Raw genomic sequence first — 111,489 nt, forward strand, 5'->3', positions numbered from 1 at the left:
AATGGCGTAACGACAGCGGCGCTGTCTCCACCCGAGACTCAGTGAAATTGAAATCGCTGTGAAGATGCAGCGTTCCCGTGGCAAGACGGAAAGACCCCGTGAACCTTTACTATAGCTTTACACTGAACGTTGAGTTCGTCTGTGTAGGATAGGTGGGAGGCTATGAAACTGTGGCGCTAGCTGCAGCGGAGCCATCCTTGAAATACCACCCTGTCGTGCTTGACGTTCTAACCTGGGCCCATTATCTGGGTCGGGGACCGTGTATGGTGGGTAGTTTGACTGGGGCGGTCTCCTCCTAAAGAGTAACGGAGGAGCTCGAAGGTACGCTCAGCGCGGTCGGACATCGCGCACTGTGTGCAAAGGCATAAGCGTGCTTGACTGCAAGATCGACGGATCAAGCAGGTAGGAAACTAGGACTTAGTGATCCGGTGGTTCTGTATGGAAGGGCCATCGCTCAACGGATAAAAGGTACTCCGGGGATAACAGGCTGATACCGCCCAAGAGTTCATATCGACGGCGGTGTTTGGCACCTCGATGTCGGCTCATCACATCCTGGGGCTGTAGTCGGTCCCAAGGGTATGGCTGTTCGCCATTTAAAGTGGTACGCGAGCTGGGTTCAGAACGTCGTGAGACAGTTCGGTCCCTATCTGCCATGGGCGTTGGAGATTTGAGAGGGGCTGCTCCTAGTACGAGAGGACCGGAGTGGACGAACCTCTGGTGTTCCGGTTGTCACGCCAGTGGCATTGCCGGGTAGCTATGTTCGGAAGCGATAACCGCTGAAAGCATCTAAGCGGGAAGCGCGCCTCAAGATGAGATCTCCCGGGGCACAAGCCCCCTGAAGGAACCATGTAGACTACGTGGTTGATAGGTCAGGTGTGTAAGTACAGCAATGTATTGAGCTAACTGATACTAATGATCCGTGCGGCTTGACCATATAACCTCAAGTTGCCTTGGCTTTACGACAACGTCGTAAGAGCATCCAAGTGCACGCTACGTCACAAGAACTATGCGAGGCTGGCGCCTTGTCCCTCCGGGACGAGTGCGACTCTCCAAAAGCCTCCCTGGTGAAATTAGCGCTGTGGAACCACCCGATCCCATCCCGAACTCGGAAGTGAAACGCAGCTGCGCCGATGGTAGTGTGGCTCAAGCCATGCGAGAGTAGGTCATCGCCAGGGTTTATACCCAAAACCCCGCTGCTTGCGCAGCGGGGTTTTTCTTATTAAGTGAAGGCACTGCATTTTCCGGGTTCCTTCCGCCCCAAGGGCAAGATCGCGAAGCTGGCGCTGCAAGCGCTGCTGCAACCGTCTCCCTGGTGAAATTAGCGCTGTGGAACCACCCGATCCCATCCCGAACTCGGAAGTGAAACGCAGCTGCGCCGATGGTAGTGTGGCTCAAGCCATGCGAGAGTAGGTCATCGCCAGGGTTTACACCCAAAACCCCGCTGCTCACGCAGCGGGGTTTTTCTTTATGCGCAGCAAATGCGGGTAGTGCCGGCCGCTGGCCGGCAGGCGCGTTGATGGAACCGCCGCGAGCGGCGGCGCCAACCAAGGTTGGCGACTACCGATGGCAGAGAGTGCCAACCAAGGTTGGCACCCACCAATGGCGGAGCGCACAAAAAAAAGCGGCGCCCCGTGGGGCGCCGCTCTGCTCTCAACCATGTTCAGTCGAACATGGCCTGATTTACTTGGCCGGGGCCTTGTCCTTCATCATCGCGTCGCGGGCAGCCTTGAACGGGTTGCCTTCGTACCAGTTCGGCCAACGATCACCACCGGCCAGTTCCTTGCCGACGCCGTACATCAGCTGCAGGTCCTCGACGGTGCCGTCCAGCTTCCAGCTGGCTGCGTCGAACTCGTCCTTCGGGCCGTGGTAGCGGTTGGCGCCGTAGTCGGCTGCAGCCTTGCGGCCCGCGTCCACGCCACCCTCGCGCAGGTCTTCGCCGCCATCGGCGTACAGGGCGGGCACACCGGCTTTGGCGAAGTTGAAGTGATCGGAGCGGAAGTAGAAGCCGCTCTGCACCGAAGTCTCACCGTGCAGGGTACGGTCCTGGGCGGCAGCCAGCGGCTTGAGGATGTCCTCCAGCTCCGAGCTGCCGAAGCCGGTGACGGTCACGTCCTTGGCACGGCCGGCCACCGACATCGCATCGATGTTGATCACACCGGCGATCTTGTCCAGCGGGAAAGTCGGGTGGGCGACGTAGTACTTCGAGCCCAGCAGGCCGGATTCTTCCAGGGTCACGGCCAGGAACACCACCGAACGCTCCGGCTTCGGATCCTGATGGGCCATTGCTTCGGCCACTTCGAGGATGCCGGCTACGCCGGTCGCGTTGTCGACCGCACCGTTGTAGATGTTGTCGCCGGTCTCACCCTCATGCTTGCCCAGGTGGTCCCAGTGCGCCATGTACAGCACGGCCTCGTCAGCGCGCTTGCTGCCCGGCAGTACGCCGACCACGTTGCGCGACTGCTTCTGCGCGATCTGGCTCTTCAGGTCGACCGCAGCGGTGGCCTTCAGCGGCACCGGTTTGAAACCGCGCTTGCTGGCGTCCTTGTAGGCCTGGGCGAGGTCCAGGCCGGCACCGGCGAACAGCGCCTTGGCCGCGTCGGCGCTCAACCAGCCCTGCACCGGGATTCGGGCCTCCGGGTCATCCTTGGCGGGCAGGTCGTACTGCGGGCCGGCCCAGGAATTCTTCACTACGTCCCAACCGTAGGACGCGCCGGCGGTATCGTGCACGATCAGCGCGGCGGCAGCGCCCTTGCGGGCAGCTTCTTCGAACTTGTAGGTCCAGCGGCCGTAATAGGTCATGCGCTTGCCGTCGAACAGTTTCCCGTCGTCGACATGGAAGCCCGGGTCGTTGACGAACATCACGACCGTCTTGCCCTTCCAGTCCTGGCCGGCGTAGTCGTTCCACTTCTGCTCCGGCGCATCGACGCCGTAGCCGACGAATACCAGGTCGCTGGCATCGACCTTCACCTCGGCCTGGCCGGTACGGGTGCCGACCACCATGTCGGTGCCGAACTTCAGCTCGGTGGTCTTGCCGCCCTGGGTGATCTTCAGCACGGTCGATTCGTCGGCCGTGGTCTCGGTCATCGGCACATCCTGGAACCAGCTGTCGCCGTTGCCGGGCTGCAGGCCGATACGCTGCATCTGGTCGCGGATGTAGTTGACCGTCAGTTCCTCGCCCTTGCTGCCCGGGGCGCGGCCTTCGAACTCATCCGAAGCCAGGGTCTTGACCATCTCCGCGAAGTCGCCGGCGTTGATCTCCGGGGAGAACTGATGGGTGGCCGGCTTCGCGGCAGCGGTATCGGTGGCCGGCGTAGCTGCCGGAGTATCTTCGCCTTTGCAGGCACTGAGCGCGGCCGCAGCGGCCAGGCACAGGAGGAGTTTGCGGGGCATCGTCGATTCCTGGAGAACAAAGGGCGGTCGCACATCATGCGCGACCGGTAAAAGCGAGTATCACCCAACCGCTGGGTCTGGCGGGTTCAGTCGGCCGGTGCCGTTTCGGTATCGAACGGGATTGGCTCGGCACCGGTGACCGGACCGATGCGGGCCGTGCGATGCACGTACAGCACCACCTCGCGCTCGAACTGCAGCGGGCCGTCGACCACGGCATTCGGACCGATGATCACGCGTGGCTTGCGGCTGGCGGTCAGCGAGACGCTGAAGTTCGGCTTGCGCACATGCACGCCGCCCTTGACCTGCGAACCGATACCGACGGTGATGTCACCATTGACGGTCTCCACATCCTTGCCGACGCGGCTTTCCACCAGACCGATGCCGCCGTTCACGGTTTCGACGCCGCCTTCGATCTGGCTGCCGCGATCGGTGAAGATGCTGCCATTGACGGTGCTGACGCCACCGCTGGCGATCACTTCGCGGCCCAGGCGCACACCGCCGTTGACTGTTTCGATTTTGCCGGTGCGCGCGCGGTCGGCGACCTTGACCCCGCCGTTGACGGTGTCGATGCTGCCGGTCTCGACGCCTTCGCCGACGCGGATGCCGCCGTTGACGGTGTCAAGCTTGCCGTAGCGCTGGCCCGGTTCGGCGCTGATGCTGCCGTTGACCTTGCTGATGTTCTCCTGTGCACAGACCGGCCCGGTGGCCAGCAATACGCCCAACAGCAGCGGAATGGAAAGAGCTTTCATGGGGACCTCGATGGATGTGCGGCTGGCAGGCCGCGTGCGGAGATGTCACCATTCCCCGGTATCCCCCGCAACTGCCTGAAGTCACTGGAAAGCCCTTGCGCGACAACGCCTTCCCATCACGCCGACATCACATCGCCGCTGCGCGCGGCGGGCGCTGCCTGCTGCTGGGGCTGGTCGTGGCGCTGGCCCTGCCGCTGCCGGGTGCCGCGCAGACGACCCGCGAGACCGAGCGCAAGCTGCAGAAGCTGCGTACCGAGCTGAAGGGCGTGGCGCAGGAGCGACGGCAGATCGAGGGGCAGCGTGGCCAGGCCTCGCTGCAGCTGCGCGAGGCCGACGAGAAGGTGGCCCGCACCGGTCGGGCGCTCGCGCAGACCGAAGCCGCGCTGCGCGAGCAGGCCCGGGCCCTGGCCGAAGCCGAGCAGCGCCGCAGCAGCCTTCAGGGCAACCTCGCCCAACAGCACCGAGAACTGGCCGGGCTGCTGCGCGCGGCCTACCAGCTGGGCACCCATGCACCGTTGAAGCTGCTGCTGTCGCAGGACACGGTGGCCGACGCCAACCGCGCCCTGGCCTACCATCGCTACCTGCAGCGCGAACGTGCGCGGCGCATCACGACGCTGACGGCCGACCTGAAGGAACTGGAAGGGCTGCAGGCGCAGATCGCCGAGCGCAAGCAGAAGCTGCAGGGTACACAGCAGGACCAGAAGCAGCAGGCTGCGGCGCTGGAAGCCGACCGTCGCGATCGCGCAAAGACCGTGGCCTCGCTGGACGAGCGCTTCAAGGACCAGCGCGAGAAGGAACAGGCACTGGGCCAGGACGCCAAGGCGCTGGAAACGCTGCTGGCCAACCTGCGTGCTGCTGCCGCCCGCGCCGAAGCCGAGCGTCGCGCGGCTGCACGTCGAGCCGCCGCCGAAAAGGCCGCTGCCGAGCGGGCTGCACGCCAGGCCGCGGCGCAGGGACGGCCACCGCCGCCAACCAAGGTCCCGCCTGCGGTGGCATCGGCACCGGCGCCGAAGGTCGGCGGCCTGGGCTGGCCGTTGTCCGGCAACCTGCTGGCCCGCTATGGCGGCAAGCTGCCCGATGGCCGTACCAGCAGCGGCGTGCTGATCGGTGCGCCGGCCGGCAGCACCGTCACCGCGGTGGCCGACGGTACCGTGGTGTTCTCCGATTGGATGACCGGCTACGGCATGATCCTGATCGTCGACCACGGCAACGGCTACATGAGCCTGTACGCCCACAACGACACCCTGCTGAAGGATGCCGGCGCGCGGGTCAGCCGCGGCGATGCGGTGGCCAAGGTCGGCAATTCCGGCGGCCAGGGCGTTACCGCGCTGTACTTCGAGCTGCGCCGTGGCGGGCAGCCGGTGAATCCGGACAGCTGGCTGCAGCGGCGCTGAATCCGGTTCGCAGTGTGCGGGCCGGATTCAACGGGAATTTAGCCGTGCTTCGCGCATAATCGGTGCATGTGCCTTGGGCACCATGCCACCGTCGACAGGAGTGATCCATGCGCGCAGCCCGTACCGCCACCCTCTTGCTGGCCCTGTTGCCAGCGCTGTCCTGGGCGCAGCAGACCGCGCCCGCCCCGAGCCAGGAAACCAGCGGGCAGGCAGCGAACAGCGAGGAGGCGGTGACCTCGAAGGTGCCGCTGGAGGACATCCGCCGTTTCGTGGCCGTGTACAACGCGGTGCGTGCCGCCTATGTCGATCCGGTCGATGACAAGAAGTTGATGCAGTCGGCCGTGCGTGGCCTGCTGCTCGACCTCGATCCGCACAGCACCTACTTCAACAAGGAAGACGCGCAGGCCTTCGACGAGCAGGCCAATGGCGCCTACGAGGGCATCGGCGTGGAGCTGCAGCAGCAGCCGGACAATGCCAGCATGAAGGTGATCTCGCCGATCGACGACACGCCGGCGGCCAAGGCCGGTATCCTCGCCGGTGACCTGATCATCGCCATCGACGGCAAGCCGATCAGCGCCATCGATGCCAGTGAACCGCTGCGCGGCCCCGCAGGCAGCAAGGTGGTGCTGACCATCGTGCGCGAAGGCAAGCCGAAGCCGTTCGACGTGAGCCTGACCCGCCAGACCATCCGTGTGACCAGCGTGCGCAGCCGCCTGCTGGAACCGGGCTATGGCTACATCCGCCTGAGTACCTTCCAGGCCGATACCGGTTCGGATTTCCAGAAGCACGTGCAGCAGCTGCAGAAGCAGTCCGGTGGCCAGCTCAAGGGCCTGGTGCTGGACCTGCGCAGCAACCCGGGTGGCCTGCTGACCGCTGCGGTGCAGGTGGCCGATGATCTGCTCGACAAGGGCAACATCGTCAGTACCCGTGGCCGCATCAGCATCAGTGATGCACGCTTCGACGCGACCCCGGGCGACCTGCTGAAGGGCGCACCGGTGGTCGTGCTGGCCGACGCCGGCTCGGCCAGCGCATCGGAAGTGCTGGCCGGCGCGCTGCGCGACAACAAGCGTGCCCGCGTGGTCGGCAGCCGCACTTTCGGCAAGGGCTCGGTACAGACGGTGCTGCCGCTGGACAACGGGGATTCGGTGAAGCTGACCACGGCGCGTTATTACACGCCCAGTGGCAAGTCGATCCAGGCCACCGGCATCGTGCCGGACGTTGAACTGAAGCCCGCCGCCACGCCGGCGGAGGATGCGCTGCCGGCCAGCCTGAGCGATTACAGCGAAGCGACCCTGCCGGGTCATCTGCGCGGCGACGACGAAGGCACCGAGGGCTACCATGCCGGTGCGGTGCTGCCGGGCGATGGCCCGATCAACGACGCGCTGGCCGAGCTGAAGAACCCGGGTTCGGTGGCTGCACGGTTGAAGGCCGAAGCGGCGAAGGCAGATGCGGCCAAGGCCACGAAGGCTGCAGCGAAGCCGGAAGCAAAGCCGGAAGCAAGACCGGAAGCAAGACCGGAAGCAAGACCGGAAGCAAGACCGGAAGCAAGACCGGAAGCAAAGCCTGCAGAGATCCCGGCCAAGCCTTGATGGCGTAGCGTCGCGCCATGCCCGACTGATTTCCGAACGCTGCCCGAGCATGGCTCGGGCATTCCGCAGAACCCGGCAAGCGGACGCTAGAACCCGTGCCGCTTGCGCAGCCGGCGCGCGATCGCCGCGCGCACGTACACGCCATACAGCAGGCCGAACAGGAAGCCGCCGATGTGGGCCCACCAGGCCACCATGCCGAAGCTGGGGCCGATATGGGCGAATACCACCTGCAGCGCGGCCCAGACGCCGATGAGCAGATAGGCCGGGGCGCGTACGAACTCCAGGAACAGGCCAAGCGGGATCACCACGCCCAGCCGGGCACCCGGGAACAGGGCCAGATAGGCGCCGATCAGCGCCGACACCGCGCCACTGGCACCGATGATGATCTGATCCGGGCTGCCCATGGTGTAGATCGCCACCAGGTTGGACACCGCGCCGCCCACCAGGAACAGCAGCAGCAACCGCCATGGCCCCAGCACCCGCTCTGCGGGCAGGCCGAAGATCAGCAGGAACACCAGGTTGCCCAGCAGATGCGACCAGTCGGCATGCAGGAACAGGGCGGTGAACAGCCGCAGCACGCTGCCGTCCTGCAGGGTCGCCCACCAGTCCAGCGGGTGGGTCAGGCCGGTGGACAGGGCGCCCCAGTCCAGCCAGAGGCTGCCGCGGGCATCGTCCGGGCGCGAGATCGACCACAGGAACGCCAGCCACAATGACGCGAACAGCACGGGCGTGGCCCAGCGCAGGGCCGCCTTCTTGCGCGACGGGAGGGAGACGAACATGGGTATAAGCCTAGCGTGGCGACGCCTGCGGCGGGGATTGTCCTGTTCAGCTTTTGAGACGAAAAAAGCGCAGCTGCTGTTATTGTTTCATTAACAGCTCTGGGTAATACTCGCATACGGCGTCGTATGTCGGGAGGGGAATCCGGCGCGCTCCGAAGGGCCCCAGGGCCGGCCGGGCGCAGGCGCACTCAGAGCAACATCACCGCTTACCGGAGAGAGAACTACGATGCAAACCGCTTCCACCATTGCCCGTCTGACCCTGCTGGCCGTCGGCGTTGCCGGTGCGCTGGCTGCCGCCGATGCCAACGCCGCCGCCTTCCAGCTGAAGGAAAACAGCGCCAAGGGCCTCGGCCGCGCGTTCGCCGGCTCCACCTCGGCCGAAGGCGACGCCTCGGTCATCGCCACCAACCCGGCCTCCATGCGCCTGCTCGACGGCACCATGCTGCAGGGCGACGTCAGCGCCATCAGCTTCGGCGCCAAGTTCCGTGGCCAGGGCAAGTACGCCAATGGCGCTCCGATTTCCGGCGGCAATGGCGGCGACGCCGGCATGATCGCCCCGGTCCCGGCGGCCTATTTCCACGTGCCGTTCGGCGAAAAGGACAACATGCACTTCGGTGTGTCGCTGTCGGTGCCGTTCGGCTTCAAGACCGAATACGACCGTGACTGGGTCGGCCGCTACAACGGCGTAAAGACCGAACTGCAGGCCGTCGACCTGGGCGCCGCGTTCTCCTACGACGTGAACCCGTACCTGTCCTTCGGTGCGTCGGTGTTCGTCGAGCGCCTGGACGTTGACCTGACCAGCGCCGTCGATGGCGGCACCGCCATCAACGCCAGCGCCCAGCAGCGTGCTGCTGCCACCGTGCTGGCCCGTGGCGGCACCCAGGCCCAGGCCGCTGCCGCTGCCCGCCAGGCCGGTATCCAGGCTGCCCAGCTGGGCTTCTCGCCGGGTACCGCCGATGGCTACCTGCGCATCAAGGGCGACGAAATGTCCGTGGGTTACACCCTGGGCATGACCGTCAGCCCGGTGGAAGGCACCAACATCGCCTTCAGCTACCGCTCGGAAGTGGAACACAAGATCACCGACGGCAAGGCCGACTTCACCATGACCCCGGCTGCGGCCGCGTTCCTGGCCAGTGCTGCCCCGGGTACCTTCGTTGACAGCAACGGCCGTGCCACCATCACCCTGCCGGCCAGCGCCACCGTCAGCTTCACCCACCGCGTGAACGATCAGTGGAAGATCATGGCCGACGTCTCGCGCACCGCGTGGAGCAAGTTCGACCAGGTCACTGTCGACTATGACTCCAACCAGCCGGACAGCGTGCTGCCGTTCCACTACCGCGACACCACCTTCGCGTCGATCGGTACCGAGTACCGCATGAACGAGAAGCTGACCCTGCGTGGCGGTCTCGCTTACGACCAGACCCCGACCACCGACGTCCACCGCGACGTGCGCGTGCCGGACACCACCCGCAAGTGGCTGTCTCTGGGCCTGACCTACGCGGCTTCGGACAAGATGGAATACAGCGTGGGCTACACCCACCTGTTCACCAAGGATCCGAACATCACCTCGACCTCGGCCACCGGCAACACCGTGACCGGCAAGTACAAGGTGACCGGCGACGTGCTGGCGGCTTCGATGCAGTACAAGTTCTGATTCAGGCGATTGCCTGAAACAGTACGCAGGAGGCCCCGCGCGAGCGGGGCCTTCTTTTTGTGGGGACGGTCTGGGGCATCCACCCACGGCGTGGATCTGCCGGGTTGTCCACGCAGCGCACGGATCCACGACAATAGCGGCATGAACCTGTCCGACTCGAACTTCCAGCTGGAGCTGGCTGCCAACATCGCCGTCGCCGGCTCGATCCTGCTGGCCGGCCGCAACAACGTGCACACCTGGTGGCTTGGCATCGTCGGCTGCGCCTTGTTTGCTGCCGTGTTCGAACGATCGCACCTGTACGCGGACATGGTGCTGCAGTTCTTTTTCATCGCCATCAGTGTGCTGGGCTGGTGGCAGTGGCTGCGCGGCGACCATGGCGCGCCGCTGCCGATCACTTCGCTGCGGCCGCGGGCATGGGCCTGGCTGGCGCCACTGGCGGTGGTGGCCACGTTCGGCTACGGCTGGATGCTGACCCGCCTGACCAATGCCTATGCGCCGTATATCGATTCGGCGGTGCTGGTGCTGAGCGTGATCGCGCAGATCCTGATGATGCGGCGCAAGCTGGAATCGTGGTGGGTTTGGCTGCTGGTGAACACCGTTGCAGTGCCGCTGTACTACAGCCGTGGCCTGCATCTGACCTCGATCCTGTATGTGGGCTTCTGGATCAACGCGCTGGTGGCACTGCGCCATTGGCGGCATCTGATGCGCGACGAGGCCAGGGCGGCCGATGCCGCTGCCTGAGCGCGCTGCGCGGGGGCTGGTGGTGGGCAAGTTCTGCCCGCTGCACCTCGGCCATGAACGACTGATCGACTTCGCTGCCGCGCGCTGCGTGCATCTGCTGGTGATCGGGTGGTCGCAGCCGGGCTTTGCCGGCTACAGCGCCGAGCGCCGTGAGCGCTGGCTGCGTGCGCGTTTCCCGCAGGCGACGGTGGCGGTGCTTGACGACGCGCGACTGGCGGCATTGTGCATGCAGCATGGCTTGCCAGTGCGAGCCCTGCCGCAGGACAGTGATGACGAACAGGTGCAGCGGGACTTCACCGCGTGGCTGTGCCTGAACCTGTTCGGAGGGCCGGTGCAGACGGTGTACACCGGCGAGGACTACGGCGATGGTTTCGCGCAGGCGCTGGCCGCGCACTTCCATGCACCGGTGCAGCACCAGCGGCTGGAGCGCAGCCGCGATGTCGGCCAGCCCAACGGCACCCGGCTTCGCGCCGATCCGCATGCGCTTCGCCACGGCCTGTCGCCGCAGGTGTACGCGGACTACGTGCAGCGCGTGGCCTTCATCGGTGGCGAATCCACCGGCAAGACCACGCTGGCGCGGGTGCTGGCCGAGCGGATGGGCACGACGTGGGTCGCGGAATTCGGGCGCACGCTGTGGGAAATGCAGGGCGGTGACCTGCGCGAACCGGACCTGCTGCGCATCGCCGAAGAGCAGCCCCGGCGTGAGGATGCGGCGGCGCTGACGGCGCATCGCTGGTTGTTCTGCGATACCACGCCGCTGGTGACGCTGGGCTACAGCGGCTGGATGTTTGGTACGGCACCGGAGGCACTGCGGCAGGCTGCACTGCGGCCGTACGACCTGTTGTTCCTGTGTGCGCCGGATATCCCGTTCGACCAGGACGGCACGCGGCTGGGGGAGGCATTCCGGGCGCAGCAGCATGCGTGGTACGTGCACGAGTTGCAGGCGCGGGGAGTCGAGTACGTGCTGCTGGAGGGCGACCTGGAAGCGCGCATCGCGAGGGTGCGGCACGAGCTGGCCAAGCTTACGGACAGCCGGTTCAGTGTGGCGGCATGATCGTCGCCGGGTATGGCCCGGCGCTACCGGAAAAGCACAAAAAACCCCGCTTTCGCGGGGTTTTTCGTTCACTGCCTGACGCGGGCGATCAGTCGCCCAGGGTCAGCAGCGACGCGTTGCCGCCAGCGGCGGTGGTGTTCACCGTCACCGTCTTCTCGGTGGCAAAGCGCAGCAGGTAATGCGGGCCGCCGGCCTTCGGGCCGGTGCCGGACAGGCCCTGGCCGCCGAACGGCTGCACGCCGACCACCGCACCGATCTGGTTGCGGTTGACGTAGACGTTGCCGACATGGACGCCGTTGCTGATGCGGTCGACGGTCTCGTCGATGCGCGAATGCACGCCCAGGGTCAGGCCGTAGCCGGTGGCGTTGATCTGGTCGATCACCGCGTCGAGCTGGTCGCCCTTCCAGCGGATCACGTGCAGGACCGGCCCGAAGATCTCCTTGTGCAGCTGGCCCAGGTCCTTCAATTCGTACGCACGCGGGGCGAAGAAGGTGCCATTGGCGGCTTCGGCAGACAGTTCGGCCGCAGCGATCAGGCGCGCTTCGCGGTCCATGCGCTCGGCGTGGTCCTGCAGGATCTTCAGCGCATCGGCGTCGATCACCGGGCCGACGTCGGTGGACAGCAGGCCCGGGTTGCCGACCTTCAGTTCCTTCATCGCGCCGGCCAGCATGGTCATCACCTTGTCGGCGATGTCGTCCTGCACGAACAGCACGCGCGCGGCCGAGCAACGCTGGCCGGCGGAGGTGAAGGCCGAACCGATCGCGTCCTTGACCAGTTGTTCCGGCAGCGCCGAGGAGTCGGCGATGAAGGCATTCTGGCCGCCGGTCTCGGCGATCAGCACACCGATGGCGGCGTCACGCGCAGCCATCGCGCGGTTGATCGCACGGGCGGTGTCGGTGGAGCCGGTGAAGGCCACGCCGGCCACGCGCGGGTCGGTGGTCAGCGCGGCACCGACGGTGGCGCCATCGCCCGGCAGGTACTGCACCACCTCGGCCGGCACGCCGGCGTCGTGCAGCAGCTTGACCGCGTAGTAGCCGATCAGGTTGGTCTGCTCGGCCGGCTTGGCGATGACGCTGTTGCCGGCGGCCAGGGCGGCAGCGACCTGGCCCAGGAAGATCGCCAGCGGGAAATTCCACGGGCTGATGCAGACGAACACGCCGCGGCCATGCAGCTGCAGTTCGTTGGACTCACCGGTCGGGCTGGGCAGCTTCTCGGCGTGACTGAACTGCTCGCGTGCCTGCTTGGCGTAGTAGCGCAGGAAGTCCACGGCTTCGCGCACTTCGGCGATGCTGTCGGGCAGGCTCTTGCCCGCTTCCTTCACGCACAGCGCCATGAACTCGGGCATGCGCGCTTCCAACTGGTCGGCGGCGTGCTCGAGGATGGCGGCGCGGCTGGCGGCCGGCGTGCGGTTCCAGGCCGGCTGCGCGGCCACGGCATTGGCCAGGGCCTTCTGCACGGTGGCGGCATCGGCGGCCAGCCACTGGCCGACCACTTCGCGGGTGTCGGCCGGGTTGGTCACCGGCAGCGCGGCGCCGGCCGGGTTGGCGCCCGGCACCAGTGGGGCGGCCTGCCAGGGCTTTACGGCGGCGTTGATCTGCTCGGCCAGGGCGCGCAGTTCGTTGTCGTTGGCGAGGTTGGCGCCCATGGAGTTCTTCCTGTCGTGGTTCTGGCTGCGCAGCAGGTCAACCGGCAGCGGGATCTTGGGATGCGGGATCGAAGCGAACGAGGCGACCATTTCGACCGGATCGCGGATCAGGTCGGCGATCGGCACGCGTTCGTCGGTGATGCGGTTGACGAAGCTGGAGTTGGCGCCGTTTTCCAGCAGGCGGCGCACCAGGTACGGCAGCAGGTCTTCATGCGAACCGACCGGGGCGTACACGCGGCAGGGCAGGCCGAGGCGGTCAGCGGGCACCACTTCGGCGTACAGGTCATCGCCCATGCCGTGCAGCTTCTGGTGCTCGTACACGCCACCGTTGGCAATGCTGCGCACAGCCGCGATGGTGTGCGCATTGTGCGTGGCGAACATCGGGTAGATCGCGTCGGCATGAGTGAACAGGCGCTTCGCGCATGCCAAATACGACACGTCGGTGTTCTGCTTGCGGGTGAACACCGGGTAGCCCGGATAGCCTTCGATCTGTGCGCGCTTGATCTCGGCATCCCAGTAGGCGCCCTTGACCAGGCGAACCTGCAGGCGGCGACCGGCGCGGCGCGCCATGTCGGCCAGGTGGTCGATCGTGTACGGCGTGCGCTTCTGGTAGGCCTGCACGACCACACCAAAGCCATCCCAGCCAGCCAGCGAGGCGTCGGAGAACACCTGCTCGATGATGTCCAGCGACAGTTCCAGGCGGTCGGACTCTTCGGCGTCGACGGTGCAGCCGATGCCGTAGCTCTTGGCCAGCTGTGCCAGTTCCAGCACGCCCGGCACCAGGTCCTTCAGCACGCGCTCGCGCTTGGCGTGCTCGTAGCGCGGGTACAGCGCCGACAGCTTGATCGAGATGCCCGGTGCGTTGTTGACGTCGCCGTCCGGACGGCCGCCGCGTGCCTTGTGATCGCCGCCGATGGCGTGGATCGCACGACGGTAGTCTTCCAGGTAGCGCAGCGCGTCCTTCATGGTCAGCGCGCCTTCGCCCAGCATGTCGAAGGAGTAGCGGTAGTCCGCGTTGTCGCCCTTGTGCGAGCGCGACAGCGCCTCGCTGATGGTGCGGCCCATCACGAACTGGTGGCCCATGATCTTCATCGCCTGGCGCACGGCCAGGCGCACCACCGGCTCACCGACGCGACCGACCAGGCGCTTGAACGCGCTGGGCGCATCGGCGCGGGTGGCGTCGTTCATCTGCACCAGCTTGCCGGTCAGCATCAGGCCCCAGGTGGAGGCGTTGACCAGCACCGAGTCGCTGCCGCCCAGGTGCTTTTCCCAGTCGGCGTCGGCCAGTTTGTCGCGGATCAGCTTGTCGGCAGTGTCCTGGTCCGGAATGCGCAGCAGCGCTTCGGCCACGCACATCAGCAGCACGCCTTCCTCGCTGCCCAGGTCGTACTGGCGCATGAAGGCTTCAATCGCGCCCTGGTCCTTGGCGCGCACGCGCACGCGGCCCACGAGGTCGGCGGCCAGCGCCTGCACCTTGGCCTGTTCCTCGGCGGGCAGGCGGGCCTGCGCCAGCAGCTCGCGGACGTGGCTGGCCTCGTCCTTCAACCAGGCATCGGTGATGGCCTGGCGGAACGGGTTGGGGGGCGCCGGCAGTTCCGGCGACAGCAGCGCGCCGGGACGCGGGGCGTCATGGGCGGCAGGGGAGGAAGAAGGTGCGTTCATGCCGGTCCGGCCAGTGGAAAACTTGGCGATTTTAATCATTTTTGCGGGTTACGGAAGTGCCCCGCAGCCACCTTCGTGAAGTGCTGATAGCCCCTAGCGGCGGTGGATTCAGCGTGTTCAGGCAGGCTGCCATTAATTGTGCTGAATTCGTCATTCGTGCCGCCGACCTCATGCTGTGTTGCAGCATCGGAAAATGTGTGAATGCACCCTTGCTACCGGCGAGAGGGCGGGGCTACCATCGAGACGTTTCCCGCGGCAGGAACGCGGTTGCGACATGATCGAGGTGCTTCCAGCTCCGGATGGGTCAGGTACGCAGCTGCGGCTGCGTCCCCCACGGGCGCTCGATGCCCGGCAGTTCGTCCTGTTGTTCACCGTGTTGTCGGGTGCGATGTGGCTGGTGTCCGCCCTCGGGTGGTTGGCCGGCAATGCATTCGCCCCCCTGTTCGCGCTGCTGTACAGCCTGGTGCTGGCGGCGGCGCTGCGTGCCTTGTGGCGCAGTGGTGAACGGCAGGAGGAGATCCGGGTAGTGCCGGCGTACGTGGAGGTCATTCCCGTACCCGGTGGATCGCCGGTGTTCCGGGCCCACCCTCACTGGGTGCGCCTGCTCACCGACGATGAGAGGGTCCGGCTGGCATCCAGCGGCCGGCAGGTGGAGGTGGGGAGTTTCCTCGCGCCGGCCGAACGCCAGACGCTTGCAGAGACACTTGAAAGCTTGCTCGCCGCCAGCGATGGCGGCAACCGACGACGCTAAGGGTCTAGGCAATGAAGCAAAGCAGCAGGTGGGGCACGAAGTGCGTTGCAGCGGTCGCCGCCATGGTGGCCGGGGGACTGGTTCCGGCGCTGGCCTGGGCCCAGGCGGCCGATCCAAAGCCGTGGCAGCTGAACATGGGCAAGGGGGTGACCCAGACCTCGCGCCTGGCCTGGGAATCGAACAATCTCTCGTTGATCATCTGCACGGTGATCGGCGTCATCGTGTTCGGCGCGATGGCCTACGCCATCTTCAAGTTCCGCAAATCCAAGGGTGCGGTTGCCGCCACCTTCAGCCACAACACCAAGGCCGAGGTGATCTGGACGGTGATCCCGGTGATCATCCTGATCGTGATGGCGTGGCCGGCCACGGCCAACCTGATCAAGATGTACGACACCCGCGATGCCGAGATGACGGTGAAGGTCACCGGCTACCAGTGGATGTGGAAGTACGAATACCTCGGCGAAAACGTCACCTTCACCAGCCGCCTGGACCGCGAGTCCGACCGGGTGCGCCAGAGTGGCATCGTGCCGACCCGCGAAAGCCACCCACACTACCTGCTGGACGTCGACAACCGCCTGGTGCTGCCGGTCGATACCAAGGTGCGTTTCGTCATCACTTCCGACGACGTGATCCACGCCTGGTGGGTACCGGCGCTGGGCTGGAAGCAGGACGCCATCCCCGGCTTCATCAACGAGGCCTGGACCAGCATCGAGCAGCCCGGCGTGTACCGCGGGCAGTGCGCCGAGCTGTGCGGCAAGGACCACGGCTTCATGCCGATCGTGGTCGAGGCGGTGTCCAAGGAGGAATTCAAGCAGTGGCTGGCGCAGCGCAAGCCGGCGCCACCTGCCGCGCCGGCAACGCCTGCGGCACCGGCCGAGCCAACTGCACCGGCGGGCGAGGCACCGGCTGCGCCTGCTGCTGCAGAAGCGGCCAGCGCACCTGCCACCGCGGCCAGCGGCGCGTGATGTAAAGCCCGCGGCCGCCCGCGGCCGTGGTGACAACCGATTCTGAGAGGTGTTTTGCAATGGCGCACTCGGCAGTTGGGCACGACGATCACCATCACCAGCAGAGTTTCTTCGAGCGTTGGTTCTTCTCGACCAACCACAAGGACATCGGCACGCTGTACCTGGGTTTCAGCTTCATCATGTTCATCATCGGTGCGGCGATGAGCGTGGTGATCCGCGCCGAGCTGGCGCAGCCCGGTCTGCAGTTCGTCAAGCCCGAGTTCTTCAACCAGATGACCACCGTGCATGCGCTGGTGATGATCTTCGGCGGCGTGATGCCGGCCTTCGTGGGCCTCGCCAACTGGATGATCCCACTGCAGATCGGCGCGCCGGACATGGCGCTGCCGCGCATGAACAACTGGTCGTTCTGGCTGCTGCCGGTGGCCTTCAGCCTGCTGCTGCTGACCCTGTTCCTGCCCGGGGGGGCGCCGGCCGGTGGCTGGACGTTGTATCCGCCGCTGTCGCTGCAGGGTGGCTACAACGTGGCCTTCAGCGTGTTCGCCATCCACGTGGCCGGCATCAGTTCGATCATGGGCGCGATCAACATCATCGCCACCGTGCTCAACATGCGTGCGCCCGGCATTGATCTGCTGAAGATGCCGATCTTCTGCTGGGCCTGGCTGATCACCGCCTTCCTGCTGATTGCGGTGATGCCGGTGCTGGCCGGTGCGGTGACCATGCTGCTGACCGACAAGTTCTTCGGCACCAGCTTCTTCAACGCCGCCGGTGGCGGTGACCCGGTGATGTACCAGCACATCTTCTGGTTCTTCGGTCACCCCGAGGTCTACATCATGATCCTGCCGGCCTTCGGCGTGGTCAGCGAAATCATCCCGACCTTCAGCCGCAAGCCGCTGTTTGGTTACCAGGCGATGGTGTACGCCACCGCCGCCATCGCGTTCCTGTCGTTCATTGTCTGGGCCCACCACATGTTCACCGTGGGCATGCCGCTGGGCGGCGAGATCTACTTCATGTTCGCCACCATGCTGATCTCGATCCCGACCGGCGTGAAGGTGTTCAACTGGGTCAGCACGATGTGGCGTGGCTCGCTGACGTTCGAGGCGCCGATGCTGTGGTCGGTGGCCTTCGTCATCCTGTTCACCATCGGTGGTTTCTCCGGACTGATGCTGGCCATCGTGGCCGCCGACTTCCAGTACCACGACACCTACTTCGTGGTCGCGCACTTCCACTACGTGCTGGTGACCGGCGCGGTGTTCGCGCTGATCGCCGCGGTGTACTACTGGTGGCCGAAGTGGACCGGGCGCATGTACAGCGAGAAGTGGGCCAAGGTGCACTTCTGGTGGTCGATCGTGTTCGTCAACCTGCTGTTCTTCCCGCAGCACTTCCTCGGCCTGGCCGGCATGCCGCGTCGCATCCCCGATTACAGTGTGGCCTTCGCCGACTGGAACCTGATCAGCTCGATCGGCGCGTTTGGCATGTTCGTCACCCCGTTCATGATGGCCGCGATCCTGCTGTCCTCGCTGCGCAGCGGCGAGAAGGCCGAAGCGCGCAGCTGGGAAGGTGCGCGCGGCCTGGAGTGGACGCTGCCGTCGCCGGCACCGGCGCATACCTTCACCACGCCGCCGACCATCCGCCCGGGGGACCTGGCGCATGACGACATCACGCACTGAGGTGGGGCATGCATAACGAGAGCCCGCTCCCGATCAGTAGCGTCAAGCCAGGCTCGACTGACGAAAAGCAGCCGACCAGCGGTCGGCTCTACCCAGGCGGAAGCATCGAGCAGCAGCGCCAGCGTGCGAAGCGCACGGCGATGTGGGTCGGCGCCATCGCCGTGCTGGTCTACGTCGGCTTCATCCTCAGCGGGGTGATCGGCCGATGAGCGAGGCACCGGCCCGCACACCGTCCCGCAGCGCCGGGCTGCCGCGCCTGATCGGCGTGGCGGTGGCGGTGTTCCTGCTGACATTCTCGCTGGTGCCGCTGTACCGCATCGCCTGCGAGAAGGTGTTTGGCGTGCGCCTGGAGCGCGGCCCCGGCGGAGAAGCCAGCGCGGGAGCGGCGTCCGGCAAGCGCACTGTGCGCGTGGAGTTCGATGGCGGGGTCAATTCGCGCCTGCCGTGGTCGTTCCACCCCGAACAGCTGACCATGGACGTGGTGCCCGGCGAGCTCAACGAGGCGCTGTACTTTGCCCGCAACGACAGCCAGCAGGCGGTGGTCGGCAGCGCGGTGCCTTCGGTGGCGCCGGCGCGCGCGTCGGGCTTCTTCAGCAAGACCGAATGTTTCTGTTTCACCGCGCAGACGCTGCAGGCCGGCGAGAAGCGCGACATGCCGGTGCGCTTCATCGTCGATCCGGACCTGCCGCCGGAAATCAAGACGATCACCCTGTCCTACACCTTCTACCGCAACGACGCACTGTCCGATCGGCTGGCCCCGGCCGCCACCTCGGAAGGCGCGCACGCCGCACCCTGACCCGGATACCGACATGGCCCAGACACCGACCGACGCCAACGTGTACTTCGTCCCGGCCCAGAGCAAATGGCCGTTCGTGGGTTCCATCGCGATGATGGTGACCATGGTGGGCGTGGCCAGCTGGCTCAACGATGCCAGCTGGGGGCGCTGGACCTTCTACATCGGCATCGCGATGCTGGTGCTGACCCTGTTCTGGTGGTTCAGCGACGTGGTGCGCGAATCGCAGGCCGGCAACTACAACCACCAGGTCGATGGTTCGTTCCGGATGGGGATGATCTGGTTCATCTTCTCCGAGGTGATGTTCTTCGGCGCCTTCTTCGGGGCGCTGTTCTACACCCGCAACCTGGGCCTGTCCTGGCTCAGTGGCGAAGGCCGCGGCGTGATGACCAACGAGCTGCTCTGGCAGGGCTATTCCGCCGGATGGCCGACCAACGGCCCGGCCGCGATCGGTGGCGCGTTCCAGACCATCCCGGCCTGGGGCCTGCCGCTGATCAATACGCTGATCCTGCTGACCTCCGGCGTGACCCTGACCATCGCCCACCACGCGCTGAAGGCGGGCAACCGTCGCCAGCTGCTGATCTGGCTGGGCCTGACCGTCGTGCTCGGCCTCGGCTTTTTGACCCTGCAGGCGGAGGAGTACATCCATGCCTACAAGGAACTGAACCTGACGCTTGGCTCGGGGATCTACGGTTCGACGTTCTTCATGCTGACCGGCTTCCACGGCGCGCACGTGCTGCTGGGCACGATCATGCTGATCGTGATGTGGCTGCGTTCGGCCAAGGGACACTTCACCCGCGACAACCATTTCGGTTTCGAAGCCGCCGCGTGGTACTGGCACTTCGTCGACGTGGTGTGGCTGATGCTGTTCCTGTTCGTCTACGTGCTTTGACCGCGCACGCATCGGTGGCCTCAGCCGCCGATGCCGTGCGGTTTGATCCAGCCCATGTAGATGCTCACGATCACCAGCAGGATCAATGCCACCGATACCGCGATGCGGCGGGTCAGTGCGTTGACCGTGCGCTTGGTCTGGCCGCGGTCGACCAGCAGGTAATACAGGCCGGCGCCCAGATTCCAGACGATGACGATCAGAAACGCGATTACCAGCAGGGTCTTCAGCGAATCACTCATGCGCGGCTCGAGGGCAGGGTGGATGCGCCTATCTGACCGCGTTTGCGCGGACTTGTCATGATGCGCCAGCACACGCGCGTGATCGGATGGCTGCTGGCGGTACTGGCGATGGCCGGTTTCAGCGCATTGGGGCTGTGGCAGCTGCAGCGCATGCATGCCAAACAGGCAATGTTGGATGCACAAGGTCCAGCGGTGGCACAGGCGCTGCCGCTGTCGCAGGCACTGGCGGCGCCCGGCGCGTTGCACGGCGTGGCTGACCACGGCCGCTTCCTGCCCGGCGTGGTGCTGCTGGACAACCAGACCCGGCATGGCCGCGCCGGGGTGAAGATCTATCGCCCCTTCCGCAGTGACGATGGCAGCGTGCTGCTGGCCGACCTCGGCTGGCGCGCACTGCCGCCGGATCGCACGCTGCCGGATGTGCCGGCGCCGCCTTCGCCGGTGGCGGTGCGTGGGTTGTTGGCGCCGCCGCCGTCGGCGGGACTGGCATTGGGCCCGGCGTTCTCCGCTACCGATGAGGCCGGGCGTTGGCTGGCCAGCCGGTTGCCCGCCGACGGGCTGGCGGCGGCGCTTGGCCTACCGGCATTGCCCGACCGCGTGCTGCGGCTGGACCCCGCGCTGCCGTTCGGCGACGAACGCGATCTGGACCTGCTGCCGAACACGCTGCCGCCGCAGCGTCACCTGGGCTACGCCGTGCAGTGGTTCGGCCTGGCCCTGACCGTGCTGGTGGTCGCGCTGGTGCTGGAGTGGCGCAGCAGGCGCCCCGTCGTCCGGCAGTAACGGCCGCTGGCCGGCATCCCTTACCCAACCATGAGAAAATGTCCCGCATGAACACTGCTACGTCCCCGCAGGCGCGCGGCTCCGGCCGCCGGACCCTGGTGCTGCTGTTTGCCGTGTTCTTCGGGGCGATGGCGCTGGCTGCGGTATTGCGTTTCTCCGGTTGGCAGCCGACCGGGCACCGCAATGCCGGCCAGCTGCTGAAGCCGCCGGTGGACCTGCGCCAGCAGGCGCCGACCCTGGCCAGCGGCCAGCCCTATGCCTGGAACCCCGAGGCTCGCACCTGGCGCCTGCTGGTGGCCCCGGCCGGCGCCTGCGACGTGCAGTGCGTCACTTTGTCGCAGGGGCTGGGCAAGGTGTGGCAGCTGTTCGGCCATAACGCCGATAATGTCGAGATCCTGTGGCTGGGTACGCCACCGGCGTCGATCGCCTCGCTGCCCGCGCTGCGGCCGCTGGCTCCGTCGCCAGCCCTGCGCGCGGCGTTGCCGGGCGTCGATGATCCGGCGGGACTGCCGGTCTACGTGATCGATCCGAACGGCTTCGTGATCATGCGCCACGCCCCGGGCTCCGACCTCGGTGGCCTGCGCAAGGACATGGCCACGTTGCTGAAACTGAAGTGAGTCCCGTTTGATGAGCCTTTCCGCGCGTCCGGCGCTGCACCGCAATTTCCACCGCCTGGCGTGGTTCGCCATGATCATGACCGCGAGCACGATCATGTTCGGCGCCTTCGTGCGCCTGTCCGATGCCGGCCTGAGCTGCCCGGACTGGCCGACCTGCTATGGCCAGGCCACCTGGCCACAGCACGTGGAAGAGACCATTGGCCACCCGGCGGCGGAGATCCGCCCGCTGGAGACCCACAAGGCCTGGCGCGAACAGGTGCACCGCTTCCTGGCTGGCGCGCTGGGCATCGAGATCCTGACCCTGGCGCTGCTGGCCACGCGCAAGCGGCGATTCGGAAGCACGGCGGTGGTGACCGCCTGCGTACTGGTGGCCGCCGGCATACCGCTGTACATGATGGGCTGGCACGGCACCGCCAGTGCCCTGCCATTGATCGGCGAGGCGATCCTGCTGATCGCCGCGCTGCGCTGGAGCAACATCGATCTGGCGCGTGCGGCCCTGCTGACGCTGGCCGTGGTGATCTTCCAGGCCCTGCTGGGCATGTGGACGGTGACCCTGCTGCTCAAACCCATCGTGGTGATGGGCCATCTGCTGGGCGGCATGCTGATGTTCGGCCTGCTGGTGTGGATGGCCTGGCGTGCGACGCACATGCCGATCACCCTGGCCGAAGCGCCGAAGCTGAAGTGGCTGCTGCGCATCGGCGTGGCGGTGCTGGTCACCCAGATCGCATTGGGTGGATGGGTCAGCGCCAACTACGCGGCACTCGCCTGCGGCGGTGGCAGCGCCTCGCTGGACAACTTCCCGCGCTGTGCCAACCAGTGGTGGCCACAGCACAACTTCGTCGAAGGCTTCACCCTGTGGCGTGGCATCGGCGTGGACTACGAAGGCGGCGTGCTGGATGGCGCCTCGCGCATTGCCATCCAGATGTCGCACCGCCTGTTCGCGGTGGTGGTGGCCGCCTACCTGCTGTGGCTGGGCGTGCGCCTGTTCCGGTTGCCGAGCATGCGTGGCTGGGCCAGCGCGCTGATCGCGCTGCTGGTGCTGCAGGTCACCCTCGGCATCCTCAATGTGAAGCTGGCGCTGCCGCTGGAAGTGGCGGTGGCCCACAACGGCGTGGCCGTTGCCTTGTTGTTCGTGCTGGTCAGCCTGCTGGCCCGCCTGCGTGCCCCGGACTGATTCCATGTTTTCCAATTACCGCCAGTACTGGGACCTGACCAAGCCCAAGGTCGTCGCCCTGATCGTCTTCACTGCCCTGGTCGGCATGGTCCTGGCCATCCCCGGCGTGCCCAGCTGGGAGCAGGTGCGCGCCGGCGTTCTCGGCTTCCTCGGCATCTGGCTGGCGGCCTCGGCTGCGGCCGCGATCAACCAGCTGCTGGATGCGCACATCGATGCGCAGATGGCCCGCACCTCGTGGCGCCCGCTGGTGGTGGGCAAGGTCAAGCCGTGGCAGGTGCTGGTATTCGCCGGCGTGCTGATCGTGCTGTCGATGACCATCCTGGTGCTGTGGGTGAACCTGATCACTGCGGTGCTGACTTTTGCCTCGCTGATCGGCTATGCGGTGATCTATACCGTCTACCTGAAGCGCGCGACCTCGCAGAACATCGTCATCGGTGGCCTGGCCGGCGCGATGCCGCCGATGCTGGGCTGGGCCGCGGTGACCGGCATGCAGGGCTCGTCGGACTGGGCCTACTCGTCACTGCTGGTGCTAATCATCTTCATCTGGACCCCGCCGCACTTCTGGGCGCTGGCGATTTTCCGCCGCGAGGACTACGCCAAGGCCGAGATCCCGATGCTGCCGGTGACCCACGGCGTGGTGCACACCCGCAAGCAGATCATGGCGTATTCGGTGGTGCTGGCGTTGGTCTGCCTGCTGCCGTACCTGGTGGGCATGAGTGGTGCGTTCTACCTGGGCGGCGCGATCGTGCTCAACGCCGTGTTCCTCTGGTACGCCTGGCGCATGCTGGACCCGCCGGACGAACTGTTCTCGATGAAGATGTTCTATTACTCCATCGTCTACCTGATGGCGCTGTTCGCCTTCCTGCTGGTGGACCACTGGATCCTGCCCTGGCTGTGAGGCGCCACCTGTAGGGTCGAGCCATGCTCGACTTGGGGTCGGATCCCCGAAGGGATTCTGACCCCGCCTGATCGCGCAGACATCCACGCATGGCGTGGATCACCTTGAACCGTCGTCTCGGCGTCGCCATTGCTGTTCCTGACCCCAGGGAAAGGAAGCAGCAGGGATGCATACGATCTTCCGTTGGACCACCGCGCTGATTCTGGCGCTGGGCATGGCCGTGACCGCGCATGCCGACGACACCGCCGCGCAGATCCGCCACCACGCTGCCGACCACCGCATGCTGGTGCTGGGCGAATTCCATGGGACCCGCGAGACGCCGCTGCTGGTGCGGCAACTGGTGGACGACTACAGCCGCACCGGGCCGGTCCTGCTGGCGCTGGAACTGCCACGCGGGGAAACCCCCACGCTACGCGATTACCTGGGTTCCGATGGCGGGCAGAAGGCACGCCAGCATCTGCGCGGGCGTGCGTTCTGGACCGTGCGCGATGACCAGCACGACGGCCGTCGCAGCCGCGACATGCTGGCGATGATCGAAAGCCTGCGCCTGCTGAAGTCGCAGGGACGTGTGATCGACGTCGTTGGCTATGACGTCAACGCCGGCAAGGGCGGCAACCAGGTACGCGATGACCTCATGGCAGCCGAGTTGCGGCGGCTCTATCGAGGCCTACCGGCCAATGCACGCATGCTGGTGCTGACCGGTAACGTGCACGCCATGCTGCAGAGGCCGCAGGGTATGCCGCCGGAAATGCAGAGGTATCCGATGGCGTCGCAGCTGCGGGACCTGGATATCTATAGCGTACGGTTGGGCGCGCAGCGTGGTCAGACGTGGGGATGCGCGGGCGGTTGCATGGCGCGGCCACTTCGAGAGCAGGTTGCCACGGGGCCGCGGGTCGCTGCCGGTGCGGAACGGCCGTACGACCTGTGGGTATGGATGCCGGAGCTGAGCGTCGGCACGCTGGTGGATCCATAGCGTCAGGCAAACCATCCATGCCATGCGTGGATGGACTCCCCACAACAACCCGTGCGCCCAATCAGGGCGCGCGCTTCGCATAGCGCTGCGCGATCACGCCGCAGACAATCAGCTGGATCTGGTGGTAGATCATCACCGGCAGCACGATCGCGCCCAGGCTGCCACCGGCGAACAGCACCTTGGCGATCGGTACGCCGGTGGCCAGGCTCTTCTTCGAGCCGCAGAACACGATGGCGATCTCGTCCTCGCGGTTGAAGCGCAGGCGGCGGGCGATGAAGGTGATCAGCGGCATGGCGATGCCCAGCAGCACCGCGGCGACCACTGCCACGGCCAGCAGCGAGAGCAGCGGTGTCTTGCTCCACAGGCCCTCGGTGACCGCCTCGCCGAATGCCGAATACACCACCAGCAGGATCGTGCCCTGGTCGGTGTAGCGCAGCAGCGCGCGCTGCTTTTCCACCCAGCCGGCGATCCATGGCCGCAGCAGGTGGCCGGCCACGAACGGCACCAGCAGCTGCAGCATGATGCCGCCGATCGCATGCAGCGGATCGTGCACGCCGCCGGAGGTACCGGCCAGTGCGGTCAGCAGCAGCGGGGTCAGGAACACGCCGAGGATGCTCGACAGCGAGGCGCTGCACACCGCAGCGGGTACGTTGCCGCGTGCCATCGAGGTGAACGCGATGGACGACTGCACGGTGGAGGGCAGGGTACACAGGAACAGCACGCCCAGGTACAGCTCCGGCGTCAGCAGCCAGCCCGACAGTGGCTTGAACATCAGCCCCAGCAGCGGGAACAGGATGAAGGTGCAGGCCAGGATGGTCAGGTGCAGCCGCCAGTGCAGCATGCCGCCGATGATCGACTCGCGCGGCAGGCGCGCGCCATGCAGGAAGAACAGCGCAGCGATGGCGACGGTGGTGACATCGTCGAGGACGATGGCGGCCGCGCCCTTCATCGGCAACAGCGAGGCCAGGCCGACGGTGCACAGCAGGGCGAGGGTGAAATTGTCCGGTCGCAGGCGCGACCACCAGCGGGTCATGGTGGGCAGACTCCTTTGCGGGTGATTCAGGGCGAAGTGACCGGCGTTGCAAGACGCTGGCGGGTGGCGGCCTCCAGCGACTTCAGCCCAGCGCGCTGGCCGAGCTGAAGGGCCTGTTCCGGGCTGGCATGTTCGTAGCGTGCGTTGACCAGGCCGAGCACGGCGCCGGCGCGGTTGCCGGAGGCGCAGTGCAGCAGCACCGGCCCCTGGCTCTGCTGCAGGGCCTGGTGCACGGCGCGCACATTGGCCGCATCCAGGCCCTCGGCGCCGGCTACCGGAATACGCACATAACGCAGGCCCAGCGATTCGGCCGCGCGGGTTTCATCGAAACCCCGGTCCTCGCCGGGCTGGCGCAGGTCGATCACCGTGCGTACGCCCTGTGCGGCCAAGGCCTGCAGCTGTGCGGCGCTGGGTTGGCCACCGGCATACAGGCCGGGGCGGACTTCGTTGAGTGGCGCGTCTTCGGCCAGGGCCGTCAGCGGCAGGCAGAGCGACAACAACAGCAGGCAGGTCAGGCGCAGCAGCATGGTCCTCTCCGTGAAAACGTTCTGTCGCTACAGGCGCAGTCCGGCGCGGGCCTTCAGCAGCTCGCGCAGTTCGTATTTGTCAGTATCGTCCAGGCCCTGCTGACGCTGCTTTGCCAGCAACTCATCCAGACGTTGCACCAGCAGCTGTTTCTCCAGCTGGGCCACCGCGTCGTGCAGTTCCTGGGTCCAGCTGGCTTCGGTGCCGGGCAGTGTCTGCGCAGCCAGCGTGTGCAGTGACGCCTGTTCCTCACGCCCATCGAAGTGCTCCAGCAGGGCGCCGGTGCTGATATCCGGGCGTTGCTCGATCAGGTCCAGCAGCTCCAGCAGCAGCTCCACGCCGGGCAGGCGCAGGCCCTGGAAGTGGTGCTTGCCGCCCAGCGACAGCGCCAGCGATGGCTGCTGCAGCAGCACGGCGATCGCGCCGCGCACCAGGCTGCGCTTGGCTACGGGCTGGATCGTCCGCTGCGGCTGGCGCTGCGGCATCGGCGCACGCGCAGGCTGGCCGTTGCCGCCGAGCCCGGTCAACTGCGCCAGCTGCTGCTTCATCAGGTCGCCGAAGGCACCGTCGGGAATCTGCGCCAGCATGGGCTTGGCCCGTTCGGCCAGGCGTGCCTTGCCATCGAGCGTGCCCAGGTTGATCTCGCGGGACAGTTCGTCGAAGAAGAACTGCGACAATGGCGTGGCCTGCTTCAGGCGCTCGTTGAACGCCTCGGCACCTTCCTTGCGCACGATGGTGTCCGGGTCTTCGCCATCGGGCAGGAACAGGAAGAAGGCCTGGCGGCCATCCTTCATGCGCGGCAGCACCGACTCCAGCGCCTTCCAGCCAGCACGGCGGCCGGCGGCGTCACCGTCGAAGCAGAAGAACACATCCGGTGCGTTGCGGAACAGCAGCTCGGCATGATCCGGCGTGGTCGCGGTGCCCAGTGTTGCCACCGCCTGGGTGACCCCGAACTGGAACAGCGAGACCACGTCCATGTAGCCCTCGACCACGATCAGCCGCTCGATCTTCTGGTTGGCCTGGCGCACCTGCCAGAGACCGTACAGTTCGCGTCCCTTGTGGAACAGCGCGGTCTCGGGCGAGTTGAGGTACTTGGGGCCGTCGTCCTTCTCGAACACGCGGCCGCCGAAGGCGATCACCCGGCCACGGCGGTCGAAGATCGGGAACATCACCCGGTCGCGGAACTTGTCGTAGACGTGGCCGCGATCGTTCTTGGAGAACAGGCCGGCGCGGTCGAGCAGCTTCATGCGCCGCTCGTCCTTGCCCAGCGCATCGCGCAGGCCGCTGTAACCATCCGGTGCGTAGCCGATCTGGAAGCGCGCGCGGTTCGCTTCATCCACGCCGCGGCTGTCCAGGTAGCTGCGGGCCTTGTCGCTGCCTTCCAGGTTCTTCTGGAAGAACTTCGTGGCAGCATCCAGCGCCGAATACAGCTCGCGGCTGTCGTCCTGCTGCTGGGGGCTGCGCGGGTTCTCGTTGCGAGGCACTTCCATGCCCGCGCGCTTGGCCAGTTCGTCCACCGCGTCGAGGAACTCGAGGCGGTCGTAGTTCATCAGGAAACTGATCGCGGTGCCGTGCGCGCCACAACCAAAGCAGTGATAGAACTGCTTGGTGGGCGAGACCGTGAACGACGCCGATCGCTCGTCATGGAACGGGCAGCGTGCGGCGTATTCCTTGCCTTGGCGCTTCAACGGCACGCGGCTGCCCACCACCTCGACGATGTCGGTGCGGGCCAGCAGGTCGTCGATGAAAGCGTCGGGGATACGGGCCATGGGCAATGAGGCAGGGCGCGGCCAGCAGGCCACGCGAGGCGGAACGATCAGTCCGCCTAGTCTACTCCGCCGGGCAGCGGGCTGGCCTGCGCAGGATCGATGCCGGCGGCCGCCAGGTGGGTGCGTGCGCGCAGGCGCTCGTCGATCACCGCGGTCATCAGCGCGCCGACGAAGAACACCACGGTGGCGTAGTAGATCCAGACCAGCGAAATGACCAGCGCGCCCATCGAGCCATAGGCGCTGCCGGGGGCGACGGTGGCGATGTAGACGCCGATGCCGTAGCGGCCCAGTGCGAACAGTGCCGAGGTGATGACACCGCCGATGAACGCCTGGCGCCAGGCCACGCGGCGGTCCGGCAGGTAGTGGTACATGAAGGCGAAGCCGACCGCATACAGCAGCAGGCTGGTGAGATAACCGATGGCCGGCAGGACCGAAGGCAACTGGGCGAACGCCACTTGCAGCATGGTGGTGGCGGTCATTGACAGGATCAGCAGGAAGCCCAGCGCCAGCACCACGCCGAAGGAAAACACGCGCTTGCGCAGCCACGCCTTGATCCCGTCCAGTCGCTCGCCACTGGTACGGAAGATCAGGTTCAGTGCGTTCTGCAGCTGCGCGAACACGGCGGTGGCACCAATGAACAGCAGCAGGGTGCTCCACAGTCCGGCCAGCGAACCAACGTCGGGCTGGTTGTCGGCGTTCTTCAGCACGGTCTCGGCCACGGTGGCCGCGCTGCTGCCGGCGGCGGCGCTGATCTGTTCGACCAGGGCCTGCTGCGCGGGCGGATACAGGGAAGCGGTCAGCCACAGCAGCAGCACCAGCAAGGGGGCCATCGAGAGCAGGGCGTAGAACGAGACCGAAGCGGCCTGGGTAAGGACGTCGATCTCGACGAAGCGCTTGCCGACGGCCATGGGAAAGCTGTCCTGCAGGCGCTGGACGTATTTGCGCAGATTCACGGGAACAGGGGTCGCGGGTTCAACCATGCTGTCGTTGTAGCAGCCGGGAGTCGAAGGCGCGGTGAAGCAGGTGACGCATCGGTGGCGCCGGGCGATGCGCCCGGCGCCACCGCACCAGCGCCGGCTTACGCCAGCAGCTGCTTGACCAGCTTGGAGACCAGGCCCATGTCGGCCTGACCGGCCAGCTTGGGCTTCAGTGCGCCCATCAGCTTGCCCATGTCCGCCGGGCCGGAAGCACCGGTTTCGGCGATGGCAGCCTGGATGGCGGCCACGATCTCGGCTTCGCCCATCTTGGCCGGCAGGTAGGCTTCGATGACCACGATCTCGGCGCGCTCGATCTCGGCCAGGTCTTCGCGATTGGCCGCTTCGTACTGGCTGACCGAGTCCTTGCGCTGCTTGACCATCTTGTCGAGCACGGCGATCACCGCGGTGTCATCCAGCTCGATGCGCTCGTCCACTTCACGCTGCTTGATGGCGGCGTTGATCAGGCGAATCACGCCCAGCTTGTGCTTCTCGCCCGCCTTCATGGCGGCCTTCATGTCTTCGGTGAGCTGCTGCTTCATGCTCATGAGGAACCTCGTGGTGGTAGGTGGGGCGGGGCGGATGCCCGAACCCGGAAACGCAAAAAGCCGGCGACGCTCGCGCGTGCCGGCTTCGGCTCCATCGCGACGGGCAGGCCCGCCGCAATGAAGATGCGTCCGATCAGTACAGGCGCTGACGCTTGGTGACGTCGCGCGACGAGCGGCGCAGCTGACGCTTCACAGCAGCGGCGGCCTTGCGCTTGCGCTCCTGGGTCGGCTTTTCGTAGAACTCGCGCTTGCGGGTTTCGGCCAGCACACCGGCCTTTTCGCAAGTGCGCTTGAAGCGGCGAAGAGCAAACTCGAAGGGCTCGTTCTCGCGGACTTTGACGCTGGGCATGGAATCTCCGGGACACAGTAGAACCGGGTCACGCCCGGCGAGCCGCACATTATAGCGGCGAAACGACAAACTGCAAGCGGCCAACCCTGAATACGGGCCGGGGGTTCGAAAGCAGTGAGATCTGCACGTCCCCCCGAGGGGGCGGCAGGGGCGTCATAATAGCAGGCATGCGAGTCCTTGGCATCGAATCTTCCTGTGATGAGACCGGCGTGGCGGTGTATGACACCGACCTGGCCGGCAGCGCGGCCCTGCGCGCCCATGCGGTCTACAGCCAGATCGCCCTGCACGCCGAGTACGGTGGTGTGGTGCCCGAGCTGGCCAGCCGCGACCACGTCCGCAAGCTGCTGCCATTGGTACGCCAGACCCTGGCCGACGCCGGCCTCGGCGTGGGCGACATCGACGGCGTGGCCTATACGGCTGGCCCCGGCCTGGTCGGCGCGCTGCTGGTCGGCGCGGGTGTGGCCCGATCACTGGCCTGGGCGCTGGAGGTACCGGCGGTGGGCGTCCACCATATGGAAGGCCATCTGCTGGCGCCGCTGATGGAGGACGACCCGCCGAAGGCCCCGTTCGTGGCGCTGCTGGTATCGGGTGGCCATACCCAGCTGGTGGCGGTGGACGCCATCGGCCAGTACCGCCTGCTGGGCGAGACCCTGGACGACGCGGCCGGCGAGGCCTTCGACAAGACCGCCAAGCTGATGGGCCTGCCGTATCCGGGGGGGCCGCAGCTGGCCAGGCTGGCCGAGCAGGGCACGCCGGGCGCGTATCGCTTCGCGCGGCCGATGACCGATCGCCCGGGGCTGGATTTCAGCTTCTCCGGCCTGAAGACCCAGGTCCTGATGGCCTGGCGCGACAGCGACCAGAGCGAACAGACCCGCGCCGACATCGCCCGGGGCTTTGAGGACGCGGTGGTCGAGACCCTGTCGATCAAGTGCGAGCGTGCACTGGAAGCGGCCGGAACCAACGTGATCGTGGTGGCTGGCGGTGTGGGTGCCAACAAACGCCTGCGCGCGCGCCTGCAGCAGATGGCCGAGCGCCTCGGCGGCCGTGCCTGCTTCCCGCGGCCGGCACTGTGCACCGACAACGGCGCGATGATTGCCTTCGCCGGCGCGCTGCGCCTGCAGGCCGGCCAGCACAGCCCGCCGAAGGTGGACGTGACCCCGCGCTGGGACATGGCGACCCTGCCGGCGGTCTGAGCCGCTCGCGCCGGGCCACGCCCGGCGAACCCATTACGGACGTTGTGCCAACGGCGATGCCGCCAACACCGTTGTCGCCCGCTCATGGCGTTGCAGCCAGCCCAGCGTATGCGGGCAGCGGGCGTGGATCAGCCGCCCGATCGCGGCCAGGTCGGCGCCGATGTCGCGTTCGAGGATGGGCTCGTGGTGGGCGATGCGGTTGCGCAGGTGGCGAATGCGGTCGAGGTCGGCATGGATGGCTTTTCTGATGACGCTGGGATGAGCTGAGGGTGCATGCCGCAGAACTCCGTTGAGTGCGGGTATCCACAGCGTGGCGTCGAAGCGACAGGTGAAGAGCTGCTGCCAGAACACCATCGGCAGCTTGGCGACGATTTCGGGTGTATCGGTCGTGCGGCCAGCAACCTGTTCCAGTGCTGCACGTGCGGAAGTACAGGACGAGGTTGGCAGCCTGCGTCGGAAGGCATCATTCCAAGGCCAACGCGGGCCATGCTGCCGGGCGAGCACGGTAGCAGCGGCGTTACGGGTGACCACTTCGCACAGACGGACCGGCATCATCAGTGCACCGCACATCCGCATGTTCCAGAGGTACAGGGATTCGGCTGTGACGTCGGGGCTGCAGGTCGATGCGATTCTCTCGTAAGTAGACAGACGCTCCGCTGACAACGCGCGCCGCAGTACATCGTGTGGAGCCATCGTCATGTGCGGCGGTGAAGGAGGGATCGATGTTCGCGAGAGTGGCCGGCGGCCACCATCAGGGAACGTAGTTGTCTGCGCGGCTGATTTTCTGCGTTTGACCTCGGACGACTACCTGACCTGCCCTGTCGGAATTGGCCTTGACCGGTGATCTCGTCTTTACCTAATCTGCGTGCCTGCGCCACCGGGACCCGCGGCTGTTCAACAGCTCCCCCCGGGGACAAGCGGTAGTACCAAAGGGCCCCGCTAGCAGGGCCCTTTGTCTTTTCTGGAGCCGCGCCCCTGCCGGGCACCCACCGCCCGTTCCGGGCAGGCTCACCGTCGTGCCGTTACCATGGCCCCCTGTATTCGGGCTGGTAAGCGCAATGGACAAGGTTTTCATCGAGGGGCTGACGATCGACGCCCTGATCGGTATCTACGATTGGGAACGACGGATCCGCCAGGACTTGGTGTTCGACCTGGAGATGGGCTTCGATAACCGTCGCCCGGCCGCCTCCGACGACATCGCCCACACCCTGAACTACAAGGCGGTCAGCAAGCGCCTGGAGCAGTTCGTGCGCGAGTCGGAATTCGGCCTGGTCGAAACCCTGGCCGAACGCTGCGCGCAGATCGTGCTGGACGAGTTCGACGTGAAGTGGCTGCGCCTGAAGCTGAGCAAGCCGGGCGCGGTGCGCGGCGCGCGCGCAGTGGGCGTGATCATCGAACGCACGCGGGACTGACCCGGTAAACCCGGCCGCCGGCCGGCAACCTTGGCAACAACGAAACAGACAGGAGACAACTGATGGTGGACGCGGTGGTGGCGGTACAGTGGCTGGAAAAGCTGCAGAACGCACTGGAACCCTATCCCGGCGCCTACCTGGCGTTGATGATCTCGGCCCTGCTGATCGCAGCGGGCCTGGCCAACTGGGTGACGAAGCGCATCCTGGTGCGTGGCCTGCGGCGCCTGCTGCAGCGCCTGCCGGGTGCCGAATCCGGGCGCGGAAGCCACTTGATGCGGGTCATTTCGCGCCTGTCCAACGTGGTGCCCAGCCAGGTGATCGCCTCGGGCATCACCCTCATCCCCGACCTGCCGCCAAGCCTGGTCAACATCGTCATCAAGCTGTGCATCGTGTGGGCCGTACTGACGGTGTCGATGGCGTTCTCGCATGCGCTGGACGCGGCCAACAGCCTGTACGAACGCAAGCCCGATGCACGCAACAAGCCGATCAAGGGCTACCTGCAGGTGGTCAAGATCGTGGTGTTCGTGGCTGCCGGCCTGTCGATCGTCGCGACTCTGCTGGGAGTGAAGCTGGGCCCGCTGGTCACCGGCCTGGGTGCGGCCACGGCGGTGCTGATGCTGATCTTCCAGGACACTATCCTGTCGCTGGTGGCCAGTGTGCAGATCAGTGGCGATGGCCGCGTGCGCATCGGCGACTGGATCGAGATGCCCAGCCAGAACGCCGATGGTGACGTCATCGATATCGCGCTGCACACCATCACCGTGCAGAACTTCGACAAGACCATCACCACCATCCCGACCAAGAAGCTGGTGACCGAGTCGTTCAAGAACTGGCGCGGCATGCAGGAGGCCGGCGGCCGCCGCATCAAGCGCGCGCTGTACCTGGACCAGCACAGCGTGGGCTTCCTGGATGAGGGGGATCTGGCCTTCCTCGGCGAATTCGCGCTGCTGCGTGACTACCTGCAGGAGAAGGAGCAGGAGCTGGGCCAGTGGAACGGGCGCCTGCGCGAGCAGGGCGTGGCCGAGGTGAACAGCCGCCGGGTGACCAACCTGGGCACCTTCCGTGCGTATGTGGAGCGCTACCTGCGCAGCCACCCGGGCATCCATACCGACATGACCCTGCTGGTACGGCAGCTGCAACCGACCACCGAGGGCCTGCCGCTGGAGCTGTACTGCTTCACCCGCAGCACCGCCTGGGGTGAGTACGAGGCGGTGCAGTCGGACATTTTCGACCACCTGCTGGCAATCCTGCCGGCCTTTGGCCTGCGGGTGTTCCAGGCCTCCAGCGACGCCATGTTGATGGCTGGGCAGCGCCAGTTGGCCGGCTCGGAGTAAGCTGCGGGGCGCCCGGCGGGGCCATACGGACCCCGCTGGTGGCTGAAACTGAATGACGAAACCTCTCGCCAAACGGCTCGGGATCGCTAGAATGCCGGGCTTGTAAACGTTTTCATCAAGGACTGCTGGTGGCCTCCGATCGCATCGAATACCTCATTGCCCAGATGACCGTCGAGGAAAAGGTCGGCCAGCTGGGAGTCTTCGCGGACATGGTCCGCCCGTTCGCCCCGGACGTGAACCCGGAAGCCAACGTGCGCAACGCCGACCAGGTGCTGCAGCAGGTGCGCGAAGGCAAGGTCGGCTCGCTGTTCAATGGCGTGGGCGCCGAGCTGGGCCGCCGCATCCAGCAGGTCGCCACCGAAGAGAGCCGCTTGGGCATTCCGGTGATCCTGGCCGCCGACGTCATCCACGGCATGCGCACCGTGTTCCCGATCCCGCTGGGCGAGGCCGCCAGCTTCGAGCCGGACCTGGCCGAGCGCACTGCGCGCGCCACTGCCATCGAAGCCACCGCCGCCGGCCTGCACTGGACCTATGCGCCGGCGGTGGACATCGCCCGCGACCAGCGCTGGGGCCGTGGCGCCGAAGGCGCCGGCGAGGACGTGGTGCTGGGCTGTGCGTTCGCCGCCGCCCGCGTGCGTGGCTTCCAGGGCAGCGACCTGCGCGCCGCCGATTCGCTGCTGGCCACGCCGAAGCACTTCGCCGCCTATGGCGCGGTGATGGCCGGCATGGAATACAACATGGTGGACATCTCGCCGCAGACCCTGCGCGACGTGCACCTGCCGCCGTTCAAGGCGGCCTTCGATGCCGGCGCGATCACCGTGATGTCCTCGTTCAACGACATCAACGGCGTGCCGGCCAGCGCCAATGCCGAGCTGCTGACCGACATCCTGCGCGGTGAATGGAAGTTCCCGGGCGTGGTGATCTCCGACTACACCGCCGACATGGAGCTGGTCGCGCACGGCTATGCCGCCGATGACCGTGATGCCACCGCCAAGGCGTTCACCGCCGGCCTGGACCTGAGCATGCAGAGCGGCTTCTATGCCGAGCACCTGCCGGGCCTGGTGGAGAGTGGTGAAGTGCCGATGGCGGTGCTGGATGAAGGTGTGCGCCGCATCCTGTGGCTGAAGGAAACCATCGGCCTGTTCGACGACCCGTACCGTTCGCTGGACCCGGCGCGAGAGGCGGATACCTCGCACATCGGCGCACATGATGAACTGTCGCGCGATGCCGCGCGCCGTTCGATCGTCCTGCTGAACAACCGTGACAACGTGCTGCCGCTGCGGAAGACTGGGCAGAAGATCGCGCTGATCGGCCCGTTCGTGCAGGACCGCGAGAACATCGAGGGCTGCTGGACGCTGTTCGGCGACAAGCAGCGCTACGTGGACCTGGAAACCGGCGTGCGTGCCGCTATTGGCGACGAAGCGCTGCTGGAGATCGTGCCGGGTTGCGAACTGGAGGCCGCGATTCCGGGTGGCACCGAAGCCGCAGTGGCTGCCGCGCTGCGCGCCGACGTGGTGGTGCTGGCGCTGGGCGAACCGCAGCGCTACAGCGGTGAAGCCCAGTCGCGTGTGGAAATCACCCTGCCGCCGGCCCAGCAGGCGCTGGCCGAGGCGGTGGCGATGACCGGCAAGCCGCTGGTGGTGCTGCTGCGCAATGGCCGCGCGCTGGCGCTGCAGGGCGCGGTGCGCAATGCGCACGCCGTGGCGGTCACCTGGTACCTCGGTACGCAGACCGGCCATGCCGTGGCCGATGTGCTGTTCGGCGATTACAGCCCGTCCGGCCGCCTGCCGGTCAGCTTCCCGCAGGTGTCCGGCCAGCAGCCGTACTTCTACAACCACCCGCGCACCGGCCGCCCGGAACTGCCGACGATGTCGGAGTTCAAGGCCCGCTGGCGCGAGATTCCGAACGAACCGCTGTATCCGTTCGGGCATGGCATCGGCTACACCACGTTCGCTTACGGCGTGCCGCAGCTGAGCACGGCCCAGCTCGGCTGGGACGACACCCTGACCGTCACCACCACGCTGACCAACAGCGGTGATGTGGCCGGTGAGGAGGTGGTGCAGCTGTACATCCACGATCGCGTGGCCAGCCGCGTGCGTCCGGTGCGCGAGCTGAAGGACTTCCGCAAAGTGGCGCTGCAGCCGGGCGAGTCGACAGAGGTGGTGTTCACCCTGGGCCGCGAGCAGCTGGCCTTCACCGGCCGCGATGGCGTGCTGCGTGCCGAACCGGGCCAGTTCGACCTGTGGGTCTGCGCGTCCTCGGCTGCGGGTGAGGCCGTCCAGTTTGAGCTGCTGAAGGCCTGATCGAAAAAGGGGACGGAGGGGATTAAGTCGTTTGTGCCAAAACGACTTAATCCCCTCCGTCCCCTTTTTTGTTGTCCTCACTGCGGCGGGGCTACCATCGGTGTTCTTGAACCGATGGATGCCCGCGCATGCGCACGATCGCTGTGTTGATTCCCGCCCTGTTGCTGGCGGCCTGTTCGCAGCCGGCACCGCCGGCCGAGCCTGCGGTGGATGCACCGCCGCCGATGGAGGCCAGTGCTGCTGCGACGCCTGCGGCTGAAACGGCGGCGCCTGCTGCTGAACCCGCTGCAGCGGACGCGCCTGCTGAAGATGCACGTGCGCGCATTGAAACCCTGCTCGGTGATGCCGCGCAGTACGAGAAGGTCTTCAACGCCTTCAAGACCGCCGTGGTCAGCGGTGATCGCGCTGCGGTGGTGGAAGAGGTGCGCTTCCCGCTGAATATCGCCGGCGGAAAGAAGATCACCGGCCCCGGTGAGTTCCAGCGCAACTACGAGAAGATCATCACCCCGGCGGTGGTCAAGGCAGTGTCCGGGCAGGACTTCGGCAAGGTGTTCGTCAACCAGCAGGGCGTGATGATCGGTGACGGGCAGGTGTGGTTGAACGGGCAGTGCCTGGACCAGGCTTGCGCGCAGACCGAAGTGAAGGTCATCACCATCCAGTGAACGCAGACGGCCCCGCGTGCGGGGCCGTTGCGGAGAAATGTGCCGGCCAGCGGCCGGCACTACCACCCTGTCAGGTCTTCGGCGTGAGCTTCAGCAGGCGCGCCTTGCTGCCGTCTTCCAGCAGCCACAGCGCGCCATCCGGGCCCTGTTCCACTTCGCGGATGCGCTCGCCCATGTTGAAGCGCTCGGCTTCGCGCGCGCTGTCACCATCGAAGGTCACGCGCACCAGCGAGGTGGACGACAGGCCACCGATGAAGCCGCTGCCCTTCCACTGCGGGAACAGGGTGCCGCTGTAGATGACGAAGCCGGCCGGCGAGATCACCGGCGTCCAGGTCACCTTCGGGGCGGCGAATTCCGGGCGGGTATCGTGGTCGGGAATCGGGCGGCCGTCGTAGTGGTCACCGTTGGAAACGATCGGGTAGCCGTAGTTGGCGCCGCGCACGATCAGGTTCAGTTCGTCGCCACCGGCCGGGCCCATCTCGTGCGCCCACAGCTTGCCGTTGGCATCAAAGGCCATGCCCAGGATGTTGCGGTGGCCCAGCGACCACACCTGCGCGGCGACTCCGCCCTGCGAGGCGAACGGGTTGTCGGCGGGCAGGCTGCCATCCTCGTTGAGGCGGATGATCTTGCCGAGATTGCCGCCCATGTCCTGTGCCGGATCGAACTTCTGCCGTTCACTGGAACTGATCCACAGCTTGCCGTCCGGACCGAAGGCCAGGCGATGGCCGTAGTGGCCCTCGCCGCTGACCTTCGGGCTCTGCCGCCAGATCACCTTCAGGTCCTTCAGCTGGCCGGCGCCATTGGCGTCCAGCGCCAGCGTGGCCCGGGCCACGGCGGCACCGCGGGTATCCAGCGTGCCTTCCTCGGCGTAGCTGAGATAGATCACGTGGTTGCTTGCGAACTGCGGGTGCAGGATCACATCGCCGAAACCACCCTGGCCACCGTAGGCTACCTTCGGGACGCCGGTGATCTCGTGTTTCTGGCCGCTGGCCAGGTCCAGGTGCTGCAGCTTGCCGCGCTTTTCGGTGACCAGCAGGCTGCCATCGGGCAGGAAGGTCATCGCCCAGGGCTGGCTGAAGCGGCTGACTTCGGTGGCGGTGAACGGGCGCTGGCCGGTGGCGGCAGCGGCCGGAGCGGCAGTCTGCGCGCCGCTGGCAGCCGGATCGGCAGCATTGCAGGCGGAGGTGGCGAGGATCGGCACGAGGCCGAGGGCGAGCAGCAGGGGCGTGCGGGTCATGGGTATCTCCAGGGCGGGGATGCGGATGGCCGGGCTGTCCCTTGTATACCACTGCCGCGGTGACGGTCGTGGCCCGAAGGTCCTGCGCCCCCTGTGCGTCGGCAGCGGGATCGTCTAGGGTGGGCACGCCCGGGCAAAGCGTGCCCGTCTGCCTGCCAAGGATCTGCAATGAACACTGCCATGCCCCACAAGCCGTCCACTGCCTTCATTGCCGCCTCCTGGGTAGCCCTGCTGCTGGGTGCGGCGGCCTACCTGATCGGCCTGTTCAACGCCACGATGGCGCTCAACGAGAAGGGCTACTACCTGACGCTGCTGCTGTTCGGCCTGTTCGCGGCGGTCTCGCTGCAGAAGAGCGTGCGCGACCGCGCCGAAGGCATTCCGGTCAGCGGCCTGTACTACGCGCTGTGCTGGTTCGCGCTGCTGTCGGCGCTGATGCTGCTGCTGGTCGGCCTGTGGAATGCCACGCTGGCGCCTAGCGAAAAGGGCTTCTATGGCATGGCGTACGCACTGTCGCTGTTCGGTGCGGTGGCCGTGCAGAAGAACACCCGCGACCTGATCGCCGCCGGCGGCGGCGAGAGCAAGCGTAGTGCGATCGTACCGCCGCTGCCGGAGCAGGATTGATTGTGTAGCGCCGAGCCTACGCTCGGCGCTACAACCGGTCGACGCCAGGTCAGGTGCCGCGCGGCACGCCCTTGTCCAGCCGCTGGTCGAGGTTGACCGCTTCTTCCCAGCCACGGCGCACGGCACTGCGTGCCTGCGCCCATTCGAGTCGGCTGCGGCCGCGTTCGCTGGCCCAACGCGACTCCAGCTCGGCTTCCATGTCCTCGTAGGCACGGATCATGTCCTGCGCACGCGCGGCGTGGCCGATGCGATAGGCCGGCTCGTAATCCTCGAAGAACAGCTGGTCGTCGTAGTACGGCTCGGCGGTATAGCGCTCGCGCCAGTAGTTGCTGACCGCGTCGCGCGGCGTGCTGTCGTCCGGTACACGGCCGGGGATCTGGTACTCGGGGCTCATGGATCGGGCTCCGTTGTGGAGGAGCTTCGATCCTGCCCAGCGGCCGGTTAACACTCCGGGCCGACGGTGTGATCGCCAGATCAATCCACCGGGCATGCCCGGTGCTACCGGTCAACCGGCCTCGGCATCCTTTCGCGGCAGCTTGTAGATCACCGCACCGATGGCAAACGCGACCAACGCCGCGGCGATGTTCTGCCAGCTGGCACTGGCGAACAGGGCCAGGCACAGCAGCAGCGCCAGCACCGGAATCAGCGGACCACCCGGCAGCTTCAGCGCACCGGGGCGGTCGGCGTAGCGCTTGGCCAGCACCAGAACCGCCGCAGCGGTACCGATATAGGCGAACAGGCGCGTGGTCATCGACAGCAGCGCCAGCTGCACGAACGAGCCGGACAGGGCCAGGCCGAGTGCGATCAGGCCCTGGCACAGGATTGATGCGGCCGGGGTGTGGAAGCGCGGATGCACCTGCGCCAGGATCTTCGGCCCGTAGCCATCGCGCGCCAGTGCGAACAGGAAGCGCGGGCCCATCATCATCGTGTTGCTGTTGGTGCCGAGGATGGAGATGGTGGCGCCGATGGTGAGGATCAGCGCCAGGGCTTCGCCGCCGAAGCCGGCAGCGGCATCGGCCAGCGGCGTCGCCGAGCTGGACAGGCCGGCCAGCGTGCCCTGCGCCACTACCTGTACCGCGCCGTAGATGACGGTGACGGTGATGATCATGGTGATCAGGGCGAACGGAATATCGCGGCGCGGATTGCGGTACTCGCCCGCGGCAGCCGGGATGTTCTCGAAGCCGGCGTAGGCGTACAGCAGCAGCAACGCGGCTTCGCCCATGCGCTGCAGGTCGTGCGGGTCCGGGCGCTGGCCGGAGAAGGCCAGCTGCGGATCGATGTAGAACGCGCCGATGGCCACGAACAGCAGCAGCGGCAGCATCTTGCCGATCACCAGCACCACACCGGTCCGCGCAGCCGAACGCACGCCGATGATGTTGACGCCGGTAAGGAAGCCGAGCGACACCACGATCACCGCGATGCGGCCCACGCCGGCACCGGCCCATGGCCAGAAACGTGCGACCGCATCGGCCAGCGCGTTGCTCAATGCCGCCGCCGAGCTGATGCGGGTCAACCAGATCATCCAGCCGATCTCGAACCCGGCGAATCGCCCGAACGCCTCGCGGGCATACAGATAGCTGCCACCGGGTTCATCGAAGTAGCTGGCGGCCTGCGCGTAGCAGAGCACCAGCAGCGCGACGACGATGCCGGCGGCGACCACGCCCCACAGGCTGAACGGGCCGAGCAGGGCGACGGTGGCGGCCGGCAGCAGGTAGATGCCGCTGCCGATCACGTCGTTGATCGACAGACCGACGATCTGCCAGCGGCTGACCGCGCGCTGCAGCTGCGGTTCGTCCTGCGCGCTCAACGGGCGTCTCCGCCCAGTGCGGGCAGCTGCCACTGGGCCTGCAGGCGCTTGTACTCGGCGCGTGGCAGCAGCACGAAGCGCGGCGTATCCTGCGGCCGCAGCCAGTCCAGCAGCGCCTGCATGCGTGCTTGTGGCATGGCGGTGCAGCCGGCGGTGGCCTCACCGGGCTGGCGCCAGAGATGGGCGAAGATGCAGCTGCCCCTGCCGGGCTGGTTGTCCGGGTTGTGGGCGATCACGAAGCCTTCCCGGTAGCGCACGTCGCCCTTGTTGTGCAGGTCCAGCCGCATCGGCTCGGTGGAGCCCTTGACCGCTGCACTGCCGACCTTCTTCGCGTCGACGATGCGGTTGTAGAACGGCGAACCGGGCACATCCATGCAGTAGCTGCTGTCCAGCATCGGCTGGTACGGCATCGCGGTACCGGGGCGGGTGACCGCATAGCCGAACGCGCTGCCGAGCGCGAACACGCCGGCCGGGCTGCGGCCATCCCCCTCCTGCTTCTGCGGGCCGTCGGCCTGCGCTGGATGCAGGCCCAGCCCCCAGGCGCTGCCGGTGCGGCCCAGCGCCACCGGGAACGCCTGCCCATGTGCATGCCAGCCCTTGCCGTCGCGTACATAGGCCTGCAGCTGCCCCTGGGTGCTGTCCCAGCCTTCGCTGGTGACCACGATCAACTGGCGCGCGCCGTCCAGTGGCGCGGCGTGGACGGACACTGCCGCAGCAAGCAGCAGTGCGGTGGCGGCGAGGCGAACCAGCGATTTCATCAACATGCGCTCCGGTCAGGAATCCAGCAGGTGGTCGATCCGCTCCAGGTTCACCGCAAGCTGTTGCTGGCGGTCCGGATTGGCGTGGCAGAGCAGCACGAACAGGAAATCGAGCAGGGCGTGCATGGCGCTACGGTACAGCAGCTGCGCGACCTGCGGCGTACGGTCGTGCGCACACACCACCAGCGCCGCATCAGCATGCGCGCGCAGCGGGTTGGCGGTGTGCCGGGTGATGGAAATCACCTTGCCACCCATGTCCTGGAACTGCCGTGACAGCTGCGAAAGCTGCGGCAGGTTGCCGAACTCGGAGAACACCAGCAACGCATCGCCGGGACGTGCGGCCGACAGGTTGGCCAGCATCAGGATCGGATCGGTATGCGGCACCACCAGCAGGCCAAGCAGCGACAGCCGCATGGCAAACTCGCGGGCATACAGGCCGTCGTCACCCAGGCCGTAGACGAACAGTTTGGGCGCGCCGTCGAGCAGCTGCACGATGCGCTCGATCTCCTCGCGCGGATTGGCCTGCCGGGTTTCTTCCTCGGCCTGGGCCTTGCTGCGGCGCAGGGCCTCGCCCAGGCGCAGGTAGTCGTCGCCGCTGTCGGGTTCGCTGGGCGCCTGCTGTGGATCGGCACCGGCGCGGGCGACGTCCTGGCCGATCGAGTACTTCAGGTCCGGGTAGCCCTTGAAGCCGAGTTTCTGGCTGAACTTCACCACGCTGGACTGGCTGATGCCCAGCGCGCTGGCCAGCTGCTGGGACGAGTAGTCGCGCAGCAGGTGGGCGTTGTCGAGGATGAAGTCGGCGATGCGACGTTCGATGGCCGACATCTGCCCGCGCTCGGTTCGGATTTTCAGCAGGGGCGGCATGCGGGGAGTCCGGGCATGGGCAGGCGCGTTGCGGTTGGCAGCGTAGAGCGTGTCATGGGATGGGTCGGGCGGGTGCCAGCAGCGAAGAGGATACGGAGTGCAGTTGTCGCCTTTGACGTTGAGTCCGCCTTCAAGCGAGCCGAGCACCGCAGGGCCGGCGAGGGCGAAGAGGCGCGGGTGTCTGAGCGCAGCGAGTTCCGCGCCGTCCCTCGACGGGCCGAGGAGCACAGGGTACCGGCGTGCGCAGCACGTTGGCTCGCGGCCGGCGGAGCGTTTCTTTTGGTTACTTTTCTTTGCGCGCAAAGAAAAGTAACGCGCGACCCAGGAACAGTTGAGGACCAAGCCAGCCGCAAGGCGCGAATCAACCCAGCATCTCCAGCCCGCGCACTTCGGTGATGCCCAGCCCCGGCACCTCGCTGATGCTGATCTCCGACTCGTTGAACTGCACGCCACCGCTGACCGGGTCGAACTGGCCCAGCGAGGGGCCATCCAGGTCGACCTTGGTGATCACATCGCTCTTGGCCACCGCCAGGTGCACGGCCGCAGCCACGCTGATGCTGGACTCGATCATGCAGCCGATCATGCACGGCACGCCGTAGATGCCGGCGATGTCGGCAATGCGGATGGCGTTGGACAGGCCGCCAGTCTTCATCAGCTTGATGTTGATGATGTCGGCCGCGCGTTGCTGGATCAGGTCCATCACCTGGCTCGGGCTGAACACGCTTTCGTCGGCCATCACCGGCGTGTTGACGCGGTCGGTCACGTACTTCAGGCCACTGATGTCGGCGGCCTTCACCGGCTGCTCCAGCAGCTCGAGCACCACGCCCGCTTCCTCCAGCGTGCGCATGGCATGCACCGCCTGCTTGGCGGTCCAGCCCTGGTTGGCATCCAGCCGCAGCAGGGCGCGGCCTTCCACAGCAGCGTGGATCGCCTTGACCCGTTCGATGTCCAAGCCGATGTCCTTGCCGACCTTGATCTTCAGCGACTCGAAGCCGCGTTCGATCGCCGACAGCGAATCGGCCACCATCTTGTCGATGTAGTCCACGCTGATGGTGATGTCAGTGGTGATCACCGGGTCGCCGCCGCCCAGCATCTGGTACAGCGGCGCGCCATGCAGCTGTGCCCACAGGTCGTACAGCGCGATCTCCACCGCCGCCTTGGCGCTGGTGTTGCGCTCCATCGCGGTCTGCACCAGACCGCACAGGTGATTGAGGTTGGCCACGTCCTGGCCGATCAGGCGCGGCGCGATGAAGTGACGGATCGCCTCGATGATCGAGCCGTGGGTATCACCGGTGATCACCGCGGTGGCCGGCGCTTCGCCGTAGCCGGTGTGGCCGGTGTCGGTGCGGATCAGCACCACTACGTCTTCCACGGTTTCCACCGTGCGCAGGGCGGTCTTGAACGGTGTTTTCAGCGGCACGCGCAGCATGCCCAGTTCGATGGCAGTGATCTTCATTCAGGGGGTCTTGGCACGCAGGCGTTGGATGTTGGTGATGCGGTCGATGTAGCGGACGCTGTCGCTGGCCATCATCGGCTCCAGCGGGGTGACCGAAACACCATTGAGATGGGCCTGCACACGCTTGCCGTCAGCACCGAACCAGCTGCCGCCCGCCGTATCGTGGATCACCCAGGTGCGGCCGTCGACGTGGCCGATGGCCATCATCACGTGGCCGGGGATGTAGACCAGATCGCCCACCTGCAGATCGGTGACGGCGCGGTCGCGCACGGCCTTGCCGTCCTTGCCGGTGAACGGCACGCGGTCCAGCGCCGGGCTGACCGCCTGCGCGCTGGTATTGCGCGGCAGCAGCACGCCGAAGCTGCGGTAGATCTCGGAAACGAAACCGCTGCAGTCGCGGGTGTCGTAGTCGTGGCCCCAACCGTAGCGCTCGCCGAGGAACTTGAAGGCCTGCTGCAGCAGCAGGCGTGGGGTCAGCGGCAGATAGTCGGCGGCGGTGTCCTGCGAGCGCGGCAACAGCGCTGGTACCAGCTTCAATCGACCATCGGCCTCGCGTACCGGCAGCTGCACCACCCACGACGCATGCGCCTGCTGGCCGTTCACCGGCTCTGACGCCGGCCAGTCGGCCAGCACCGGCAAGCGCACGCCCATGTCCAGCTGCAGGCGCGAGACGCGCGGTTCTTCCGGGGTGTAGGCAGTCTGCGCGGTGGCGCCGGTGATGATCCGGTAAGGTCCCTTCGCGCCGTAGCCGAGCACCGTGGCCCTGTCGCCGCTGGCGATGGCATCGGCCTCGATCCATGCGCTGTAGCGCTCGCTGTGCACGAACAGCCAGCGGCCGTCGGCGCTGCGATGGACCACGGCAACCTTGTCGCCGGGGAACAGCGCCGATTCCTGGAAGCGATCGATGTCGGTGTCGCCAATGCTGCTGAAGACGCGCTCGCGGGTGGGGAAGGTGCGCAGCGCCGCGCGCTTCACCACCAGCCCATATTGCGGTGTCGTCTGCGCGGGAATGGACTGCAGGCCCAGATTGGCTTCAGTCGCGCTGCGCAGTGCCGGCGCAATGGCCTGGCCCTTGTCGTTGTACAGAGTGCGGGTGGGCCAGCTCGACAGCGAGATGATGCTGGCACGCACCGCCGCCGCATCAAGCTGCTCGGGCAGTGCGGCGATGTCCTGGATGTGGCTGTCCTGTGAGCGCATCCGTGCGTTCTGTGCCTCGATCTGGCTGCGGTCCAGGATCGGCACGTCTGCGTTGTCCAGGCGCGCGGTCCAGTACTGCGGGGTGAGGTAGGCCTCGTGCAGGCCGATCACATAGGGCAGCGGCGCGCCCGGGTCGGGCGGCGGGGCCGCCTGTGCAAAGGCCGGTGCGGCCAGCAGGCACAGGGCCAGGGTCAAGCGGCGTGGCCAATGCCGATGCCGTTCGCGGGAAGCCAGGATCATGCGCTGCACACCCTCCTCGAATGCCTGTTGGAATATTTATTCCTTTTGGCATCAAAATCAAGAATAAATTATTGACCGGCATCCCGGCCCGTGTTACACAGCCGTTACCACCCGCGCTGGGGAAGTGTCGCTGTGGATCCTGCCGTTCGCAAACTGCGTCTGCCTGCTGCTGCCGGCCTGAGTGCCGCGCTGCTGCTGTGCGCGTGGTCGGCGGGAGCGGAGCCGCCACCCTCGGCCATCCAGTTCGCGCGCGTCGTGCAGATGATCGACGCGGGACGGTTCTTTGAAGCTCACAGCGAATTGAACACCTGGTCGGCCGCCGACGCGGCGGAGCCTGGCGTCAGTTTCGACGACATCGCGTTCCAGGAAGAACGCATGCGGCGCATCCGCCTGGATTTTTCCCTCGACGAAACTGCCGCCAAGTCTGCCGTGCGCCGCTGGATTCCGGACCTGACCGACGAGGAATTCGCGCGGTGGGATCAGCTTGGCCTGATTGAGCATCTCGACATCGATGGCACGCGTTGGTATTTCAAGCGCGCACCGTCGAACTTGTTCCTGCTCAGCGATGAGGCACGCGCACGCCGCCGCGCGGATGCACCGATGTCGCCGCCGGGCCCGAACGAGGTGCTCAACGCGCACCACGCGCGCGTGCTTGCCGCAGCGGAACAAAGTGGCCGAGCGTCGGTACTGCCGCAGCGCATTGAATTCACCCAGTCGCTCACGGTGAAAGCTGATGCGGTGCCGGCCGGCGAGACCGTACGCGCCTGGATTCCTTACCCGCGCGAGATACCCGGCCAGCAGGAGCAGGTGCAGTGGCTGGGCAGCACCCCGGGCAAGGCGCGCGTGGCGCCAGCCAGCACCCTGCAGCGCACGGCCTATCTGGAAGGCAAGGCGGTGGCTGGGCAGCCGACGCGCTTCGAGGTCCGCTACGCGGTCACGATCCTGGCCCGGCATACCGCGATCGATCTGGCCAAGGTGCAGCCGACACCGGCCGATCCGGCGCTGAAACCCTACCTGGCCGAGCAGCTGCCGCACGTGCGTTTCACGCCGGCGCTGAAGCTGTTCTCCGACCAGGTGCTGCAGGGGGAAACCCGCCCGTATGAAGTGGTGCGCAAGCTGTTTGCTGCCGTGGATCGCATTCCATGGGCCGGTGCGCGCGAATACTCCACGATCAGCAACATCAGCGATTACGCGCTGCGTGCCGGCCATGCCGACTGCGGGCAGCAGACGCTGTTGCTGATCGCGCTGCTGCGCATGAACGGCATTCCCGCGCGCTGGCAGTCGGGCATGGTGTTCTCCGACGATGGCAGCGGCTACAACAACCTGCATGACTGGGGGCAGGTCTACCTGGCGCCGTATGGCTGGCTGCCGATGGATGTGACCACCGGCGCGCTGGCCAGCGACGTGCCTGCCCTGCGCGATTTCTACCTGGGTGGCCTCGACGGCTACCGCATCGCCTTCAACGACGATTTCGGCCAGCGCTTCACGCCGGCCAAGCAGCACTTCCGCTCGGAAACGGTCGACTCGCAGCGCGGCGAGGCCGAGTGGGCAGGCGGCAACCTGTACTTCGACCAATGGAGCTACGACTTCCAGTGGCGGGTACTGCCAGCCGGGCAACGCTAGCGCGACACATCGCATTCCACACCATTCAATTCTTGCAGGAGAGAGCAGGGGATGAAGGCTTACAGCATCAAGCGGGCGGCGTTGTGCGTCGCCCTCGGGGCGTGTCTGGGCATGATCGCGCCCAGCGCATTCGCACAGGACGGTTCGGTGGTTGGCCGGCTGGTGAGCGAGGCCGGGCAGGTGCCGGCTGGCGCCACGGTGACCGTACGCAACCCCGCCACAGGCTTTGTCCGATCGGTGCAGGCCGACGCCAACGGCAGCTACCGCATTCCGTTGCTGCCGGTAGGCACCTACGAGATGGAGGTCGGCTTGCCGGGGGGGGCCGCCAGCCGTGTTGGCCAGGTGACCGTCAGCCTCGGCAGCGCGACCACGGTGAACGTGCCGCTCGGCGCGGTCAGCACGCTGGGCACGGTCGAAGTGCGGGCACCGCAGGTGGTGTCGATGGTCGATGTGAAGTCCACCGAGTCGGCCACCAACATCACCCGCGAGGAACTCTCGCGCCTGCCGGTGGACCGTGACATCACCGCCGTGGCGCTGCTGGCGCCGGGAGCGGTGAAGGGCAAGGGGTCGCTGGGCGGGCAGGGCATTTCCTTTGGCGGTTCGTCGGTGGCCGAGAACACGGTCTACATCAATGGCCTGAACGTCACCGACTTCTACAACCGTGTCGGCTTCTCATCGGTGCCGTTCTCGTTCTACCAGGAGTTCCAGGTCAAGACCGGCGGCTACTCGGTGGAGTTCGGGCGCAGCACCGGCGGTGTCATCAACGCCGTCACCCGTTCGGGCAGCAATGATTTCAAGGCGGGAGCCGAGCTGGTGTTCGAGCCGCGTGCGTGGCAGTCGCAGGCGCGCGACCGCTACGACGGCAGCGGTAGCCGCTACATCACCGCCAGCCGCGACGACTACAGTCGCAGTGCGCTGAACGTATTCGCGTCCGGTGCGCTGGTGCAGGACCGCTTGTTCTTCTTCGGCATGTACGAAGCCCGCGACTACCGCCCGACATCGACCAACGACGCTGGCACACGCCTGAGCCAGGGCAAGGCCGACGATCCGTTCTGGGGCGGCAAGATCGACTGGCAGATCACCGACAACCAGATGCTGTCGCTGTTCGGCTTCTCGGACAAGAGCAAGACGCTCACCGATGTCTACGATTACGACTACGCCACGGGACAGACTGTAGGTGAGCGCAGCAACCAGATCTACAACACGGTAGGCGGCAAGAACTGGTCCGGCACCTACAGCTGGCAGGTCAACAACGACCTGACCATGAAGCTGATGTATGGCGAGAACAAGCGCAACCGCCTGCAGAGCTCATTGATGGACGAGAACTGCAACCGTGTGTTCGACAACCGAACGGCCAGCCAGGGCGTGCCACCCTCGCTGCAGGGTGACCGCAGCTGCACCAGCAGCTCGCAGCTGGAATCCGCATTGGACACCCGCAAAGCCGCCCGCGCCGATTTCGAATGGACACTGGGCAACCACCTGCTGCGTTTCGGGATGGACCGCGAGGAAAACACCTCTGACTACAGCCGTGCCTACCCCGGCCCGGGCGGCCTGCGCTACGACATCTATGCGCGTACGCCGGGAAGCTCCCTCAACGGCGGCGTGGTGCCGGCCAGTGGCCTGGTGGCGCGTACGCGCCGTTATGAGGTGGAGGGCGCTTTCGAGACCATCAACTCGGCCTACTACCTGGAAGACAACTGGCAGGTGACGCCGAACCTGCTGTTGAACATGGGCGTGCGCCTGGAAGCCTTCGACAACAAGGGCGGCGATGGCAGCAGCTACATCAAGATCGATGACATGGTAGCGCCACGTCTCGGCTTCTCGTGGGACGTGCGCGGCGATGGCACCACCAAGGTGTTCGGCAACCTGGGGCGCTACTTCCTGCCGGTGGCGAACGTCATCAACATCAAGCAGGCCGGCGGCTTCCTCGACGAACGCACCTGGTATGAGTTCCTCGGCTATTCCGGCGCAGCCAACAACATCCCCAACCTGGGCGCGCAGATCGGACCGGTGGACAACTCGCAGGGCGATGGCAGCGTGCCGGACCTGCGCGCCGAAGTGAACCGCGACATGGACCCGGTCTACCAGGATGAAGCGATCCTGGGCTTCCAGCAGATGATCAACGAGGCCTGGTCGGTTGGCGCCAGCGTGACCTACCGCCGCCTGCACAACGCCATCGATGACATGAACATCACCGCCACCGGCCAATGCGGTGCCATCGACGGGGTGTGGATCATGGGCAACCCGGGCCGCACCAACACTGTCTGGGGCGACACCAACTGCGATGGCCGCAACGATGGCTGGATCAGCATCGACACGTCCAAGGAAGGCTGGGCGCTGTACGACGATGACGGCAACTACGTGGGCCAGCGCGGCTGGGTGAAACCCAAGCGCGACTACAAGGCGCTGGAGCTGCAGGTCGACCGTGCGTGGGATGGCAAGTGGGGCTTCAATGCGTCCTATACGCTGGCCTATGGGCGCGGCAACGCCGAAGGCCCGGTCAACTCCGATACCGACTTCGCCGATGCCGGCCGCACCGAGAACTTCGACAACCCGTGGGTCAACTACCGCGGTTATGGCTACCTGGCCAATGATCGCCGCCACCAGTTCAAGTTCCGCGGCAGCTACGCGCTGACCGAGAACCTGAGCGTGGCCGCAACCCTGGGCGTGCAGTCCGGCAGCCCGATCACCCGCTTCGGTGCCGGCAATCCGTTCGATGCGACCGATTTCCACAGCTACTACGTCTGTGTGTCCAACTGCCAGGCGACGGTGCCGTCCGAACGTGTGTTCGTACATTCGCCGCGCGGTGGTGATAGGCGCACGCCATGGACCTACGATCTGGATGTCAGCGTTTCCTACAAGGTGCCGATTCCCACTGACCTGCGCCTGAAGCTGGCGGTGTACAACGTGCTGAACCAGCAGCGCGTGGTGACCGTGGACCAGGATTACGAACCGCAGGACAGCATCGGCACGCCGAACCCGCTGTACCGCTACGGCACCGGCTTCCAGTCGCCGCGCTACGCGCAGCTGACCGTCACATGGGCCTACTGAAGCCAGCCCAGCACGCTCGACGCTGCCTCTGCGTGGCGGCGTTGGTGGTGTTCCCGGTTGCGGCGGCGCAGACGACCGCGACCGCCTCGATCGATGCCGATGTTGCGGCCGTGGTCCAGCACGAGCATCTGCCCGGGCTGGCCATGGCCGTGGTCGAACAGGGAAGGGTGGTCTACCAGCGCGCCGAAGGCGCGCGTGGTGATGGCGGCCGCATCGACGAGGACACGCTGTTCAAGATCGCCTCCAACAGCAAGGCGATGACGGCCGCGCTGCTGGCGCGGCTGGTGCAGCAGGGCAGGCTGCGCTGGGACGACCCCGTGCAGCGCCACCTGCCGGAGTTCCGCATGCATGACGCCTGGGTCGGCCAGCACATGCAGGTGCGCGACCTGCTGATCCACAACAGCGGCCTTGGCCTGGGCGCTGGCGACCTGATGCTGTGGCCGGAGCCGACCACGTTCACCCGTGCTGACATCATCGGCGGGTTGGCGCACCTCAAGCCGGTCAGCAGCTTCCGCAGCCACTATGCCTACGACAACCTGATGTACGTGGTGGCCGGCGAAGTGGCCGCTGCGGCCGGTGGCAAACCGTACGACCAGTTGATGCGCGAGCAGGTGTTCGAACCACTCGGCATGGCACGCTGCCAGGTGGGGGCATGGCCGGTGAAGCGCGTGGGCAACGTGGCGCAGCCGCATGCCTGGCGTGGTGACCGCAATGAGGTGGTGAACGCCGACGGTGACATCAGCCCGGACCTGCCATCGATGGCGGCCGGCGGCATCCGCTGTTCGCTGCGTGACATGACACGCTGGATGCAGGTGCTGCTCGATCCCACGCTGGTGCCGGACTGGCTGGGCGGTGAACAGCGCCGCACGCTGTGGGCCCTGCACATGCCGATGCCGTTGGGTGAACGCCAGCGGCGCTGGGACAACGCGCATTTCTACGGCTACGGCTACGGCTGGCGCGTGTCCGACATGGACGGGCAGTGGAAGGTGGCACACACCGGCACGCTGTCGGGCATGTACTCGTCGCTGGCGCTGCTGCCCGACCGCAAGGTGGGTGTGGTGATATTGATCAACGGTGAAGGCGAGGACGCGCGCACCGCACTGATGCAGGCCGCGCTGAAGCGCTTCACCGCCCCCAATGATGCGCACCCAGCGATGGCATACCTGGCCGAACTGAAGGCTGACCAGGCAACGCGGGCGGCGACCGGCCATTCGCGGCCATCCACCGCTGCGGCGCAGGTTACGAGCCGCACGGACTTGTCCCGCTGGCAGGGCCGCTACAACGACCCCTGGCTGGGCCCGGCTTCGCTGTGCCCGGGCAAGGACGGCCTGCATTTCAGCGTCGACAAGTCGCCCAGGCTGCAGGCCACGGTGCTGCAACTGCAGGGGCGTTGGCTGCTGCGCTGGGATACGCTGGGAGAAGACGCACAGGCCTGGCTGCAGCCCGGTGACGGTGCGCCGCCCTCTCTGGACCTGCGCGCCATCGACCCGGACATCGACTTCAGCTATGACTTCCAGGACCTGCATTTCACTCGTACTGGCGACTGCGCTGGCAGCGAGCGCCAGCGCCGCTGAGCCGCCGCGTGTTTCGCCGGCCACTGATGCCGCCAGCGCCGGCTTGGTCGAAATCCGATCGCTGGCACCGCAAATCGATATGGACATCCGCTACGCCGGCGCCAACAACTTCACCGGCGCGCGCGTACTGGGTTACGAGGCGCCCTCGTGCTACCTGCTGGCGCCGGTGGCAAAGGCGCTGGCGCAGGTGGAACAGGACCTGCGCGCGCAGGGCTTGGGCCTGCGCCTCTACGACTGCTACCGGCCGGTGCGTTCGGTGCAGGCGTTCATGGCCTGGGTGAACGATCCGCGCGAGCGCTCGCGCAAGGCACTGCAGTACCCGGATCTGGAAAAGCCACGGCTGCTGGCCGACGGCTACATCGCCGAGCGCTCCGGCCACAGCCGCGGTGCCACGGTGGATCTGGGGCTGCTGGATTGCCGCAGCGGTGCATGCACGCCGTTGGACATGGGCACCGACTTCGACTTCTTCGGACCGCGCGCGCATACGCAGACGAGTGGGTTGAGCGACGTGCAGCAGGCGAACCGCCAGCAGCTGGTGCGCGCGATGGCGCGCCGTGGTTTCGTGAATTATCCGCAGGAGTGGTGGCACTACACCCTGCAGCCCGAACCGGACCCGGGCACCGCATACGACGTCCCCGTGCGGTAGGGATATCGGCAGAGGGTCGCTGCTGTTGGTAGGTGTCGACCTTGGTCGACACGGTAGATCCGCGCCATGCGTGGATGCTCTTCGTTCAATCATCGGAGTATTCGATTTCGATGGAGATCCATCCACGCATGGCGTGGATCTACCGTGGTTACCGGATCGGGTCCGGGGCAGATCCCTTACACTGGCCGCCTCTTCATCCCTGCCCACCCGATGAACCTTCCCCTGCACTTCGGCCTGCTCGGCACCCTGGAAGCGGGCGCCATCGCCCTGCTGGTCGGGCTGCTGGTGTACTTCCTGTGGTCGCAGCTGTGCCGGCTCCTGCACTGGACGGTCGGCCACGCGATCGGCTGGTCCTGCGTCATCGCCGTGATCATCTCCGCCGGCATCGATGCCTGGAAGCTGTTCTACATGGGCATCGTGCGTCTGGAGTCGCCGCTGTATGCGCGCCTGTTCCTCGCCACCATCCACGATCCGAACGAACTCGGCAGTCGCGTGGTGCTGGAAATCGCCGGCGCGCTCGCCGGTGTCGCGCTGGGATGGGTGGTGTTCAGTTCGCGGTCATCGGCGCAGAGCGTCGACTGACGCAGGTTTTTCGTTGGTTGCCCGTTAAATCCGGCGGCGCTGAATGCGCATCTTATGAGCCGCTCACTCCGTGCTAACCAGCGCGCTAACGCATGCGTGGAGGCGAGTGGTTAATCGTGCGTGTGGAGGCCGGTCGCGGCCCAAAATCGATTCAGAAACGCGGTGGCACGGTAGGTGCCGTGCGGAAACAACAGGCCGCGCAACACCACCCAATTAGGTAGGAGACACCCCTGATGACTATTCGCAACCGCAAGCCCCTGATCGCCCTGATCGTCGCCGCTGGCAGCGTGCTGGCCATTCCGGCGATGGCCCAGTCGGCCAAGCAGCAGGCCGCGCAGGCACAGAACGAGGCCGCGCAGGCGCAGCAGTCGGCGGCACAGGCAGGGCAGGCGGCTGACCAGGCGACCAATGCGGCCGCGGCGGCATCGGCGCAGGCCAACGGCGGTGGCCAGACCTGGGCCAGCATCGATACCGATGGCAACGGCACCATCAGCAAGTCCGAGGCACAGGTGAACGCCGGCCTGGCCCAGGTGTTCGACCAGGCCGACACCAACAAGGACGGCGAGCTGAGCGCCGACGAGTACAAGGCCTACGTGGCCGCCCAGCAGGCCGGCGCGGGTGCCGGCGCGGCGCAGGGCCGTTGATCCAGGCCTGATTCGGGAAGACCGGTGCATGGGGACCCGGGCGGCTGCGGCCGCCTGGGTTTTTCTCGTCATGGCCGCCCCTGTATCCTTGGCCGATGAACACCCCCACGCCTGCGCCGTCGCGCGCCATCGGCCTGGTCGGTTTTGACGGTGACGATACGCTGTGGAAGAGCGAGGACTACTACCGCAAGGCCGAGCAGGATTATCTTGACCTGCTGTCGCGCTACGTCGACGTGCATGACACCCAGACCGCGCGCCACCTGCTGGAAGTGCAGCAGCGCCACCTGGGCTCCTTCGGCTACGGCGTGAAGAGCATGACGCTGTCGATGATCGAGGCAGCCATCGACATCACCGGCCAGCGCATCGAGGCCAAGGACATCCAGCGCATCCTGGAGATCGGCCACGATACCCTGCGCCACCCGGTCGAGCTGATCGACGGCGTGCGCGAAGCGGTGGCGACCATCGCCGAGCACTATCCGGTGGTGCTGATCACCAAGGGCGACCTGTTCCACCAGGAAGCGAAGATCAAGATCGCCAACCTGGCCGAGCTGTTCCCGCGCATCGAGATCGTTTCCGAGAAGGATCCGGAAACCTACGCCCGCGTGCTGGCCGAATTCGACCTGCCGATGCAGCGCTTCGTGATGGTCGGCAACTCGCTGCGTTCGGACATCGAGCCGGTGGTCACCCTGGGCGGCTGGGGCGTGCATACCCCGTACGCGGTGACCTGGGCGCACGAGACCCAGCACGGCGTGGCCGACGACGAACCGCGCATGGTCACCGCCGACACCGCCCACGATTGGCCGGCTGCACTGGCGGCGATCGAGGCCAAGGCCGCTGCGGCGGCCTGACAGGGCCCGGCAGCTGCGGCAGAATCGGGGCATGAATCTCCGACTGCGCGCGCTGTTGTTGTCCCTGCTGCTGGTCCCGGCCACCGTGCTGGCCCAGCAGACCGCCGAGCGTTCGGCGGTCTACGCGGTGGAAACCGGTGACAGCTGGGTCGATGCCCAGCTTCAGGACATCAACCACTACGCCGAGCGCTACCCCGACGCCTTCCTTGACGAGGTGTCGCGCTATGCCGAGGTGCCGCGCGGCTACATCAGCGCGCTGTTCACCACCCATGGCTGGCAGGCCGGGGATATCTACTTCGCCTGCTTCTGGGCCAAGGCCAGTGGCCAGACCTGCCGCGACAGCGTGCGCGCCTTCAGCCAGGACCCGGAGGGCGGCTGGGAAGCGGTGGTGAAGCGCATGCCCACCAAGCCGGACAACCTGCACTACCGCGCGGTGCGCCACGCCATCGTGGCCAGCTACCAGCACTGGGACCGGCCGATCACTCTGGATGCCACCCTGAAGCGCCAGCTCAAGCGGTAGTGCCGGCCGCTGCCTGATTCGGGTGGAGCAGTCCACAGGTCGCCCCCCTGCAGAGGCCGGGCGCCATGTTGCTCTGCATATCGCCGCCGCCGCGCGCTCCGGCGACAATACGGGTCCGAGCTGTTCCCCGTTCCCGTAATCGAGTGACTGATGAGCGCCTCTTTCGTTTCGCCTGATGTGATCCGCCGCCTGTTCGCACAGGCCATGTCCCGCATGTACCGCACCGAAGTGCCGTTGTACGGCACGCTGGTGGAACTGGTGGAGCGGATCAACGCACAGGTGCTGGAGCAGGATCCGGCGCTGGCCGCGCAGCTGCTGCGCAACGACGAGCGTGCGCGCCTGGACGAAGAGCGCCACGGTGCGATCCGCGTCGGCACCGTGCAGGAACTGGCGACGCTGCGCCGCCTGTTCGCGGTGATGGGCATGTACCCGGTCGGCTACTACGACCTGTCGGTGGCCGGCGTGCCGGTGCACTCCACCGCGTTCCGTCCGCTGACCGGCGCCGCGCTGGCGCAGAACCCGTTCCGCGTGTTCACCTCGCTGCTGCGCCTGGAGCTGATCGAAGACGAAGCGCTGCGTGCGGAATCGGCAACGATCCTTGCCCGCCGCCGTATCTTCACCGAGGGCGCGCTGGCGCTGATCGACCAGGCCGAGCGTGACGGCGGGCTGTCGCAGGCCGATGCCGAGCGCTTCGTCGATGAAGCACTGGAAACCTTCCGCTGGCACGGCGATGCCACGGTCGACCTGCCGACCTACCACGCGCTGCACAACGCGCATCGGCTGGTGGCCGACGTGGTCAGTTTCCGTGGCCCGCACATCAACCACCTGACCCCGCGCACGCTGGACATCGACGCGGCGCAGGCGGCGATGATCGAACACGGCATGGCGGCCAAGGCGGTGATCGAGGGCCCGCCGCGCCGTGCCTGCCCGATCCTGCTGCGCCAGACCAGCTTCAAGGCACTGGAAGAGGCGGTGCATTTCCCGGACGGCGAGGGCGGCGATGCCGGTACGCATACCGCGCGCTTCGGCGAGATCGAACAGCGTGGCCTTGCCCTGACCCCGAAGGGCCGCGCGCTGTACGACCAGCTGCTGTCGCAGGCACGGGATGCCGGTGGCGAAGGCAGCACCGGTGGCGACTACGGCCAGCGCCTGCAGGCGGTGTTCGCCAGCTTCCCGGATGATCATGACACGCTGCGCCAGGAAGGCCTGGGCTATTACCGCTACCAGCTGACCGACGCTGGCCGCGCCGCGCCGGAGCGCGTGGCCGACCTGCCGGCCGAAGTGCTGGTGGCCGCGGGCCTGGCCACCGCCGACCCGATCGTCTACGAGGATTTCCTGCCGGTCAGCGCTGCGGGCATCTTCCAGTCGAATCTGGGCGGCGAAGAACAGCGCGCCTATGCCGCGCACGCCAACCGCGAGGCCTTCGAGCAGGCGCTGGGCGTGGCGGTGAATGACGAGTTCGAGATCTACGAGCGGCTGCAGGCCGAATCGCTGGCGAGCCTGCGCACCGCGTGAAGGTGTCCGTACCTGGGGTCAGAGCCCTTTCCCATGGAAAGGGATCCGACCCCGACGTTGCGCATGACCGGGGTCAGATCCCTTTTCGGCAGAAAAGGGCTCTGACCCCCAACGCAGTCAGCCCTTCATCGTGCCGGTATCCAGCCAGCGCTGGTGCCACGACAGCGCTTCCGGCAGCAGGTGCGGGGTGTGCTTGCCGTAGCTTTCGTGGCTGGCGCGGTCGAAGTAGTCCTGCAGCTGCGGGCGGAAATCCGGGTGCGCGCAGTTGTCGATCAGCACCTGCGCGCGCTTGCGCGGGGTCAGGCCACGCAGGTCGGCCAGGCCCTGCTCGGTGACGATCACCGACACGTCGTGCTCGGTGTGGTCGACATGGCTGGCCATCGGCACGATCGCCGAGATGGTGCCGTTCTTCGCAGTGGACGGGCTCAGGAACGCCGACAGGAAACCGTTGCGGGCAAAGTCACCCGAACCGCCAATGCCGTTCATGATCCGCGTGCCCATCACGTGCGTCGAATTGACGTTGCCGTAGATGTCCACCTCGATCATGCCGTTCATGCCGATGCAGCCGAGGCGGCGCACCAGCTCCGGATGGTTGGAGATTTCCTGCGTGCGCATGATGATGCGCTCGCGGTAGAAATCGATGTGTTCCTTGAAGGTCTCGTTGGCCTGCGGGCTCAGCGCGAAGCCGGTGCACGAGGCGTAGCTCAGCACGCCGTCACGCAGCAGGTCGAGCATGCCGTCCTGGATCACCTCGGTGAACGCGGCCAGGTCGCGGAAACCGCTCTTGGCCAGGCCGGCCAGTACGGCGTTGGGAATGTTGCCCACGCCCGACTGCAGCGGCAGCAGGTTCGGCGGCAGGCGGCCCTTCTTCACCTCGTGCTTGAGGAACTCGATCAGGTGCGAGGCGATCTGTTCGCTGGTCGCATCGATCGGGCTGAACGGGCTGTTGCGGTCCGGGCCGTTGGTGCGCACCACCGCCACGATCTTGTCCGGGTCGCAGCGCAGCGCGGTGTCGCCGATCCGGTCGTTGGCGTTCACCAGCGGAATCGGCTTGCGGTGCGGCGGCAGCGCGGTGCCGTAGTAGATGTCATGCATGCCGTCGACGCCGGCCGGCTGCCATTCGTTGACCTCGACGATCACCTTCTTGGCCAGGTCCAGCCAGGTCTTGTTGTTGCCCACCGAGGTGGAGGGCACCAGCGAGCCGTCCTCGCGGATGGCCGAGACTTCGATCACGGCGGTATCGATCTCGCCGTAGAAGCCGAACCACACGTGCTGGGCCACGTGGCTGAGGTGGATGTCGATGTAATCCAGCTTGCCCTCGTTGATGCGGTTGCGCGCATCCGGGTCGCTCTGGAAGGGCATTCGCATGGCGATGCCATCGGCCTTGGCCAGCGCGCCATCCAGCTCCGGCGCGGTGGAGGCGCCGGTCATCAGCTTGATCTGGAAGGGCTGGCCCTGGGCGTGCACCGCTTCGATGCGGCGGGCCAGTTCCACGGGGACGGCCTTGGGATACCCGGAGCCGGTAAAGCCGCTCATGGCCACGGTTTCACCGGGCTGGATCAGCGCGGCTGCGGCCTCTGCGGAGACCACGCGGTCACGGAGACGCGCGTTGGCGATGCGATCAACAGACATGACGACAGTGTTTCTGGGGGGAAACCCGATTATCGGCCATCCTCCTCCGTACGGGGGGTTCTACCTTCGTGGAATGGCTTTTCCCCGCAGGGGTCACCCATACCCACCGGTTTTGTTTTGCAGTGCAGCGTGCAAAGTGCTTTCGCAGCCCGCACGATGGCCCTGCATCCCGACGTGGGGGAGGGAGCAGAGCCCGCTGGCAGTTCGCTGCAAGCGGGCTTTTTTATTGCCTTCCACCCATTATGAATACGCGCGACACACCGGGTCGGATCCTTTTGCCACGGGCAAAAGGCTTTGACCCGCGCAGTGCCAGCCATCTGGGGTCGGCGCCCTTCGCCGTTGGCAAAGGGATCCGACCCCGCGAGAATCGAGGCATGACCCTCGCTCCCGCTGAACTGCCCGCGTCCCTGCAGCCCCTTGTCGACCGCGCCCTGGCGCGCCTGGCCCAGGTCCTGCCCGAGCCCGTCCCGGCTGATCTGTTGCCGCTGCTGACCCGGCTGGCGGTGGCCAGCGACTTCGCGCTGGACACCCTGGTGCGGCAACCCGCGCTGCTGGCGCAGCTGGCCGCGCCCGGTTGCCCGGCGATTCCGGCGCCAGTGCTCGATCCGCTGCAGCCCAGCGACTGGCCGGCGCAGATCCGGCGCTGGCGCACCGCCATGTCGACGCGGCTGATCTGGCGCGACCTGACCGGTCTGGACGATGTGGCCCAGACCCTGGCCGGCGCCACCGCCCTGGCCGAGGAGTGCCTGCGGCTGGCGCTGGAGGCCCTGCAGCAGGAATTCGCACAGCGTCACGGCGTGGTCCGCGATGGCGAAGGCACGCCGCAGCAGCTGGTGGTGTTCGGCCTCGGCAAGCTCGGTGGTGGCGAGCTCAACTTCAGTTCCGATGTGGACCTGGTCTACGCCTACCCGCACGGCGGCGAATCCGACGGCCCGCGCGCGTTGGCTGCCGAGGAATATTTCGCGCGCCTCGGCCAGCGCCTGGCCAAGCTGCTGGATGAAACCACCGTCGATGGCTTCAGCCACCGCGTCGACCTGCGCCTGCGCCCGTTCGGCAGCGCCGGCCGCGTTGCGCTGTCGTTCGCGGCGATGGACCAGTACTTCCAGCGCGAAGGCCGCGACTGGGAACGCTATGCCTGGCTGAAGGCGCGCGCCGTGGCCGGCGACATCGAGGCCGGTGAAGCGTGGCTGCAGACCCTGCGCCCGTTCGTGTATCGCCGTTACCTGGATTTCACCGCGCTCGACGGCCTGCGCGAGATGAAGGCGGCGATCACCGCCGAAGTCGCGCGCAGAGAGCTTCACGAAGACATCAAGCGCGGTGCCGGCGGCATCCGCGAAATCGAGTTCCTGTGCCAAGCGCTGCAGCTGATCCGCGGTGGCCGTGAGCCCGCGCTGCGCGAGCGCCGGCTGCTGGTGGCGCTGGAGGCACTGGTGGCGGCCGGGCAGATCGCGCCGCAGGATGGCAGCGCACTGCGCGAGGCCTACCTGTTCCTGCGCCGGTTGGAAAACCGCCTGCAGATGCTGCGCGACGCGCAGACCCACGTGCTGCCCAGCGACGCGCTGGACCGCGAACGCATCGCCGTCGGCCTGGGCTATCCCGACTGGGATGTGCTGCGCGCGGCGCTGGCCGTGCAGCAGCAGCGGGTCAGTACCGAATTCGCCGCGCTGCTGGCGCCGCGCAAGGGCCAGGCCGCGCCCGATGCACTGGCCAACTACTGGCGCAGCCTGCCCGAGGGCAGCAATGCGCCGCTGCTGGCCGAAGCCGGTTTCCTCGATGCCAATGGCGCCGACCAGTCGCTGCGCGATTTCGCGCAGGGCACCGGCGTGAAGTCATTGTCCGATGCTGCACGTGCGCGGCTGGATCGCGTGCTGCCCGCGTTGCTGCATGCGGCAACGCGCTCGCCACAACCGGATGCCGCGCTCAAGCGCGTGCTTGGCCTGCTGCAGGCGGTGCTGCGCCGGACCAGCTATCTCGCGCTGCTGGACGAACAGCCCAGCGCACTGGCGCGGTTGGTGGACGTGCTGGCGCGCAGCGCGCTGCTGGCCGAGCGCCTGGCTGCATACCCGCTGCTGCTGGATGAGCTGCTGGACGTGCGCGTGTCCGGGCCGATGCCGGATGCCGCCGGCATGCTGGCCGAGTGCCAGCAGGTACTGGCGGTGGACGATCCCGAATCCGCGCTGCGATGGCTCAACGAGACGCGGCTGGCGCTCAGCTTCCGCATGGCAATGGCCACGCTGGACGGCCGCCAGGGTGCAGTGGACAGCACGCGGCAACTGGCCGAGCTGGCGCAGGCGGTGGTGGTCACCGTGCTGGCGATGGCCGAGGCGGATATGCGCGCTGCGCACGGTGATATTCCCGGTGGGCGTTTCGCGATCATCGGCTACGGCAGCCTCGGTGGGCTTGAACTGGGCTTCGGTTCCGACCTGGACCTGGTGTTCCTGCACGACAACCCGGCCGGCGTGGACGCCAGCGATGGTGCACGTCCGCTGGAGCCGGGGCGCTGGTATGCGCGCCTGGCGCAGAAGGTGATGGCGCTGCTCGGTGCAGTCACCGCTGCCGGGCGCCTGTACGACATCGACGTGCGCCTGCGCCCGGACGGTGGCAAGGGGTCGCTGGTGTCTTCGCTGGCCAGTTACACCGAATACCAGCGCGAACGTGCGTGGACCTGGGAACACCAGGCGCTGGTGCGCGCGCGTGGCGTGGCCGGTGATGCCGGCCTGCTGGCCGATTTCGAGCAGGTGCGTGCGCAGACGCTGGGCCGCGAACGCGATGCCGGTGTGCTGTATGCCGACGTGTTGAAGATGCGTGGGCGCATGCGCACCGAACTGGACCGCAGCGATGCCGCGCGCCTGGACCTGAAGCAGGGCGCCGGTGGCGTGGTGGACCTGGAGTTCCTGCTGCAGACCGGTGTGCTGGTGCGCAGTGCACAGCACGCGGCGTTGCTGCAGCCACGCGATACGCCATCGTTGATCGATGCGTTGGCCGCTGTTGGTTTCCTGCCGGAAGGCACCGCGCAGGCGTTGCATGGAGCGCATGCCACGCTGCTGGAGGTGGGCCTGGCCTGCACGCTGGACCGGCGCCCGCGGCTGGCCCCGACCACGCCGGCGATTGAAGAGGCGTGTGCGGCGATCACGGCGGCGTGCATCGCCGCGGAGCTGCCGTTCGCCTGAGTGCCGGTAGCAGCTTTTGGGTAGGTGCCGACCGTTGGTCGGCACCATCTGTCAGCCGCAATGAACGCTTCAGGAGCGTGCCGACCAACGGTCGGCACCCACCAGATCGTTGGCCCGGTGATGCCCCGCTGTTGGCAGCTACCGGATCAATGGCCCGGCGATGGTCTGCTATTGGTAGGTGCCGACCGTTGGTCGGCACAATCTGTCAGCAGCGATGAACTCTGAAGGAGCGTGCCGACCAGCGGTCGGCACCCACCAGATCATTGGCCCGGTGATGCCCCGCTGTTGGCAGCTACCGGATCAATGGCCCGGCGATGGTCTGCTATTGGTAGGTGCCGACCGTTGGTCGGCACAATCTTTCAGCGGCGATGAACTCTGATGGAGCGTGCCGACCAACGGTCGGCACCCACCGGGTTCAAGGTGTGTGCCAACCAAGGTTGGCACCTACCAGAGCGACAGCGGTCAGCTGGTGGCGCGCAGCGGCGCCATCTTCCACAGCAGCGCGCGGAACGGGGCCAGCAGGCACACGCCGATCGCCAGCTTCACCGCCAGGTCGCCGGCGGCCCAGCTCACCCACGGCAGGGTGGAACCGGCAAACGCAATCGACCAGAAAATGGTGGTATCCACCGTCGCACTGCAGGTGGTGGCCACCATCGGTGCGCGCCACCAGCTACCACGGCGCAGGCGGTCGAACACGGTGATGTCCAGCAGCTGGGCCACGATGAACGCCGAGCACGAGGCAATGGCGATGCGCGGCGTCGCCACCCAGATCGACAGCAGCACCGCCACCGCGAAACCGATCCACGCCACACGGCGCGCCGGGCCAGGGCCGAAGCGGCGGTTGATCAGGTTGCTGACCAGGAACGCGACCGGATAACTGAAGGCACCCCAGGTCAGCCAATCGTTGATCGGGTACTGCACCAGTACGTTGGACAGCAGCACCACCGCGCCCATGGCCAGCACCGCCAGCACCAGGGCGCGGGCGGTCAACGGGGCAAACACAGGGGCAGGACGCACGGACATGGCGAGCCAGGGGGACAAAGGGGATCGCCCATTATCCGCCCGGCCCGCAGCAAAGCCAAAACCGGTCGTTCAGCTTTACAGCGCTTCGCTCATCACGTCGCCAGCGGCATAGGCGGTCGGTACGTAGGCAAGGGCCTGGCCCTGTGCGCTCTTCACGGTCCAGCCGGCACCCGCGTCGGTCGGGTCGAAGCGCACCTGCTGGCCGACAACGAAACCGGCGATCGGGTCATCGCCTGCAACGGCTGGCCATTGCAGCGTTGCGGTCTGGTCGGCCTTGCCGGGCACCTGCAGGTGCACCTGGCGATCACCGGTTGGCGTGGTGGCGACCTGCTTCACTTCCATCGGTGGCAGCGGCACCGCCGGCGTGCGTGCGGCGACCTTGCCGTTGCGCTCGCTGGCCTTGAACGGGGCCTTGGACAGTTCGGCCAGTCCCATCGACGTGGCCAACGGAATCGACAGCACGATCAGCGACGTGACCAGCACGCTGGTCTGGCCGCTGTTCAACTGCGGCGCAGCGCCGGCATGGACGGTGGGCACCAGCAGCGCGGAGAGCAGCAGGGCAGAAGCGGGAACGCGCAGGCAACGGAACATGCAGACCTCCTGGTCAGCGTGGGGACGGCGGCTCAGCGCCGGGTATCGAAAATGTCGCGTGGGCCGGTGGCCTCGGGCAGATATTCCAGTGGGCGGCCCTGGTTGTCCTTCAGCTGCCAGCCCTGGTCGGCGCCGGTCGGTTCGAAGTTCACGGTCTGGCCCACGGTGAACTGCACGGCGGGGTCGCCGATGCCGCGCGGGTACTGCATCGACGCGGTGTTCTGCGGGTCGTTGGCATCGCGCAGCAGCACTTCGCGGCGGCCATCGACGGTGGTGGCGATTCCACTCACCTGCATCTGCGGCAGCTTGATCTGCTGCGGGCGGGCCAGCGGCTGGCCGGCGTCGGCCGCATCCTGGGCTTCCTTCGCCGCCGCCGCGCGGGCCGAGGCCACCATCTGCGTGGACATCTCCAGGCTCGGGCCCTGCGGGCCCGGGTCATGGATGATCACGATGCGGCGCTCAGCGTGGGCGGCCGATGACCAGGCCAGCGCGCTGACGATCAGCATCGATACCAGGGGTTTGTGCAGCAGGCGCATGTCGTTCTCCTTGCGTGATTCAGGGCGAGGCTGCGGCGGCACCGGCCACCGGCACGTGGGGGATCACCAGTTCCTGCTGCAGCTGGCTGCGCTGGTGCAGGAAGTCGAACACCGATTCCACCGTCACCACCGAATAGTTGCCGGAGATGCGCTCGCCGGCCGGATGGTCGGTGGTGGTGGCGTTGGCCACGAACAGGCGCGCACCCACGCGCTTGCCGAGGCCGATATGCAGCACGCTGGGCTGGTACTTCTGCTGGCGCAGCCACTGCTGCGCCTGTTCGCGCTTGACGATGGCCGGCGCGCCTTCGGCCTGCGCCATTGCTGCGGCCAGCACCTCCAGCACCCACTGGTTGGAGTTCTGGTAGTCGGTGGCAAACGGGTAGGCGACCACGTTGTACTTCGCTTCGTGCAGCGCCTTGGGCTGGATCGAGGGCGGCACCAGCATCGCGCGCAGCGCCGCACGCAACGGCGCAGACGGCACGCCGATGCGCAGGTCGGTATGGCCACCGCTCTCGCCGACGAAGTTGCCCAGGCCCTCGTGGTACAGCTGCGAGCTGTCGGTCTTGCAGCGGTTGAGCAGGTGCATCGCGCGCCAGCGGCCGTCGTCCTCGCGCAGCAGGAAGGCCAGGTGGCTGTGGCGCAGGCCGTAGCGGCTCAGGTCCTGGCCACCGCGCGCGGCCACCACCACGTCCACGTCGGGCAGCGCGTCCAGGCGTTCGGCGGTGGTCCAGGCCACGTCCAGCATTGCCGCCTGCGACGCCACGCTCGGGTAACGTTCGCGGCACGCGGTGCTGTTGGCCCATGCCGGTGCGGTCGCCAGCAGGCTGGCAATCAGCAGCGCGGCGCGGGGCAGGCGGGAAAAACGATCCATGTCGGTACCTTCAACGGCGGGCAGGCCCGCGCGCCGATCATACGCTGCTCAGCGCAGCGGGCGATCCACGCCCTTGCGCTTGAGTTCCCTGTCGCAGGCGTCGCTGATCGGGGCGATCGGCAGCGGCGGGCGCTCGCCCGTCTTCGGATCGCGCAGCGCCGGCTGTTCGCGGTATGCATCCAGCTGCTGCTGGCATTGATACGAGATCGGATCCAGCTCGGTGGGCGTGGTGGAGCACGCGGCGAGCAGGGCCAGGGGCAGCAGGAGCAGGGTGCGCATGAAGACGTTCAGCGTGATGGAGGAAGCTGGACTCTAACCGCGCAGCTGGATCGAAATGTTCAGAAATCGCTGGATGATCGGGACCTGCCGGCCAGCGGCCGGCACTACCGCAATGCCAGCCGCGCTTTCACTTCTGCTGCTATCCGTGCGGTTTCGCGCAGCGGCTCGATGCGGTCGTACTGCCAGTCCAGCCAGTGCGCCTGCAATCGCCCGCGCTCGCGCAGCTGTTGCTGGAAGCGCGCCAGCCGCCCCTGCACGGTATCGGCCAGCGCCACCATCACCGGCATGCGCGTGGCGCAGGCTTCAGAGAGCAGATTCACCGAATCGGGCGAGACCACCACGCGGTTGGCCCAGCCGAGCAGGCCGCCATAGGGATTGGTGCCGTCGCCGCCATCGCCCCAGATCACGTGTGGCAGGTCGGCGAATTTCGCGCGCAGGATCTCGGCCAAGGCCGGTGGCGTGCGCCGCGAGGTGGTCGCCAGCAGGCTGCCGCCTTCGCTGCGGATCTGGTCGGCCAGTGCCTGGAACACGCCGACCATCGCCGTCTCGTCCCACGGTGCCAGCGGTGTCGGGCCGCCCACCAGCAGTGCGGTGCGCGGGCCGGGCAGGGTGCTGAAGCCGGCGAACGCGGCGCGGCCCCAGGCCAGCCAGTCGTCGTCCACCGGGTTGAGGCTGCCGAGCAGGGTCAGCACGTTGTTGCCGCGCAGGGCATCGTGTTCGGGCACCACCACTACATCCCAGTGACGCGCGCCGATGCGCGGGTCGAGGATCTGCACCACCTGGCTGCCACGTGCGCGCAGCACGCGCAGGGCGCCAGCGGCCTGTCGGCCACAACCGATCGCCAGCGCCGGGGCGTCGGCAGCCAGCGTCGCGAAGGCCTCGCCGTAGCCGTTCACATCACCAGGCAGGCGTCGCGGCGACAGCCAGCGCCAGGGCGCGCGTGGCTGCAGCAGCAGCGGCCGATGGGTGCCCTGGCGCAGCGCCGTGGCCAGCGCGACCGCCTGGCGGACATTGCCCGCACGGCCGTCTGTGACCGTCCAGGGCGCGCTCGATCGTTTCACCATTGGCATTAATTCGTTTCAGCCCTGCTGGGTGTTGCAACAGTCGCGACACTCTACACTGCGGCTCGTCGTTTCGCCCCGCGCCGCCCGCGGGCACTGACTTCCCTTAGCCGCCCTGGAGTTCACCGATGTCCCACGCGCTCGACGCTGCTGCCCTCGATCAGCTGTTCCGCACCGCCCGTACACAGAACGCCTTCCTCGACACGCCGGTCCCGGCCAGCCTGCTGCAGGAACTGTACGACCTGGTGAAGTGGGGCCCGACCGCGGCCAACACCACGCCGGCCCGCTTCGTCTTCGTCACCTCGAAGGAAGCCAAGGACAAGCTGGCCCCGGCCCTGTCCGAAGGCAACCTGGCCAAGACCATGGCCGCCCCGGTTACCGCCATCATCGGTTTCGACCTGGACTTCCACGAGAAGCTGCCGTACCTGTTCCCGCATACCGATGCCAAGGCCTGGTTCGACGGCCCGCAGGAAGGCCGCCACGAAGCCGCCATCCGCAACGGCAGCCTGCAGGGTGCGTACCTGATCCTGGCCGCGCGCGCGCTGGGGCTGGATGCCGGCCCGATGTCCGGCTTCGATGCGGCCAAGGTGGATGAAGCCTTCTTCGCCGGCACCTCCATCAAGTCGAATTTCCTGGTCAACCTGGGTTACGGTGACCCGGCGGGCCTGTTCCCGCGTCTGCCGCGCCTGTCGTTCGACGAAGCGGCGCGCATCGCGTAAGTCGCTGTATCGATTCCGGGCCGCCCCCTTGGCGGTCCCTGCTGTACCCACCCTACGATCCGGAGAGTTCCTGAGATGAGCGCCACCCGTAAACTGCTGCTGCCGCTGGCCCTGACCCTGGCCATCGCCGCCTGCTCCAAGCCGGCCGACACCGCTGCCCCGGCTGTTGACGCCACCGCCCCGGCCACCACCGAGCAGGCTGCCACCCCGGCTGCCGATGCCGCCGCCGCTGCGCCGGCCGCCGAAGCGATCAAGATCGCCTCGGGCACCTACAAGCTGGACCCGAGCCACACCGACGTGCTGGCGCAGTGGAGCCACTTCGGCTTCTCCAACCCGAGCGCGCACTTCGGCAACGTCGAAGGCACCCTGGTGTACAACGCCGAAGACGTGACCAAGTCCACGGTGGAAGTGAAGCTGCCGCTGAGCGGCCTGAACAGCTTCACCACCAAGTTCGACGAGCACCTGAAGAGCGCCGACTTCTTCGACGCCGCCAAGTTCGCCGATGCCACCTTCAAGAGCACCAAGGTGGAAGCCGCCGGCACCAACAAGCTGACCGTCACCGGTGACCTGACCATCAAGGGCATCACCAAGCCGGTCACCCTGGACGTCACCGTCAATGGCGGCGGCGAGCACCCGATGGCCAAGGTTCCGGCCGCCGGCTTCGACGCCACCACCACCCTGAAGCGCAGCGATTTCGGCGTCGGCGCCTATGCCCCGAACGTCAGCGATGAAGTGAAGATCCGCATCACCACCGAAGCCACCGGCGAAAAGCCGGCCGCTTGATGCACCCAACTCACTCGTCGTGAGAAGGCAGAAGGCCCGCTGAAAAGCGGGCCTTCTTTTTGGGTGCCGGTAGCGCCGGCCGCTGGCAGGCTGCGGACCTGGATTCGGTGGGTGCGGACCGTTGGTCCGCACGATCCCTCAGCGCAACGTGCCCAACCACGCCACGCACGCGTCGCTCGGGCTCTGCTTGGCCTTCACCGCCAGCCCGCTTACGCGCACGAAGGTCTGCGCGGCCTGCGCCACCACCTGGCGTGCGATCAGCGCCGCCTGCTTGGTCGCGGCCTGCTGCTTGCGCAGCTGCACGATGTTGATCGAAGGCCGACCGACCGGTGCGTACTTCTGGTCGCGGCGCAGCACGTCGGCCACCTGTGCCACTTCGAACTCGGCCTGCAGGTAGCGGTGCTGTGCTTCCACCAGCTCACGCAGCGGTACACGCAGGGCAGCGGTGTCGGCGAAGGCAGCCAGCGCCGCATCGCAGGCAGCGTCATCGGCAAAGCGGGTACGCAGCGCGTCCACGCTGGCCAGGGTCAGTTTGGCCATGCGGGCCTCGTTGCTGCAGGAAAGGAGCGCGATTGTCGCATTGCTTGCCGGGTCGTGCCGGCCGCTGGCCGGCAACTGCATGGGAATGTGCGGACCAACGGTCCGCACCCACCAGTCGATGGCGGTCCGCACCCACCGAGGGCGGAGCAGCCGAGCATGGGCTCGGATCTACACAGTCAAGAGCGTGCGGACCAACGGTCCGCACCCACCAGGGAGAGTCCGCACCTACCGTCTTTTGCTCAATCGCCGTCGGTTTCGTCCGGGTGGGCCTTCCAGTAGCCGGTCGAGCGGATCCAGTCGCGCGGCACGCCAAGATGGCCTTCGATGAACTTGCGCATCATCCGCGCGCGGCGCGATTCGGTGGCGATCCAGTAGAAGACATCGCCGTCCGGTGCTTCGAAGTCGGTCAGCATGTCTTCCAGCAGCGTGCTGCTGGCCGCCGGGAAGCCGTTGCGCTCCAGCCAGTGGATGCGCACGTTCTCGTACTGCGGCAGGTCCTGGCGCTCGGCTTCGTCGCTCACTTCGATGAAGGCCTGCACCTCGGCGCCGTCCGGCAGCACGTCCAGCCAGCGGGCGATTGCCGGCAGCGCGGTTTCATCGCCGATCAGCACATAGGCGTCGTAGCTGTCGGCCACCACGAACGAGCCACGCGGGCCGCCGATCACCAGCACGTCGCCAGCCTGCGCCTGCTCGGCCCACGGCCCGGCAATGCCCTGGTCGTGCAGCACGAAGTCGATGGCCAGCTCGCCGGTTTCGTGGTCCCACCAGCGCGGGGTGTAGTCGCGCGCTGGCGAGGGCTCCTTGCCGGCCGGGTAGCTACGGCCTTCAGCGGTCAGCACCGGCAGCACCATCTCACCGCTGCTGTTGGGGAAGAACAGCTTGATGTGGTCGTCGGCGCCGGGCGAATCGAAGCCGGCCAGATCGTCGCCGCCCAGCACCACGCGGCGCATGTGCGGGGTGACTTCTTCGGTGCGCAGCACGGTCAGTTCACGGAAGCGCACATCCAGGCGCAGGCGCGTGTTGTTGTGTTCGGTCATGGGGATACCTGCAAAGGTGTCGCGCGGGGGCGCGCGGCGTAGGGGAGACCTGGCTGGAGTCAGTCTGGCTGGGTCGTTGAAAGTGGTGATGCCTCGCTACCGGCGGTACCGTTCAGCAGGGCCGAGGCCCGCGTCAGCAGCGCCGCCACCTCGTCCGCCTCGCCCTCGGCCCAGCGGCCGTGGTGGTGCACCAACGCCCGCTTGAACTCGCGCAGGGCAGTGGCCAGCGGCGGCGGCAGCGAGGCCTTGGTGATCTCGCGGGCACGGTCGAAGGCACGCCGTTGCGCCAGCCGTACCTGGGTGCGCTGCACCTTCAGCTCGAACTCGCCAGCGGCGGTGATGCGGAAGATCCGCTTGCCGTCCACTTCCTCGGCCTCGATCCAGCCGGCCTGCTCGAAGCTGGCCAGCAGCGGGTACATGGTGCCGGCGCTGGGCGTGTAGGCCTGCATGAACTGGTTGCTGATCAGCTGCATCAGCTCGTAGCCATGGCGCGGCTGCTCGCCGATCAGGGCCAGCACCAGCAGGCGCAGGTCGCCGCGGCTCAGCACGCGTGGCTGGCCGTTGCGGCGCGGCACTGCCGGATCGGTGGAACGGGCTCTGGGAGAAACGGTACGGCTCATTTCGATATATCGGTAAACGAGTGTGCAAACGATATATCGATATATCGAAGCCGGCAATCATCGATCCGGCCACAAGCAGGTCCGTTTTGGGCCACGGCCGGCCACGCGCACAGCAAAAGGGGCGCCCCTTTCAGGGCGCCCCGGCGATGCTGTGGAAGGGAGCAGGGCCGCCAGGCCCATCACTCGCGGCCCACGCTGGACCCGCTGGCGGCACCGATCCAGAGGCAGGTGCGACATGTTGTCGCCGGTTCAGTACCGTCGCCCGAACCGCCCCTACGGCGGTGCCGGAGTTGCCCTACAACCGTCATCGGCAGCAGTAACACTGCGTCCTGCACATGGGCGCAGCGGCCCGCAAGCGACAGCCCGCGCAGCCGCCAAGGCCCGCCGCAGGGCCGTCAGCGGGCCTGGCAAGCCCCTTGCGGACACTGGCCGGTTGCATCCATACGCCTGCGTAGCCAAGTGACGAAAGCCCTTGGTGCGCTACACTTTGCGGTCTAGAAATCTATACAACAGTCGCGCGCGTGCGTGCGGTTATGGGAGCGCTAATGAACTGGTTGAACGAGGTGCTGAACAACGACCCGAATCCTGTGGAAACCCAGGAGTGGATCGAGTCGTTGAAGGCCGTTATTGATGTCGAGGGCTCCGAGCGCGCGCATCAGCTGCTGGAAGGCATGGTGGAACTGACCCGTCGTTCGGGCGCCTACCTGCCGTTCTCTCCCACCACCGAGTACGTCAATACCATCGAGCCGCAGCTCGAGGCCAAGAGCCCGGGCAACGCCGAGTTGGAATGGCGCATCCGTTCGATCATCCGCTGGAACGCGATGGCCACCGTGGTGCGCGCCAACCGCAAGCCGGGTGACCTGGGCGGCCACATCGCCTCGTTCGCCTCCGGCGCCACCCTGTACGACGTGGGCTTCAATCACTTCTGGCGCGCCCCGAGCGAAAACCACCCGGGCGACCTGCTGTTCATCCAGGGCCACAGCGCCCCGGGCATCTACGCGCGTTCCTTCCTGGAAGGCCGCATCAGCGAAGAGCAGCTGGACAAGTTCCGCATGGAAGTGGACGGCGGCGGCCTGTCCTCGTACCCGCACCCGTGGCTGATGCCGGAGTACTGGCAGACCCCAACCGTGTCGATGGGCCTGGGCCCGCTGGCCGCCATCTACCAGGCGCAGTTCATGCGCTACCTGGAAAACCGTGGCCTGATCGAGAAGTCCGACCGCAAGGTGTGGTGCTTCATCGGCGACGGCGAGAGCGACGAGCCGGAAACCCTGGGTGCCATCGCGCTGGCCGGCCGTGAAGGCCTGGACAACCTGATTTTCGTGGTGAACTGCAACCTGCAGCGCCTGGACGGCCCGGTGCGCGGCAACGGCAAGATCATCCAGGAACTGGAAGGCGTGTTCCGTGGCGGCGGCTGGAACGTGATCAAGCTGCTGTGGGGCGGTTACTGGGATGCCCTGCTGGCCAAGGACAGCGACGGCGTCCTGAAGAAGCTGATGATGGAAACCGTCGACGGCGAATACCAGAACTGCAAGGCCTTCGGCGGCGCGTATACCCGCGAGCATTTCTTCGGCAAGTACCCGGAAACCGCTGCGATGGTGGCCGGCCTCAGCGACGACGACATCTGGCGCCTGAACCGTGGTGGCCACGACCCGCACAAGGTGTACGCCGCCTACCACCAGGCCGTGAACACCAAGGGCATGCCGACCGTCATCCTGGCCAAGACCGTGAAGGGTTATGGCATGGGCAGCGCCGGTGAAGCGCTGAACCCGACCCACCAGACCAAGAAGCTGGACGACGAAGCGGTGCGCCACTTCCGCGATCGCTTCAACATTCCGGTGACCGACGCGCAGCTGGCCGACGGCCAGGTGCCGTTCTACCACCCGGGCCCGGATTCGCCGGAAGTGCAGTACCTGCAGGAACGCCGTGCAGCCCTGGGCGGTTACCTGCCGCAGCGCCGCCGCAAGGCCGACAAGACCTTCGTGGCGCCGAAGCTGGAAGCCTACGAGCGCCTGCTGAAGAGCAGCGGCGAGCGCAGCTACTCCACCACCATGGCCTTCGTGCAGAGCCTGAACATCACCCTGCGTGACAAGGAACTGGGCCCGCACATCGTGCCGATCGTGGCCGACGAAGCCCGTACCTTCGGTATGGAAGGCCTGTTCCGCCAGATCGGCATCTACGCGCCGTTCGGCCAGAAGTACAAGCCGGTCGATGCCGACCAGCTGATGTTCTACCGCGAAGACCAGAGCGGCCAGGTGCTGCAGCAGGGCATCAGCGAGCCGGGTGCGATCGCCTCGTGGATGGCCGCCGGTACCAGCTACTCGGTCAGCAACGTGCCGATGCTGCCGTTCTACATCTACTACTCGATGTTCGGCTTCCAGCGCGTGGGCGACCTGGCCTGGCAGGCGGCGGACATGCGTACCCGCGGCTTCCTGCTGGGTGGCACCGCCGGCCGCACCACGCTGAACGGTGAAGGCCTGCAGCACGAAGATGGCTTCAGCCATCTGGTGGCCGGTGGCATCCCGAACGTGCGCAGCTACGACCCGACCTTCGGCTTCGAAGTGACCGTGGTGCTGCAGCACGGCACCAAGCGCATGATGGAAGACCAGGTGGACGAGTACTACTACGTCACCCTGATGAACGAGAACTACACCCACCCGGAAATGCCGGAAGGTGCGGCCGAGGGCATCATCAAGGGCATGTACCTGCTGACCGACGCCGGCAAGCCGAAGAAGGGCGAGCTGCGCGTGCAGCTGCTGGGTTCGGGCACCATCCTGCGCGAAGCCATTGCTGCCGCCGAGCTGCTGGACAAGGACTTCGGCGTGACCGCTGACATCTGGAGCTGCCCGAGCTTCAACGAACTGCGTCGCGATGGTTTCGACGTGGAACGTGCCAACCGCCTGCATCCGGAAGGTGAGCAGCGCAAGGCCTACGTGACCGAGCTGCTGGAAGGCCGCCAGGGCCCGGCGATTGCCGCCACCGACTACGTGCGTGCGTATGCGGACCAGATCCGCGCGTTCGTGCCGATGTCGTACACCGTGCTGGGTACGGATGGTTTCGGCCGTTCGGATACGCGTGCGAACCTGCGCCGGTTCTTTGAGGTTGACCGGTACTACATCGCGCATGCCGCGATTGCGGCATTGGCGAAGGAAGGGAAGATGACCGCGAAGGATGTGGCCCGGGCGATCAAGCAGTACAAGATTGATCCGGAGAAGGCTAATCCTGTTGGGGTTTGATTTGACCATCCCGCCCTACAGGCCAATCTAGAGAGAGGCGGTCACTAAGGTGACCGCCTCTTCTTTATTTGGCCTGGCCCCACTACAGTAGACGGTAGCCGGATCACTGACTGAGCGAGCTGTCCCGGGATATCTAGTTACTGTTAATCTGAGATCTCGCTGGCTCGGTTAGTGGCCTATACATGGATTGATCGACGCTAATGCAACCCAATACGACTCTTAGAACGCGCCTAATGTCACTGTCGGCAAATCAGCCGAAAGAATGGCGAATGACGGGTAAAGAGGCGCGTCCAGGCTTACATGGACTTATTCGTTACCCGGCCATGATGGTTCCAAGTATGCAGGGCGATATTCTTGATGCAATCATCAATGTCAAAGGGCATGATTTTCTTGTAATTGATCCCTTTGTAGGGTCAGGTACTACAATGACCGAGGCGCTAGCGAGGGGCCTGGATTTTACTGGCGTCGATATCAATCCGTTGGCTATCCTCGTGTGCGAAGCAAAAGCTGAGATTGACCGGGGTGTGGACATTTCAGGGAGTTTCGCTAAGCTCTACACGCTTCTCCTGCGAGATTCTGAAAATCTCGTGGATGTTGATTTCCCTGGAAGGGATAAGTGGTTTAGCGCAGAGGCTGCGGTAAACATATCTCGCATTCGCCGCGCAATTCAAGCGATCCAGAATCAGACGATTCGAAAGCTGCTTTGGGTGGTGCTGGCGGACACTATTCGCGTTTCCTCAAATAGTAGGACGAGCACCTACAAGCTTCACATAAGGGAGGCGGGAAACTCGCCAGACCCGAATAAGATCATTCCGCATTTCATAGCTAGCGTAAAATTACTCATCGAGCGCGAGCGCAGTTATCGCGATCTTTTAGGGTCGCGCTCTCGCAAGCCGCAAGCGAAGCTTATCTGTGGAGACCTTAGATCAGCCGCACTCTCAAAGAGCCGAACGAGGTCAAATATCGTAATCACATCGCCACCATATGGCGATAATCAGACGACGATACCATATGGTCAGTATTCATATCTGGCTTTGCAATGGATCGATGCTTTGGACCTACCATCGGACGCATCAGAGATAATGAGGAAGAACTCACACTCTCTAGACTCGGCTAGTTTGGGAGGCAAGGTCGCCAATGCTGCGCGATCGGATGAGGTTATGGAAATTTCCCAAAGCTTGAGGGATTTTCGAAAACAGGCGGATGCGCTCGGCAAGGTGAGGGAAACGCGTAAAGTTCTAGCGTTTATGCAGGACTACTTTGACGCCTTGAAGAAGATTAGGCCTTCCACGTCGGGTGGGACTTACTGGGTTTTCACAACGGGAAACCGCAGGGCAGCCGGTCTGACCGTGCCGTTCGATCGAATAAATGAAGATTTTGCCGAGTACTTTGGGGGGCGAATTATTGCTTCCATTCAAAGAGAGCTGCCTGTAAAGCGGATGCCCGCAAAGAATTCCCAGGGCGAGATGATTACCGCAGAGACCACTATGGTTGCGGAGTTTTCCTGATGTCAGACATCCAACAAGAAGATCCGCACCTGCGCGTCAGTGCCCACGTTCTAGTGCAGCTTGGAGGCGAGCTGGTAACTGACGTGGAGCAGGCGATACTTGAATGCGTTAAGAATGCTTATGACGCTGATTCACCAGGGTGTCGCATCGATATCGACTCTCGTGCATACAATGAATTAGTGGAGGTGGGCCCTGTTCGTAAGTTCAAGGACCACACAAAGTCCACGGACACGGTTCGTGTATCACTTCGAAAGCACAATGAGCAGGATGGCGGAGCGAGGCAACCGAAGCATGGAGAAGCTGCAGAGCTAGATCCTGCGGAACTGGACCCTGGCGAGATCGTGGAGAGACACCTGACCTGCACAGGTCGAATTACGATTAGCGATAGCGGCGACGGAATACCATTCGAGAAAATTAAGGGGAGTTGGCTGATGATTAGCGGCTCCGCAAAGCGAGTGGGGGGGAATGGCCCGAAAGGGAAAACCAACCGAGGTCGAACACCTTTGGGCGACAAGGGGCTCGGGCGACTGGGTACCATGAAGCTCGGCGATGTTCTGCTCGTTGAGTCCGCAACCTCGAAGGATGCAGACGTATCGTCAGCGCAGTTCCGCTGGACAGACTGCGAAACCGCTGTCGCTGTGGATGATGTGCCAGTGACGTCACTTCAGAGGTTGAATAATGAGAGGCTTAAGGGGACGCGCGTCAGCATTTTCGGCCTCAGCGACTTGCTGGAGTGGCGTCGCCCCGGTCGAGTGGATGAGTTGGCTCGGAGCTTAGCAAGGCTGGTCTCTCCCTTTGAGGCAACCACTACTTTCCCCGTTACTTTGACCCTGGACGGCCACGAGCATTCGTTGATGGCCGTAACAAATCAGGTGCTTTCTCAGGCGGTAGCGGAGTTCACATTCGAATGGAAGCCTGGGCCCAATGGCCAGATGATCCTCGAACAGACTGCCCGTTTCAAAAGGGCGCTTTTCGGCGAGGCGAGGTCAGACGAGGCGCGCGCTAAGTACGAGATGGCATTTGGGAGCGACGATGGGGCGGCGTTCATAAAATTCCTTGATAAGTTCTCAAAGACTAGAGCATTCACCAAGATTGCGGGTGTAGAGCCATGGTTCCTGGAATTTAAGGGGCAGCGAGCTTGGGAGCACGTTCTTCCCGATAATGTTAAATCAATCGAGGATCCCGGCGCATTCTCGGGTGCGTTCTATTTCTTTCACATGGACGCGATACAGAATGAGGCCGCGAGTGGGATATCCGTAAACAGAAAGCTGATTAAGCAAATGGCCGGGATATCGATCCTGCGTGATGGATTCCAGGTTCGGTCACAAACTGACTGGTTAGAGCTCGCCACCGCTATGACTGGCGGTAGTAGCTATCATATGCGGGTCTCCAACACGATTGGGTACTTTGCACTTTCTGGGCAAGAGAACTTTGGTTTGACGGAGAAGTCTGACCGAGAAGGGTTCGTAGAGGACGCTGCTTACCGTGGCTTTCATGCGATCGCGCTAGAGTGCAAAAAGTTCGCAAACAATTCCCTGGAAGGTCTGCGACGAGCCCTCGATGCGTTCTATGCCGAGCGAAAAGTCCCCGAGAAGGAGGGGGCTCCGCTATCCGCCGATGCTTCGGTCTCCGAAGTCGCTGGCGCGCTTGGTGCCCTGAAGAAGTTTCAGGACGTGGCGGATGATGCGGTCAACTCGCTCAATGCAAGAGTTCTTGCGCTGAGTAAAAACGACGCCCAGTCGCTCTCCGTGGGATCGAAGCAGGCTCTGACTGAAGTTCAAGACGTGGTGGGCCAGATTTCAAGGCTCCATGCAGCTGTGCGAAGCGAAGTTGCAGTTGATGCCTTCGAGATGCTGCGACTCGAGAGGAGTGAGCACCGCGATCAGCTTCTAGCAATGGTTGAGAGCGCTGCGGTTGGTCTTAGTGCGCGCGGGCTAGCTCATGAGCTAAGAACCCATCTCGGCGAAATTCGATATCGCCTCACACAGATAAACAGATCGAGCGAGAGTGCGGCCAGTGGTGTGATCTCCCGGCACGTTAACTCGATTCGCGCCTCGTGTTCCGCAATTATGAGCGCGGCGTCACTAATTGATCCCCTGCTGCCGCGCTCCAGGGCAATAAAAGACAACTTCACCATAGGCGAGTTCGTGACCTCGTATTGGGAGGCGCGGAAGGGCGTGTTTGAGCGTGACGCAATCACCGTAGACATAAAGTCTCCTGAAGCTGGCCCGGAGCTTAAGGTGAATCGTGCGAGAATGCTCCAAGTCTTGGATAATCTGGTCAAGAATAGCGCGTATTGGGTCTTGCGTGCTGATAGTGGTGCGGACACGATAGGCGAAAGATGGATTGCAGTTGAGGTCACAAATTTTGGCTATATAGTCAGCGATTCTGGGCCAGGTGTGGATGTGCTCTATGAGCATTCGCTCTTTGATATGTTTGTTACGGGAAAGCAGAACAAGGATGGCGGACAAGGCCTTGGGCTATTTATTTGTAAACAGCTTTTACAGGCCGATGGCTGCAGTGTGAGGCTGCTGCCGGATCGAAATGAACTTGGTAGGCGCTTTAAGTTTGAAGTCGACCTGAGTAATGTGAAGGTATAGCGAGGGGGCTATGGATCTGGCGAGTGCGCTTGTAGCATTGGGTGTGACACGGTCTATTTGGATTGATGATCACTTCGGAGGTGGGTATGATGATCTCTTTGAGATAATCTATTCCGACTTAGAAGTGGCGCGTCAAGTTAATTTTGATGGGCTCGAGGGTGCGTTGCCTGATGAGGACTATGACGCCCAAGGCGAAAGGTTGCGAGATTTTGTTGGTAAATTGAATGAGCAGCAATCATCGCAGCTTGAGCAGCTCTTTCTGACCGCCCAGCGCGAGTTTAGAGGGCTGGAGGTAAAGGAGTTAGACAGAAACTCAATTCAGCGAACAAGTGAGCTTCTTGGCATTGAGGAAAATGACAAGATAACATTTGATGATGCCGAGAAAATTATCCCTGAGCTTTGTAGGGGCGGTGACTCCAGTTATGGTTACATCGTTGATTTGACCAATCGAGCGAAGGGATTGGATGGTCTCGATACACTTGCAACACTTTCGTCATCCAATTCTCAAGGTACGATATTCATCTTGACGCATGAGGCTTCGTTGCATAACGAAGCTGAAAAAGAGGCTGAACTTCGAGAGAAGTTTATCGTCAAGAACAAGAGTCTAAATGCTCCTCCGATTTGCGTAATATCAAAGGCAAGACTGGAGGATGCGGGCGAAGACGATGGTGCACTTGAAGAGCAGCTGAAGGTGGCTCTCAAGAGAGCGGGGCTGCGCAGAAGTGTGCATGGTGTAATTGGGGTTGCTGAAAATGCACTGGCAATAGCCATGAATGGTGCTAAAGCAGAGTTGTTAGATATTCCTCCTGAGCAGTTGGATAGATTCATAGTTCAACGTGCCTACGATGAGGGCGTCTCAGAACTTCATGTGGTAGAGCGAGCGCTATCTGCGAAGATCGCCGATGGTCTCCGCACCACGTTTATGAACGATTCGCGCGTTCTTGAGCATGTTCGCCGAATTCGAGATCTCCAGCCGGTCGAGCTGAAGCCCACTTTGATTGGTCCGCCTCACTCAAGCTTGGAGAAATTTAGGCGGATGGAGATATGGGAAGAAGGTGATGTAATAAATGCCGCGCTCTCCCCAATCAGTTGTGGTGATGTTTTTGTGCTTGACGGAATAGAGAACAGAAAGGCAGATTTCGTCGAAAAGAGGTACATACTTTTGGGTCAGCAATGCGATATCCAGCTTCGATCAGATGGCAAGCGGGGGCAGTCCTATGCCTTCTTCGTTCCCATTGTTGAAGTAAAGGACCCAAAGAAAAGTGAGTCTGCTCAGTTGAAGTCCAAACCACTTCCCTTTTTGCTGAACTCCAAGAGTTGGAGGATCGACTACCGAGATGCAACACAGGTAAAGCTCGCGGTTCTGGATCTTGCTTCGTTTAGAAGCGATGGAAGGGTGGCGTTCGATAGTACACAAGTTGCAGCGGGAGCTCCTAGCATGCTCCGAGGACTTGAGACTCTTTATTCCGGCTTAACCTCCCCAATTGCGAAGGTTCTCAAGAATCCGCCGACGGAAGAAGAAGTGCTTTCGGATATTCGGTGCCAGCTTACCTTTACATCTGATAAGCCCTACAAATCTATTCATCTGCCTTGGTACAAAAAGAGTGGCAAGGCGATAGTTAGAGGTGAGAATGTGAAGTACGAAGATCGTGTCACATGGTCCCTGCGAAGAGACGGACGTGTTCGTGCTCCGTACTCGTCCTCGTTGTTGCGTGAATTACTCTCGATCTCTGGTCGAGATGCGTTCGATGTGGACTTCGCGCCGGCGGCGATCACGGAGGGCTAGAAGTCAACTGTTTCGTCCCACGTGCGCGTGGGGCGAGCCCCTCGAAGTCCGAAGTTCGGTCGGACTCGTCGCTACTTTGGGTCTTTTCGGGAGATTTATTGATTCGATCTGTTTGGAATTTCTGGGGACGTCTGTAAGGCTCGATCTAATGTCCAGCGCACTGGTTTGGGCTCGCTCTGCTGATCGTCTGCGACACCGCTTATTCCCAGGCTTCCACGGCCTAATTAGAAGGAGTGAGTCAATAGGCCAGAGCTACTGGCAAGCCCCTCTGCCTATCAAAAACAACATCTCGGTGAAATTCCAGAAAATTGCTCTGCTTCTCCGAAAAAAAGCCATTTCGAAGAGGTGAGTTCAAATTCAGGCCGATTCGATCTCGTACATCGGAAGGCAAGCCGCTGGATATGAGTAGACGACCACTCGACGAGAAGCTAATCCATCCCCGATCAAACAACAGATCTGCATGCGGAGCCAGCAACAGGCCGTTCTCGCCATCAACGCGCTCGCTATGGGTACTATCTGCCCATGGCTTGATGTGGCTCGCGCGTAGGAATCTAAGGTCCTCAATGCCGGTCAACCGGCAACCCTTCTCAATGCCAATCAGACGCTCGCGGAAGAGGCGTTGCTTCGTCCGCACTTCGGTTTCGCGTCTTGCGCTCGTCGAGCCAACGTCATGGAACGTAGCATCGATTTCTGCTTGATCCGACTCACCCGCCGTGAGGCCCAGCGAGGCTTCCAGTGATTTCAAGCGGAACACGATCGCAGATCTAGGCTTCCCTTCGCGATCTGGCGTGCCAGGCCGAACGTAGGAGGACTTGCAGATGAACCTACCAAGGTACCGGCAGGGCCGCCTCTTGCCCATCATCTGGAACACTACGAGCGTCTTGCCATCCCTGACGTGCTCACCAATCGCTCGGTTGCCCGCCACGTACTTCATGTCTCCGACTTGACCCTCGCCGAAGTAGTGAAAGACTTCGTCGTCGTCCCAGAAATCATGGTAGCCATGAGACACGCCGGCCTCGCCAGTGAACGCGATGACTAGCGGATGCTCCCTGGGTGTCGAAATGCCGCCTTGCTGTTGCCCGCCAAATACACCGTGGATCTGCTTTTGACGGTTGTAGAGCGCGCCCACCTCGAATGGGAGTTCCATACTAGATCCCTGTCCCAGAAGCTAAGTGCCCAGGATTCTATCCAGAACCAGGTTCCTTGTGTCATTGATTGACGCGTTTGGCTGCCGGGGCAGGGTGCAGATGGGAGTCTACTGGGGTGCAGGCCTAGGGCAGCTGTTCTCAGGTGCGCTCAAGTTCCTCCTGCGTCTCTCTGGTGAGCCCCATCCATCTTTCCAGCGCTGTAGCCCTATTGCATCGCCTGCGATCGTAGACATGGTGGCTATCAGAAGACTTGGTCCAGAGTTGTCCACGAACAGAATGGCATCGCCACGTAGGCTCATATCAAAGAAGTGTCTACTGGGATCATGCTTTCCGATGGTGACGCCTTGGCAAGACAACGCTTCAGCAAAGCTCTCGGCGTCGGCCCGAAACAGGGCAAACTCCGACTCGGTGAGTCTTGGGTAGTTCTCAAGACTCATTGTGGTGGCTGGCGCGTACGCCCCGCCAATGATAAATCCCAGTAGTGCTGCCGCCGTCAGGGCAAGCAAAGTCCGGCTCGGCATAGTGAGGCCAGTGTTGGAGGCTAGAGAGCTCAGACAGCGGCGAATGCTTCGGACCGTGCATACGATCCGCACATTGCATTCGATGTGCGTAGCGAAGTGCGCGCTACTCCCGCACCTGCAGCCGCTCAATAGCCTGCGCAGTCAACGCTACGCACGCCATCTTCAACCCTTCCATCACCCGGTCTCCCAGGTACTCCTCGGGCGCGCCGTTCTGCCGAGTCCGCTCCGCAGCCAACATAAGTTCCGCCACCACACGCAGTCCGGCCAGCGCGCAATCCGCATCCGCCAACTGAAGGCAGCGCCCAGGCAGTTGATGCCGCTCCGGCCAAGGCTGGCCATCCGCAGCCGCACCAGCTCCGATACGGCGCAGCGTGGCGACGAAGGCGTTGGTATCGACGGAAGGTTCGCGCTCGGCTTCGGCGTTGTCCGGATGGTACTGCGCGTGCAGGGAACGGAAGTCCGATGTGTTCATGGCAATGCTCCGTACAGGACAGATAGCAGCGCCACCGATAAAGGTGGCGGACGGTGCGTGGTTCGAAAGCCGGACAGTAACCAAGCCGGTGGGTCCGAAGACCCCCACGCACCGCCCGCCATGGAACGCGAACGGATTGCCAGCCGGCGCCACCCAAAAGGTGACGCCGGCTGACAAGCGCAAAACACAAGGCTACTGAGCGGGCTTTCGAACCCCGCGCCACCCTTTTCCGGTGGCATGCCAAGGTGTACTCGCATGGTTGCGAGATGCCAAGAAACCGTAGGCCGCAGAGGCCGCAAATGCTGACGCTTACGGCATTGTTGCATGGAGCACGCGTGGCAGAACCCTTGCGGTGCAGTGGTTTCGGCCGGTGTTAAGTTACCGCCCGAATGCGCATTGAAAAGCACGGTTTGCAGAGGGTCGGGGTCTCAAAAGCGACAATCCGTCTGCAGGTCTGAGATCCGAATCGTGCCGATTGCGACACAACTTAACTTTCCGACGCCACGCCCGGCCGTGGCCACAGCGCATCGTCGCGCTCCAGGTCGTAGTCGCTGCCGAACGCCAGCGCCGCCTCGCGCGGCTGCAGGTCTGCGTAGCAGACCAGCAGGTACTCATCCATGCCGGCGTCGCTATGGTCGATGGCAAACAGGTGGAGGAGCTCCTTGTCGAAGGCTTCCAGCCATGTCGGGTCGATCTTGGTCATGGGCGTCCTCCAGTGGAGGAGGGAGAATGGTCTGCCTCCGTCTCAAGGGATGCGATGAAGGGCAGAACCTGCTTCTCAGCCATCACAGGGTGGCATCAGCGGAAACCGTGAGGCTGTCGCATCTGCCTCGAAACGACCATGCCAAGAGGGGTAAGCTCCATCAGCGGTGTCATTGAAGGGAATCCAGGGACGCAGGCGATGAAGCAAAGCCCCACCCAAGGCCCTCAAGCGGGCCAGTTCTACTTGTTCTCACCAGATCTGGAAAGCAGCCGTCCTTTCCGGGGCGCCGAGGTTGAGAACCTGTCGGTGTTGCTCGATCCACCGCGCATCATTCTGCGCCCGGACAATGGGGGTTTCCCGGCGCTTCGCGAGAAGCCACGCATCGTCTTCGACGCTTCCAAGGGTCCTGAGCCACGTGACCTGGAGGGCGGCTTCAGCGGGTACTGGCTCGTCTCGGAACGGCTGTGGCAGGTGATGAACTCTGTGGATCCGCATGCGTTCGACTTTGTTGAGTGTGATGTCCGCCTGGCCGATGGCACACCTATGCCACGGCGTTTCCTGTGCGACGTGGTGCGTGAACTGGACGCGATAGACGAGGAGCATTCAAGGCTTGATATCGAGATCGATGAGGACTTCGTCAACGGAAAGTTCTATTCGCTTGCAGGCGGGGCGAGTCTGGCCATTCGCTCTGAGGTGGTGCGAGATGGGCATGTCTTCCTGACTCCATTCAGCACCTTCGTGATCGCGAGCCGCGAATTTGTTGATGCAGTTCACGCGGCGGGGATTCCCACGAGTCCTCGGGATAGCGGCATCTCCTTCGTGGACGCTGCGGCAATCTGACCTTAGGGAGCAGACAACTGATGGCAAACCAGCTGCGACGTGTTGAACAGCCGCACGGTTCAGTCAGGCACGCCCGGCTGTAGCCGCTGCCCATCGTCCAGCTCCAGGTTGTAGTTGCTGCCGAACACCAGGACTGCCTTGTGCGGTGGAAGGTCAGCGTCGCAACCCAGCGAATGGATTTCGTTGTTATCCGATTGCCGGCTGCTGCAGACCGGGTTACAAGGCAGCATGCCCATTCAGCACGCATCTTTGGAGTGAGAGTGTTTGCTCCGTGACCGGTCACCGGTAAGCTGTGCCCAGTGCAGGACTCAGAATGAGATGGAGATAGCGCATGGATTCGACCTCAGCTAATCACCCTCGGAAGGGGGAGTTCTTTCTCCTTGAGGCCGGTGCAATCAGCGGCCCTGCATGCGGGGTCGTCTTCGAGAATCTGGATCGTCTGCTGTCTCCTCCCCGCATGATCCTGCTACCAGGGGAGGGGGGCATTCCACCACTCCGCGAAGTTCCGCGATTGGCTTTCAATCCCAGCATGGGCGCGCCGCCGCGGGATCTGGAGCCGGGATTCAGCGGATACTGGCTCGTCTCGAAACGACTGCATGACGTGATGATTTCCGTTGATCCTCACGCCTTTGCGTTTGCGGAGATTGACTATCGGCTGGAAGATGGCAGCCAAGGCGACCGCCGCTACTTGTGCACTGTGATCCGGGTAGTTGATGCGTTGGACGAAGGTGCTTCCAAGCTCTTTATTGATACCTCCGAAGATTTCATCAACGGGAAGTTCTACGATCTTGGTGGTGGTGCAAGTGTGACGTTTGATCGTGGCGCGCTCGGCCAGGCGCACGTCTTCAAGACACCTTATACAGCCTCTGTCTTTTGCGACCACGTGTTCAAAGACGCAGTGGAAAGCGCTGGCGTGGCTACTGACAATGATGCCGATGGAATGTGGTTTATTGACGCTGCAGATATCTAGCCGCTTTGCAGCTGCTGAGCAGGAAGGAGCCTGATCGATGCCTCGCAACGGACCTGACTTTCAAGACCATCACGCGATCGAGCAGCGTACGCTAGCGCGTAGCCCACTGCTCAGGATGCTCGCCGACACCGGTAATTTTGATATCCACGCTCCGGAGAATCGGATCTTTCTCCCAGCTGATCCGGCGTTCGCTCAATCGCTGGGAATTACTCCGCACAGCGGTGGCCCTATCGCCGACTATCAGATCGGCCTTCTGCAACGTTTGCGTCGCCTGGAGCAGACGCCCGACGGAGTGGCCGCGTTCAACGGAGACGCTGCCGCACAGGCGCGAATTTCCGGGCGGGTGGAGGCACTGCGCGACACGGTACGGGTCGGCCTGATCAATGGTGATCTCTACACCAACGCCCCCTATGGTCTGAAGCCTGACGATATTCGGCCACAAGTTCAGAGCTTCTTCTTCAACGAAGCCCGTTATGGCCAGTTAAACGCCCCCCAGCTCCAACAGCTTAGGAGCTTCACGCCAATCGATAGCGGCTGGGCGGGTGTTACTCATTCGGAGCATCGTGTGGTGGCCACGCTCCGGCACGTTCAGTCATCTCCCAATCCGTTAACACGTGGAGGTGGAGCGGAGTTGCAGCGTCAAGGCCTTTCGGAGGCAATCTCCAGCGCCTACCACGGTGGCAGGCTGAGCATATCCTCAGAGGGAGTCCTGATAGTTGAGAATGCTCTGGGTAAGGAAGCGGCAGACCCATTGCGCGTTCCGCAAGGTCAGCGAGGATTTGCAACTACCAGCATCCTCCTCGGCGAAGCCTCCACCAGCCAACTCATCCGCTCCGGCGGCCTGCTCGCCTCCGGCGCCGACGCTGTCATCACCGCCCGCCGCACCTCGCAGCTGCTGGAAGAAGGTAACGGCACCGCCGCCCAGTCCGAGCTCACCCACGCCCTGGCGCGCAACGGCGGTGGCTGGATCGGTGGTATGGCCACGGCATCGGTGATCGGCACGTCCAGCTTCGTCCCTGCGGCCATCGTCGCAGGCGATGCGCTGCTGATGAGCAAGGCGTTCGACAAGGGCGCCGATCTGCTCGACAACCGCGCCGTCTACCGGCAGACCGACAAGGCCGATGTCACGTGGCAGTTCAATGGCCTGAACTGGCAGCGCCAGGCGGTCATGGACAGCGCGGGCGACGGCCTGGGCAATCCGGCTGAGCGCAGTGTGGGCGCCAGTTACGAGAAGGCCCGCGAGCTGGGCGCATACGCCCATGTAAAAGCGGTAGAGCTGGCGCTGGGCAAGGCGCCGCCGCCGCAGGATCCTTTCAGCATCCCGGCGAAGGACGGCGAGGGCCGTCTGGACAATCCCAACTGGCACCGCGATGCGCAGACCGAACAGTGGATGCGGCAGGTCAAGGTTGGCGTGTCCGGCGCCAACGACCGGGGCGTGTACGAGACGCAGACCGCCAGCCCCGAGCGCGCAAACGAGTTGAATCGCGAGGCGGTGCAGCGCATCGAGAACAACATCGCCAACGGCAAGGCCGCCATTGCCGCCAGCTATCTGGAGACCTACGCCGCTACCCGTGCCAGCGACTTCGTGCCGCTGGTGCCGGAAGCGGTGGAGCAGGCCCGTGCCAGGCCCGACGCCATCCAGGGCTCGGACAACCAGCTTTACCAGCGCGATGAAGCAGGACAATGGCACCACGCTGGCCAGATCGCGCAGGGCAACATGGCGCTGGAGTTGGAGCTGACCCGCACCATCCAGCAGCCATCGCTCGATCAGTTCAACCAGACCATCGCCGCATTGGACGCGCGGCCATTGCCGTCTGCGGCGGAAGTGAACCAGAACGAGCTGCGCCACAGCTACTACGCTGCGGGCGTCGCGCTAACCCCGGCGTGGGAGCAGGCGGTCGCGCTGGCTACGGCGCGCACGCGCGAGCAGCACGGCATAACCGGGGCCACGCTGCAGGAGCTGGGGCCTGTAGCCGAGGGCAACGCCGGCGCCTCCCGACCCATCACCCATTACCAGGTAGGCGAGGATGGCGTGGCGCGCGCCGTCGCGACCACCAGTACGCTGGAGCTGCAGGCCGCATGGAATGAGGTGCGCGCGCGTGCCAATGAGCAGGCGCCGTTACCGGACTCGCCCGAGCTGCGCATTGTCGCGCTGTCGGCGGGTGAGCAGGAGGCGTACCGGCAGGCAATGCAGGAGGCAAATCGGCTGGGTGCTGCGCAGGTGGATGCAGGACAGGCCGCCCGAGTGGCCGCGCAGGTGGCACATGGCGGCAAGCCATCTGAGCAGGACGGGAACGTGGAAGTGCGGCCTGAAGAGCCGGCCACTGCGCAGCCCATCGCGCCTGCAGCGGTTGCGGCGGCGCCGCCAGCAGTAGCGGTTCCGCAACCGTCTACGCCCGTCCCACAGGATAAGCCCGAGTCTCAGCGGCACGCCGAGCAGCGCGATCCGCCGCGGCGTGAGGCGGAACCGCAACCTCAGCCCCATCCAAACAACGAGGCCCCCACCGAAAACCGTACCGCTTCACAGACGCCGGAGCCCGCTGGGCCGATCCAGGCGCACCCGACCGCACCTGAGCGCACGACGCCACATGCCGCCGCGCCTCTGGATGCGGCAACGCAGATGATGCCCACGCAGCGCACAGAGCAGGCATCGGAGCCGGAGCGGATGGCCCCGGTGCCTGCGGTTGCTCCCACTCCAAAGCAGGACATGGCAGTGCAGGAGGTGGAACCGGTGCCCTTCAAGGAGCCGCTGTCTGTTGAACCTGTGCGCGATCCGTGGCCTTTGGGGCAGGAAGCGGCACAACACGTGCCAGAGCCCAAACCGGCTCCATTGGATGACCCCCAGCCTGTCACTGCGGCTGTCACTGTTCCTGCCGCGCCCACGATTGCGCCAAGCCCTGAGCCAGCCGAACCCGCACCGGATGAGGCATCGGCCCCGAGCCGGGTGGTGCAGGACCCCACCCAGCCCGGCCATCCCGATCATGCGCTGTATCAGCAGATCCGTGAGGGCGTGGAAGCGCTGGACGCCAAGCACGGCCGCAGCTTCGATGAAGTCAGCGAACGCATGACCGCCAGCCTTCTGGTACTGGCCAAGGACAACGACCTGGAGCGGGTGGACCATGTGCTGGTGAGCAACGCTACGCGCGAACACCCCGCTGGGCACATGCTGTTCGTGGTGCAGGGTGAGCCCAGCAATCCGGCACATCAGCGCGCTGCGATGCCGACCGAGCTGGCGGCGCAGACACCGGTGGAGGAGTCACTGCAGCAGTTCGACTCTGTCAGCCGTGAAGCGCATCAGCGCGCGCTTGCCAATCAGCTGGATCAGCAGCTGGAAGACCAGCGGGTGCAGCACGACATCCAGATCCGTGCGGCGAGTATGTGAGGCGCTCCCAAACCAGGATGCTTCAGTCGCGGGCACAAAGCTCACAGCTACCTGTGGCCTGGGAAAGTCTCAGGGGGCGCGATCTTTGCCTCCGAGAGAGGCCGCCTCAATCTGGACGGTCAGCCCATGCGCATGGCGTGGCTCTGCTGCTCCTGCGGCTGAACGCGATATCGGCTCAGAAGGTCACGCACGCTGGTTTCCAGGCGCTGCCAGTCGCTCAGCATGACGCGTGCATAGTTCATCTCGATGGCGATGCTGTCGCCCACGTCCACGATGGAATGGCGGCACATTGCGATCTGGCCCTCGCCGGCGCGTTCAAGTGTCTTGCCCTGAATCGTGAGCCCGTCAGGAATGCGGTCTGCCGGGTCGCAGCTGATGAAGGTTGCCAGTTGGCCATCTGTGGCGCGCGCGACATACCAGTCTGGTTCCATCCCCGGGTTGCGCACGTAAGGCCTGCCCAGCGCAGCCTCCGAATCCTTCGCATAGGCTGCCATCAACGATGGGTCGATCGCATACGGCGTCAAACCCCAGCGTTCGGGTTGTGCAACGCGCAGCGAGAGGTTCTCTACCGGGTCCCTTCGCTCCAGTGATCCCGGCGCGGTGGTGGCTTCACTGCTGGACCGGCGCGCCAGATGGTTCTGGATGGGAACGCGATCGATATATCTAAGCTCGACCAGCACCTGCCGCCGACTGTCCTGCGTGCTGCGCACCGGGCGATCACCGGGAGGCGCTGCATCGAAATCAGGCCAGAACACGGTGAGCATGACGCCACCATCGGCGAGGGGGCCCGTCTGGTTGTAGTAGAGGTTGGCCGGGAACATGAAGCGGTGAGGGCCAAGCCGAGCTTCCACCGGCTGCGTCGTGTAGGTCTGTCCGCCCACCGTACGTGGGCTGGTTGCGCTTTCGGACATGGGGGTTCCGTTCGGGTCCTTTTCCGTGGATGGAGCCTTCGCGCAGGCGGTGGCGCTCAGCACGGCCACCAGGGCGAAGGAGGCAAGCCGGCAAGCCGGTGCTCTGCTCATGGGCGATTCCCTTGCATGATCGAAACGACTATAGATCGGTGGAATGGCAAGCTCCAGTCGCCGCCGGGCCTCGCTCACGCGCAGGGGCCATTACTGGACGCTGGCTCACATATTCAGCAAGTCGCGATCGGCGCCCTCTCTTCCTCCACCTGCCGCCCATCCCACCTATGCCATCATCCAGCCAGGACCGCAGCACCCATCAAGGCTGAACAGGCATGGAGCACGCAACACGCTACACGGCAACGCTGTACCTGGCCGCCCCCGGCACCCCACTGAAGAGCGGGGGCATCTCGCCGCGCGGCCATATGTACCTGCAGGTGGCCGCGGGCGACGAGGCCCACAGCTACGGCTTCGCACCACCGCGCCACGCACCGGGCGAAACCCTCACCGGCGTGCAATACGCGCAGGTGCGCCACGACGATGCCGACGAGCATCTGGACCCGTACTACAGCCGCACCCTGGAAATCACCGAGGAGCATTACGGCTGCCTGCGTGATTTCGCCGAGGAACCGGCCGAGTTCGAATTCGATGTGGATCGCCCGGCCACCATCAACCGTTGCAGCGACTTCGTCTGGGCGGCGCTGCACTACGCCGGCCTGCATCCGCTGCCGGCACCGCTGGACGGCGGCAGCAACCTGGGCGAGTACGCGGTGCTGTTCAACCTGCCGGAAATCCAGTGCATTGCCGCGCCGTTCCCGGGCAGCGACCTGAATGCCGAAACCCACCATGCGATGCCCGAGCGCGAGGCCGAGCATCATCGCCAGGGCGACCGTGCCAGCGATGAGCCGCCGCCGACGCCGATTGAAGTGGCCGGTACGCTGCTGGACCCTTCGCATCCCGACCATCGCCTGTTCTCGCAGTTGATCCAGAAAGTGGCCGAGCTGGACGCCGCGCACGGGCGCCCGTTCGATGCGGCCAGCCAGCGCATCAGCGCCAGCCTGCTGGTGCTGGCCAAGCAGAACAATCTCTCGCGCGTGGACCACGTGCTGCTCAGCCAGCCGACCAGGAACAGCCATGCCGCCGAGAGCATCTTCATCGTGCAGGGTGACCGCAACGACCCGGGGCACCGCCGCGCCAGCATCGCCACCGAGGTGGCGGCCAAGACCGATGTGGCCGATTCGCTGCGGTTGAAGGAGCAATAGTCCGCACCAACGGTTGCTTGCTCGGCTGTACTCGCTGTGCCATCAACGTCCGATCAACAGGCGAATCGCAGTTGGGATTCGATTGGCTTGCTCGTAGTCACGGCCCAGCTGTTGATGCAGCTCGAATACTGCCCACTCCGCATTCTGCAAGCGGACGATATCCTCGAATGGCGGTGCACTTGATTGCGTCGTCAGCAGAAGATGTTCGTTCGCTCCGGCATCCAGCAAGGTCTTCGTCATATGAATGTCGGTATACAGCGAGCGTTTGGCTTCACCAATATGAATGGTGAAGATCCGCATGGTTCCCTCCATCGTCTTCACTGCCCTATCGCGATTGCTCAAGACCTGTAGGAGTGCGGAGTTCAATTCCTGAAGGCGAATTTCTGCCTCATTCGGGTCGGAAGATCCGAAGCCGTCCAGATGCTGCACATAGTTCTCAATGTCTTCGAGGATGCGCTTCCAAACGTAGGCGTGCTCATGGTCGAAGTATCGCTGCCTCGCCCGTGCTGCATCGGCCGCCAGATGATTGATGCCTGTAATGTGATCAATCGTAAGCTGCTGCTCGCCAATGAAGGGGAGGTTGTGCTCGGCGCGTGTCTTCTGCATTCGCTCTGCCAGCTCATTGCTGTAGTCACGCACCTCCTTCAGCGACGCTTGGCCCACTTCACTGGAAACCATGGGCGTGTACATCGTCAAGGATGACCATGCGACGTAGCCGATTGCGGCGGCCAACAGCAGCCCATAGATTCTTGCGCGTGTCCTGATATTCAATTGAGCTCCGAAGCGTGGATTGCCCGCTGTGGCAATCGGCGGCTTGGCCAAGTTCTTTAGGCCGCACATTTGCGGGGAGCGGAGATGCCAACGAGCGGTCTCTCGTCCTCACACTGTGGCCGAGAACGATTGGCGCATCGCCAATTGAGAACTGCTACCATTCCCCCGCAACCCCAGCCAGCCCACCCCGCGCAGACAGATGCGGGGCGGGCCGTCGCAGTACGGCCCAGCGAGCCAGGACACCTTCCCGTGCCCATTCAAGGACGCTCGCATGTTCCGTAATCCTCTCTTCCGTTCGGCCGCCCTGGCCCTCGCTGCGTCGCTCAGCCTCGGCGTGCCTTCGGCGTTCGCCGACAACGCACCTGCCGCCAGCGCCAGCACCACCGTGCAGCGCCAGGCCGTGGCCAAGGGCCTGTACGAGCTGGCCTACAGCCCGAAGCAGAACGCCGTGTTCGTGGCCTCGTCCGGTGGCTTCGGCGATGATGCCGGCCCGGCCCAGGTGCTGCGCCTGAACCCGGCCACGCTGGCCGTGGAAACCCGTATCCCGCTGGAGCGCAAGGCGTTCGGCGTGGTGCTGGATGACGCCCACAACCGCCTGTACGTGGGCAACACCGTGGACCTGTCGGTGACCGTGGTCGACACCGCGCAGAACAAGGCCGTCGGCACCATCCAGCTGATGGAGAAGAAGACCGGCAAGGACGGCAAGGCCGCCTACACCCACGACCTGCGCGAGCTGGTGGTCGACAGCACGGCCAACCGCCTGTACGTGACCGGCCACAGCAGCCAGCCGGACGTGAGCAGCGTGCTGTTCGTGATCGATACCACCACGCTGAAGGTGATCAACACCATCGACGGCCTGGGCAATGCCAAGGCACCGGGCCTGGCGCTGGATGCGGCCAACAAGCGCGTCTACACGAGCAACCTGCTGGCGAACCTGGTGGTGGTGGGCACCGATTCGAACAAGGTGGTGGCGCAGCACAAGATTGCCGCCGAGCAGCCGATGAACATCGCGCTGGACCCGGCAGGCAAGCGCCTGTTCGTGACCGACCAGGGCTCGGAATTCCTGCGTGGTTACCAGGCCAAGAGCAGCGGCCTGGTCAGCAAGCATCCGGGCCAGCGCGTGCTGGTGCTCGATCGCAGCACCGGCAAGGAACTGGCCAGCATCCCGACCGACGCCGGCCCGCTGGGCATCCTGCTGGATGCACCGCGCAAGCGCCTGTACGTGACCAACCGCGAGGCCGGTACGGTGACGGCCTACAACAGTGACAGCTACCAGAAGGTGGCGACCTACAGGGTGCCGACCCACCCGAACAGCCTGGCGCTGGATGCGAAGAACAACGTGCTGTTCGTGAGCATCAAGAACGGCGAGAAGGATGACAAGGGCGCTGACGAGAGCGTGGCGCGCATCCAGCTGTAAGGCGCTGACGCCGGGCCCCGCCCGCCGACGTGCCGCGTGAAGAAGGCAGGGTGCAGACCCTGCCTTTTTCCTTGCCCGGTTGCAGTGCCGGAGGCTGCTCGCTAGGGTGGAAGCCCATGGCAGGGAGCCAAAGGGTCTGAATCATGCTGGGTATCCATCGCTGGCTGCGCGCTGGCCTGTTCTTTACGCTGGCGGGCGCACTCGGCGCCTGCAACAGCCGCATACCGGATGCGCCGGAGCCGCTGGATCTGGTCAAGCCGATCAATGTGGCCGAACCGGGCCAGGCGGTGCGGTTCGAGTTCGAGACGAATGCCCGCAACTTCCATCCGGGGCGCACGTATGCGCTGGAGCTGGAGTTGCAGCGCCAAGCGACGCCAAGGCCGGACGAGCCTGACGTGGGCACGATGAGGGTCCCGCTCGAGGTGACCCTGCAGCAATGGGGCGCTGATGCCTGGAAGGATGTTCCCACCTACGACAGCTATCAAGCCGGGGTGCTCAATGCAGGTGAGCAGCTTCCAGAATGGCATGCCTCCAGCGAATGGCGGTATACGTCGCCGCACATGGGCAGTGACGGCCAGTACACGCTGAGCCTGGTTGCTCTGCCACTGGAGCGTGATACGCGCTATCGCGTACAGGTTCGCACTGTGCAGGCCACGCCGGAACTGCAGCATTACGCGGCTCAGTTGCGGGTACACGCAGCTCGGCCGCCAGGCAAGTAATCCACCTCACCACTGGAAGGAACGAAGGAACCACCTTATGGACAAGCCACGCTATACCGTAGAGATCGTTATCGCTGCACCTGGCACACCGCTGATCGACCCCAGGACGCACAAGCAGGCCGTCGACGCGGAGGGCATTCCGCAGACGTCCGCCCCCGGCCATATGTTCTACGTCCTGCATGCCCCCGGCGTGCCTGCGAAGAGCTATGGATTTGCTCCCAAGGAGCATGGAAGCATGAATGGTCCGGGCACCATCATGGAGGATGACGCAACGGTCTATAAGGACCCGCGCTATACGCGTACGCTCGAGATAAGTGAAGATCAGTACAAGAAGCTCCAGCAGTTCGGCTCGGACCCGGAGAAATTCGGCTTCAGCAAGCACTATCAGGACGTACGCCACAACTGCGTGGACTTCACCTGGGAAGCGCTGAATCACGCCGGCATCGAGCGGAAAAGAAGTATCGACGTGAACGGGCTGGTCGGTCCTGCCGCGCAGCTTCTTCCGGATGTGCGCATTCCCCTGGGCATGAAGGGCGAAGGCAAGGACGCTTATCGTCCGCTGCGCAACATCCACGGCGTCGACAGCATCGATCCACCGTTCCCCGACAGCGAGCTCAATCGTACGAAAACCAACCCGATGCCCGATCGCACGTGGAAGCAGCACCTGCTGAGCGAGAACGACGACCTGGGTGAGCGTAGTGGTGAGCGGTTGGCCAACGACGCACGTGTGCCGGGTGACGCGTTGCATCCGCTGGACCAGCGCGTGCGTGCGGCGCTGGGTGAGGCCGCCGATCGGCAGGGGCTGCCGCCGGGACAGCAGCCCGAACTGCTGGCGGGCCACCTGACGCGCTTGGCGGTGCAGGGTGGCTACACCGAACGCGATGCCTTGCAGGTGGCCTTCAGCAGTGGCGGTGCGGCGGATGCACCGGGCTATGTCTTTCTGCAGCGCACGGGCGAGACAGCATCACCGGATCCGGCGGCGAACCGCCAGCGCCTTTCGCTGGCCGATACCCAGCAGGGCACGGTTGAAGAGGTGTACCAGCTCGCCAGCGCGCAGCATCAGGGCCGCGAGGCCAGCCGCGTCGCGCAGGACGATCAGCTGCAACAGCAGACGCAGCACGCTCAGCCGCGAATGGGCTGATACAGGGTTTTCCACAGGCGTCGATGGCATCGACGCCTGGTGGCATTCACCCCAGTCGATGCACGGGATTCTGCTGCGGGTCCTGCGCCTGTGCGTCCAGCGTCTGCTGCTCGGCCTGCGCCGGCGGCTGTACACCCAGCCCCAGTTTCTGCAGCGACTGCTCCACCGGCGTCTGTACCGCCACAGCCGTCGGCATCATCGCGCGCAGGTGCGCCGGATTGGCCGGGTCGCCCTGCACCACGAAGACGTTGTGCCCGGCCGGGTGTTGAGCCGTCGCATTGCTGACCAGCACATGGTCGACCTGCTGCAGGCCCTGCTCGCGGGCGAGCACGGTCAGGCTGGCGGTCAGGCGCTCGCTGGTCTGGTCGAACGGACGGCCATGCTGGGCGTCCAGGGCGGCCACGCCCTGGCGGATCTGCTGGTTGAGGCCGTACTCGGGATGGTTGGGGGTGATCTCTGCCATGGCGATCGGACGGTAGCGGTGGGTCGTGGTGGACCCCGCCAGTATAGATCCGGCCCGTGAAGCACGCCCGATGGGTCAGTCCGCTGCGTGGTGGTCGTAGCTGATCACCCGCTCGGCCAGCCAGTGCCCGTCCACGCGGCGCCAGATTTGGATGAAGCGGGCCTGGCCGACCCAGCGCTCCAGGCCGTCCTTGCCGCGTTCGTGAAAGCGGTGGTTGCCGATTTCCAGCGCCCGCTCGTCGTGCAGCGGGAACACCTGCAGCGAAGATTCCACGAGCTCGCGGCGCAGGTGCCAGCCGCCCTTGCGCGCGTTGTCGCACATGCTGGCCACGCTGCGGCGGAAGTCCTCGCGGTTGCTGGCCGACTTGCCGTCCTTGTCATGGAAGAACTCCATGTCTTCGGTGGTCATCGCGGCGGCCTTCTCGGCGTCGCAGGCCTCGAAGGCCACAGCAAAGAGCCGTGTATCAGCCTGGCGGATCTGTTCGCGCAGGTCATCGGCGGGCGACGGTGCGGCAGCAAGGCCGGCGGCCAGCAGGGGCAGGGTGAGCAGCAACATGGCGAAACTCCCGGGAGTGATGTGCGCAGGCTGGCATGCCGGTGACCACGGCGGTACGGCGCTGCGACGAAACCGGGAAGGCGCGGTGCGAAGGCCGGGAATGCCGGTGCGGCGCTGTACGGACGCGTGTGCAGGCGATGTCACGGGCGGGCGCGATTCCCTCACGGCTGCCATAGGCCGTGGCCGCTAGCCTGCAATCCTCCCCTTCCACAGGAGCTCCCATGCCTGCTTTCCGCATCCGCCTGCATGTTGAAGACAGTGGTGGCGACGGCCGCCCGGTGATCCTGATCCACGGTTGGCCGTTGTCCGCCGATGCCTGGAAACCGCAGGTGTCGATCCTGCGCGATGCCCAGCACCGGGTGATCAGTTACGACCGGCGCGGCTTTGGCCGCTCTGACAAGCCTGCCGAAGGCTATGACTACGATACGCTGGCGGCGGACCTGGCGGGGTTGATCGAGGAACGTGACCTGCGCGACATCACCCTGGTCGGTTTCTCGATGGGCGGCGGCGAGGTGGCGCGCTACGTGGCCAACCACGGCCAGGAGCGCCTGCACAGTGTGGTGTTCGCCGCGGCGGTGCCACCGTTCCTGCTGCGTAGTGACGACAACCCCGAGGGACCGCTGACGCAGGACAAAGCCGATGACATGCACAGTGGGCTGGAGAAGGACCGCGAGGCGTTCTTCGATGGGTTCACCCGTGACTTCTTCAGCGCCAACGGGCAGCTGATGGTGACCGAAGAGACGCGTCAGGCAGCGATCGCGTTGTGTCATCAATCCGACCAGGCGGCGGCGCTGGGCTGCATGAAGGCGTTTGCCACCACCGATTTCCGCGATGACCTGAAGAAGATCACGGTGCCGACCTTGATCCTGCACGGTGACAGCGATGCCATCGTGCCGTTCGAGGGCTCCGGCCAGCGCACCCATGAGGCGATTGCGGGCAGCGAGGTGGTGATCCTGGAAGGCGCGCCGCATGGCTGCAACACCAGCCATGCGGATCATTTCAATCTTGCGCTACTGAACTTCCTGAAGCGATAAGCTGCGGCGATGCGCGAGCCGAAGACACCACCGTGGAAGAAGCCCAAGCCGAAGGGGCAGGTGTCGCAGCCGTTGTCGGATGCACAGAAGGCAGCCGCGCGGCAGCGTGCGGAGGACAACGGGCGGCGCTATCCGAACCTGGTGGACAACATGTGGGCGGCGAAGCTGCCGCGCGGGGCGTGATTCTCATTGTGTCGAGCATGGCTCGACGCTACAGACCGGGCAGTGGCTGCCAGCCCGACTCCCGCCATGGCGCTATGTCGCGCTGCTGCACGTTGATCGCCTCGACCGGCATTCCTGCAAGCCGTGCCAGCTCCTCGCGCAGCATTTCGCTGTCTACCGGCAGTGCGATGGCCACCTGCATGCGATCACCCTGCTGCCGCACCTGTACGGGCACGACCGCATGGGCTTCATGCTCGCCGCCGGTGCGACCGATCGGGTAGCGCATCGCCGTGGGCCGCCCCAGCTGCGCGAGCGCGGGTTGCCATGCCTGCAGCACGACGGGCTGTGCGGCCACGGGAACCTGCACCTCGATGACGGTTCCCGGATAACCAATGAAATTGCCCACCATCACCTGGAAGCGTGCGCCATCGGGCATGGCGATCACGGTGGCGATCAGCACCATCAGCGAGAAGACAGCTGCTGCGATGTGCCAGCTGCGGGGCGCGGTGGCGGCGCGGGTGGCCGTGCGCAGGCCTGGCTTGCGGCGCAGCTTGCGCGCGTAGATGCGTCGATCCTTCTTGCGGGGGCTGCTGCTGTGCTCCGGCAGGTTCAACGGGACGCGTGGCATCCGGGCGACGCGCGCATTGATCAGGCGCGACAGCAGCCACCACGTGAGCCCGAACGCCAGAAGTGGCAGCAGCGTCCGCACGGCCAGATACAGCATCACCATCGGGACTACCAGGGAAATTTCGGATTCAAGCAACCGTGCCATCGTAACGGTGCTGGGTGGTGCGTGTCGCATCCGCCAGCCGACAGGCACGGGGCGCTTGGGTAGGATGGCTCTTTGCTGTCATGGATGAACCGATGAGCCCTGCCACGTCCCGAATTCGTCGTATCTGTGGGCAGGGGCCGATATTGTTGATGCTTCAGTGGGTCGCGCTGCTGTCGGTGGTGCTGGCCGCCGGCTTCTTCCATTACCGTGTGGAGCTGTTGCTGGAGCCGGTGACGGTGGCCTGTGGGGGCCCGGACGCCCAGGCGCGCTTGCAGGTTGCCGAACAGGTGATGGCGCGCGCGGGCGCGTTGGATGACTGGCAACCCCTGGGCTGGATTCCATGGGTGGGCGTGGTGCTGGCGCTGGTGGGGGCCATGGCGGTATGCGCAAGCCGTGCGCTGTGGCTGCGCGATCGGCTGCGCACGGCGAACGTGGCGCTTATGCTGCTGCACGGCGGCGCACTGGGCCTGGCCGGATGGGTGCTGCATCTATACGAGAATGCGTGGAGCAGCGTGGCGCGGCTGTCACCCACGGCGTGCCTGGTGGAGCTGGCTTCGGAGGGCGATGTGCCGCTGGAGCAGGCGCAGCGCGTGGTATTCCACATCCTGACGCGCGAGAACGCGCCGTTGCTGCGCAATCCGGATGATCTGGCGCTGGTGCTGACGGTGCTGCTGTTGGCCGCGATGGCCGGCGGGGTTGCCCTTTGGCGTGCGATCGCGCGGGCCCGGGCGGCACGATCGGCAGGGGCGTAACTGGCATCCGGCGGTGATCTGCGGCAGCCTATGCCGATGAGTACGGATACTTCACACAAGCACGCCAGCAAGTTCATGAGCCTGGTGTTGCGCCACGAACCGGAGAAAATCGGCCTGCAGCTGGATGCACAGGGCTGGGCCGATGTCGATGATCTGCTGCAGCGGATGGCCGACCATGGCGTGGCGCTGGACCGGCACACCCTGCAGGCGGTGGTCGAGACCAATGACAAGCAGCGCTTCGCGCTGAGCGACGACGGTCTGCGCATCCGCGCCAGCCAGGGGCATTCGATCCAGGTGGATCTGGGCCTGGAGGCGCTGCAGCCGCCGGCATGGCTGTACCACGGCACGGTGGCTCGCTTCGTCGGTGCCATCCGTGAGCAGGGCCTGCGGCCTGGCGAGCGCCAGCACGTGCACCTGTCGCTGGATCGCCAGACCGCGCAGCAGGTGGGCGCACGCCGCGGTGCGCCGGTCATCCTCAGCGTGAATGCCGGGCGCATGCATGCCGATGGCCATGTGTTCCACCGTTCGGCCAATGGCGTGTGGCTGACCGCGCACGTGCCGCCGCGGTACATCGCGGGCTGAGCACGCTCGGCGGCGCGCGGCAATCGCGCTACAGTCGACGCCTCGCCACTCCAGGGAAGACCCGATGCGCTCGTTGCTGCGTGCGTTGCCGTTGTTGCTGTGTTCGCTGGCGGTACATGCCGCCGAGGTGGACCGCCGGATTGCGGTGACCATCGATGACCTGCCATGGGCACGGCTGGACCAGGTCATGCCGCCGGACCTGCAGGCGCGGCATGCGGCGTTGATGTCCCAACTGCAGCAGGCGGGCGTGCCGGTGGTCGGCTTCGTCAACGAGAACAAGCTTGAGGTGGACGGCCAGGTGCAGCCAGCGCGGGTGCAGATGCTGCGCGAGTGGCGCGATGCGGGCTATGTGCTGGGCAACCACACGTACTCGCACATGGATCTGAATGCCAAGGGCGTGCCGGCGTTCCAGCAGGATTTCCTGCGCGGCGAGACGGTGCTGCGGCCACTGCTGGCCGAGAAGGGGCAGGCGCCGCAGTGGATGCGCCATCCCTACCTGCGTGCCGGGCGCACACCGGAAGAGCGTGCGCAGATGGATGCGTTCTTCAAGCAGCAGGGCTACCGCGTGGCGCCGGTGACGGTGGACAACGGCGAGTGGGTGTGGGCGTTCGCCTATGCCAACGTGATGAACGAGCAGGCGGACTCGCCTGCACGCGAAGCGACGCTGGCGCAGCTGCGCAAAGGCTACGTGCCGTACATGCTGAACAAGCTGGATTACTACGAGAAGCAGTCGCAGGCGCTGTTGGGGTACGCGCTGCCGCAGGTGTGGCTGATGCATGCCAATGAGCTCAACGCGGCCACGTTCGCCGAACTGGTGGCGGCTACCAAGCGCCGCGGCTATCGCTTCATTTCACTGGACGAGGCGATGCGTGACCCGGCCTACGCACGCGGTGCCGAAGGCTACAACGGCCGCTACGGCCCGAGCTGGCTGCATCGCTGGGCGATGGCAGAGAAAAAGCCGAGGGACTTCTACGCCGGCGAACCCGAGGTGCCGGCGTGGGTGATGAAACTGGCCAAGGTCGATTCGGAGTGAAGCTCAGCGCTTGACGGCCAGCACGCCGTCAAGCGCCAGCTCGGCCTTGAAACCGGCCTTCTCCAGCCGCTTGGCCACTTCACGCGGGACGTCGCGGCCGCTGGTCAGCTTGTTCGGCGCACCGGTGTAATGGAACAGCCGACCGCCCTTGCGGATCACGCGGGCGAGGTGGTCGTAGAACACCTGTGAGTACAGCTCGCCGGCGATGCCGAAGCGCGGCGGGTCGTGCAGGATCGCATCGACGCTGTTGCTGGCCACCTGTTCGATCTGCTGCGAGACGTCGCCGTGGCTGAACTGCAGGCGGCCACCGGCGGCAGCCGAGTCTGGATCCGGCGACCACGGGTTGAGCGTGCGCAGCCACATCACATCGGCGTTCTTCTCGAACGAGCGGATCTGGCCGACACCGGCCTCCAGCGCGCACGCGGCGAAGTAGCCCAGGCCGCCGCAGGTATCGAGGATGACCTTGCCGGCGGGAGCGACCAGCTCGACCTTGCGGCGCGCATCCTCGAACGGCGACAGCTTCGAGGTCGGCAGCATCTTGATGCCGTCGATCTCGAAGGTGGGGGCACCCCATTCGGTCGGCACCAGCTTGATCAATGAGCCGCTGTAGCGCGAGATCGGCTCGAACGCCTCGCCATCCCAGTAGTACAGCGTGCGGTCCTTCAGCTTGCCCGGCCACGGGTAGGGCTGGCCACGGAAGTGGAAGCCGTCGGCGTGCAGTACCACGGTGTCCTGGCTGCGGCCGAGGTCGAGCGAGCCCTGCCATTCGGCGGCGCCCTTGTCATGGGCACGGCGCAGGGTGTCGGCGCTGTCGCGGGTCAGCAGGGGGCCGGTGTAATGGGGCACGGCGGGTACCGGGGCGGTTCGGGGGAGGGCATGGTACCGCAGCTGTTGTAGCGCCAAGCCGATGTCACAGTAGATCCACGCCATGCGTGGATGCAGGCAGGGAGGAGTCGAGCGTGGGCCCGACGCTGCCGCTGGTACAGCTGTAGCCGTGCGTGGTGCCTTCTCCTGAGATCATGTTGACGCCACGCGATGGCCGCATGCCCTGCAGCGCGCACGACCGACGGTGGACCTCCTGGGTTTCTGGTGGCTGCTGATCAAAGTCGTAGCGCAGGCTGCCGTCTTCCTGCATCAGCCAATGCACGGTGACGCGCTCATGGCGACCATCACCGAGATCCCAGTCCAGGGTGCGCATGATCAGGGTCTGGCCATCGGGCAGCTGCCGGACTTGGTCATAGGCACCCTGGGTCTTCGGTGCGCTTACCGCAAGCAGCAGAAACAGCAGCATTGGCATCGCTCCTCAAAGAAGACAGGATGTGCCCATATTGCCCTGAGCCGCCATCAGAATCATTGCGTCTTACGGGCACTTGACCGCGTATACGGGCCCAGCCCCGATCAGCATCAGCGCCATGTAATCGCTGTCGCTGGCCTTGCCCTTCAACGTGGCACCCTTGTTGAAGTGGAAGATGCCGAAGCCGCCGGCCATGCGGATCAACGCGCTGTCGATCTGATCGGCATCATCGCGGAAGTAGCGGCCGATCTCGCTGCGGTTGGCTTTGTGCAGGGCATTGGGCTCGCGCTGCCACTGCTCGCCACGGCTGAAGGAGACGAAGTACTGGCCGCCTTCCTTGTCGATGCGGAAGTCGGCCGGTTTGCGCGCGCCGGTGGCGAAGCAGCCCTGCAACGGGTCGGCGCTGAAAGGAAGTCCGGCGTCGCCACCGCAGGCGGTGAGCAGGAGGAGGGCACCGGGCAGCAGCAGGCGGAGCGTGCGCATGGGATGTCCCTACAGGGCAGGTGCGGCTAGTGTAGGCAGCACGCGGGCGTGGCCCGTACAGAAATTCGGCAAGAGCACAGGGGTTTTCGGATGGCGCAGGGCAAGGCACCGTGGTGCGGCGTGGCCAGTTGGCTGGGGATTGCAGTGGGGTGGGGCGCGGGCACCGTGGCGGCGCAGGCGGCCGTCGCTGCGGGTGGCAATGGCATGGCCGCAGGGCTGGGCGTGGGCGTGCTGGGTGCGGCGCTGGTGGGCGGCGGCTTGGCAGTGGCCTCGCGCGTGCGCGGTGAGCGCTGGCCGTGGATCGGCATTGCTGGCGCGGTGCTGAGCGCGCTGCCGCTGCTGATGTATCTGCTGCGGATGATGTTGAAGCTGTAGCGGTAGTGCCGGCCGCTGGCCGGCACCTGCAGGTTGCGTGCGGCGCTCATGGGGTTGCCGGCCAGCGGCCGGCACTACCCGGCGCGGGTCATGCGCTGCGATGGATCTCCACCGTCACGTGCACCAGCTCTTCGTGGATGGCCAGCGCGTTGCGCACGGTATCGGCATCGAGGCTAACGTCGCTGGTGACCACGCTGGCGCTGACCGCGTACTTGCCGCGGCCGACCTGCCAGACGTGCAGGTCGGCCAGGCGTGCCGGCCACGGGCCCTGCTCGATCACTTCGCGCACTTCGGCCACCACCGGTGCGTCCATCTGCGCGTCGAGCAGGATGCGGCCGCTGTCGCGCAGCAGGCCGATCGCCCAGACCGTCACCAGCACGGCGCCGACCAGGCCCATCACCGGGTCCAGCCAGGTCAGGCCCAGCAGCTTGCCGCCGAGCAGGGCGACGATGGCCAGCACCGAGGTGGCAGCGTCGGCCAGCACGTGCACATACGCCGAGCGCAGGTTGAGGTCGTGGCCGTGTGCGTGACTCTGATCGTGGTGATCGTGGTGATCGTGGCGATCGTGGTCATGCCCATGGTGATGGCCATGCTCATGCCCGTGGTGGTGATGCGCGTGGCCCGGGCTGTCGTGCAGCCACCAGGCACACAGCAGGTTCACGCCCAGCCCGACCGCAGCGATGGCGATGGCTTCGTTGTAGTGGATCGGCGCTGGTTCCCACAGCCGCTCCAGCGATTGCACGGCCATCAGCGCGGCGACGCCGAGCAGGGCGATGGCGCTGGTATAGCCGGCCAGGATCTCGATCTTCCAGGTGCCGAAGGCGAAGCGCGGGTCGTGCGCGTAGTGGCGCGCGCAGCGATAGGCGAACACCGAAAGGCCCAGCGCCAGCGCATGCGAGCTCATGTGCCAGCCGTCGGCGAGCACGGCCATGGAGTTGAACCACCATCCGCCGACGATCTCCACCAGCATCATGCAGACGGTGAGCCACAGGGCGCGGCGGGTGTTGCGTTCGGCCAGCGGGTTGCCGTCGTCGAAACGGTGTTCGTGGCGACGGGCGGCGGCGAGGGCGTCCAGATGCATGGGGTCAGAGGGTGGAGTGGATACCCCCATAGGGTATATGATCCCGCCATGGCTCATGTACACAAGCATCGAAAGCAGCTGCTGACCCGGGTGCGCCGCATCGGCGGCCAGGTGGCGGCGTTGGAGCAGGCGCTGGACAGGCCGGAGGGTGAGGCCGGCGACTGTGCGAACGTGCTGGTGCAGGTTGCCGCCGTGCGCGGTGCCGCCCACAGCCTGCTGATGGAGCTGCTGCACGAGCACCTGCAGGAACACGTGGTGGGCGCCGAAGACCCGCAGCAGCGGGCGGACGAGGCCGCGGTGCTGGTGGAGCTGCTGCGCCGCTACGGCAAATAGCAGCGGCCGGCACTACCCGTGCCGGTGCCGCGCGTTCCAGATGTGCGTGGCGGCCAGCAGCAGGCTGCCGGTGACGGTCATCGGTGTTTCCCAATCGTGCGAGGGCAGCGCCAGCGCACCGGCCAGCAGCAGGCCGAGCCCGGCGCCGGCGGTGGCCCAGGCCAGCACGGGCAATGGGTGACGGCGCTCGGCCCGCCACAGCGCGTAGCCGGTCAGCGGCAGGGCGATGGCCACGAACAGCAGGTGCACCCATTCCGCTTCGGCCCAGGTGCCAAACAGTGGCAGCGCGGCGGCAAGCAGGGGCAGTGCCAGGCAGTGCAGCAGGCACAGGCTGGACAGGGCGACCGCGCCGGCATCGAGCAGGGCGGCAGACGGCGACTTCATTGGGGGAGGTTCCTTGCGCAACAATTGTTATACAGTAACATTTCCGTTCCGCAGCCAACCCGCTCCGACATGAACACTGTTTCCCGCGCCGACCGTCGCCTTCCGGTCACCGTGCTGTCCGGCTTCCTCGGGGCCGGCAAGACCACCCTGCTCAACCAGATCCTGCGCAACCGCGAGGGCCTGCGCGTGGCGGTCATCGTCAACGACATGAGCGAGGTCAACATCGATGCACAGCTGGTGCGCGAGGGCGGCGCCGAACTGCGCCGCACCGAAGAGACGCTGGTGGAGTTCAGCAACGGCTGCATCTGCTGCACGCTGCGCGACGACCTGCTGCAGGAAGTGCGGCGGCTGGCCGATGCCGGTCGCTACGACTACCTGCTGATCGAGTCGACCGGAATCGGTGAGCCGATGCCGGTGGCGGCCACCTTCGCGGTACGCGACGAGCAGGGCTTCAGCCTGAGTGACATCGCGCGCCTGGACACGATGGTGACGGTGGTGGATGGCAGTGCGTTCCTGGCCGACTTCGGTTCGACGCTGCGCCTGGCCGAGCGCGGGCAGCAGGCCGGGCCGGACGACGATCGCGGCGTGGTCGACCTGCTGTGCGAGCAGGTGGAGTTCGCCGATGTGATCGTGGTCAGCAAGATCGACCAGGTGGATGACGAAGTGCTGCAGGACACGCTGGCCGTGCTGCGTGGCCTGAACCGCGACGCGAAGCTGCTGCTGTCCAGTTTCGGTGATGTGCCGCTGGCCGAGCTACTGGACACCGGCCGCTTCGATTACGAGCGTGCGCAACGTGCGCCGGGTTGGGTGAAGGAACTGCGTGGCGAGCACACGCCGGAAACCGAGGAATATGGCGTCGCCAGTTTCGTCTACCGCTCGCGGCGACCGTTCCATCCTGCGCGCTTCGCGCGCGCGCTGCAGTCGGGGATGCCCGGCGTGATCCGCAGCAAGGGCTGGTTCTGGCTGGCCAACCGCATGGACTGGGTGGGCGAGCTGAACACCGTGGGCGCCGCGACGCGGACGCAGGCGGCGGGGTTCTGGTACGCCGCGCGCGATCGCGTGCGCGCCGGGCTGGAAGACACCGCGCCGTTGTTGCCACCGACGCCGCTGCCTTACAGCGACCTGGGCTGGGCACGGCAGCAGGCCGACTGCTGGAGCGCGCCGTTGCCGGGGCTGGAAGAATTCCCGGATGCGGCCGCACATTCGGCGATGCAGCGGCTGTGGCACCCGCTGTGGGGCGACCGCCGCCAGGAGCTGGTGGTGATCGGCGTACACATGGATGAGCGTGCGGTGCGCGCGGAGCTGGATGCCTGCCTGCTCAACGAGCAGGAGCTGCGCGCGGGCCCGCTGCTGTGGCAGCAGCTGCCGCAGGCGTTCCCGGTGTGGAAGCGCTGAGCGGGCGTTGAGCGCTGGTGGTGTGCCGGCCAGCGGCCGGCACTACCCGCCATGCATCCATCCACGCATGGCGTGGATCTACAAGGCGTCACGCCACTGCCAACCCTCGGTGCTTACCTGCAGCACGTGGGTTGGTCGCAACGCCTGCAGCAGGTGCCGGTCGTGGCTGACCATCACCAGTGCGCCCGGCCATGCCGCCAGCAGTTCCTCCAGTGCCTGCAGCGCGCTCAGGTCCAGTGCGTTGCCGGGCTCGTCCAGCAGCAACAGCTGCGGTGCGGGGTCGGCATACAGCACGCTGGCCAGGGCGCCTTTCACCCGTTCGCCATCGCTGAGGCTATGGGCTGGACGCTGGATGCGCTGAGCGTCCAGCCCGAGCAGGGCCAGCCGTGTGCGCAGTTCACCGGTATCAGCCGCCGGGTTGGCGGCCTGCACGGTGTCGAGAATGCTGCGCTCGCCGGACAACCCCAGCAGCTGCTGGTCGAGCAGCGCCAGCGGTGCGTGGCGTTGCACGATGCCACCGCGTGCAGGCAGCTGGCCGGCCAGCACGCGCAGCAGCGTGGACTTGCCACTGCCGTTGTCACCGACCACGGCGATGCGCTGCCCTCGACGGATCTCCAGCTGCAACGGCGCACTGCAGCCATGCGGCAGCACCAGCGATTCCACCTGCAGCAGGCGCGCGCTGCCACGTTCGCCGTCGCCTGCAAACAGCGCCAGTTCCGGCGCGGTGTGAACCGCCGAGGCCGCAGCGCGCAGCTGATCGACGCTGGCCTGCAGGCGCTCGGCCTGTACCTGCTGCGCGCGGCCGTGGCTGGCCTCGGCACGCTGCTTCTGCCGGCCGAGCAGGATCGGCGCCTGGTTGGCCTGCTTCGCATCGCGATTGCCGCGTGCCTGGCGTTGCTGCTGGCGCTCGTGCTGTTCGCGTGCGCTGCGTTGCTGCTGCCGGTGCTGGGCGCGCGCATGGTCGAGCTGTGCAGCAGCGGCTTCGCGTTCGGCGGCACGCGTGTCCGCGTAGTGCTGCCACGGCCCGCCATAGCGATGCAGCCCGCGCGCGTCGAGTTCGACGATCTGCTGCATGTGCGCCAACATCTCGCGATCGTGGCTGATTGCCAGCAGGCCACCACGCCAGTGCTGCAGTTGTTCGTACAACTGTTGGCGATGGCGGGCATCGAGGTGGTTGCTGGGTTCGTCCAGGATCAGCCAATCGGCGCCGCTGGCCCACGCGCCGGACAGCGCCACCTGCATGGCCTGGCCGCCGCTGAGGCGCGCGGCGGGCTGGGCAGGATCGAGATCCTCGGGCAGCCGTAGCGCCTGCCACTGCTGCTGCAGGCGCTCGCGCAGGTCCCAACGCTCGCCCACACAGGCGAAGTCGGTCTCGTCCACGCTGCCGGCTTCGATGCGTTGCAGTGCGGCCAGTTCCGCGCCGACGCCGGCCAGTTCACCGACCGTGCCGGTGGGGGGATAGCCGGGCGTCGGCAACAGGAACACGCGGCCGCTGCTGCGTATCTGCCCGCTGTCGGGCAACAGCTGGCCGGTCAGCAGGCGTGCGAGCACGCTCTTGCCGGTGCCATTGGCACCGACCAGGCCGGTGGCTACCGGTTCGAAGGAAAACGACAGGTCGGAAAACAGCGCGCGGCCGTCGGCCAGCCGATACGACACGCGATCGAGCGTGAGGGAATGTGTGGTCATGCGACCTCCATGGATGCCGGGTTCTCCCTGCGCGCAGGGGCGGGAAGAGTCAGGCCGTCTGCTGGGAAGACGGCGGCATCAATGGCGCATTGGTCGCGAGCCTCTGGGAGGAATGAGGGGGAAGTATAGCGGGGCTGGCTGAATGGTTTGATGGCTCGGCTCTACAAGGGCATCCGCGCATGGCGTGGACCTACTGTGGGCCGGGCATGGGGGGATCGCGCCTAGGGCACGGTTTCCAGGCGGGCGCTGACGAAATCGATGAACACCCGCAGCTTCGGTAGTACGTGGCGGCCCGAAGGCCACAGCAGGTGGAAGATGCCGCAGGAATGCACGTGTTCGTCCAGCACGCTGACCAGGCGACCGTCCGCCAGCGCATCGCGCACCGAGTGCACGGGTACGAAGGCCAGGCCGACGTGGCGCAGCGCCAGCGCCACCCGCGCCTCGATGGTGTTGGCCACCATGTGCACCGGCAGCTCCTGCGGTGTTTCATGGTCGGGCCAATGGATCGGCCACAGCTCCAGCTTGCCGGTGCTGGGGAAGCGGTAGTGCAGCAGCGTGTGCTGCAGCAGTTCGGCGGGCGTGCGTGGCGTACCGCGGCGCTGCAGGTAGGCCGGCGAGCCGACGATGCGGCGTGGAAACACCCCCAGGCGACGTGCGTTCATGCGCGAATCGCTGGGTTCGCCGACACGCAGCACGGCGTCGAAACCTTCCTCGATGACGTCGACCAGCCGGTCGCTGAAATCAAGGTCGAGGCGGATGTCCGGATACGCAGCCATGAACTCGGCCATCAACGGCAGGGTGAGGTCGCCGACCAGTGGCAGGCCGATGCGCAGCGTACCGCTGGGGGTGGCGTGCGGTTGCGCAAGCTCGGTACGCGCGGCATCGCGTTCGTCGAGGATGCGCCGGCAGCGTGCCAGGAACAGCTGGCCCTCGGCGGTCAGGGTGATGCTGCGCGTGCTGCGGTGGAACAGGCGCACGCCCAGCGCGTGCTCCAGCCGCGCAACGCATTTGCCGGCGGCCGAGGCGGAGATGCCCTGCAGGCGCCCGGTCTCGACGAAGCTGCGGGTGTCGGCGGCGTGCACGAAGGTCTGCAGGTTGGCGAGGTTGTCCAGGACTGACATGGGCGTGCGGGCGATGAAAGCAGCAGGGTAGGGAGGGCGATGGCGCTGGACGGCACCGCCGCCGCAACACTGTGGTGCGGGCCGGAATGGCAGCCGTTGCGGCCTTGCAGTTCCGGCCATGATGCCGATTACGGACTGCACGGTCCATGATGACCGGAGCGGCAACCGGCTTTTTGCGCCGTGCCGTGCTGCCTAACGTGGCGGGCCTCTCCCCACGGATCACTGCGATGAATGCCGCTCTTTCCCTTGAACCCGCGCCGACGCTGCCTTCGGTGCAGCGGCTGTTGCAGCAGGTGCACCCGCAGCGCCTGGTGGGCGCGGTGGTGCTGGTGCGCGAGCACGGTGTGCTGCGCCATGCCAGCGCGACCGGGCTGGCCGATCGCGAGTCGGCCACGCTGATGCAGCGCGACCAGCTGTTCCGGCTGGCATCGGTCAGCAAGCCGCTGTTGACCACGGTGATCCTGCGCCTGGTGTCCGAGGGCGTGCTCGACCTCGATGCGCCGGTGCAGCGTTGGCTGCCGGACTTCCGCCCGGCGCTGGCCGATGGCCGCATGCCGCCGATCAGCCTGCGCCAGCTGCTCAGCCACAGCAGCGGGCTGGGATACCGCTTCCTGGAAGCCGATGCGGAGGGCCCCTATGCGCACGCTGGGGTCAGCGATGGCCTGGATGCAAACCCGCTTTCCCTGGCCGAGAACGTGTGCCGGATCGCGCAGGCACCGCTGCTGTTCGAGCCGGGCAGCCAATGGCTGTACTCGTTGGGCGTGGACGTGGCGGGGGCGGTGGCCGAAGCCGCGACCGGTGAAACGCTGCAGGTGCTGTTCGAGCGTTTGCTTGCCGCGCCTTTGGGCCTGCGTGACACCGCGTTTGCCACGCACGAGGGTGCGCGGTTGGCCACGCCCTATGTGAGCGACACGCCGCAGCCGCATCGCCTGCGCGAAGGCGAAGTGGTTGCGCCTTTCGAAGGTACGGTCGGCATCGAGTACAGCCTTGCGCGTGCCCTCGATGCCAGCCGTTTCGCTTCCGCCGGCGCCGGCCTGGTGGGTACTGCCGATGAAGTGATGTCGGTGCTGGAGGCGCTGCGTGATGTGCAGCGCTCCGGCCTGCTGCCGCCCGCGCTGGCGGCAGAGATGGCCAGCCCGCAGGTGGGCGAGCAGGGACCGCCGGAACCGGCCGGCTGGGGCTTCGGGCTGGGCTTTGCGGTGCTGCGCGATGCCACCGCCAGTGGCACGCCGCAGCGCGAAGGCAGCTGGCGCTGGGGCGGCGCCTATGGGCACAGCTGGTTCGTCGACCCGTCGCGTGGGCTGAGCGTGGTGGCACTGACCAACACGCTGTACGAGGGCATGGATGGTGCCTTCGTCGATGAACTGCGTGATGCGGTCTATGCTGATCTGGAGGCGGCGCGATGAGCGGCCACGCCCTTGATGCTGCCAGCCCGGCCGGTGAGGCCACGCGCCTGCCCTGGGCGGGCCTGCTGGCCTTGGCCGGTGGTGGCTTCATCACCCTGCTGACCGAAACCCTGCCGGCCGGTGTACTGCGGCCGATGGGCGAAAGCCTGGGCGTGAGTGATGCGGCGGTCGGTCAACTGGTGAGCGTGTATGCGCTGGGCTCGGTGATGGCCGCACTGCCGATGACCGCGCTGACCCAGCGCCTGCCGCGGCGCCCGTTGCTGCTGGCCGCCATTGCCGGTTTCGTGGTGGTCAACACGCTGACCGCGCTGAGCAGCAGTTATGCGCTGATCCTCGTTGCGCGCTTCCTGGCCGGTGTGAGCGGTGGCCTCTTGTGGTCGCTGGTGGCCGGTTATGCCGCGCGCATGGTGGTGCCGTCGTTGCAGGGGCGTGCCATTGCGGTGGCGATGGTGGGTTCGCCCTTGGCGCTGTCGCTGGGGGTGCCGGCCGGCACGCTGCTTGGCCAGCAGGTTGGCTGGCGCTGGGCGTTCGCGTTGATGAGCGTGCTGGGCGTGGGCCTGCTGGCGTACGCGCGCTGGACACTGCCGGCGCTGCCAGCGGCTGGTGCCGGCCAGCGCACGTCGCTGGGTACGGTCTGGCGGATGCCCGGCGTGCGCAGCACGCTGCTGGTGATGGTGCTGTACGTGCTGGCGCACAACGTGCTGTACACGTACATCGAGCCGCTGGCAGTCGATGCGGGTGCCGGCGCGTGGCTGGACCGGCTGCTGCTGGCGTTCGGCATGGCGGCGATTGCCGGCATCGGGATGGCGGGCTGGGGCGTGGATCGCCACCTGCGTGTGCTGGTGTGGGCGGCGGTGATCGGCTTCATCGTGCCGGTGCTGATGTTGCTGGTATGGCCTGGCGCGGCGAGCGCGCTGCTGTTGGCAACGATCCTGTGGGGCGTTGCGTTCGGCGCGGTGCCGACGCTGTTCCAGACCGCACTGGCACGCCGTGCGGGTGCCGCCGCGGACCTGGCACAGTCGATGCTGGTGACCGGCTGGAACCTGGCCATTGCTGCCGGTGGCGTGGCGGGCGGCGTGCTGCTGCAGGCCAGCGGCCCACGCCAGCTGGGTTGGCTGCCGTTGCTGTTGCTGGCGGTGACGGTGGCGTGGCTGCTGGCACGGCCGAAGGCGTGGGCGTAGGGGCCGACAATGACGACGCGGTGCCGGCCAGCGGCCGGCACTACCGGGGCCGCGCCATCCACGCATGGCGCGGACCTGCTGGAGCGGGCGCCCTGCTTTTGCTCTACTCCAGCGGCACCCGCTCGATCGGCACGCTGCGCGGGTTCTGCATGTGTTCGCGTGCCGCGCCGTACTGCTGCTGCCGCTTGTGGTGGAAGGCCACGAACTCGTCGCGGGGCAGTGGTCGCGAGAACAGCCAGCCCTGGCCGAATTCCACATGCCGGCTGTGCAGATAGGCCAGCTGCGCTTCGGTTTCCACGCCCTCGGCCACGACCCACAGGCCCAGCTCCTTGGCCATGTCGATGATGTGCGGCGTGACCGGGCTGGTCGCGCTTTCGGTGCCGATCGCATCGATGAACGACTTGTCGATCTTCAGCGCGTCCAGCGGCAGCTGCTCCAGGTACTGCAGGCTGGAAAAGCCGACGCCGAAATCGTCGATGGCCACGCTGTGGCCGGCACGGCGTGCCTGCGCCAGCATCGTGCGCGCTCGGTCCAGGTCGAGGAAGCCGCGTTCGGTGGCCTCCATCCAGATCTGCTGCGGCAGGATGCCGCTGCCGGCCATGTGCCTGGAAATCATCTTCAGGGCGCGGCCGCTGCTGATGTCTTCGGCGGCGAGGTTGATCGCGATGTGCGCGCTGCGGTCGGCCACCAGCAGCTCGCGCATGTCGCGCACCACGTTCTCGATCACCAGGTCGGTGACGTCGGCGATCATGCCGGCCTCTTCGGCCAGCGGAATGAACAGGTCGGGCCGTACCTGGGTGCCATCCGGGCGTTGCCAGCGCACCAGCGCCTCGGCACCGACGCAGATGCCGGTGTCCAGTTCGATGATGGGCTGGTAATGCAGGTACAGCTCGCGGCGGCGGATGGCGGTGGCCAGTTCACCGCGCAGCGACAGGCGGCGCCGCGACAGCCAGATCACCAGGCCGGCCCCGGCAGCGGCCAGCAGCAGGCCGACCGGCACGTACAGCCACGCCTGCTGGCGGAACGCCGCAGCCAGCGCGGTGCGCGGCGTGGTAGCGATGGCCAGCCATTCCTCGTTGCGCGCGGTGGCGAACAGCGTGGAGTGGTCCAGGCCTTCGCCGGGGTCGCGCAGCAGCGCCTGCAGCAGGTCCGGATCCAGGCCCGGCTGCTTGGCCAGCAGGCGCCCATCGGGGCTGGCCAGTGCCAGCCGCACGTTCGGATCGGCAATGACATCGACGAAGCGCCGCGGGTCCACCAGTACGTCGTAGGACCCGTACAGGATTGCCAGCACCTGGCGGCGCCCGCTGACTTCCGGGCGCACGTCCACCGCGATGCCAGCGCCATCGCTGGTGACGTGGTCCGGCGTGGGTTGATCCACATCGGCCAGGAACGGTCCCCAGGAGGTGCAGCGTAGTTTGCCGCCTTCGAAGTAGCCCATCTGGTCGATCGATGGGGTGGTCATCACCAGCGTCTGCATGCGCCGGACGTGCTCGGGACTGCAGGACACATAGGCGCCGGCTTCGGCCGACTTCAGCGCCGCCAGTGCTTCCTGGTAGGACAGGTCGGAGCGGCGCAGGCTGCGGTCGGCGATGTCGCGCAGGCGCTGTTGTTCAACGCTGACCGCGCGGTCCCAGGTGGCATAGGCCATGACTGCGATCGGCACCGCAGCGGCCAGCAGCGCCAGCGCGGTGCCGCCGATGATGACGCGCAGCCGGCTCATGGCCGGGGCTCCAGCAGGGCGGGCGGGGCAGGGCGCATGGTCGGGCCGGTCCTTGGGCAGATGCGGCTATCTGAGCATGGCGCGGGGCCGGGCGGAATGGGATCAATACGGTATTCGGTCACATTGTGGTGAAAGCGGCCAGATTTGACGGAATAGGTCCGTCAACGCTGGCGCTCGGCGCCGTGGGGGACTACCGTCGAACGCTTCGCCCGTCCCTTTTGCCCGCGCCCATGACCGAGCCCGCAACGCCCCCCGAGCACCTGCGCCGCAGCCTGTCCAACCGCCACCTGCAACTGATCGCCATCGGCGGTGCCATTGGCACCGGCCTGTTCATGGGGTCGGGCAAGACCATCAGCCTGGCCGGCCCGTCCATCGTCTTCGTCTACCTGATCATCGGCGCGATGCTGTTCTTCGTGATGCGCGCGATGGGTGAGCTGCTGCTGTCCAACCTGCAGTACAAATCCTTCATCGATTTTTCCACCGACCTGCTCGGGCCCTGGGCGGGCTTCTTCTGTGGGTGGACCTACTGGTTCTGCTGGATTGTGACTGCCATCGCCGATGTGATCGCCATCGCCGCCTACGCGCAGTTCTGGTTCCCCGGGCTGGATGCGTGGATACCGGCGCTGGCCTGCGTGCTGCTGTTGCTGGCACTGAACCTGGTGACGGTGAAGCTGTTCGGCGAAATGGAGTTCTGGTTCGCGCTGATCAAGATCGTGGCGATCTGCGCACTGATCATCACCGGCGCTGGGCTGGTGGCGTGGGGCTTCACCTCGCCCAGCGGCCACACCGCCTCGCTGTCGAACCTGTGGAATGACGGCGGCATGTTCCCGATGGGGCTGGTCGGCTTCTTCGCCGGTTTCCAGATTGCGGTATTCGCCTTCGTCGGCATCGAGCTGGTCGGCACCACCGCCGCCGAAACCGCCGACCCCGAGCGCAACCTGCCCAAGGCGATCAACTCGATCCCGGTGCGCATCATCATCTTCTACGTGCTGGCGCTGATCGCGATCATGGCCGTCACCCCGTGGCGTCAGGTGGTGCCGGACAAGAGCCCGTTCGTGCAGCTGTTCGTGCTGGCCGGCATTCCCGCCGCCGCCAGCCTGATCAACTTCGTGGTGCTGACCTCGGCCACGTCCTCGGCCAACAGCGGCATCTTCTCCACCAGCCGCATGCTGTATGGCCTGGCCGAAGAGGGCCACGCCCCGCGCGGGCTGTCGAAGCTGTCGCGCGCCGCGGTGCCGGCCCGCGGCCTGCTGTTCTCGTGTCTGTGCCTGCTGGGCGGCACGCTGCTGATCTACCTGATTCCCAACCTGGTGACCGCCTTCACCCTGGTGACGACGCTGGCGACGGTGCTGTTCATCTTCGTCTGGTCGCTGATCCTGGTGGCCTACATGGCCTACCGCCGCCGCTACCCGGAGCGCCACGCGGCATCGATCTTCAAGATGCCCGGCGGCGTGGCCATGTGCTGGGCCTGCCTGGTGTTCTTCGCCGGCGTGCTGGTGCTGCTGAGCCTGCAGGGCGACACCCGCCAGGCGCTGATCGCCAGCCCGGCGTGGTTCGTGCTGTTGGCTGTGGGGTATTGGGCGCGGCGGAGGACGGCGAAGTAACCCAGCGTTTCCGTTCCATTGATTGATCCATTGTCTCCGGACGTTTCATCCACGCATGGCGTGGATCTACTGCCCGCTGCAGGAAACTGTCCAGGGCGGGTGGGTGTGGCCCGGCGGGACCGTTGGCGCCATGGATGGCGCCATCGAG

General features: G+C 65.6%; 102 protein-coding genes and 3 rRNA genes (1 of these 105 cut by a window edge). 59 read left to right on the forward strand and 46 right to left on the reverse strand.

What is annotated here, in order from left to right:
* From ACYKG1_RS01615 to rrf (ACYKG1_RS01625), 3 genes are all read left to right on the forward strand, one after another.
* Window positions 1-934 (forward strand): 23S ribosomal RNA (locus ACYKG1_RS01615); it begins 1,946 nt to the left of the window's first position.
* 126 nt (window positions 935-1,060) lie between these two features.
* A 5S ribosomal RNA gene (gene rrf / locus ACYKG1_RS01620) occupies window positions 1,061-1,175 on the forward strand.
* Window positions 1,176-1,308: 133 nt separating this feature from the next.
* Window positions 1,309-1,423 (forward strand): 5S ribosomal RNA (gene rrf, locus ACYKG1_RS01625).
* A 257-nt stretch (window positions 1,424-1,680) separates the two neighbouring features.
* Here the strand turns inward: rrf (ACYKG1_RS01625) and ACYKG1_RS01630 are convergent.
* Window positions 1,681-3,390 carry a M28 family metallopeptidase gene (locus ACYKG1_RS01630; protein WP_478471615.1) on the reverse strand — a complete coding sequence of 570 codons (1,710 nt, stop codon included), beginning with the start codon at window positions 3,388-3,390 and terminating at the stop codon, window positions 1,681-1,683.
* Window positions 3,391-3,476: 86 nt separating this feature from the next.
* The gene (locus ACYKG1_RS01635; RefSeq protein ID WP_478471617.1) at window positions 3,477-4,139 is read right to left on the reverse strand and encodes a DUF4097 family beta strand repeat-containing protein; all 663 of its coding nucleotides are present in this window, start codon (window positions 4,137-4,139) and stop codon (window positions 3,477-3,479) included.
* Between the two features lie 95 nt (window positions 4,140-4,234).
* Here ACYKG1_RS01635 and ACYKG1_RS01640 point away from each other — a divergent pair, with 95 nt between their 5' ends.
* The gene (locus ACYKG1_RS01640; protein WP_100471045.1) at window positions 4,235-5,533 is read left to right on the forward strand and encodes a murein hydrolase activator EnvC family protein; all 1,299 of its coding nucleotides are present in this window, start codon (window positions 4,235-4,237) and stop codon (window positions 5,531-5,533) included.
* A 107-nt stretch (window positions 5,534-5,640) separates the two neighbouring features.
* A complete protein-coding gene (locus tag ACYKG1_RS01645; RefSeq protein WP_478471619.1) occupies window positions 5,641-7,122 on the forward strand; it encodes a S41 family peptidase in 1,482 nt (493 codons plus the stop codon).
* Window positions 7,123-7,208: 86 nt separating this feature from the next.
* Here ACYKG1_RS01645 and ACYKG1_RS01650 read toward each other — a convergent pair whose 3' ends face one another.
* Window positions 7,209-7,901, reverse strand: a complete 693-nt coding sequence (locus tag ACYKG1_RS01650; protein ID WP_014035716.1) for a rhomboid family intramembrane serine protease — start codon at window positions 7,899-7,901, stop codon at window positions 7,209-7,211.
* Window positions 7,902-8,127: 226 nt separating this feature from the next.
* Between ACYKG1_RS01650 and ACYKG1_RS01655 the strand changes: the two genes are divergently transcribed.
* The 3 genes from ACYKG1_RS01655 (at window position 8,128) to ACYKG1_RS01665 (ending at window position 11,350) form a co-directional block, all read left to right on the forward strand.
* Window positions 8,128-9,555: an outer membrane protein transport protein gene (locus ACYKG1_RS01655; RefSeq protein WP_478471620.1), complete on the forward strand. Its 1,428-nt coding sequence runs from the start codon at window positions 8,128-8,130 to the stop codon at window positions 9,553-9,555.
* Between the two features lie 141 nt (window positions 9,556-9,696).
* A complete protein-coding gene (pnuC, locus tag ACYKG1_RS01660) occupies window positions 9,697-10,296 on the forward strand; it encodes a nicotinamide riboside transporter PnuC (protein ID WP_100471048.1) in 600 nt (199 codons plus the stop codon).
* Window positions 10,283-11,350 (forward strand): AAA family ATPase, encoded by a 1,068-nt coding sequence (locus tag ACYKG1_RS01665; RefSeq protein WP_262227158.1) that lies wholly within the window; start codon window positions 10,283-10,285, stop codon window positions 11,348-11,350. The genes pnuC and ACYKG1_RS01665 overlap by 14 nt, the downstream gene beginning before the upstream one ends.
* A gap of 88 nt (window positions 11,351-11,438) precedes the next feature.
* On the opposite strand, the gene putA is transcribed toward ACYKG1_RS01665, so the two are convergent.
* The gene (putA, locus tag ACYKG1_RS01670; protein ID WP_478471623.1) at window positions 11,439-14,657 is read right to left on the reverse strand and encodes a bifunctional proline dehydrogenase/L-glutamate gamma-semialdehyde dehydrogenase PutA; all 3,219 of its coding nucleotides are present in this window, start codon (window positions 14,655-14,657) and stop codon (window positions 11,439-11,441) included.
* Window positions 14,658-14,931: 274 nt separating this feature from the next.
* Between putA and ACYKG1_RS01675 the strand changes: the two genes are divergently transcribed.
* Genes ACYKG1_RS01675 through ACYKG1_RS01700 form a run of 6 tightly spaced genes read left to right on the forward strand, consistent with a single transcriptional unit; the run spans window position 14,932 to window position 19,725 of the window.
* Window positions 14,932-15,408, forward strand: a complete 477-nt coding sequence (locus ACYKG1_RS01675; RefSeq protein WP_004153894.1) for a DUF2244 domain-containing protein — start codon at window positions 14,932-14,934, stop codon at window positions 15,406-15,408.
* 11 nt (window positions 15,409-15,419) lie between these two features.
* Window positions 15,420-16,373, forward strand: coding sequence for a cytochrome c oxidase subunit II (gene coxB / locus ACYKG1_RS01680; RefSeq protein WP_262082932.1), 954 nt, complete (start codon window positions 15,420-15,422; stop codon window positions 16,371-16,373).
* 59 nt (window positions 16,374-16,432) lie between these two features.
* Window positions 16,433-18,040, forward strand: a complete 1,608-nt coding sequence (gene ctaD / locus ACYKG1_RS01685; RefSeq protein ID WP_057501839.1) for a cytochrome c oxidase subunit I — start codon at window positions 16,433-16,435, stop codon at window positions 18,038-18,040.
* An 8-nt stretch (window positions 18,041-18,048) separates the two neighbouring features.
* The gene (locus ACYKG1_RS01690; RefSeq protein WP_478471625.1) at window positions 18,049-18,249 is read left to right on the forward strand and encodes a hypothetical protein; all 201 of its coding nucleotides are present in this window, start codon (window positions 18,049-18,051) and stop codon (window positions 18,247-18,249) included.
* A complete protein-coding gene (locus ACYKG1_RS01695; RefSeq protein ID WP_100471053.1) occupies window positions 18,246-18,836 on the forward strand; it encodes a cytochrome c oxidase assembly protein in 591 nt (196 codons plus the stop codon). Before ACYKG1_RS01690 ends, ACYKG1_RS01695 begins: the two co-directional genes overlap by 4 nt.
* A gap of 13 nt (window positions 18,837-18,849) precedes the next feature.
* Window positions 18,850-19,725: a cytochrome c oxidase subunit 3 gene (locus ACYKG1_RS01700; RefSeq protein ID WP_005407793.1), complete on the forward strand. Its 876-nt coding sequence runs from the start codon at window positions 18,850-18,852 to the stop codon at window positions 19,723-19,725.
* A gap of 20 nt (window positions 19,726-19,745) precedes the next feature.
* Here ACYKG1_RS01700 and ACYKG1_RS01705 read toward each other — a convergent pair whose 3' ends face one another.
* Window positions 19,746-19,964 (reverse strand): twin transmembrane helix small protein, encoded by a 219-nt coding sequence (locus tag ACYKG1_RS01705; RefSeq protein ID WP_005412025.1) that lies wholly within the window; start codon window positions 19,962-19,964, stop codon window positions 19,746-19,748.
* A 57-nt stretch (window positions 19,965-20,021) separates the two neighbouring features.
* Between ACYKG1_RS01705 and ACYKG1_RS01710 the strand changes: the two genes are divergently transcribed.
* From ACYKG1_RS01710 to ACYKG1_RS01730, 5 genes are all read left to right on the forward strand, one after another.
* Window positions 20,022-20,741, forward strand: a complete 720-nt coding sequence (locus ACYKG1_RS01710) for an SURF1 family protein (RefSeq protein WP_478471626.1) — start codon at window positions 20,022-20,024, stop codon at window positions 20,739-20,741.
* A gap of 47 nt (window positions 20,742-20,788) precedes the next feature.
* A complete protein-coding gene (locus ACYKG1_RS01715; RefSeq protein WP_100471056.1) occupies window positions 20,789-21,358 on the forward strand; it encodes a hypothetical protein in 570 nt (189 codons plus the stop codon).
* 10 nt (window positions 21,359-21,368) lie between these two features.
* Window positions 21,369-22,532, forward strand: a complete 1,164-nt coding sequence (locus tag ACYKG1_RS01720; RefSeq protein WP_478471627.1) for a COX15/CtaA family protein — start codon at window positions 21,369-21,371, stop codon at window positions 22,530-22,532.
* Between the two features lie 4 nt (window positions 22,533-22,536).
* Entirely contained in the window at window positions 22,537-23,430 is an 894-nt protein-coding gene (cyoE, locus tag ACYKG1_RS01725) for a heme o synthase (protein WP_100471058.1), read from the forward strand.
* A 166-nt stretch (window positions 23,431-23,596) separates the two neighbouring features.
* A complete protein-coding gene (locus tag ACYKG1_RS01730; protein WP_478471629.1) occupies window positions 23,597-24,403 on the forward strand; it encodes a calcium-binding protein in 807 nt (268 codons plus the stop codon).
* Between the two features lie 61 nt (window positions 24,404-24,464).
* Here ACYKG1_RS01730 and ACYKG1_RS01735 read toward each other — a convergent pair whose 3' ends face one another.
* From ACYKG1_RS01735 to rpsU, 6 genes are all read right to left on the reverse strand, one after another.
* Window positions 24,465-25,436, reverse strand: a complete 972-nt coding sequence (locus tag ACYKG1_RS01735; RefSeq protein ID WP_049421191.1) for a bile acid:sodium symporter family protein — start codon at window positions 25,434-25,436, stop codon at window positions 24,465-24,467.
* 26 nt (window positions 25,437-25,462) lie between these two features.
* The gene (locus ACYKG1_RS01740) at window positions 25,463-25,963 is read right to left on the reverse strand and encodes a protein tyrosine phosphatase family protein (RefSeq protein ID WP_049444510.1); all 501 of its coding nucleotides are present in this window, start codon (window positions 25,961-25,963) and stop codon (window positions 25,463-25,465) included.
* Window positions 25,964-25,990: 27 nt separating this feature from the next.
* A complete protein-coding gene (gene dnaG, locus ACYKG1_RS01745) occupies window positions 25,991-27,730 on the reverse strand; it encodes a DNA primase (RefSeq protein ID WP_478471631.1) in 1,740 nt (579 codons plus the stop codon).
* A gap of 56 nt (window positions 27,731-27,786) precedes the next feature.
* Window positions 27,787-28,710: a YihY/virulence factor BrkB family protein gene (locus ACYKG1_RS01750; RefSeq protein WP_262082937.1), complete on the reverse strand. Its 924-nt coding sequence runs from the start codon at window positions 28,708-28,710 to the stop codon at window positions 27,787-27,789.
* 98 nt (window positions 28,711-28,808) lie between these two features.
* A complete protein-coding gene (locus ACYKG1_RS01755) occupies window positions 28,809-29,252 on the reverse strand; it encodes a GatB/YqeY domain-containing protein (protein ID WP_005412032.1) in 444 nt (147 codons plus the stop codon).
* Between the two features lie 133 nt (window positions 29,253-29,385).
* A complete protein-coding gene (gene rpsU, locus ACYKG1_RS01760) occupies window positions 29,386-29,601 on the reverse strand; it encodes a 30S ribosomal protein S21 (RefSeq protein WP_002808376.1) in 216 nt (71 codons plus the stop codon).
* Window positions 29,602-29,768: 167 nt separating this feature from the next.
* On the opposite strand from rpsU, the gene tsaD reads away from it, so the two are divergent.
* A complete protein-coding gene (tsaD, locus tag ACYKG1_RS01765) occupies window positions 29,769-30,794 on the forward strand; it encodes a tRNA (adenosine(37)-N6)-threonylcarbamoyltransferase complex transferase subunit TsaD (protein WP_100471062.1) in 1,026 nt (341 codons plus the stop codon).
* A gap of 33 nt (window positions 30,795-30,827) precedes the next feature.
* On the opposite strand, the gene ACYKG1_RS01770 is transcribed toward tsaD, so the two are convergent.
* A complete protein-coding gene (locus ACYKG1_RS01770; protein WP_478471634.1) occupies window positions 30,828-31,493 on the reverse strand; it encodes a hypothetical protein in 666 nt (221 codons plus the stop codon).
* Between the two features lie 359 nt (window positions 31,494-31,852).
* Here ACYKG1_RS01770 and folB point away from each other — a divergent pair, with 359 nt between their 5' ends.
* From folB to ACYKG1_RS01790, 4 genes are all read left to right on the forward strand, one after another.
* Window positions 31,853-32,206, forward strand: coding sequence for a dihydroneopterin aldolase (folB, locus tag ACYKG1_RS01775; protein ID WP_046983887.1), 354 nt, complete (start codon window positions 31,853-31,855; stop codon window positions 32,204-32,206).
* A 62-nt stretch (window positions 32,207-32,268) separates the two neighbouring features.
* Window positions 32,269-33,540, forward strand: coding sequence for a mechanosensitive ion channel family protein (locus tag ACYKG1_RS01780; RefSeq protein ID WP_100471064.1), 1,272 nt, complete (start codon window positions 32,269-32,271; stop codon window positions 33,538-33,540).
* A 128-nt stretch (window positions 33,541-33,668) separates the two neighbouring features.
* Window positions 33,669-35,843 (forward strand): glycoside hydrolase family 3 N-terminal domain-containing protein, encoded by a 2,175-nt coding sequence (locus tag ACYKG1_RS01785; protein WP_478471636.1) that lies wholly within the window; start codon window positions 33,669-33,671, stop codon window positions 35,841-35,843.
* Window positions 35,844-35,971: 128 nt separating this feature from the next.
* Window positions 35,972-36,505: a hypothetical protein gene (locus tag ACYKG1_RS01790; protein ID WP_478471638.1), complete on the forward strand. Its 534-nt coding sequence runs from the start codon at window positions 35,972-35,974 to the stop codon at window positions 36,503-36,505.
* 70 nt (window positions 36,506-36,575) lie between these two features.
* Here ACYKG1_RS01790 and ACYKG1_RS01795 read toward each other — a convergent pair whose 3' ends face one another.
* The gene (locus ACYKG1_RS01795; protein WP_478471639.1) at window positions 36,576-37,742 is read right to left on the reverse strand and encodes a PQQ-dependent sugar dehydrogenase; all 1,167 of its coding nucleotides are present in this window, start codon (window positions 37,740-37,742) and stop codon (window positions 36,576-36,578) included.
* Between the two features lie 168 nt (window positions 37,743-37,910).
* On the opposite strand from ACYKG1_RS01795, the gene yiaA reads away from it, so the two are divergent.
* Window positions 37,911-38,363, forward strand: coding sequence for an inner membrane protein YiaA (gene yiaA, locus ACYKG1_RS01800; RefSeq protein WP_478471641.1), 453 nt, complete (start codon window positions 37,911-37,913; stop codon window positions 38,361-38,363).
* Between the two features lie 49 nt (window positions 38,364-38,412).
* Here the strand turns inward: yiaA and ACYKG1_RS01805 are convergent, their stop codons facing one another.
* From ACYKG1_RS01805 to ACYKG1_RS01830, 6 genes are all read right to left on the reverse strand, one after another.
* Window positions 38,413-38,757, reverse strand: a complete 345-nt coding sequence (locus ACYKG1_RS01805) for a hypothetical protein (RefSeq protein WP_100471069.1) — start codon at window positions 38,755-38,757, stop codon at window positions 38,413-38,415.
* A 111-nt stretch (window positions 38,758-38,868) separates the two neighbouring features.
* Window positions 38,869-40,170, reverse strand: coding sequence for an APC family permease (locus ACYKG1_RS01810; protein ID WP_100471070.1), 1,302 nt, complete (start codon window positions 40,168-40,170; stop codon window positions 38,869-38,871).
* On the reverse strand, window positions 40,167-40,928 hold the full coding sequence (locus ACYKG1_RS01815; protein ID WP_100471124.1) for a L,D-transpeptidase family protein: 762 nt from the start codon (window positions 40,926-40,928) through the stop codon (window positions 40,167-40,169). Before ACYKG1_RS01815 ends, ACYKG1_RS01810 begins: the two co-directional genes overlap by 4 nt.
* 15 nt (window positions 40,929-40,943) lie before the next feature.
* Complete coding sequence (locus tag ACYKG1_RS01820; RefSeq protein WP_100471071.1) at window positions 40,944-41,792, reverse strand: MurR/RpiR family transcriptional regulator; 849 nt, start codon at window positions 41,790-41,792, stop codon at window positions 40,944-40,946.
* A 361-nt stretch (window positions 41,793-42,153) separates the two neighbouring features.
* Complete coding sequence (locus tag ACYKG1_RS01825) at window positions 42,154-43,248, reverse strand: dipeptide epimerase (protein ID WP_478471643.1); 1,095 nt, start codon at window positions 43,246-43,248, stop codon at window positions 42,154-42,156.
* Window positions 43,249-44,685 (reverse strand): C40 family peptidase, encoded by a 1,437-nt coding sequence (locus ACYKG1_RS01830; RefSeq protein ID WP_478471645.1) that lies wholly within the window; start codon window positions 44,683-44,685, stop codon window positions 43,249-43,251.
* A 132-nt stretch (window positions 44,686-44,817) separates the two neighbouring features.
* Here ACYKG1_RS01830 and ACYKG1_RS01835 point away from each other — a divergent pair, with 132 nt between their 5' ends.
* From ACYKG1_RS01835 to hglS, 9 genes are all read left to right on the forward strand, one after another.
* Complete coding sequence (locus tag ACYKG1_RS01835) at window positions 44,818-46,308, forward strand: transglutaminase-like domain-containing protein (RefSeq protein WP_478471647.1); 1,491 nt, start codon at window positions 44,818-44,820, stop codon at window positions 46,306-46,308.
* A 51-nt stretch (window positions 46,309-46,359) separates the two neighbouring features.
* Window positions 46,360-49,359 carry a TonB-dependent receptor gene (locus ACYKG1_RS01840; RefSeq protein ID WP_478471648.1) on the forward strand — a complete coding sequence of 1,000 codons (3,000 nt, stop codon included), beginning with the start codon at window positions 46,360-46,362 and terminating at the stop codon, window positions 49,357-49,359.
* The gene (locus ACYKG1_RS01845; RefSeq protein WP_478471649.1) at window positions 49,347-50,933 is read left to right on the forward strand and encodes a serine hydrolase; all 1,587 of its coding nucleotides are present in this window, start codon (window positions 49,347-49,349) and stop codon (window positions 50,931-50,933) included. The genes ACYKG1_RS01840 and ACYKG1_RS01845 overlap by 13 nt, the downstream gene beginning before the upstream one ends.
* Window positions 50,866-51,579: a M15 family metallopeptidase gene (locus ACYKG1_RS01850; RefSeq protein WP_262227171.1), complete on the forward strand. Its 714-nt coding sequence runs from the start codon at window positions 50,866-50,868 to the stop codon at window positions 51,577-51,579. Before ACYKG1_RS01845 ends, ACYKG1_RS01850 begins: the two co-directional genes overlap by 68 nt.
* 210 nt (window positions 51,580-51,789) lie before the next feature.
* Window positions 51,790-52,161, forward strand: coding sequence for a hypothetical protein (locus tag ACYKG1_RS01855; protein ID WP_478471651.1), 372 nt, complete (start codon window positions 51,790-51,792; stop codon window positions 52,159-52,161).
* A 233-nt stretch (window positions 52,162-52,394) separates the two neighbouring features.
* Entirely contained in the window at window positions 52,395-52,805 is a 411-nt protein-coding gene (locus ACYKG1_RS01860) for an EF-hand domain-containing protein (protein ID WP_087921311.1), read from the forward strand.
* 95 nt (window positions 52,806-52,900) lie between these two features.
* On the forward strand, window positions 52,901-53,653 hold the full coding sequence (locus ACYKG1_RS01865; protein ID WP_478471653.1) for an HAD family hydrolase: 753 nt from the start codon (window positions 52,901-52,903) through the stop codon (window positions 53,651-53,653).
* Window positions 53,654-53,684: 31 nt separating this feature from the next.
* Complete coding sequence (locus ACYKG1_RS01870; RefSeq protein ID WP_478471655.1) at window positions 53,685-54,173, forward strand: hypothetical protein; 489 nt, start codon at window positions 53,685-53,687, stop codon at window positions 54,171-54,173.
* A gap of 150 nt (window positions 54,174-54,323) precedes the next feature.
* Window positions 54,324-55,688 (forward strand): 2-oxoadipate dioxygenase/decarboxylase HglS, encoded by a 1,365-nt coding sequence (gene hglS, locus ACYKG1_RS01875; protein ID WP_262082954.1) that lies wholly within the window; start codon window positions 54,324-54,326, stop codon window positions 55,686-55,688.
* Window positions 55,689-55,805: 117 nt separating this feature from the next.
* Here the strand turns inward: hglS and ACYKG1_RS01880 are convergent, their stop codons facing one another.
* Window positions 55,806-57,320 carry an acetyl-CoA hydrolase/transferase family protein gene (locus ACYKG1_RS01880; RefSeq protein ID WP_478471657.1) on the reverse strand — a complete coding sequence of 505 codons (1,515 nt, stop codon included), beginning with the start codon at window positions 57,318-57,320 and terminating at the stop codon, window positions 55,806-55,808.
* Window positions 57,321-57,694: 374 nt separating this feature from the next.
* Between ACYKG1_RS01880 and glnE the strand changes: the two genes are divergently transcribed.
* Window positions 57,695-60,490, forward strand: a complete 2,796-nt coding sequence (gene glnE / locus ACYKG1_RS01885; protein ID WP_478471659.1) for a bifunctional [glutamate--ammonia ligase]-adenylyl-L-tyrosine phosphorylase/[glutamate--ammonia-ligase] adenylyltransferase — start codon at window positions 57,695-57,697, stop codon at window positions 60,488-60,490.
* A gap of 462 nt (window positions 60,491-60,952) precedes the next feature.
* Here the strand turns inward: glnE and ACYKG1_RS01890 are convergent, their stop codons facing one another.
* The 6 genes from ACYKG1_RS01890 to ACYKG1_RS01915 all read right to left on the reverse strand — a co-directional run bounded on the left by ACYKG1_RS01890 (window position 60,953) and on the right by ACYKG1_RS01915 (window position 64,854).
* Window positions 60,953-61,513 carry a queuosine precursor transporter gene (locus ACYKG1_RS01890; protein WP_087921316.1) on the reverse strand — a complete coding sequence of 187 codons (561 nt, stop codon included), beginning with the start codon at window positions 61,511-61,513 and terminating at the stop codon, window positions 60,953-60,955.
* 75 nt (window positions 61,514-61,588) lie between these two features.
* The gene (locus ACYKG1_RS01895; RefSeq protein ID WP_262227179.1) at window positions 61,589-62,104 is read right to left on the reverse strand and encodes a hypothetical protein; all 516 of its coding nucleotides are present in this window, start codon (window positions 62,102-62,104) and stop codon (window positions 61,589-61,591) included.
* A gap of 32 nt (window positions 62,105-62,136) precedes the next feature.
* Window positions 62,137-62,640, reverse strand: coding sequence for a hypothetical protein (locus ACYKG1_RS01900; RefSeq protein WP_202908105.1), 504 nt, complete (start codon window positions 62,638-62,640; stop codon window positions 62,137-62,139).
* A gap of 19 nt (window positions 62,641-62,659) precedes the next feature.
* Complete coding sequence (locus ACYKG1_RS01905; protein ID WP_100471084.1) at window positions 62,660-63,511, reverse strand: DUF2145 domain-containing protein; 852 nt, start codon at window positions 63,509-63,511, stop codon at window positions 62,660-62,662.
* Window positions 63,512-63,559: 48 nt separating this feature from the next.
* Window positions 63,560-63,790: a hypothetical protein gene (locus ACYKG1_RS01910; protein ID WP_046984459.1), complete on the reverse strand. Its 231-nt coding sequence runs from the start codon at window positions 63,788-63,790 to the stop codon at window positions 63,560-63,562.
* A 104-nt stretch (window positions 63,791-63,894) separates the two neighbouring features.
* Entirely contained in the window at window positions 63,895-64,854 is a 960-nt protein-coding gene (locus tag ACYKG1_RS01915) for a mitochondrial fission ELM1 family protein (RefSeq protein WP_100471085.1), read from the reverse strand.
* A 125-nt stretch (window positions 64,855-64,979) separates the two neighbouring features.
* Between ACYKG1_RS01915 and ACYKG1_RS01920 the strand changes: the two genes are divergently transcribed.
* A complete protein-coding gene (locus ACYKG1_RS01920) occupies window positions 64,980-65,570 on the forward strand; it encodes a malonic semialdehyde reductase (RefSeq protein ID WP_100471086.1) in 591 nt (196 codons plus the stop codon).
* A 75-nt stretch (window positions 65,571-65,645) separates the two neighbouring features.
* Complete coding sequence (locus tag ACYKG1_RS01925) at window positions 65,646-66,353, forward strand: YceI family protein (protein WP_478471662.1); 708 nt, start codon at window positions 65,646-65,648, stop codon at window positions 66,351-66,353.
* A gap of 138 nt (window positions 66,354-66,491) precedes the next feature.
* Here ACYKG1_RS01925 and ACYKG1_RS01930 read toward each other — a convergent pair whose 3' ends face one another.
* The 3 genes from ACYKG1_RS01930 to ACYKG1_RS01940 all read right to left on the reverse strand — a co-directional run bounded on the left by ACYKG1_RS01930 (window position 66,492) and on the right by ACYKG1_RS01940 (window position 68,550).
* On the reverse strand, window positions 66,492-66,893 hold the full coding sequence (locus ACYKG1_RS01930; RefSeq protein ID WP_478471664.1) for a hypothetical protein: 402 nt from the start codon (window positions 66,891-66,893) through the stop codon (window positions 66,492-66,494).
* Between the two features lie 239 nt (window positions 66,894-67,132).
* Window positions 67,133-67,930 (reverse strand): siderophore-interacting protein, encoded by a 798-nt coding sequence (locus ACYKG1_RS01935; RefSeq protein ID WP_430767139.1) that lies wholly within the window; start codon window positions 67,928-67,930, stop codon window positions 67,133-67,135.
* Between the two features lie 59 nt (window positions 67,931-67,989).
* Window positions 67,990-68,550: a PadR family transcriptional regulator gene (locus tag ACYKG1_RS01940; RefSeq protein WP_478471667.1), complete on the reverse strand. Its 561-nt coding sequence runs from the start codon at window positions 68,548-68,550 to the stop codon at window positions 67,990-67,992.
* Between the two features lie 545 nt (window positions 68,551-69,095).
* On the opposite strand from ACYKG1_RS01940, the gene aceE reads away from it, so the two are divergent.
* The 4 genes from aceE (at window position 69,096) to ACYKG1_RS01960 (ending at window position 77,677) form a co-directional block, all read left to right on the forward strand.
* Complete coding sequence (aceE, locus tag ACYKG1_RS01945; protein WP_100471090.1) at window positions 69,096-71,783, forward strand: pyruvate dehydrogenase (acetyl-transferring), homodimeric type; 2,688 nt, start codon at window positions 69,096-69,098, stop codon at window positions 71,781-71,783.
* A 233-nt stretch (window positions 71,784-72,016) separates the two neighbouring features.
* A complete protein-coding gene (locus tag ACYKG1_RS01950) occupies window positions 72,017-73,291 on the forward strand; it encodes a hypothetical protein (protein ID WP_478471669.1) in 1,275 nt (424 codons plus the stop codon).
* Entirely contained in the window at window positions 73,291-75,891 is a 2,601-nt protein-coding gene (locus ACYKG1_RS01955) for an ATP-binding protein (RefSeq protein ID WP_478471671.1), read from the forward strand. The genes ACYKG1_RS01950 and ACYKG1_RS01955 overlap by 1 nt, the downstream gene beginning before the upstream one ends.
* Before the next feature lie 10 nt (window positions 75,892-75,901).
* Window positions 75,902-77,677, forward strand: a complete 1,776-nt coding sequence (locus tag ACYKG1_RS01960; protein ID WP_478471673.1) for a hypothetical protein — start codon at window positions 75,902-75,904, stop codon at window positions 77,675-77,677.
* Between the two features lie 238 nt (window positions 77,678-77,915).
* Here the strand turns inward: ACYKG1_RS01960 and ACYKG1_RS01965 are convergent, their stop codons facing one another.
* The 3 genes from ACYKG1_RS01965 to ACYKG1_RS01975 all read right to left on the reverse strand — a co-directional run bounded on the left by ACYKG1_RS01965 (window position 77,916) and on the right by ACYKG1_RS01975 (window position 80,521).
* Window positions 77,916-78,824: an HNH endonuclease gene (locus ACYKG1_RS01965; protein ID WP_478471674.1), complete on the reverse strand. Its 909-nt coding sequence runs from the start codon at window positions 78,822-78,824 to the stop codon at window positions 77,916-77,918.
* Window positions 78,825-79,449: 625 nt separating this feature from the next.
* The gene (locus tag ACYKG1_RS01970) at window positions 79,450-79,818 is read right to left on the reverse strand and encodes a hypothetical protein (protein WP_478471675.1); all 369 of its coding nucleotides are present in this window, start codon (window positions 79,816-79,818) and stop codon (window positions 79,450-79,452) included.
* Between the two features lie 487 nt (window positions 79,819-80,305).
* Window positions 80,306-80,521 carry a hypothetical protein gene (locus tag ACYKG1_RS01975; protein ID WP_478471676.1) on the reverse strand — a complete coding sequence of 72 codons (216 nt, stop codon included), beginning with the start codon at window positions 80,519-80,521 and terminating at the stop codon, window positions 80,306-80,308.
* 198 nt (window positions 80,522-80,719) lie between these two features.
* Between ACYKG1_RS01975 and ACYKG1_RS01980 the strand changes: the two genes are divergently transcribed.
* Window positions 80,720-81,361: a DUF1629 domain-containing protein gene (locus ACYKG1_RS01980; protein ID WP_164090156.1), complete on the forward strand. Its 642-nt coding sequence runs from the start codon at window positions 80,720-80,722 to the stop codon at window positions 81,359-81,361.
* Between the two features lie 59 nt (window positions 81,362-81,420).
* Here the strand turns inward: ACYKG1_RS01980 and ACYKG1_RS01985 are convergent, their stop codons facing one another.
* Entirely contained in the window at window positions 81,421-81,597 is a 177-nt protein-coding gene (locus ACYKG1_RS01985; protein ID WP_478471677.1) for a hypothetical protein, read from the reverse strand.
* 95 nt (window positions 81,598-81,692) lie between these two features.
* Between ACYKG1_RS01985 and ACYKG1_RS01990 the strand changes: the two genes are divergently transcribed.
* Complete coding sequence (locus ACYKG1_RS01990; RefSeq protein ID WP_478471678.1) at window positions 81,693-82,331, forward strand: DUF1629 domain-containing protein; 639 nt, start codon at window positions 81,693-81,695, stop codon at window positions 82,329-82,331.
* 37 nt (window positions 82,332-82,368) lie between these two features.
* Window positions 82,369-85,713: an XVIPCD domain-containing protein gene (locus ACYKG1_RS01995; RefSeq protein ID WP_478471679.1), complete on the forward strand. Its 3,345-nt coding sequence runs from the start codon at window positions 82,369-82,371 to the stop codon at window positions 85,711-85,713.
* A 119-nt stretch (window positions 85,714-85,832) separates the two neighbouring features.
* On the opposite strand, the gene ACYKG1_RS02000 is transcribed toward ACYKG1_RS01995, so the two are convergent.
* Window positions 85,833-86,735, reverse strand: a complete 903-nt coding sequence (locus ACYKG1_RS02000; protein ID WP_478471680.1) for a hypothetical protein — start codon at window positions 86,733-86,735, stop codon at window positions 85,833-85,835.
* 215 nt (window positions 86,736-86,950) lie between these two features.
* Here ACYKG1_RS02000 and ACYKG1_RS02005 point away from each other — a divergent pair, with 215 nt between their 5' ends.
* Window positions 86,951-87,877, forward strand: coding sequence for an XVIPCD domain-containing protein (locus ACYKG1_RS02005; protein ID WP_478471681.1), 927 nt, complete (start codon window positions 86,951-86,953; stop codon window positions 87,875-87,877).
* A 42-nt stretch (window positions 87,878-87,919) separates the two neighbouring features.
* Here the strand turns inward: ACYKG1_RS02005 and ACYKG1_RS02010 are convergent, their stop codons facing one another.
* Window positions 87,920-88,699, reverse strand: coding sequence for a hypothetical protein (locus ACYKG1_RS02010; RefSeq protein ID WP_478471683.1), 780 nt, complete (start codon window positions 88,697-88,699; stop codon window positions 87,920-87,922).
* Between the two features lie 220 nt (window positions 88,700-88,919).
* Here ACYKG1_RS02010 and ACYKG1_RS02015 point away from each other — a divergent pair, with 220 nt between their 5' ends.
* From ACYKG1_RS02015 to ACYKG1_RS02025, 3 genes are all read left to right on the forward strand, one after another.
* Window positions 88,920-90,065: a YncE family protein gene (locus ACYKG1_RS02015; RefSeq protein ID WP_478471684.1), complete on the forward strand. Its 1,146-nt coding sequence runs from the start codon at window positions 88,920-88,922 to the stop codon at window positions 90,063-90,065.
* Between the two features lie 143 nt (window positions 90,066-90,208).
* On the forward strand, window positions 90,209-90,784 hold the full coding sequence (locus ACYKG1_RS02020) for a hypothetical protein (protein ID WP_478471686.1): 576 nt from the start codon (window positions 90,209-90,211) through the stop codon (window positions 90,782-90,784).
* A 37-nt stretch (window positions 90,785-90,821) separates the two neighbouring features.
* On the forward strand, window positions 90,822-91,925 hold the full coding sequence (locus ACYKG1_RS02025) for a hypothetical protein (RefSeq protein WP_478471687.1): 1,104 nt from the start codon (window positions 90,822-90,824) through the stop codon (window positions 91,923-91,925).
* Between the two features lie 46 nt (window positions 91,926-91,971).
* On the opposite strand, the gene ACYKG1_RS02030 is transcribed toward ACYKG1_RS02025, so the two are convergent.
* Together ACYKG1_RS02030 and ACYKG1_RS02035 are read right to left on the reverse strand one after the other, a co-directional pair.
* Entirely contained in the window at window positions 91,972-92,388 is a 417-nt protein-coding gene (locus tag ACYKG1_RS02030; RefSeq protein WP_087921353.1) for an XVIPCD domain-containing protein, read from the reverse strand.
* Between the two features lie 75 nt (window positions 92,389-92,463).
* The gene (locus ACYKG1_RS02035; RefSeq protein ID WP_478471689.1) at window positions 92,464-92,943 is read right to left on the reverse strand and encodes a nuclear transport factor 2 family protein; all 480 of its coding nucleotides are present in this window, start codon (window positions 92,941-92,943) and stop codon (window positions 92,464-92,466) included.
* 221 nt (window positions 92,944-93,164) lie between these two features.
* Between ACYKG1_RS02035 and ACYKG1_RS02040 the strand changes: the two genes are divergently transcribed.
* Both ACYKG1_RS02040 and ACYKG1_RS02045 read left to right on the forward strand, forming a co-directional pair.
* Window positions 93,165-93,977: an alpha/beta fold hydrolase gene (locus ACYKG1_RS02040; RefSeq protein ID WP_478471691.1), complete on the forward strand. Its 813-nt coding sequence runs from the start codon at window positions 93,165-93,167 to the stop codon at window positions 93,975-93,977.
* 9 nt (window positions 93,978-93,986) lie between these two features.
* A complete protein-coding gene (locus tag ACYKG1_RS02045) occupies window positions 93,987-94,160 on the forward strand; it encodes a hypothetical protein (RefSeq protein ID WP_262082984.1) in 174 nt (57 codons plus the stop codon).
* Between the two features lie 28 nt (window positions 94,161-94,188).
* Here ACYKG1_RS02045 and ACYKG1_RS02050 read toward each other — a convergent pair whose 3' ends face one another.
* The gene (locus tag ACYKG1_RS02050) at window positions 94,189-94,869 is read right to left on the reverse strand and encodes a hypothetical protein (protein WP_478472686.1); all 681 of its coding nucleotides are present in this window, start codon (window positions 94,867-94,869) and stop codon (window positions 94,189-94,191) included.
* A gap of 134 nt (window positions 94,870-95,003) precedes the next feature.
* Between ACYKG1_RS02050 and ACYKG1_RS02055 the strand changes: the two genes are divergently transcribed.
* The 3 genes from ACYKG1_RS02055 (at window position 95,004) to ACYKG1_RS02065 (ending at window position 97,278) form a co-directional block, all read left to right on the forward strand.
* Window positions 95,004-95,663 (forward strand): hypothetical protein, encoded by a 660-nt coding sequence (locus ACYKG1_RS02055; RefSeq protein WP_478471693.1) that lies wholly within the window; start codon window positions 95,004-95,006, stop codon window positions 95,661-95,663.
* Between the two features lie 36 nt (window positions 95,664-95,699).
* The gene (locus ACYKG1_RS02060) at window positions 95,700-96,245 is read left to right on the forward strand and encodes an RNA 2'-phosphotransferase (RefSeq protein WP_262082986.1); all 546 of its coding nucleotides are present in this window, start codon (window positions 95,700-95,702) and stop codon (window positions 96,243-96,245) included.
* A gap of 64 nt (window positions 96,246-96,309) precedes the next feature.
* Window positions 96,310-97,278, forward strand: coding sequence for a polysaccharide deacetylase family protein (locus tag ACYKG1_RS02065; protein WP_478471694.1), 969 nt, complete (start codon window positions 96,310-96,312; stop codon window positions 97,276-97,278).
* A 3-nt stretch (window positions 97,279-97,281) separates the two neighbouring features.
* Here the strand turns inward: ACYKG1_RS02065 and ACYKG1_RS02070 are convergent, their stop codons facing one another.
* The 3 genes from ACYKG1_RS02070 to ACYKG1_RS02080 form a co-directional block, all read right to left on the reverse strand.
* Entirely contained in the window at window positions 97,282-98,208 is a 927-nt protein-coding gene (locus tag ACYKG1_RS02070) for a class I SAM-dependent methyltransferase (protein ID WP_478471696.1), read from the reverse strand.
* Window positions 98,189-98,569 carry a hypothetical protein gene (locus tag ACYKG1_RS02075; RefSeq protein ID WP_478471698.1) on the reverse strand — a complete coding sequence of 127 codons (381 nt, stop codon included), beginning with the start codon at window positions 98,567-98,569 and terminating at the stop codon, window positions 98,189-98,191. Before ACYKG1_RS02075 ends, ACYKG1_RS02070 begins: the two co-directional genes overlap by 20 nt.
* Window positions 98,570-98,638: 69 nt before the next feature.
* Window positions 98,639-99,055 (reverse strand): hypothetical protein, encoded by a 417-nt coding sequence (locus ACYKG1_RS02080; RefSeq protein ID WP_478471699.1) that lies wholly within the window; start codon window positions 99,053-99,055, stop codon window positions 98,639-98,641.
* 90 nt (window positions 99,056-99,145) lie between these two features.
* Here ACYKG1_RS02080 and ACYKG1_RS02085 point away from each other — a divergent pair, with 90 nt between their 5' ends.
* Window positions 99,146-99,430, forward strand: a complete 285-nt coding sequence (locus ACYKG1_RS02085) for a hypothetical protein (RefSeq protein ID WP_075675503.1) — start codon at window positions 99,146-99,148, stop codon at window positions 99,428-99,430.
* An 88-nt stretch (window positions 99,431-99,518) separates the two neighbouring features.
* Here ACYKG1_RS02085 and dmeF read toward each other — a convergent pair whose 3' ends face one another.
* Complete coding sequence (dmeF, locus tag ACYKG1_RS02090; protein WP_478471701.1) at window positions 99,519-100,511, reverse strand: CDF family Co(II)/Ni(II) efflux transporter DmeF; 993 nt, start codon at window positions 100,509-100,511, stop codon at window positions 99,519-99,521.
* A 48-nt stretch (window positions 100,512-100,559) separates the two neighbouring features.
* On the opposite strand from dmeF, the gene ACYKG1_RS02095 reads away from it, so the two are divergent.
* A complete protein-coding gene (locus ACYKG1_RS02095; protein ID WP_014035800.1) occupies window positions 100,560-100,844 on the forward strand; it encodes a metal-sensing transcriptional repressor in 285 nt (94 codons plus the stop codon).
* A gap of 12 nt (window positions 100,845-100,856) precedes the next feature.
* Here ACYKG1_RS02095 and ACYKG1_RS02100 read toward each other — a convergent pair whose 3' ends face one another.
* Window positions 100,857-101,228: a MerC domain-containing protein gene (locus ACYKG1_RS02100; protein WP_014645760.1), complete on the reverse strand. Its 372-nt coding sequence runs from the start codon at window positions 101,226-101,228 to the stop codon at window positions 100,857-100,859.
* Between the two features lie 69 nt (window positions 101,229-101,297).
* Here ACYKG1_RS02100 and ACYKG1_RS02105 point away from each other — a divergent pair, with 69 nt between their 5' ends.
* Window positions 101,298-102,623, forward strand: coding sequence for a GTP-binding protein (locus tag ACYKG1_RS02105; RefSeq protein WP_478471703.1), 1,326 nt, complete (start codon window positions 101,298-101,300; stop codon window positions 102,621-102,623).
* A gap of 78 nt (window positions 102,624-102,701) precedes the next feature.
* Here the strand turns inward: ACYKG1_RS02105 and ACYKG1_RS02110 are convergent, their stop codons facing one another.
* Window positions 102,702-104,309, reverse strand: a complete 1,608-nt coding sequence (locus ACYKG1_RS02110) for an ATP-binding cassette domain-containing protein (protein ID WP_478471704.1) — start codon at window positions 104,307-104,309, stop codon at window positions 102,702-102,704.
* 221 nt (window positions 104,310-104,530) lie between these two features.
* Window positions 104,531-105,430: a LysR family transcriptional regulator gene (locus ACYKG1_RS02115; RefSeq protein ID WP_478471705.1), complete on the reverse strand. Its 900-nt coding sequence runs from the start codon at window positions 105,428-105,430 to the stop codon at window positions 104,531-104,533.
* Between the two features lie 227 nt (window positions 105,431-105,657).
* Here ACYKG1_RS02115 and ACYKG1_RS02120 point away from each other — a divergent pair, with 227 nt between their 5' ends.
* Together ACYKG1_RS02120 and ACYKG1_RS02125 are read left to right on the forward strand one after the other, a co-directional pair.
* Window positions 105,658-106,836 carry a serine hydrolase domain-containing protein gene (locus ACYKG1_RS02120; RefSeq protein WP_478471706.1) on the forward strand — a complete coding sequence of 393 codons (1,179 nt, stop codon included), beginning with the start codon at window positions 105,658-105,660 and terminating at the stop codon, window positions 106,834-106,836.
* The gene (locus ACYKG1_RS02125; protein ID WP_100471119.1) at window positions 106,833-108,017 is read left to right on the forward strand and encodes an MFS transporter; all 1,185 of its coding nucleotides are present in this window, start codon (window positions 106,833-106,835) and stop codon (window positions 108,015-108,017) included. The genes ACYKG1_RS02120 and ACYKG1_RS02125 overlap by 4 nt, the downstream gene beginning before the upstream one ends.
* A 103-nt stretch (window positions 108,018-108,120) precedes the next feature.
* Here ACYKG1_RS02125 and ACYKG1_RS02130 read toward each other — a convergent pair whose 3' ends face one another.
* Complete coding sequence (locus ACYKG1_RS02130) at window positions 108,121-109,737, reverse strand: EAL domain-containing protein (protein ID WP_100471120.1); 1,617 nt, start codon at window positions 109,735-109,737, stop codon at window positions 108,121-108,123.
* 230 nt (window positions 109,738-109,967) lie between these two features.
* On the opposite strand from ACYKG1_RS02130, the gene cycA reads away from it, so the two are divergent.
* Entirely contained in the window at window positions 109,968-111,341 is a 1,374-nt protein-coding gene (gene cycA / locus ACYKG1_RS02135) for a D-serine/D-alanine/glycine transporter (protein WP_262082996.1), read from the forward strand.
* Window positions 111,342-111,489 lie beyond the last annotated feature (148 nt).

The sequence above is a fragment of the Stenotrophomonas sp. 85239_Sma genome, from assembly GCF_056481725.1.

Bases quoted from the DNA above. Each gene is read 5' to 3' on its own strand.
- ACYKG1_RS01630 (WP_478471615.1), bottom strand. From the start codon at position 3,390: ATGCCCCGCAAACTCCTCCTGTGCCTGGCCGCTGCGGCCGCGCTCAGT.
- ACYKG1_RS01635 (WP_478471617.1), bottom strand. From the start codon at position 4,139: ATGAAAGCTCTTTCCATTCCGCTGCTGTTGGGCGTATTGCTGGCCACC.
- ACYKG1_RS01645 (WP_478471619.1), top strand. From the start codon at position 5,641: ATGCGCGCAGCCCGTACCGCCACCCTCTTGCTGGCCCTGTTGCCAGCG.
- ACYKG1_RS01650 (WP_014035716.1), bottom strand. From the start codon at position 7,901: ATGTTCGTCTCCCTCCCGTCGCGCAAGAAGGCGGCCCTGCGCTGGGCC.
- ACYKG1_RS01655 (WP_478471620.1), top strand. From the start codon at position 8,128: ATGCAAACCGCTTCCACCATTGCCCGTCTGACCCTGCTGGCCGTCGGC.
- pnuC (WP_100471048.1), top strand. From the start codon at position 9,697: ATGAACCTGTCCGACTCGAACTTCCAGCTGGAGCTGGCTGCCAACATC.
- ACYKG1_RS01665 (WP_262227158.1), top strand. From the start codon at position 10,283: ATGCCGCTGCCTGAGCGCGCTGCGCGGGGGCTGGTGGTGGGCAAGTTC.
- putA (WP_478471623.1), bottom strand. From the start codon at position 14,657: ATGAACGCACCTTCTTCCTCCCCTGCCGCCCATGACGCCCCGCGTCCC.
- ACYKG1_RS01675 (WP_004153894.1), top strand. From the start codon at position 14,932: ATGATCGAGGTGCTTCCAGCTCCGGATGGGTCAGGTACGCAGCTGCGG.
- coxB (WP_262082932.1), top strand. From the start codon at position 15,420: ATGAAGCAAAGCAGCAGGTGGGGCACGAAGTGCGTTGCAGCGGTCGCC.
- ctaD (WP_057501839.1), top strand. From the start codon at position 16,433: ATGGCGCACTCGGCAGTTGGGCACGACGATCACCATCACCAGCAGAGT.
- ACYKG1_RS01690 (WP_478471625.1), top strand. From the start codon at position 18,049: ATGCATAACGAGAGCCCGCTCCCGATCAGTAGCGTCAAGCCAGGCTCG.
- ACYKG1_RS01695 (WP_100471053.1), top strand. From the start codon at position 18,246: ATGAGCGAGGCACCGGCCCGCACACCGTCCCGCAGCGCCGGGCTGCCG.
- ACYKG1_RS01700 (WP_005407793.1), top strand. From the start codon at position 18,850: ATGGCCCAGACACCGACCGACGCCAACGTGTACTTCGTCCCGGCCCAG.
- ACYKG1_RS01705 (WP_005412025.1), bottom strand. From the start codon at position 19,964: ATGAGTGATTCGCTGAAGACCCTGCTGGTAATCGCGTTTCTGATCGTC.
- ACYKG1_RS01710 (WP_478471626.1), top strand. From the start codon at position 20,022: ATGATGCGCCAGCACACGCGCGTGATCGGATGGCTGCTGGCGGTACTG.
- ACYKG1_RS01715 (WP_100471056.1), top strand. From the start codon at position 20,789: ATGAACACTGCTACGTCCCCGCAGGCGCGCGGCTCCGGCCGCCGGACC.
- ACYKG1_RS01720 (WP_478471627.1), top strand. From the start codon at position 21,369: ATGAGCCTTTCCGCGCGTCCGGCGCTGCACCGCAATTTCCACCGCCTG.
- cyoE (WP_100471058.1), top strand. From the start codon at position 22,537: ATGTTTTCCAATTACCGCCAGTACTGGGACCTGACCAAGCCCAAGGTC.
- ACYKG1_RS01730 (WP_478471629.1), top strand. From the start codon at position 23,597: ATGCATACGATCTTCCGTTGGACCACCGCGCTGATTCTGGCGCTGGGC.
- ACYKG1_RS01735 (WP_049421191.1), bottom strand. From the start codon at position 25,436: ATGACCCGCTGGTGGTCGCGCCTGCGACCGGACAATTTCACCCTCGCC.
- ACYKG1_RS01740 (WP_049444510.1), bottom strand. From the start codon at position 25,963: ATGCTGCTGCGCCTGACCTGCCTGCTGTTGTTGTCGCTCTGCCTGCCG.
- dnaG (WP_478471631.1), bottom strand. From the start codon at position 27,730: ATGGCCCGTATCCCCGACGCTTTCATCGACGACCTGCTGGCCCGCACC.
- ACYKG1_RS01750 (WP_262082937.1), bottom strand. From the start codon at position 28,710: ATGGTTGAACCCGCGACCCCTGTTCCCGTGAATCTGCGCAAATACGTC.
- ACYKG1_RS01755 (WP_005412032.1), bottom strand. From the start codon at position 29,252: ATGAGCATGAAGCAGCAGCTCACCGAAGACATGAAGGCCGCCATGAAG.
- rpsU (WP_002808376.1), bottom strand. From the start codon at position 29,601: ATGCCCAGCGTCAAAGTCCGCGAGAACGAGCCCTTCGAGTTTGCTCTT.
- tsaD (WP_100471062.1), top strand. From the start codon at position 29,769: ATGCGAGTCCTTGGCATCGAATCTTCCTGTGATGAGACCGGCGTGGCG.
- ACYKG1_RS01770 (WP_478471634.1), bottom strand. From the start codon at position 31,493: ATGACGATGGCTCCACACGATGTACTGCGGCGCGCGTTGTCAGCGGAG.
- folB (WP_046983887.1), top strand. From the start codon at position 31,853: ATGGACAAGGTTTTCATCGAGGGGCTGACGATCGACGCCCTGATCGGT.
- ACYKG1_RS01780 (WP_100471064.1), top strand. From the start codon at position 32,269: ATGGTGGACGCGGTGGTGGCGGTACAGTGGCTGGAAAAGCTGCAGAAC.
- ACYKG1_RS01790 (WP_478471638.1), top strand. From the start codon at position 35,972: ATGCGCACGATCGCTGTGTTGATTCCCGCCCTGTTGCTGGCGGCCTGT.
- ACYKG1_RS01795 (WP_478471639.1), bottom strand. From the start codon at position 37,742: ATGACCCGCACGCCCCTGCTGCTCGCCCTCGGCCTCGTGCCGATCCTC.
- yiaA (WP_478471641.1), top strand. From the start codon at position 37,911: ATGAACACTGCCATGCCCCACAAGCCGTCCACTGCCTTCATTGCCGCC.
- ACYKG1_RS01805 (WP_100471069.1), bottom strand. From the start codon at position 38,757: ATGAGCCCCGAGTACCAGATCCCCGGCCGTGTACCGGACGACAGCACG.
- ACYKG1_RS01815 (WP_100471124.1), bottom strand. From the start codon at position 40,928: ATGAAATCGCTGGTTCGCCTCGCCGCCACCGCACTGCTGCTTGCTGCG.
- ACYKG1_RS01820 (WP_100471071.1), bottom strand. From the start codon at position 41,792: ATGCCGCCCCTGCTGAAAATCCGAACCGAGCGCGGGCAGATGTCGGCC.
- ACYKG1_RS01825 (WP_478471643.1), bottom strand. From the start codon at position 43,248: ATGAAGATCACTGCCATCGAACTGGGCATGCTGCGCGTGCCGCTGAAA.
- ACYKG1_RS01830 (WP_478471645.1), bottom strand. From the start codon at position 44,685: ATGATCCTGGCTTCCCGCGAACGGCATCGGCATTGGCCACGCCGCTTG.
- ACYKG1_RS01840 (WP_478471648.1), top strand. From the start codon at position 46,360: ATGAAGGCTTACAGCATCAAGCGGGCGGCGTTGTGCGTCGCCCTCGGG.
- ACYKG1_RS01845 (WP_478471649.1), top strand. From the start codon at position 49,347: ATGGGCCTACTGAAGCCAGCCCAGCACGCTCGACGCTGCCTCTGCGTG.
- ACYKG1_RS01850 (WP_262227171.1), top strand. From the start codon at position 50,866: ATGACTTCCAGGACCTGCATTTCACTCGTACTGGCGACTGCGCTGGCA.
- ACYKG1_RS01855 (WP_478471651.1), top strand. From the start codon at position 51,790: ATGAACCTTCCCCTGCACTTCGGCCTGCTCGGCACCCTGGAAGCGGGC.
- ACYKG1_RS01860 (WP_087921311.1), top strand. From the start codon at position 52,395: ATGACTATTCGCAACCGCAAGCCCCTGATCGCCCTGATCGTCGCCGCT.
- ACYKG1_RS01865 (WP_478471653.1), top strand. From the start codon at position 52,901: ATGAACACCCCCACGCCTGCGCCGTCGCGCGCCATCGGCCTGGTCGGT.
- ACYKG1_RS01870 (WP_478471655.1), top strand. From the start codon at position 53,685: ATGAATCTCCGACTGCGCGCGCTGTTGTTGTCCCTGCTGCTGGTCCCG.
- hglS (WP_262082954.1), top strand. From the start codon at position 54,324: ATGAGCGCCTCTTTCGTTTCGCCTGATGTGATCCGCCGCCTGTTCGCA.
- ACYKG1_RS01880 (WP_478471657.1), bottom strand. From the start codon at position 57,320: ATGTCTGTTGATCGCATCGCCAACGCGCGTCTCCGTGACCGCGTGGTC.
- glnE (WP_478471659.1), top strand. From the start codon at position 57,695: ATGACCCTCGCTCCCGCTGAACTGCCCGCGTCCCTGCAGCCCCTTGTC.
- ACYKG1_RS01890 (WP_087921316.1), bottom strand. From the start codon at position 61,513: ATGTCCGTGCGTCCTGCCCCTGTGTTTGCCCCGTTGACCGCCCGCGCC.
- ACYKG1_RS01895 (WP_262227179.1), bottom strand. From the start codon at position 62,104: ATGTTCCGTTGCCTGCGCGTTCCCGCTTCTGCCCTGCTGCTCTCCGCG.
- ACYKG1_RS01900 (WP_202908105.1), bottom strand. From the start codon at position 62,640: ATGCGCCTGCTGCACAAACCCCTGGTATCGATGCTGATCGTCAGCGCG.
- ACYKG1_RS01905 (WP_100471084.1), bottom strand. From the start codon at position 63,511: ATGGATCGTTTTTCCCGCCTGCCCCGCGCCGCGCTGCTGATTGCCAGC.
- ACYKG1_RS01910 (WP_046984459.1), bottom strand. From the start codon at position 63,790: ATGCGCACCCTGCTCCTGCTGCCCCTGGCCCTGCTCGCCGCGTGCTCC.
- ACYKG1_RS01915 (WP_100471085.1), bottom strand. From the start codon at position 64,854: ATGGTGAAACGATCGAGCGCGCCCTGGACGGTCACAGACGGCCGTGCG.
- ACYKG1_RS01920 (WP_100471086.1), top strand. From the start codon at position 64,980: ATGTCCCACGCGCTCGACGCTGCTGCCCTCGATCAGCTGTTCCGCACC.
- ACYKG1_RS01925 (WP_478471662.1), top strand. From the start codon at position 65,646: ATGAGCGCCACCCGTAAACTGCTGCTGCCGCTGGCCCTGACCCTGGCC.
- ACYKG1_RS01930 (WP_478471664.1), bottom strand. From the start codon at position 66,893: ATGGCCAAACTGACCCTGGCCAGCGTGGACGCGCTGCGTACCCGCTTT.
- ACYKG1_RS01935 (WP_430767139.1), bottom strand. From the start codon at position 67,930: ATGACCGAACACAACAACACGCGCCTGCGCCTGGATGTGCGCTTCCGT.
- ACYKG1_RS01940 (WP_478471667.1), bottom strand. From the start codon at position 68,550: ATGAGCCGTACCGTTTCTCCCAGAGCCCGTTCCACCGATCCGGCAGTG.
- aceE (WP_100471090.1), top strand. From the start codon at position 69,096: ATGAACTGGTTGAACGAGGTGCTGAACAACGACCCGAATCCTGTGGAA.
- ACYKG1_RS01950 (WP_478471669.1), top strand. From the start codon at position 72,017: ATGTCACTGTCGGCAAATCAGCCGAAAGAATGGCGAATGACGGGTAAA.
- ACYKG1_RS01955 (WP_478471671.1), top strand. From the start codon at position 73,291: ATGTCAGACATCCAACAAGAAGATCCGCACCTGCGCGTCAGTGCCCAC.
- ACYKG1_RS01960 (WP_478471673.1), top strand. From the start codon at position 75,902: ATGGATCTGGCGAGTGCGCTTGTAGCATTGGGTGTGACACGGTCTATT.
- ACYKG1_RS01965 (WP_478471674.1), bottom strand. From the start codon at position 78,824: ATGGAACTCCCATTCGAGGTGGGCGCGCTCTACAACCGTCAAAAGCAG.
- ACYKG1_RS01970 (WP_478471675.1), bottom strand. From the start codon at position 79,818: ATGAACACATCGGACTTCCGTTCCCTGCACGCGCAGTACCATCCGGAC.
- ACYKG1_RS01975 (WP_478471676.1), bottom strand. From the start codon at position 80,521: ATGACCAAGATCGACCCGACATGGCTGGAAGCCTTCGACAAGGAGCTC.
- ACYKG1_RS01980 (WP_164090156.1), top strand. From the start codon at position 80,720: ATGAAGCAAAGCCCCACCCAAGGCCCTCAAGCGGGCCAGTTCTACTTG.
- ACYKG1_RS01985 (WP_478471677.1), bottom strand. From the start codon at position 81,597: ATGGGCATGCTGCCTTGTAACCCGGTCTGCAGCAGCCGGCAATCGGAT.
- ACYKG1_RS01990 (WP_478471678.1), top strand. From the start codon at position 81,693: ATGGATTCGACCTCAGCTAATCACCCTCGGAAGGGGGAGTTCTTTCTC.
- ACYKG1_RS01995 (WP_478471679.1), top strand. From the start codon at position 82,369: ATGCCTCGCAACGGACCTGACTTTCAAGACCATCACGCGATCGAGCAG.
- ACYKG1_RS02000 (WP_478471680.1), bottom strand. From the start codon at position 86,735: ATGAGCAGAGCACCGGCTTGCCGGCTTGCCTCCTTCGCCCTGGTGGCC.
- ACYKG1_RS02005 (WP_478471681.1), top strand. From the start codon at position 86,951: ATGGAGCACGCAACACGCTACACGGCAACGCTGTACCTGGCCGCCCCC.
- ACYKG1_RS02015 (WP_478471684.1), top strand. From the start codon at position 88,920: ATGTTCCGTAATCCTCTCTTCCGTTCGGCCGCCCTGGCCCTCGCTGCG.
- ACYKG1_RS02020 (WP_478471686.1), top strand. From the start codon at position 90,209: ATGCTGGGTATCCATCGCTGGCTGCGCGCTGGCCTGTTCTTTACGCTG.
- ACYKG1_RS02025 (WP_478471687.1), top strand. From the start codon at position 90,822: ATGGACAAGCCACGCTATACCGTAGAGATCGTTATCGCTGCACCTGGC.
- ACYKG1_RS02030 (WP_087921353.1), bottom strand. From the start codon at position 92,388: ATGGCAGAGATCACCCCCAACCATCCCGAGTACGGCCTCAACCAGCAG.
- ACYKG1_RS02035 (WP_478471689.1), bottom strand. From the start codon at position 92,943: ATGTTGCTGCTCACCCTGCCCCTGCTGGCCGCCGGCCTTGCTGCCGCA.
- ACYKG1_RS02040 (WP_478471691.1), top strand. From the start codon at position 93,165: ATGCCTGCTTTCCGCATCCGCCTGCATGTTGAAGACAGTGGTGGCGAC.
- ACYKG1_RS02045 (WP_262082984.1), top strand. From the start codon at position 93,987: ATGCGCGAGCCGAAGACACCACCGTGGAAGAAGCCCAAGCCGAAGGGG.
- ACYKG1_RS02050 (WP_478472686.1), bottom strand. From the start codon at position 94,869: ATGGTGATGCTGTATCTGGCCGTGCGGACGCTGCTGCCACTTCTGGCG.
- ACYKG1_RS02055 (WP_478471693.1), top strand. From the start codon at position 95,004: ATGAGCCCTGCCACGTCCCGAATTCGTCGTATCTGTGGGCAGGGGCCG.
- ACYKG1_RS02060 (WP_262082986.1), top strand. From the start codon at position 95,700: ATGAGTACGGATACTTCACACAAGCACGCCAGCAAGTTCATGAGCCTG.
- ACYKG1_RS02065 (WP_478471694.1), top strand. From the start codon at position 96,310: ATGCGCTCGTTGCTGCGTGCGTTGCCGTTGTTGCTGTGTTCGCTGGCG.
- ACYKG1_RS02070 (WP_478471696.1), bottom strand. From the start codon at position 98,208: ATGGCGTGGATCTACTGTGACATCGGCTTGGCGCTACAACAGCTGCGG.
- ACYKG1_RS02075 (WP_478471698.1), bottom strand. From the start codon at position 98,569: ATGCTGCTGTTTCTGCTGCTTGCGGTAAGCGCACCGAAGACCCAGGGT.
- ACYKG1_RS02080 (WP_478471699.1), bottom strand. From the start codon at position 99,055: ATGCGCACGCTCCGCCTGCTGCTGCCCGGTGCCCTCCTCCTGCTCACC.
- ACYKG1_RS02085 (WP_075675503.1), top strand. From the start codon at position 99,146: ATGGCGCAGGGCAAGGCACCGTGGTGCGGCGTGGCCAGTTGGCTGGGG.
- dmeF (WP_478471701.1), bottom strand. From the start codon at position 100,511: ATGCATCTGGACGCCCTCGCCGCCGCCCGTCGCCACGAACACCGTTTC.
- ACYKG1_RS02095 (WP_014035800.1), top strand. From the start codon at position 100,560: ATGGCTCATGTACACAAGCATCGAAAGCAGCTGCTGACCCGGGTGCGC.
- ACYKG1_RS02100 (WP_014645760.1), bottom strand. From the start codon at position 101,228: ATGAAGTCGCCGTCTGCCGCCCTGCTCGATGCCGGCGCGGTCGCCCTG.
- ACYKG1_RS02105 (WP_478471703.1), top strand. From the start codon at position 101,298: ATGAACACTGTTTCCCGCGCCGACCGTCGCCTTCCGGTCACCGTGCTG.
- ACYKG1_RS02110 (WP_478471704.1), bottom strand. From the start codon at position 104,309: ATGACCACACATTCCCTCACGCTCGATCGCGTGTCGTATCGGCTGGCC.
- ACYKG1_RS02115 (WP_478471705.1), bottom strand. From the start codon at position 105,430: ATGTCAGTCCTGGACAACCTCGCCAACCTGCAGACCTTCGTGCACGCC.
- ACYKG1_RS02120 (WP_478471706.1), top strand. From the start codon at position 105,658: ATGAATGCCGCTCTTTCCCTTGAACCCGCGCCGACGCTGCCTTCGGTG.
- ACYKG1_RS02125 (WP_100471119.1), top strand. From the start codon at position 106,833: ATGAGCGGCCACGCCCTTGATGCTGCCAGCCCGGCCGGTGAGGCCACG.
- ACYKG1_RS02130 (WP_100471120.1), bottom strand. From the start codon at position 109,737: ATGAGCCGGCTGCGCGTCATCATCGGCGGCACCGCGCTGGCGCTGCTG.
- cycA (WP_262082996.1), top strand. From the start codon at position 109,968: ATGACCGAGCCCGCAACGCCCCCCGAGCACCTGCGCCGCAGCCTGTCC.